Source organism: Pseudomonas quercus, from assembly GCF_012033695.1.
In the GTDB taxonomy this organism is placed as follows: domain Bacteria; phylum Pseudomonadota; class Gammaproteobacteria; order Pseudomonadales; family Pseudomonadaceae; genus Aquipseudomonas; species Aquipseudomonas quercus.
The window spans coordinates 1-114,098 of the sequence record NZ_JAAVJI010000013.1 but is presented as its reverse complement, the minus strand read 5'-3'; the positions used below and the strand labels follow the sequence as shown (position 1 = coordinate 114,098).

Genomic DNA, 114,098 nt, shown 5'->3' with positions numbered 1-114,098 from the left:
GCCGGGTCGATGGGGCGGGCCTGAATGTCCACGATCACCTTGGGCACACGCCCGCACAGCAGGTCCCAGAAACCCGGGATGCGTTGGCTGGGATACACCACGGTCACGTCCAGCAGTTGGCTGAGCTGTGCGCCCATGGCCGCCAGCACGAAGGCCACGCCGCCTGCCTTAGGCTTGAGCAGGTGGCGGTAGGGTGAGGCCTGCTGGTCATGCTTGGCCTGGGTAAAACGCGTGCCTTCCAGGTAGTTCACCACGGTGACCGGCTGGCGCTTGAACAGCTCGCAGGCCTTGCGCGTGATCTCCAGATCCTTACCGCGCAGGTGGGGGTGTTTGGCCAGGAAGGCCTTGCTGTAGCGCTTCATGAAGGGGTAGTCCAGCCCCCACCAGGCCAGCCCCAGCAGCGGCACCCAGATCAGTTCCTTCTTGAGAAAGAACTTGAAAAAGGGCGCACGGCGGTTAAACGCCTGGATCAGCGCCGGAATGTCTACCCACGACTGGTGGTTACTGACCACCAAGTAGGACGCATCCACGTGTAAGGCGTCCAGCCCGCGGATGTCCCAGCGAGTGGGCGTACACAGGGCAAAAATGGCTTTGTCGATTTCCGCCCAGGTTTCGGCGATCCACATCACCCCGCGCGAGGCCGCGTCGCGCAGGCGAACGGGTGTTACCAGCTTGACCAGCGCCAGCACCAGCAGCGGGCCGATCATGACCAGCGTGTTGAGCAGAAGCAGCGAGGCGGTAAGGCAGCCGTTGAGCAGGCGAAGCATGAACAAACTCATATGTGAAGAAAGGTCGGCAATCATAAAGCCAAGTGCCATCGGCGCCAAATTTCGCCGACTGAACGGGACTTCACTAAATTTTTACTTTTTGTGTATGCGCTAACCCGTACTTTATTCCCACACGAACTAATCCGGGCCTGGGCATCTAACCCTTCGCGCCCCTGAAAAGGAATCCTTACGTGAAAGCTGTTCTTGCGTTGCTCACCCTGCTGCCACTGACCGCCATGGCTGCCGACCCCACGCTGTATGGCCGCTACGAGTACTTCAAGCTGCCAGAAATCGGGCAAACCCTTAAGGCAAAGATGGACACAGGTGCACTGACCGCTTCGCTTTCGGCGCGCGACATCCAGACCTTTACCCGCGATGGTGAAGACTGGGTGCGGTTCAAGCTGGCCACCCGCGATGCGGACGGCAAAGTGTACGAGCACAAGGTGTCGCGCATGAGCCGGATCAAGGGCCGCGCCGATGAGAACGACGGCGAGGAAGAGAACGTTGAAGTGGCCCACCGCCCGGTGATCGACCTGGACATGTGCCTGGGTGACGTGAAACGCACCATTGAGGTCAACCTTACCGACCGTAGCAGCTTCAACTACCCGTTGCTGATCGGCGCCAAGGGGTTGCGTGAGTTTGGTGCGGCCGTGAACCCGGCGCGGCGGTACGTGGCTGGCCAGCCCGAATGTTAAAGAGCAGGCTGATCGCGGCGCCTTCGCCAGCGCGCCAAGGCATCCTGCAGTTCACCTGATGTGGTCAAGCCTTGGCGACGCGCCAGGCTGAACAGCATCAGCCCCAGCTCTGCCGTCACAAGGGCATCGGCGCTGGCGTGGTGGCGCTCGCCAATACTCAGGCCAAACTGTTTTATCCAGTCATCTAGGCTGTGATTATGGGCGGCCCAGTTGGGGCAGAGCAGCGGGGCAACTTCGGCAAGGTCGATAAACGGCGCGTGCCACTGAAACCCCAACGTCTGCTTGATGGCCCGCACCAGCATGCCTTGGTCAAACCCGGCATGAAACGCCAGCAAGGGCCGATCACCCACATATTCCAGAAACCGCAGCAGTGCTTCGGCCGGTGGCAGCCCTCGGGCCAGCACTGCCGGGCTCAGCCCATGGATAAGTGTACTGGGCGCCGCCAGGTTGGCCTTGATCGCCAGGTGGCATTCAAAACCGTCGCCTAAAGGAATGACAGGGCCTTCCAGAGCCACAGCACCGATAGCCACCACACTGTCTTTTTGAAGGTTTAGCCCTGTGGTTTCGACGTCTACCACTACCCACCGCTGGGCTTCCAGCAGGGTGTTATCCAGCGCGGCAGGTACACTCAGTGCCGCCAGGCGGCTGGCCTGCTCGGGTGCCACGGAGGGGGTGCGAAACCTGAACAGGTCCAACAGGCTCATAGCTGGTATCGCACGGCAAGGCTGCCTTGCAGGCGCTGGGCCTGACGCAGGGATTCACGCAAGATGCGCCGGTCCAGTTGGTTGAGGCTGTCAGGGTCCAAACGGTTGGACCAGGGCAGTTGCTGGCGGCTTTGGGCCTGATGCTGCTGCAGGCGCAGTTGCTGGATAAACGCGTAAGCCTCTTCATAGGCCGCCCCGTCCTGCGCATCAATCACGCCTCGCTGGGCCAGCTGTCGGAACCGCTCCAGCGTAGGGGTGGCGCTGATGCCGTTGGCCAATGCCAACAACCGTGCGCCATCCACGAATGGCCCCAGCCCCTGTATTTTCAGGTCCAGGGTGGCAGTGCGATCGGAGCCTTTGCGGGCCAGCACGAATTCGCGAAAACGCCCCACAGGGGGCCGCTGCCGCAAGGCGGTGCCGGCCAGCATGCGCTGAAAGATGCCGTTTTCCGCCACCTGGGCCAGCATGTGCTGCTGCAGCCAGTGGCCAGGTTCCGGATTGCCCCAGACGGTTCGTACATCGAAATAGATAGTCGACGCCAACAGGTTTTCAGGGGTGGTTTCGCGGATAAACCCGGCAAAGCGCCGGGACCATTCCGCCCGAGACAGGCACAGCTCGGGGTTGCTGGCCATCACATTGCCCGTGCACAAGCCAAAGCCACACAAGGCCAGGGCCTGGTTGATGTGATGAGCTAGGGGCAGCAACCGGCCACGCAGTTCGGCGGCATGCACCGGGTCGTCTGCGTCGAACAGCAGCCCGTTGTCCTGATCCGTGAACAGCGTTTGCTCATGCCGGCCTTCACTGCCAAAACATAACCAGCTGAACGGCACGCCGGGGTCGCCGTGGGTAGCTAGCGTCAGCTCGATCACACGGCACACGCTGTGGTCATTGAGCAGCGTCACAATGCGGGTGATCTGCTCCGAGGAGGCGCCGAAGGCCAGCATGCGTTCCACCAGCGGGCCAATGTCCTGGCGCATGGCGATCAGGCTGTCCAAGGTAGTGGCGGTACGGATGGCCCGCGCCAGGTGTACCAGATCCACCCGTTGCAGCGAAAACAGGTCCCGTTCGGAGACCACACCACACAGGCGCCCCTCCCGTACCAGGCACACATGGGCAATGTGCCGCTCGGTCATGGCCAATGCGGCTTCGAAGGCCGTGGCTTGCGGGGGCAATGAAAAGGGCGAGGGCACCATGGAGACCTGGATCGGCTGGTTCAGGTCTGCATCGCCCTGGGCTACCAGTTCGCGGAGGTCGCGCAGCGTGAAAATGCCCAAGGGCGCTTGCGCTGCATCCACCACCACAATGCTGCCCACCTGCTGTTCATGCATTACCTTGACCGCCTGTTTTACAGGCAGGCTGGCTTCACAGGTAATGGGGTGGCGCATGGCAAGGTCGCCTAGGCGTGTGTCCAGGGAGTACTGGCTGCCAAGGGTTTCTGCAGCCTGGCGGCGCACTTGCCGGTTAACCTGGTCCAGCAGGCTGCTGACACCGCGCAGGGCAAAGTCGCGAAAGGGTGCCGACATGGCAAACAGGTGGATGAATGCGTCTTTTGGCAGGCGCAGGCAGAAGGTGTCGTCGGCTGCCAGGTGTTCGGTACGGGTGGCGCGCTCTCCCAGCAGGGCTGCCAACGGAAAGCATTCGCCGCTGGCAATTTCGAACGTGGTTTCAATGCCGCCCGTGTCGCGGGGGCGCTGGCCGACCACGCGCCCTTGCTTCACGATATGAAAGTGCTCCACTGGCCCGTCATCGGGCCGCAGGATACTTTCACCGTTGGCGTAAAAACGCAGGTGGCAGTGCTCTACCAGGTAGACCAGGTGCGGCTGTTCCATCTGGGCGAAAGGCGCAAAGCGTTGCAGGAACTGCAAGGTGCCTTGCACGTTTTGCAGGACGGCAGTTTTACCGGCTTGAAGGAAGGCGTCAGCTTTGCTCATGGGCTGTATCGTTTTTTTTATGCTTTATTGTCATCGTCTGCGCATGGGCAGCTTCTGCCCAGTGGACGTAAGTCGTATAACGCCCCTGCAATACACCGGTTTTTCACGTTGGCAATGCTGGGGCTATGCTTCACCGTATGCACCCTTACTGTGTGCTGGCACGTTTTCTGGCCAGCCTGTGGTCGTATGTTTGCATGTACTGGATGGCGAGCCCGATGTCTGACCTGGATATCCTCAGTGATGAGGAACGCGAGGCACTGAACGAAATTCTGCTCACGCCCACCCTGGGCCCCCTTCGCGCGCTGGTGGTGGACGACGACGCCGACTCCCGCGAGCTGTTGGCGCAGATTCTCACTCTCCACGGTATTGAGTCCAGTACCGCTAGCACGGCACAGGCAGCGTTCGAGCGGCTTATGAGCGATCGCAGCATTGGCCTGCTGATCACGGACCTGCGCATGGCCCCCGCGTCTGGCCTGGACCTGATCCGGCAGATACGGGCCTCTGAGCGCGCGGCATTGCCCATCATCATCATGTCTGGAGACGCGGGCGTGAAGGATGCCATCGAGGCCATGCATTTGAGCGTGGTGGATTTTTTACTGAAACCCATCGATGTGGAGCAAATGCTGCTAATAGCACGGCGTGAACTGGGGGTTGGCTGAATAAACCCGATATTTGACATACCAATTTGCTATAAACAGGGGCGCATCGATAAGTATCTTGAATCGCAGTAAATCCTTTTTTTATCAATATGTTAGGTTGCCTGCCCGCTCAGGCCGAAGGCATCGGACAGCAAACCGCCGGTAAAATTGACAGTTTTTACTAAATTTTTTGTTACACACCCTGCAATACACCGTTGCAAGGGTCTAATCCGCCTGTTATCTATGCTCCCGAAAAAATTAGAAACACAACGGGGAGCACCAAATGACCATCAAAAACACCGCCACGCTTAGCGCACTGGCAGCGATTGGCGCGGGCCTTTGCCTGCCCTCGTTGGCATATGCTGATTTCATCAAGGACAGCAAAGCTACGCTGGCGATGCGTAACTTCTACTTCAACAACGATTATCGTGACCAAACACCTTCGGCGGGCAGCAAGATAGCCGAATGGGGCCAAGGTTTTGTGCTGGATTACAAGTCTGGCTTTACTGACGGTACGGTTGGTTTTGGTCTGGATGCTCAAGCACTGTTGGGCTTGACCTTGGACAGTGGTGCTGGCCGCCACCAAGGCAGCACCATGATCCCGTCTGAGTCCAATGGCGACGCGGATGATTCATGGACTCGCGCTGGCGTGACCGGGAAAATGCGTTTCTCCAAGACCGAAGTGCGCTACGGCAACCTTCAGCCCAAGCTGCCGATCCTGGTATCCAACGATGGCCGCCTGCTGCCGCAGACCTTCCAAGGCGGCATGATCACCTCCAATGAAATCGACCACCTCAAGCTGGTGGCCGGCCGGTTGGAGCAGGTAGTTGGCCGCGCTTCGACCAACCGCACGGGCATGGGCGTAGCCAATTCCACCCAGGACAGCAATGAATTCTGGTTCGGCGGTGGTGACTACACTGTCAACGACCAACTGACCCTTCAGTACTACTACGCCAACCTGGAAGATTTTTACAAGCAGCACTTCGCTGGCCTGGTACACGTGTACCCGATCAGCAAGGACTCGTCCTTCAAGACCGACTTGCGCTACTTCAAGACCGACGCAGATGGCGAAAACGATTCGGCAGCCGGTCGCCTTGCAGGTTACAAAACAGGCGGCTACAGCAACGGCACCAACGGCAAGATCGACAACGACACCTGGAGTGCCATCTTCACCTACAGCCTGGGCGGCCACTCGTTCACTGGCGGTTACCAGAGCGTGTCGGACAACAGCAACTTCGTTCAGCTGAACCAAGGCGGTCTGGTCAATGATCGCCGTGTGAGTGAGGGCGCTGGCGGCGCCAGCCTCTACTTGTTCACCGATCGCCTGATCGGCCAGTTCACCCGTGCGGGTGAGCAAACTCGCTTTGCCCAGTACGCGTATAACTTCAGCGAAGTAGGCGTGCCTGGCCTCACCGCCTCGGTTACTTACCTGAAAGGTACAGGTATCGAAGCGGTCACTGGTGGCGATACCAAGGAATGGGAGCGCGATGTTGCTGTGGACTATGTGGTCCAGGGCGGCACTTTCAAAGGTGTGGGCTTCGGCTGGCGTAACGGCATGTTCCGTACGGGGGCTGCTAGCGACTACGATCAAGACCAGAACCGCCTGATCGTCAGCTACACCCTGCCGTTGCTGTAAGTAGGAAGTAAGCGCTGGCGCCGTTTGCGAAAACGGCGCCAACTTAGTTACACAGTTTCAACCCCAGCTATTACCGGTTCGCCGCCTTGAACTCACGGCGGCGGCGGTGCAACACCGGCTCTGTGTAGCCATTGGGTTGCCGGGCACCTTGCAGTACCAGCTCCAGCGCTGCCTGGAACGCGATGTTGGTGTCCAGGTTGGGTGCCATCGGTTTGTACACCGTGTCATTGGCATTCTGCCGGTCCACCACTGCGGCCATCCGCGTCAGGCTTTCCACCACCTGAGCTTCACTCACTACCCCATGGCGCAGCCAGTTAGCCAGCAATTGGCTTGAGATGCGCAGCGTGGCACGGTCCTCCATCAGGCCGATGTCATTGATGTCCGGTACCTTGGAACACCCCACCCCCTGATCGATCCAGCGCACTACATACCCCAGAATGCCCTGGGCGTTGTTGTCGAGCTCGTTGCGGATTTCATCGGCTGACCAGTGGGTGTCCGGCGCCAGGGGAATGCTCAGAATGTCATCCAGCGCAGCAGGCTCACGCGTGGCCAGCTCGGCCTGGCGGGCGAACACGTCTACCTGGTGGTAATGCAGCGCATGCAAGGCCGCAGCGGTAGGCGAGGGCACCCAGGCGGTGTTGGCACCTGCCAGGGGGTGGGCGATCTTCTGCTCCAGCATGGCGGCCATCAGGTCGGGCATGGCCCACATCCCCTTGCCGATCTGCGCCCGGCCCTGCAGGCCACACGCCAGCCCTGTATCCACGTTCCAGTTCTCGTAGGCTGCAATCCAGGGCTGTGCCTTCATCTGGGCCTTGCGCACCACGGCGCCAGCTTCCATCGAGGTATGGATTTCATCACCGGTGCGGTCCAGGAAACCGGTATTGATAAACACCACGCGCTCGCGCGCCGCCTGGATGCAGGCCTTGAGGTTCACGGTGGTGCGCCGTTCCTCGTCCATGATGCCCATTTTCAGCGTGTTCGTTGGCAGGCCCAGCACGTTTTCCACACCGGCAAACAGCTCGTTGGCAAAGGCTACTTCATCAGGGCCGTGCATTTTGGGTTTGACGATGTACACCGAGCCGGTACGGCTGTTGCGCCGAGGGCCATGGCCTTTAAGGTCGTGGGTGGCCGCCAGGCTGGTAAACAGCGCGTCCAGAATGCCCTCGGGCACTTCACGGCCATCGCGGTCCAGCACGGCATCAATGGTCATCAGGTGGCCCACGTTGCGTATGAACAGCAGCGAGCGCCCGTGCAGGGTCAGTTCGCCACCGCCTGGGGCCTGGTAAACGCGGTCCGGGTTCATCGTGCGGGTAAAGGTTGTGCCCTGCTTGCTCACCTGTTCGGCCAGGTCGCCCTTCATCAGGCCCAGCCAGTTACGGTACACCACCACCTTGTCATCGGCGTCCACGGCGGCGACCGAGTCTTCGCAGTCCATGATGGTGGTGAGCGCCGCTTCGACCAGCACGTCCTTTACACCGGCTGCGTCGGTTTGGCCAATGGGGCTGTGCGGGTCGATCTGGATCTCGGCATGCAAACGGTTGTGTTGGAGCAGCAGCCCGGTAGGCGCCTGGGCGGCCCCCTGAAAGCCTACGAACTGTTCGGGGTTGGCCAGGCCAGTGGTTTCGCCGTTTTCAAGTGTTACCACCAAGGCCCCGTGCTGAATGCCATAGCCGGTTGCATGGGCATGGCTACCCGCTGCCAAGGGGGCTGCCTGGTCCAGGAACGCTTTGGCGAAGGCCACTACTTTTTTGCCACGTACCGGGTTGTAGCCGCTGCCTTTTTCGGCACCGTCCGCTTCGCTGATCGCATCGGTGCCGTACAGGGCATCGTACAGGGAGCCCCAACGCGCGTTGGACGCGTTGAGTGCGAACCTGGCATTCATGACCGGTACCACCAGCTGGGGCCCGGCCAGCCGGGCGATCTCGTCATCCACGCCTGTAGTGGTGGCCTGGACGTGGGCTGGCGCTTCCAGCAGGTAACCGATGTCTTTCAAAAAACGTTTATAGGCCGCCGCATCATGGGGCGTGCCCTTGTGGTCACGGTGCCAGCCATCGATACGGGCCTGGAGTGCATCGCGGCGTTCAAGCAGTGCGCGATTTTTTTCACTGAGCGCGTGGATCAGCCTGCCTGCCCCGGCCCAGAACGTGTCAGCAGCCACGCCGCTGCCTGGAATGGCTTCGTTGTTCACGAAATCCAGCAGTACCTTGGCAACCTGAAGGTCACCTACCTTGACGTAATCGGTCATTGCGCGCTCGCTTTGGCTAAGGGTGGTCGGGGCGGTGGAATATAGGTATGTAGTGATTTTTTTGGATACTACATGAGCCGGTGCTATAGGGAAAACCGGACTGGCCAGTCAGAAAACCGTTGCGTTAACGGCTTCGGTGGTGCCGCCTATACTACCTGTTCACTTCAGGGGGAGAAGTACCATGGAACAACTGGTGTTGACCGTGTTGGCGCAGGACAAGGCCGGGCATGTGGAACGTATCGCGCATTGCGTGGCAGAGCACCATGGCAACTGGCTGGAAAGCCGTATGGCGCGCATGGCTGGCCAGTTCGCAGGCATCCTGCGGGTTGAGGTGCCTGCTGCTGATCGCCCGGCATTGGTCCAGGCGTTGGAAGGGCTGGGCGAATACGGCATCCGCGTGCTGGTGGACCAGAGCAGCAGCGTGCAGGCGCAAGCCTTGAAGCGTGTGACCCTTCACCTGACGGCCAACGACCGGCCTGGCATTGTGCGGGATATCTCCCGCGTGCTCGCTGCCCGCGGCGTTAACGTGGAGCGCTTATCCACAGACGTGTCGCCTGCGCCTATGACCAATGAGCTGTTGTTCAATGCCGAGGCGCAATTGACCGTTCCGGAGGCCCTGACGCTGGACGCCTTGCAAGAAACCTTGGAAACCTTGGCGGATGAAATGATGGTAGACCTGAGCCTGCGCCAGGACCTCTGAAGTTATGCATACAAACCTTGCGCGTAGCTGTGGATAAGCTGGGGGGTATCCTCTACAGAGCACGTAATTCGAGGCCTGCAGAGGATTGATCAAAAAACGCACAATAGTTTTGGTGTTGTGCACACCCTAAGTGGACTGGGCTGTGGATAAGCTTGGGAAACCTGTCCACAGGCCATGCAGCGCAGGCGTTTGAGAGAGCTGGTTAAAAAGTGATCAGCGATTTCGACGCAGCACCTGCCACACATCCACGCTGTACACCGCCAGTGCCATCCAGATAAACCCAAAGGCGATCAGGTTGGCGGTGCTCAAATGCTCGCCATAGAACGTCACCGCCAGTGCCAGCACCAGCGTAGGGGCCATGTATTGCAGAAAACCCAGCGTGGCGTAAGGCAGGTCCCGGGCTGCTGCCGTAAAGCACAGCAGCGGTACCAGCGTGACCGGCCCGGCTGCAATCAGCAGCAGCCCTACGGGCGTTGGCCAGAACGCTGCCTGAGCTGTCATGGCATCCCCATGAAACAGCAGCCAGCCCAGCGCCAAGGGCAACAGCAGCCATGTTTCTACCAGCAGCCCCGGCAACGCCGCCACAGGCGCCTTTTTACGAATCAGCCCGTAGAAGGCGAAGCTTAAGGCCAGTGCCAGCGACACCCACGGCAAGCTGCCTACCCGCCACAATTGCTGCGCAACGCCAATCACGGCCAGGCCAACGGCGATCCATTGCAACCGTCGCAGGCGCTCACCCAGCAACAGCATGCCCAGCAGCACGTTCACCAACGGGTTGATGTAGTAGCCCAGGCTGGCTTCCAGCATGCGACCGTTGTTCACGGCCCACACGTACACCAGCCAGTTGCCAGCGATCAACGACCCGCTGCACATCAGGATCAGGAACCGCTTGGGGTTATCCACAAGGGCTTTCCACCAGCCTGGATGTTTCCACACCAGAAGGGTAAGTACCGCAAACACGGCAGACCACAGCACACGCTGTACGATGATTTCCATCGCGGGAACACTTTGCAGGGCCTTGAAGTAAATGGGGAACAGGCCCCACAGGCCGTAGGCAATCAGGCCGAGAACATACCCGCGTCGCGGGTTGGCGGTTTGCATGGTGCGTCCTTTCTATTCTTGTAAGAGGATCAATATCAGAACAAACGCAGGGGCTCTTCATTGAGCGCTGAGATCTGTTCACGCAGTGCCAGTACCTGGTCGCCCCAGTACCGCTCGCTTCCAAACCAGGGGAAGCTGTGGGGGAAGGCCGGGTCGTCCCAGCGACGGGCCAGCCAGGCACTGTAGTGCAGCAAGCGCAGGGCGCGCAAAGGCTCGATCAAGGCCAGCTCACGCGGGTCGAACTCATGGAATTCGTTGTAGCCGTCCATCAGCTCGGACAGCTGGCCCAAGCGCTCCTGCCGGTCGCCGGCCAGCATCATCCACAGGTCCTGAACGGCTGGGCCAGTGCGGCAGTCATCCAGGTCTACCAGGTGATACACCTCGTCCCGGCACATGATGTTGCCGGGGTGGCAGTCACCATGCAGGCGCAGGCTGTTGAACCGGGTAGTGGCGTAAATAGCCTTTATACGGTCCAGCAGGTCTTTGGCCACGGATGAGTAGGCCGGTAGCAGGCTTTTGGGGATAAAGCCTCCCTCCAGCAAGGTGGCCAGGGAGGCATCGCCAAAGTTATCCACTGCCAGCGTTTCACGGTGCTGGAAAGGGCGGCTTGCGCCTACGGCGTGCAAGCGGCCCAGCAACTGCCCCAAGCGGTACAGCTGGTCAAGGTTGCCCGGCTCTGGTGCCCGGCCGCCACGGCGTGGAAACAGGGCAAAACGGAAGTCGCCGTGTTCGAACAGGCTTACGCCATCGCGCACCAAGGGGGCTACTACGGGCACTTCACAGTCGGCCAGTTCGGCTGTAAAGGCGTGCTCCTCTAGAATGGCTTCGTTGGTCCAGCGGCCAGGGCGGTAGAACTTGGCGATCAGCGGCTCGGCGCCTTCAATCCCTACCTGATACACACGGTTCTCGTAGCTGTTGAGGGCGAGTACGCGGGCATCACTCAGGTACCCGATGCTTTCAATGGCATCGAGTACCCGGTCTGGGGTGAGTGTATCGAATGGGTGGGACATTACAGCTCCTGGGTGCGCCTGGCCTCACATGGTAGCGCACCCACGCGGGCTTCATGCGCCTATCAGCCCGCCGTCCGCTCGGGTGATGGCCATGACCGAGGAGCGTGGCTTGCCATTGGGCAGGTGTTCCGGGAAGGTTGAGCCACCGGTTTCACCGGGGTGCTGAATGCCCACGAACAGCGTGCGGTAGTCCGGCGTAAACGCAATACCTGTGACCTCGCAGCCCACCGGGCCTACCATGAAGCGGCGAATCTCTCCCGTGGCCGGGTCAGCCGCCAGCATCTGGTTATTGCCCATGCCGGCAAAGTCACCGGTGTTGCTCATGTCGCCATCGGTCAGTATCCACAGGCGGCCGGCGGCATCGAAGCCTAACCCGTCTGGGCTGTTGAACATGTTCTGCGCCGTGACGTTGGAAGAGCCGCGCTTGGGCGAGCCGGCATGGACGGCCGGGTTGCCAGCCACCACGAACAGGTCCCACTCGAAGGCAAGGGCGCCATGGTCATCGGCCTGAGGCTTCCAGCGCAGGATCTGCCCGTACACATTTTTCTCGCGAGGGTTTGGCCCGCCCACGGGTTGGCCGTCTTCGCCCCGTTTGATGTTGTTGGTGAGCGTGCAATACACCTGCCCATCGAGCGGGCTCACTACGATCCATTCAGGGCGGTCCATGCGGGTTGCTTTGAGCTGGGTAGCGGCAAGGCGCGCATGAATCAGTACCTCGGCCTGGCTGGCAAAGCCAGCGGCTGCATCCAGCCCGCCCTGGCCATGGGTGAGCGCCACCCACTCGCCGGTGCCTTTGGGGTGGTCCGGGTGGCCGTCGCCCCCATCGAAACGCGCTACATACAAGGTGCCGTGGTCCAGCAGGTCGCGATTGGCTTTGGGGTTGGCGTGGTCGATACGGTCGCGGCTGATGAACTTGTAGATGAACTCGCCGCGCTCGTCGTCGCCCATGTACACCACGGCATGGCCTTCGCGGGTTTGCGCCAGGGCAGCGTTTTCGTGCTTGAAACGGCCCAGGGCCGTACGCTTGACCGGCACTGACTTTGGATCGAAGGGGTCGATTTCCACCACCCAGCCATGGCGGTTCAGCTCGTTGGGGGTGCGCGACACGTCGAAGCGCTCATCGTGGGGGTGCCAGTTGATGTCCTTGCTGGCTGGCGTCAGGCCATAGCGCTTCTGCGCAGCATCCAGGGGCTGGTTGGCTTGGGTGCAGCCAAAGCAGTCGGTGAAGTTTTCTTCGCACGTGAGGTAGGTGCCCCAGGGTGTTTTGCCGTTGGCGCAATTCTGGAAAGTACCCAGCACGTCGAGGCCCTTGGGGTCCGCCTTGGTCTGCAGCAGCGCGTGGCCTGCAGCGGGGCCGCTGAAGCGCAACGGGCTGTTGCCATGGATACGGCGGTTGTAGGGAGACCCCTGAACGAACTGCCATTGGCCACCCTGCCGGCGTACTTCAATCACTGAAACGCCTTCCACGGCCAGCGCCTTGTGGACCTCAGCGGCCGACAACGGCATGCCGCCGTGCTCATACAGGTAGCGGTAGTTGGTGTATTCGTTGTTGATGGCCATCAGTGCCCGCTCGGGATCGTCCGGGAAGGGGAAGAAGCTCATGCCGTCGTTGTTGTCGCCAAACTGCAAGGCGTGGGCCTCGGCATCGGCCCGGCCACTGGGGTCGAACGCTGGGCTGTGGGCATGCAGAGGCTGGCCCCAGCTGATCAGTACCTGCGCCTGGTAGCCGGGCGGCAGGGTAACGGTGTCGGCCGTGGCGGCTGCGACGGCGTCAAAGCCGAGCAGCGGGCTATTGGCCGCCTCCACGGCCTGGGCCAGCGTGCTGCGTGTCAGCAGGCTACCGCCCATGAACATCGCAGCGCCGCACAGGGCACCTGCGCCAATGAAGCGTCGCCGGCTCAGGCCAACGTAGCGTTCAAGGTCAGTGGGTTGTTGATCGTCTTGGTACTGTTCCATGGCAAGGCTCTCGGCGGTCCAGCCAGCCACGTTAAACAGGCGCCATGAAGGTTTTGTGACGTTGCGCCTGGGCGGCGGCTTTATGCAGGCTTGGGCAATAGCCTGCACATAGGTTTCTAAAGCGGGCGACCCAGCAGTACGGACCCCGGATCGAAGCTTACGGTCACGGTTGTATCTCTCTCAAGCCCAGCCAAACGCGGGTTATCCACCAGTGCACACAGGGTTTGCCCATTGCTCAGGTTCAAGCGCACCTCGCCAGGGCCAGGCGCGGCCAGCTCCAAGGCTTCGACCGTTGCTGTCAGGGCATTGGCCGTGTCCGGTATCGCCTCGCCCAAGGCGTGCACGGTCAGCCAGCCGGCTTTCATCAGGGCAACCACCGGTGCGCCTGCCACCAGCTTCAGCCGGTCAGTGCTGTCATGGGTAATGGCCGCCCGCAGGGACAGACCACCGCCGAGGTCCAGGTGGACCATATCGTTGATCCCGGCGTGTTCGATGCTCGCCACGGTAGCGGCCAACTGGTTACGTGCGCTGGTGTGCAGCATCAAGCGGCCAAGCAGGTCCAGGTCAGCGTTGTCTTGGGCAGCGCCCAGTAGTTGGGCATGTAAGGCCTGCAAACGCTGATACAGCCGCAGTACTCGCAGGCCTTCTTCGCTCAGCCGTGCGCCACCGCCCCCTCGGCCGCCTACGCTGCGCTCTACCAGTGGATGCAGCGTGAGGTTGTTCAGCTCGGCGATGGCGTCCCAGGTCGCTTTGTAACTCAGCCCTGCAGCCTTGGCCGCACGGGTGATGGAGCCCTGCTCATTGATATGGGCCAGCAGGGCAATGCGTTGCGGGCGATGGGTAAGGTAATGGGACAAGACCGTAGGCAGCGACATGGCACAGGTACGCAGGCAAAAAGACGACCTTGCGCTGTCGCTGCTTTTCCCGTCAAGCGCCAGCAGGTAAAGGTGTGCGTGCAAGGCAATACACATCGACCCGTTGCGCACCGGCTTGCTTCAACACGGTGGCCAAGGCGTGAGCCGTAGCGCCAGTAGTCATCACATCGTCCACCAGCGCCAGGTGCTGGCCCGCCACCCTGGCGCCCGGTGCCAAGGCAAAGGCGCCCTGCAGGTTACGTTGGCGTGCGGCCAGGTCCAGCCCCTGCTGCGACGGCGTTTCCCGCACGCGCAACACGGTAGTGAACGCGGCAGGGATGCCCAACCCCTTGGCCAGCCACTGCGTCAGCAGCCGGGCTTGGTTGAAGCCACGTGCCCGCAAGCGGTTTGGCGCCATGGGCACTGGCAACAGGTGTGCCGGCCGCGGCAGGCCTTCGTCGAAACGGTAGGCCAGAAAGGCACTTAACCGCTCTGCCAGCAAACGACCCAGGGGCCGGTCCCCGCGGTGCTTGAAGCGGTTGATGGCCGTATCGAGTGGGAAGTTGTACGTCCAGGGCGCTTCGACACGCTCGAAGGGCGGTGGCAGCCATTGGCAGGCAGGGCAGGTTGGGCCGTCGAATACCAAGGGCAATGCGCAGTGGACACAGGCAAGGCCAGCCCAAGGCAGGTCGCCTTCGCAACCACTGCACAGGGCGTAGGCGTTGTCTGAGGCCCCACCACAGAACGTACAGGTTTGGTTAAATTTTGAGCATATGTCGACCAACAGGTCGTGAAGCGGTTGACAGCGCATAAGGCCTTCCTTGACCATTTGTTCCATACCGTGATCACCGGCACCTTCGTGCCGGTTACCCAGCATAGAACAAGGAACCCCCGATGAGCGCCAGCCTGCACAGCCCGCTGCGTCATGATTGGACCCTGGCCGAAGTAAAGGCCTTGTTTACCCAGCCGTTCAATGACCTGCTGTTCCAGGCCATGAGCGTTCACCGGGCGCACTTCAACCCCAACGAAGTACAGGTGTCCACGCTGCTGTCCATCAAGACCGGCGCCTGCCCGGAGGATTGCAAGTACTGCCCGCAGTCCGGCCACTACAACACAGGCCTGGAAAAGGAAAAGCTGCTGGAAGTGCAGAAGGTGCTGGAAGAAGCTGCCCGTGCCAAGGCCATTGGGTCTACCCGCTTCTGCATGGGTGCGGCCTGGAAGCACCCTTCTGCCAAGGACATGCCCTACGTGCTGGAAATGGTCAAAGGTGTAAAAGCCATGGGCCTGGAAACCTGCATGACCCTGGGCCGCCTGGACCAGGAACAGACCCTGGCCCTGGCCGATGCTGGCCTGGACTACTACAACCACAACCTGGACACCTCGCCGGAGTTCTACGGCAGCATCATCACCACCCGCACCTACAGCGAGCGCCTGCAAACCCTGGCGTATGTGCGTGACGCTGGCATGAAGATCTGCTCCGGCGGCATTCTGGGCATGGGTGAGTCCCTGGACGACCGCGCCGGGCTGCTCATTCAACTGGCCAACTTGCCAGAGCACCCGGAGTCCGTGCCTATCAACATGTTGGTGAAGGTCGCGGGCACGCCGTTGGCCAATGCCGAAGACATCGACCCTTTCGACTTCATCCGCATGCTGGCCGTGGCCCGTATTCTCATGCCTCAGTCCCATGTGCGGCTGTCCGCTGGGCGTGAGCAGATGAACGAGCAGATGCAGGCCCTGGCCTTCATGGCCGGCGCCAACTCCATCTTCTACGGTGACAAGCTATTGACCACGGCCAACCCCCAGGCCGACAAGGACATGATGCTGTTCGCGCGCCTGGGCATCCGCCCCGAAGCTCGGGAAGAACACGACGACGAGGTACACCAGGCGGCCATCGAGCAGGCCTTGGTGGAGCAGCGCAGTGGTGAGCTGTTCTACGACGCGGCGACTGCCTGACTTCATGGCCGTTGACCTTCAGGCGCGCCTGACCACCCGGTTGGCCGAGCGGCGCGCCAACAGCTTGTATCGCCAGCGCCCTTTGCTCGACAGCCCTCAAGGGCCGGAGGTTGTCGTAGACGGTACGCCCCTGCTGGCGTTCTGCAACAACGATTACCTGGGCTTGGCCAACCACCCTGAGGTGATCCAGGCCTGGCGCAACGGCGCCGAGCGCTGGGGTGTAGGCGGTGGTGCTTCTCACTTGGTGATAGGCCATAGCACGCCCCACCATGCCCTTGAAGAAGCGTTGGCTGACCTCACCGGGCGGCCGCGGGCGCTGCTGTTTTCCACCGGCTACATGGCGAACCTGGCAGCAGTCACCGCCTTGGTAGGGCAGGGCGATTCCGTACTGGAAGATCGCCTCAACCATGCCTCGCTGTTGGATGCCGGCCTGCTGAGTGGCGCGCGTTTCTCCCGCTACTTGCACAACGACCCTGCCAGCCTGGCCACGCGGCTGGGCAAGGCGCCCTCCACTGGGGCCACGCTGGTGGTGACGGACGGCGTGTTCAGCATGGACGGCGACGTTGCCGACCTGCCTGCCCTGGCCCGCGAAGCCAAGGCACGAAACGCTTGGCTGATGGTGGACGATGCCCATGGTGTCGGGGTTATGGGTGCGCAGGGCGGTGGTGTGGTGGAGCACTTCAACCTAGGGGGGGACGAGGTGCCGGTGCTGGTGGGTACCTTGGGCAAAGCCTTCGGCACCGCCGGTGCATTCGTGGCGGGCAGCGAAGCCTTGATCGACTACCTAGTGCAATTCGCACGGCCCTACATTTACACCACCAGCCAACCGCCTGCATTGGCCTGCGCCACCTTGAAAAGCCTGGAACTGGTGCGTAACGAAGGCTGGCGGCGTGATCACCTGGCGGCCTTGGTGCAGCAATTCCGTAAGGGTGCCCAGGCACTGGGCCTGGACCTGATGCCCAGCCATACACCCATCCAGCCTATCGTGCTGGGCAGCAGTGAGCGGGCCATGGCGTGGTCCCGGCGGTTGCGTGAGCAAGGCTTGCTGGTGACCGCCATCCGCCCGCCTACTGTGCCGGTGGGTAGCGCGCGCCTACGGGTGACCTTGTCCGCTGCCCATACCGAGGCGCAGGTTTCCCGCCTACTTCAAGGCCTGGCAGACTGCCTGGCGCTGGAGCCGACCGATGAGTGAAACCCTTGCCGTGCTCCCGGGCTGGGGCTTGGGGCCTGCCGCCGTGGCGCCTTTAGTTCAGGCGCTAGGCACCGCCAGGCCTCAGGCCAGTGTAACGGTCGCGCCGCTGCCCAACAGCGGCGACCTTGAAACCGCCCTGAATGTTCTCGACCAAAGCCTGCCACCGGGCGCCTGGCTATTGGGCTGGTCGCTGGGTGGCATGCTGGCCGTGGCGCTGGCTGCACGCCGTGGCCAGGCATGCCCTGGCGTTATCACCTTCGCCAGCAACGCGTCTTTCATCACCCGTGAGGGCTGGCCGGCTGCAATGGCATTGGAGACGTACACAGCCTTTGCGGGGCAGTGCGAAGCAGACCCCACCGGAACCCTCAAGCGTTTCGGTTTGCTGTGTGTACAAGGCAGCCAGGCTGGCCGTGGGTTGATCAAGCCACTGCTGGCCGACACTCGCCATGCCACCCCTGAAGGCCTGGCCCTGCTGGCTGCACTCGACAATCGGGACGCCATAGCGGCTTTGGCGCTGCCCCAACTGCATGTATTTGCCACACGCGATGCCTTGGTGCCCGTGGGCACTGCGGCCGCACTTGCTCAATTGGCGCCCCATGCACAGGTGACGGAGAGGGAAGGCAGCCACGCGTTTGTGCTCGAATCGCCCGACGCGCTCGCCGCCATGGCAGCCGCCTTTATCGAGGCGCCTACCCATGCATGAGCCGACTTCAGCATTGCCGAACAAGCGTCAAGTCGCCGCTTCATTCTCACGCGCAGCACCTACCTATGACAGCGTGGCGGGGTTGCAGCGCGACGTGGGCGATCACCTGCTCGCCTTGCTCGAAGGCATAGAGCCTCCTGGCCAGTGGCTAGACCTGGGCAGCGGCACGGGCCATTTCAGCCGTGCCCTGGCCCAGCACTGGCCCGCGGCAAGGGGCGTGGCCGTCGATATCGCCGAAGGTATGCTCCGCTACGCACGCAGCCAGGGCGGGGCCGCTTGGCATGTGGCGGGTGATGCGGAACACCTGCCCTTGAAGGCCGGCAGCGTAGATCTGATGTTCAGCAGCCTGGCCCTGCAATGGTGCGACGACTTTGCCCAAGTATTGGCCGAAGCTAGCCGGGTACTGACCACCGGCGGGCGGTTCGCCTTTGCCAGCCTGTGCACCGGCACCCTGGGCGAGCTACGGCAGAGCTGGGAAGCCGCCGATGGCCAGGTGCACGTGAACCGCTTCCGTCGCTTCGAGGATTACCAGCAAGCGTGTGCCAACAGCGGCCTGCAGGTGCAGACGCTGGTCTGTCGCCCTCGGGTGCTTCATTACCCAGACGTGCGCAGCCTTACCCACGAACTCAAGGCACTGGGCGCCCACAACCTGAACCCCGGAAGGCCGGGTGGGTTGACCGGGCGCGCACGCCTGACCGCCATGATGGCGGCCTATGAAACCTTCCGCCAACCCACGGGCCTGCCCGCTACCTACCAGGTGGTGTATGGCGTGCTGAATAAACAGTGAAGCGTCCAAGACCATGAACCACGCCTATTTTGTCGCGGGCACCGACACTGAAGTCGGCAAAACCACTATTTCGGCCGGGCTGCTGCAGGCCGCGCAGCGTGAAGGCCTGAGCACCTTGGGGGCCAAGCCAGTGGCTTCTGGCTGCGAGCAGTCCTCGGCGGGCCTTCGCAACAGCGATGCGTTGGCGCTGATGGCCGAAAGCACCCTTGTGCTGCCCTATGAAGCGATCAACCCCATCGCGTTCGAGCCTGCCATTGCGCCCCATATCGCGGCCCATGAAGCCCAGGTGCCACTGACCATGCAAGCCTTGCTGGCGCCCATGCAGCACATCCTGGCTCAGCAGGCCGAGTTCACGCTGATCGAAGGGGCGGGCGGCTGGCGCGTGCCGTTGTCTGGCCAAGGCAACCTGTCGGACCTGGCCATCGCCTTGGGCCTGCCGGTCATTCTGGTGGTGGGGGTGCGCCTTGGGTGCATCAACCATGCGGTGCTCACGGCTGAAGCCATCGCGCAAGACGGCCTGACCCTGGCGGGGTGGGTCGCCAATATCATCGACCCGCATACCTCACGGCTGGAGGCCAACCTGGCCACCCTTACTGAACGGCTGGCGGCACCCTGCCTGGGGCAAGTGCCGTATTTGCCTACCGCGAGCGCAGCGGCAGTGGCCGACCATTTGGCGCTTGGTCAACTGGCCTGACCAACGTGCCTTTACGGCATTGCGCAACGGCGTACACTGATGGCCAATAGCCAAGCATGGACATTGCCATGAATATCTCGTCTTCGCTCACCTCGGGCCTGAGTATCATCCAGGCAGCCTCTACCCGGTTCGATAACGCCGCGCTTCAAGTGGCCGGTATCGCCAACCACAGCAGCAACCTGGCCCAGTCCACTGGCTACCAGGCGCAACGCCTCGATGCTGTGGACGAGAGCCAGCAGACCAGCCTGGCCGCCTTGAACGTGCAAATGACCCAGGCGGTGTTACAGGTAGAGGCGGGTGCGAAAGTGGAGAAGGCGTCCGACCGGGCGTTGGGGTCCATGATCGATACCTATGCCTGAGGTTTAGACTAAGCCTTGGATCTATATATATGCCTAATCCTCGGCAGGGCAAATTGAAGTATCTTGGGCATGGTATGGATGGGAAGTTGGCAGCAGGCAAAATACAGTATCATTGTAGGCGGAAGGCTAGTGCCAAGAGCTGACCACATCAGTCCAATATTTCTATTGCCGGCGTTAAGCGCCACAGTCATTTTTAATGTTAATGGCCCTGGGTATAGGTATCCAGTAATTATCTGTGATGTTAAATTTATACCGTAAGCAATTGCTATCAGGGTGAACGCATTTTTTGGATCGGCCATGATAATTTTCTGCATGCCTGCCATGGTGCCTATCGCAAAAATAAAAAGAGCTGTAACTACTATGCCGTCAATAGCAGTGCCATGGTTTGAAACAAGGTCATGCGAGAAGCGGCGTATCAGTACCGCTAATCCTTCTGCACTACAGATTAATAATAATAAGCTTGTTGCAAGGTCTAAGGGGTTGATAGAAAGGGGAAGACTGTCGCCAAAGATATAAAGTATGAAAGGGGCAGTTATAGGTGTAATAGCCATTGAACACAGTGAAATAACTACTGATATAGATGGGCTAAGTCCTAACATACGTGCCACTGCTGCATTTCCACTTGCTGGCGGAGCTGCAGCGGCTATTGCTATGGCGAGAGATAGCTCTTGGTTTTCTGTAAAGCCGTATATGCCAATACCAAAAATATAAGGGGTTATGAAAACTAGTATGGCAGGTAGTATTATTGACACCTTAATATTTTTTATCGCATTGAGCACTTCGGAATTGTCAATGCGCAAAAATGTGCCAAGAATAAATATGAACACCATTGCAGGCATTAGTGGTCTGAATGTTTCTGCAATATAGGGTGCGGCCAATCCAAGCACACATCCTAGGGCAAGGACGGTAGGTCCCCTACGATTTATTTCGAGGAAAAATCTGCGCATGCATGTGCTCTCAGTTGAGTGCTAATTATATATAGAAAGTATCTCTATTTAGAGTTATTTCTGGACTGACTGAAGGTGGTGGTGAGTTTTTTGACTGCCTTATAATAAGGCGGCCATCGATAAGAATCGCTGTAATACTTGGAATGTCACCATTGTTAAGACTGCCTAGTACATTAGGCTCAGCACCACCAAGGGGTGCACAAGCTATCAAGATATCCGCTTCCTTACCTACGGCAAGAATCCCTCGGTTAAGTTTTCGAACATGTGCAGTATTTCCTGTGGCAAAGCAAATCACTTTTTCTGATGGCACACCTCCAAAGCTGCTTAGCAAGGCGACGGTTCTAAGCATGCCAAGAGCAGGTATTCCACTTCCTGCAGGAGAATCTGTGCCAATAACTATTCGGTCAAGCTGATTTAGCTCTCGAGCATAGTTTAAGGTTGTAACTGCAGCAAATTCATTGCCGTTATGGACAATTTCCAATGCGCCTAGGCACCCTTCGCAAAGGCATCGGATTTCCCTAGGGGCAAGTGCAGTATAGCCTCCATTAATATGGCCAATGATGTCAGGTGCAATTTCTAAAATTTCATTGGCGCCCATTTTTTTCGAAGTGGAAATTGATGGGCCGCCTGTGTGAGTAATTGAGGTAATGCCATGTTTTCGAGAAAGTTTTACTAGCTCCGCAGCTTTGCGTGCAGATTTTACAGGGCCAATTCCTACTTCCCCCAGCTGGCGTATTCCATGAATACTCATCAATGAAAAATCTTCTTCCATAAAATCCTCTACAAGTAGAGGAGCGCCGGCCTCCATTTTTACTCCAGAAGGACGGGCACGGGAGAAGGAGCGTTGAGTAGCGATAGCCATTGCTATCGTCCCAACCTTGTCTGTGGGAAGTCCAGGTACGTGAACCTCCCCGGCAGAGATCATTGTGGTTACACCTCCCTGCAATGAATGCCATATCCAGTTATGGTTGCCAGAACGCGGACTAAATTCGCCTAGGGTTGGATGAGTATGATTGTCGATAAGACCGGGCATGATTGTCGTTTTTTTAGCATTAATAACTAAGTTGGCTTGTGAGAAATCTATATCTTCACTCTGGCCAATGTATGAAATTACTCCATTAGTGCACACAATTGTATTGGCTTCGATAATGGGGGTCTGAAGATCGCCAGTCAAAAATGTTCCTATATTATGGATGATCGAAATATACGGGCCAGTACTAGGCATGGATGCTCCTTTGAAAGACTTAATACTTAGCAGGTTGAAAAATGCGCGCTCCACATTTAGCATAAGCGCGGAAATTCCAAAGATTGTTTGTTATAAATAACCGCTGAATCCATCGATAGGCTCCGCCATTTTCATCATAGCTGGGTGTAAAACTGTCACGTGAGTGCAGCGTAAATCTATTATTTATGAAGACCAAAATTCCAGGAGCAATATCTATCGGGACTGATATCTGTTTTAGTGCTTTGTAAAATTTTTCGTAAGATATCATTGCGTCTTTGCCTACTGGAGTTACCATGTTTGGGTAAAATGCGGCAGTGACTCTTGGATACAAAATTGGGCCGCTGAGTATGGAGTGTAATAAGTTTTCTTTAGGTTGAGCCGCATTTGCTCTCCATCGATAAGGCTTTCGGATTATAAAATTTTTTCCGTAGAGTATTTCGATATCTTCTTCGTTGAGCGATTTTAATGCTTTTCTCGAGTCGGCAATCCATGTTTTTGGTCCTAGACCATTTGGATCCCTTCTTACTCCATTTAACAACAGCGCTAATGGCGATGTATCACCGCACGTGTCATAAATCTGACTAGCGTTTTCTATATGTAAGTCCAGCTCAGCTCTTGAGCCGCAACCTGTATACGTAGCCATCATTTCTCGGTGTGGGATTAGATTATTTACAAGTTTTGAGCCTTCATGTGCTATAGAGTAGGGTTCCGCAATAAGAGAACCGAAAGCTACCAGGATGTTCTCTGAAAGATAGCCCTTTTTAAAATCCAGACTATCTGCATCTTCTTGCGGACTGCCGATTACCTGATCAGTAGGAATATTTTCGAATATGCAGTAAGATGCGTCGTTTTCTTTGAGGGTTTCCAATTTTCTTATCAGTCGTTGTGGTAGCTCGCGGTAAGCAAGAGAGCGGATCTTATAGATGTAGTCGTCTTCTCCATCAGGTTGGTAAACAATATTTGATAAACTATTGCGGATACTTTCTCTTTCTTGATCAGTTAGCCTGAAAATATTTATTTTCTTGCATATTTTGCTCACAGTTAATTTTCCCCGATTGAACGTTTGCGATAGCTTGGCAGTTGCTCAGTATAGTTTTTTTGATAGTGGCCCATCTAATCATGCCGTTCGGTTTTCTTGAAAATAGATAAGATTTTAGATCTCTAAAATCTTGACGCGGGGCTCATTGCATGGAGAGTTGTCCTTTTCTTTTGATAGCTACAGATTTGGTCGCTACGAGGTAGCGTCTCAAGTTGGATGAATAGTGGGACATGTTTGAATACCCGCGCAAGGGAAATGTTGTGTAGGAAATTTCCATGTATGACGGTTAGAAAATTAATTAAGGCTAAAATTTGTTTGAAGATTAGCAGGTTGGAGTTTTAGACCATTCCTGCTTAAAAGATCTTTTCGATCTAACCATACAGGTAAACTTGGTTGCTATGCGTCATTAGCGCCGTTGGCAAGCTACAGTGCTCTATACCCATAGCGCTTTTTACAATAAGATAGGGCGGCCTCAGGTTTCAAGTGCAACAGTCAGTCAACTGTGTTCAGCCTATTTGCCGCCAGCAGCTGTAAATGCTTCGTCAGCACCTCTACATGGAGTTTCCATCCCAGTGTTTGCCGTGGTCGGGTATCCAGCAGGTCTGCGATTTGATTCAGACGCGCTTGAGTCACCTGAGAAAGGTCTTTGTCCTTGGGCAAGTACTGGCCATCAGCCATTCGTATTTCTTTACTGCCAAGCTGCCAAAGGGCAGTGCGGGTCAGCAAAGTAGATGTTCATCTCGGTAAGCGCCGTCAGCTCGGCGTGCCTGGCCATTTCGCTACCCTGATCATGCGTCATGGTCTTGAGCCGCGCTGGCGCCATACGGGACAGCTCTCGTGTCATCTCTTCCAGCGCAGCATCTGCCGTAGGCGCATCAAGCTTTGCTAAAATCACGAACCGGCTTGTGCGCTCCACCACCGTGGCCACCGCCGAGCGATTGTTCACCCCCATGATCAAATCGCTTTCCCACTGGGCCGGCACACCGGGGCCTCGGCACTCTGCGCTCCTCCACCTCTTCAGGCCGATTGCGGATATTTTGCTCCACAGGGTAGCGTTCGCGCCGTGTCGGACTCTGGGTTCGCGTACGTCGTTTACCTTTGTCCTAGCGCAAATAGCCAATGAGCCGTCGCTCGAGTTCGCCGCGAGGGTACGCATAAATCTTCTGATAAATGGTTTCGTGACTCACATGCCGCTCGGGATTAGCCGGCCAGTAATCCTTGAATTTGGCGGCAATCTGTTGTGCAGACCAGCCTTTGGCCAACAGGCTGCGTACTACCTGGAACAACTCAGACTCGGGCGCGAGGATTTTCCTGCGCCGCAGTACATGCTTTAAGGTGCGAGCCCTGCTCCGGCAACGGTGGCATCGTAATAACCTGGATCAGGTTGGCGGCGCACTTCTCGGCTAAGCATACTGGGATGGCGCCTCAGCACGGCGGCTATGGTACGCAGCGAGAAACCCTGCAGGGGCATGATCGCGGACCGCAAGAAATCAGGTACTAGTCGATCGCTGGGTATGATGAGCTCGCCAACAAACAGATGCTCCAAATCACAGGAAGTTAACGAATCGTATATCTGTCCTAATAATAGATGCATGAACATCTCCTGAGCAGTGCTCAGTTGGAATTAAAAAATAAAAAACGGATTGGTTTTTTAATTAGCGGTCGAGGAAGGGCTTCGACGGAAATTCATCCATACCAGTACAGCGCTGATTACAAGTATCCCTATTGCAGCAAGCATTACCCAGTGAACAGCTTGCTCGAAGGCAAATCGAGCATTGTTTGCTACGCGCTCCGCTACATCGGGCGCCAGTGTTTGCGAGGCAGCCAGGGCGCGATCTATGCCATCAGCCAGCGGACCAGAATCGGCTGTGCCCCCCGGTACCACCATGCTCGCGCTATACATCAAAGACATCAGCGTGCCAAAAATGGCTATACCCAAGCCACCGCCCAGCTCATACGAGATCTCTTCGACAGAAGCCGCCATGCCGGCTCTTTCAGGGGGTGCGCTTGACATGATGGTGTTGGATGCCCCGGTCATGCTGGCACCAACGCAAGCGCCCATCGCAAACAACATAATGGCTTGCATCACAATGGAATGATTGAAGCTGTACATGAACAACGCAATGGCGCCGGCATAGATAAGCAACGCCATGATCAAAAATCGATCACAGCGTATATGGGGAAGCATCCATCCGCTGAGCGGACCGGCCACGATTGCACCTACTGAAAGCGGTACGAAGTAGAGGCCGGTTTGCAAAGGCGACATGCCCAGCACGAGTTGCAGGCGCTGACTTAATACCAGGTTGATTCCCATCAGGCAGCCAGCCGCAGCCAAGCTCGCCAGCACCGCCGAAGACAACGCCGCATTGCGAAAAATAGTCATGTCGATCAGCGGATAGCCCCGCTTACGCTGACCTTGAAGGAAAAGCCAGGCACAGCAAATACAAATGAGCAAGGCCATTACTGCCGCTATAAACGAGGGCGCAGGCTTTGCAAACTCCTTGATCAAGTAGGCGAAACTGATCAGGCACACCATGGCCTGCAACGAACCTAGCAGATCCCAAGGCCCGGCATTTGGCTGGGGGGCATTGTCAATCAGCCGCAATGACAGGAGCAGAGTCATCACGACAATCGGTATGTTGATCAGAAAGACCGAGCCCCACCAGAAATGCTCGAGCAGAGCTCCGCCAATCACAGGCCCCAGCGCCGCCCCTCCCGAGGCAACTGCGGTCCAAACCCCGATGGCTATGGAGCGTTCGCGCTCATCTTTGAAAGTCAGGCTGATGATCGCTAAGGTTGCCGGCATCATGGCTGCTGCGCCAATGCCCAGTGCGGCCCTGGCAACAATAAGAAATGGCGCGCTGGGTGAGAAGGCTGCCAGTAACGAGGCCAAACCGAAAATCGTCAGGCCTCCAACAAAGAGTCGTTGGTGCCCCACTCTGTCACCAAGGGTGCCCGCCCCTAATAGCAAGCCGGCCACAACCAACGGATACATATTAACGATCCACAACTTTTCATTAGTGGACGCATCTAGAGCAAAGGTGAGAGTCGGAAGCGCAATATAGAGAACGGTCATATCGATCGCGACTAACAGTAGCGCAAAAGACAGTGCGGCCAGTACAAGCCAGCGCCGAGGATTGTTTGGCATAAAATTCTCCTTGCCACTAGGCTTCGAATTCCATATAGGGGGAGCGTCCACGCCCGCCCAAGACGAATTCAGGGTTATTTCGAATTTAAAGACAATGCGAACTTAGCTTTAAATGGGTCAATATGGCTGCGTTAGTGCTTGTGGTATTAAAAGGATGGGTGGCATCGAGCGCAAGGGAAAAGTTGCGTAGGAAGATAGTCTCAACGCTGTAGGGGATATTACCTAAACAGTATTTATGTCTGCCTTCAGTAACTTATACCTCCAGAGCTGCCACAGAACGCACCTGAGCCCTATGGATAATCGTCTCTGGCCCTGTGCACTGCGAAGGCTGCGACGCTGTTGGCCGCCGATTGGCGGTCGTGGGTCACCTCTTGACAACCTTGCAACCATAAACGTATGTTTCAAACACCTGTTTGACGCGTCCGCCGTGGGTGGATGAGTCGATTATTTGCGGTTCACCCCACCGGATTCAGCACAGAGGTTTTCGACATGCCCGATTTCAAGGCGCCCTTGCGCGACATTCGCTTCGTTCGCGATGAGTTGCTTGGCTATGAAGCCCACTACCAAAGCCTGCCCGGTTGCCAGGACGCTACACCGGACATGGTCGATGCCATTCTTGAAGAGGGCGCCAAATTCGCCGAACAGGTGCTGGCGCCGCTGAACCGTGTGGGTGACCTCGAAGGCTGTACGTGGTCTGAAAGCGGTGTGAAAACGCCTACCGGCTTCAAAGAGGCCTATCAACAGTTCGTTGAAGGCGGCTGGCCAAGCCTGGCCCACGATGTAGAGCATGGTGGCCAGGGTCTGCCGGAATCCCTTGGTCTTGCCATCAGTGAACTGGTGGGCACCGCCAACTGGTCCTGGGGCATGTACCCTGGCCTGTCCCATGGCGCCATGAATACCATTTCGGCGCACGGCACCCCTGAGCAGCAGGACGCCTACCTCACCAAGCTGGTGTCCGGCGAGTGGACAGGCACCATGTGCCTGACCGAACCGCATTGCGGTACCGACCTGGGCATGCTGCGTACTCGCGCCGAGCCACAGGCTGATGGCAGCTACAAGGTCAGCGGCACCAAGATCTTCATTTCTGCCGGCGAACACGACATGGCAGACAACATCGTCCACATCGTGCTGGCACGCCTGCCTGATGCACCGGCCGGTACCAAAGGCATTTCCCTGTTCATCGTGCCCAAGTTCCTGCCCAATGCCGAAGGCGGTGTAGGCGAGCGCAACGGTGTAAGCTGCGGTTCGCTCGAACACAAGATGGGCATCCATGGCAATGCCACCTGTGTGATGAACTTCGATGGCGCCACCGGCTACCTGATCGGCCCGGCGAACAAAGGGCTGAACTGCATGTTCACCTTTATGAACACCGCCCGCCTGGGGACCGCGCTGCAAGGCCTGGCCCATGCTGAACTGGCGTTTCAGGGTGGCTTGAAATACGCCCGTGACCGCTTGCAGATGCGCTCGCTGACCGGCCCCAAGGCACCAGACAAGGCCGCCGACCCGATCATCGTGCACCCTGACGTACGCCGCATGCTGCTCACCATGAAGGCCTTCGCCGAAGGTAACCGCGCCATGGTGTACTTCACGGCCAAGCTGGTGGATACCCTCAAGTACAGCCAGGACGACGAAGAGAAGAAACGTGCCGATGGGCTGCTGGCCTTCATGACGCCTATCGCCAAAGCCTTCATGACCGAAGTGGGCTTCGAAGCCGCCAACCATGGCGTTCAGGTATACGGCGGCCATGGCTTTATCGCCGAGTGGGGCATGGAACAGAACGTGCGCGACGCCCGTATCGCCATGCTGTACGAAGGCACCACAGGTGTTCAGGCGCTGGACCTTTTGGGGCGTAAGGTCTTGATGACCCAGGGCGAGGCCTTGAAAGGCTTCACCAAGATCGTGCACAAGTTCTGCCAGGCCCAGGAAGGCAATGCCGCCGTCGCTGAATTCGTTGCTCCGCTGGCGCAGCTGAACAAAGAGTGGGGCGAGCTGACCATGAAAGTAGGCATGGCTGCCATGAAGGACCGGGAAGAAGTCGGCGCCGCCTCGGTGGATTACGTGATGTATTCCGGTTACGCCTGCCTGGCGTACTTCTGGGCCGACATGGCGCGCGTTGCAGCCGCCAAGCTGGCCGAGGGCACTTCGGAAGAGGCGTTCTATACGGCCAAGCTGCACACCGCGCGCTTCTACTTCCAGCGCATTCTGCCCCGTACCCGTACCCATGTGGCAGCCATGCTGTCGGGCGCTAGCAACTTGATGGCGATGGACGAAGCGATTTTCGATATGGGTTACTGATCGCGCACGCTGCAACCCAAGCCGCTACCCTCAACCGGTAGCGGCTTTTTTATTGCCTGTGCGGCACCGTTCATTCCGCTAGGCTTGAGTTGTATAAAACCATTGCACACAGTTTTGCTCCGACCTTTGATAGAGGCCTCATTCTTTTTGAGGCACGGCCGATAAAAATAGAGGCACAATGCCACACTTCATTGCTGGGCCGGAGCCAGTCCATTTGTCGCGCTTATCTGCTGTTCGCTATAGCCATTTCGTGCCTTCGGTGCTGCTGTTGCTGGCAGGCCTGGGCGCCGCCTACGTGCGCGACCTGAGCACTTTTTTCACGTCACTGTTCAATGTGCTGCCCACCTTGGTACTGCTGCTGGGGGGCACCTACTGCGCGGTATACCGAAGGCAGCGGGAACTGTTTCTGATGGTCACGGTGTACGTGGCGTATTTCCTGCTGGATACACAAACCGACTATTACCGGGACCATGGGAAGGTACGCGAAGACGCCGCGGTGGTGTTCCATTTGTGCTGCCTGCTGTTGCCCCTGTTGTATGGGTTGTTTGGTGCATGGCAGGAGCGCACGCACCTTGTTCAGGACATGGTGGCCCGGTTTGCGGTGCTAATGGCGGTAGGGGGTGTGGCGCTGGGGTTCGAACAAAGTTTCCCCCAGGCACTGTTGAACTGGCTGGCTGAAATTCGCTGGCCTGCGTTGCATGGCCAGTGGATGAGCCTGATCCAGATGGCCTACCCGTTGTTCTTCATCATGTTCGTAGTACTCGGTGCCCAGTACGTACGCAGCCCCCGCCCACTGCATGCTGCGCAGATCGTAGGGCTGATAGGCCTGTTCTGGATGCTGCCGCAAACATTCATTCTGCCGTTCACGCTCAACATCATGTGTAGCCAAGTGATGCTGATCATTGCCGCGGCAGTAGCCCACGAGGCTTACCAAATGGCCTTCCGGGACGAGCTAACCGGCCTTCCTGGGCGGCGTGCCTTGAACGAAAGGCTGCAGCGCCTGGGTCGCAACTATGTCATTGCCATGAGCGATGTGGACCATTTCAAGCGGTTCAACGATACCCATGGGCACGACGTGGGCGACCAGGTGCTCAAGCTGGTCGCAAGCCGTTTGGCAAAGGTCAGCGGAGGCGGCCGTGCCTACCGTTATGGGGGTGAGGAATTTGCTTTGGTATTTGCTGGCAAGACACTGGAAGAGTGCCTGCCGCACCTGGAGGCGGTGCGCGGCATGATCGCCGCCTACGTGATTCATTTGCGTGATGCGGACCGGCCGACGGATGACCAGCAGGGGCGCCAACGCCGTGGGGCCAGCGCGGCGTCGCAGGTGTCTGTCACTATCAGCATTGGTGTGGCAGAACGGCAGCTGGAACAACGCAGCCCGGACGAAGTGCTCAAGGCTGCCGACCAGGCGCTTTATGCGGCAAAAGGAGCCGGTCGCAATTGTGTTGTTGCCCATGGCCAGGCGCGCAGGGGAGCAGTAAGAAAGAGCAATGCGGCGTGACCAATTTATTTATTACGGTCACGCAATGACGCTACAGCTCTGATGCGTTGTTGGGCTACACTGGCGTCATTCTCTTCTGGCGTTCTGTGAGGTTGCCCATGGCCGAGTACAAAGCCCCGTTGCGCGATATGCGCTTCGTCCTTGAGGAAGTGTTCGAAGCCCCGGCCATGTGGGCCAGCCTGCCGGCACTGGCGGAGGTTGTAGACGCCGAAACCGCCATGGCCGTGCTTGAAGAGGCGGGCAAACTGGCCGGCACGGCCATCGCGCCCTTGAGCCGTGCAGCTGATGAAGAGGGCTGCCACTACGCAGACACTGTGGTCACAACGCCGAAGGGGTTTATCGAAGCCTACAGAACCTACGCTGAAGGCGGCTGGGTAGGGGTAGGCGGCGACCCGGCGTTCGGGGGCATGGGTATGCCCAAGGCTATTTCTGCGCAAGTGGAGGAAATGATCAACGCCTCCAGCCTGGCCTTCGGTCTGTACCCCATGCTTACGTCTGGCGCCTGCTTGTCCATCAGCGCCCATGCCAGTGAAGCCTTGAAGCAGCAGTACCTGCCAAACATGTATGCAGGTACATGGGCGGGCTCCATGTGCCTAACAGAACCTCACGCCGGTACGGACCTGGGCATCATTCGCACCCGGGCCGTGCCTCAGGGCGATGGCCGCTACAAGGTCTCAGGTACCAAGATCTTCATCACCGGCGGCGAGCATGACCTCACCGAAAACATCATCCATCTGGTACTGGCCAAGTTGCCTGATGCACCGCCTGGGCCCAAGGGTATTTCACTGCTGCTAGTGCCCAAGTTCCTGGTCAACGAAGACGGCAGCCTCGGCGCGCGCAACACCCTCAGCTGTGGCTCCATCGAGCACAAGATGGGTATTCAGGCGTCGGCCACCTGCGTGATGAACTTCGACGAGGCCGAGGGCTACCTGGTAGGCGAGGAAAACAAAGGCCTGGCGGCCATGTTCACCATGATGAACTACGAACGCCTGGGCGTAGGCATCCAAGGGCTGGCCTCAGGCGAGCGTTCGTACCAGAACGCTGTGGACTACGCCCGTGAGCGGCTACAGAGCCGGTCCCCCACAGGCGCCCAGGCCAAGGACAAGATGGCAGACCCTATCATCGTGCACCCTGATGTGCGCCGCATGCTGCTCACCATGAAAGCCATGAACGAAGGTGGGCGTGCTTTCTCTACCTATGTGGCCATGCAGTTGGATGTGGCCAAGTATGCCGAGGACGCCGCGCAACGCACACGGGCTGAAAACCTGGTGGCCCTGCTCACGCCGGTGGCCAAGGCCTTCCTGACGGACGCGGGGCTTGAAACCACGGTGCATGGCCAGCAGGTGTTCGGTGGCCACGGTTATATCCGTGAATGGGGGCAGGAGCAGCTGGTGCGCGATGTGCGCATCACTCAGATCTACGAGGGCACCAACGGCATTCAGGCACTGGACCTGATGGGGCGCAAGGTTGTAGGCAATGGCGGGGCGTTCTACCAAGCCTTCTCTGACGAGGTGCGGGCTTTTGCCAACAACGCCGGGCCAGCAGAGGCGGAGTTTACCGTGCCGCTACTGGCTGCGCTGGATAACCTGGACGCGCTTACCGCCTTGGTGCTGGACCGTGCCGCAGGCGATGCTCGAGAAATTGGGGCCGCGTCGGTGGAATACCTCCAGGCCTTTGGCTACACCGCCTATGCCTATATGTGGGCTCGCATGGCCAAGGCGGCCCTGGCCGGTGGCAGCGAAGCGTTCTATGCCAGCAAGCTGGGCACAGCACGCTTTTATTTCGCCCGCCTGCTGCCACGTATTCATTCCCTGGCCGCTTCGGTAAAAGCAGGCAGCGCGTCACTGTATCTGCTGGAGGCAGAACAGTTCTGAGCCGGCTTACACGCTGTAAGCCATCACCTACACGCAGTGGTGGCAATAGCTGATTGGCGCCTGCCGCTGCGTTGAGTATCTTGAGCACATGGACGTAGCGCAGGAAGCGCCGAACAGAAAAGGGACACGATAGGGATTACTGCCAAGGTTGGCGGAATGATAAGGATGTCAGGGATACAAGTCTGCAAACCCCGCCTCGGCGGGGTTTCTTGTTTCTGGCCAGGCAGCTATAGCGCTGTTTCTTGATCTTCCCAAATCATGCAATGGTTACACGGCATGGCATGTAGGGGGAGGTAGCAAGACAACCGCTGAACCGCAGCGGCACACAGGGGTCTGTGAGGTATACCCCTTCAAGGAAGTACCCCTCATGGACATTATTCGCATCATCTTCGCCATCCTGCTGCCCCCACTGGGCGTGTTTCTGCAAGTCGGTTTCGGCGGCGCCTTCTGGCTGAATATTCTGCTGACCCTGTGCGGTTATATCCCTGGCATCGTTCATGCCATCTACATCATTGCCAAGCGTTAAAGCAGCCCTTTGTAAAACAGCCACTCTTGCTCCAAGGCATGCGCCAGGTTTCGCGCCTGGCGGAAGCCATGTCGTTCCTCCGCGTAGTAGTGCACCTGTACGGGCACTTGGTTAGCCTCCAGTGAAGCGACCATGGCAGCGGTTTGCGCTGGCACTACCACGGTATCCAGCTCGCCCTGGAAGAAAATCACAGGTACACGGATCTGGTCCGCATGCAGCAAAGGCGTGCGCTCGGCGTAGCGGCTCGCGTCCAGGTCGGGGTCGCCGATTAACCAATCCAGGTAGTCCGCCTCAAACTTATGGGTTTCCCGTGCCAAGGCCGCAGGGTCGCTAACGCCGTACAGGCTGGCGCCACCACTGAAGACATCAAGAAACGCCAATGCGCAGAGCGTGGTGTAGCCACCAGCGCTGCTGCCTCGGATAAACGCATGGGTGCCGCCAGCCCAACCTTCAGTGCGTAGCCAAGCCACCGCATTGCCCGCATCCTCTACATCACTTATGCCCCAAGCGTGCTTGAGCGCCATGCGGTAATCGCGACCATAGCCACTGCTGCCGCGATAATTAAGGTCTGCTACAGCGAACCCACGCTGGCACCAGAACTGGATACGGGGCTCCAGAACCGGGTAGCAGGCGGAAGTAGGGCCACCATGGATAAACACCAGCAGCGGCGCATCGGTTGCCTCCCCAGCCGCGGGATAGAAAAAGCCGTGGGCCTGGCTGTCACCGCTGGGGTAGGTAAACGGCTTGGGCATACTAATGTGCTCGGCCGGCAACAGCGGCTCACTGCCTGCCAGAATCTCCACCGCACCGCTGGCACGGTCGATGGCAATCACGGCAGGCGGCCGGACCGCTGAAGCAGCGATGGCGTAGAGGTATTCAGCGTCCACCCCGACGCTTCTAAAGCGCGTGTACGCTGCGCCATAGCGTATGCAGGCACCTTCGCCGTCAACCTGCCCGAGCTTGCCAAACCCATCTTCAAACCAAGTGGCCACATAGCTGTGGTTCTCAAGCGGCCACCAGCTGTTAGTGCCCAGTTGCCATGGCGCCGTGGCATGGTCTGCCTCGGGGGAAAGCAGTGGCGCCCACCCTTCAGGGCTTTCCGCCCAAGGTTGCCAGAAACCATTACGGTCGCTAAGGCAGTACAAACGGTTGTCAGAGGTAAAACGCGGCTGTTGCAGGGCTTCGTGGGCGCGGTTCCCGGCAATGCAGCGCGGCGCCTGCCATGCGCCCGTGGCGTCCCGTTGTGCGCACATTAGGCGGGTACGGGTCCAAGGCAGTTCAGGTCGGCTCCACTCTACCCACGCCAGGCGCTGGCCATCGGGGCTGATTACGCCAGTACCGTAGAAATCAGCGCCTTCGGCCAGTACCTGGCGTTCGCTGGTCACCTCATCCAGCGCTACTAGCCGGTGCTGGGGGTAAGGTTCGGCTGGCGTTTCTTCTATCGCCAGTACCAGCCCATGGTGCCAGGCTAACCCGCCGTAATGACAGCCGCCCTTGCTCAGTAGCTCGGGTGCCTTGTCGCCGGTCACGGCCTGCCTGTACACCTGCTGGTCACGCTCATTCACGAAGTACAGTGCCGCTGGGCCGGCACAAAAGGCGCCACCGCCGTACTCATACACTCGGCTGCGTATGCTCATGTCTTCTGGGGTCAGGCAGTGTGCCTTTCCCTCGCGCCAGTGGTACAGGCGGCAGGCGCCCTCTTCAGGGCGGTATTCATTCCAGAACAGGCCGGCTTCACTCACCGCCAGTTCGGCGAAGTCTCGCCCGGCCGCGACTACAGCGTTGGCATCCAGGCCATTAGCCGCGGGCAATGATTTTTGAGTTTCGCTCATTTCGGTAGGTCAGCCCGTTGATAGGGGTGGTACTGCGTTCGGCGTCCTCCCGTGCAGCGAGGATCACCCCGTGGTGGGCGGATTTTGCGCACACCGGGTCGGCATTACTGGCATCGCCGGTCAGCATGAAGGCCTGGCAGCGGCAACCGCCAAAGTCCTTTTCCTTTTCGTCACAGGAACGGCAGGGTTCGGGCATCCAGTCGAAACCACGAAAACGGTTGAATCCGAAGGAGCGATACCAGATGTCGTCCATGGACTGCTCGCGCACATTGGGGAACTGCACCGGTAGCTGGCGCGCGCCGTGGCAGGGCAGGGCCGTGCCGTCCGGCGTGACGGTCAGGAAAATGCTGCCCCAGCCATTCATGCAGCCCTTGGGCCGCTCTTCATAATAGTCAGGTGTGACGAAAATCAACTTGCACGGGTGGCCTTGGGCCTCAAGCCGTGCACGGTATTCGTTGGTAATGCGTTCGGCGCGCTCCAGTTGCGCGCGCGTGGGCAACAGGCCTACCCGGTTCAGCTCGGCCCAGCCATAGAACTGGCAGGTGGCAAGCTCAACGAAGTCTGCTTCAAGCGCCAGGCACAGCTCGATGATGCTGTCGATGCGGTCGATGTTATGCCGGTGGGTCACGAAATTGAGCACCATCGGGTACCCACGGGCCTTGACCGCTCGGGCCATGGCCAGCTTTTGCGCAAAGGCTTTTTTCGAGCCTGCCAAGGCGTTGTTCACCTCTTCGTCACTGGCCTGGAAGCTGATCTGGATATGGTCCAGGCCTGCCGCCTTGAAGCTGTCCAGCCGGGCTTCGGTCAGGCCGATGCCCGAGGTGATGAGGTTGGTGTAGTAGCCCAGGCGCCGCGCCTCGCCGATCAACTCGGCCAGGTCTTGGCGCACCAGCGGCTCGCCGCCGGAGAAGCCCAGCTGGGCCGCGCCCATCTCCCGCGCCTCGGCCATTACCCGGAACCACTCTTGGGTCGTCAGCTCCTGGCCTTGTGCTGCGAAATCCAGTGGGTTGGAGCAGTACGGGCATTGCAACGGGCAGCGGTAGGTCAGCTCTGCCAGCAGCCACAACGGCAGGCCGATGGGCGGTGCCGCCGGCTCAGGCAAGCTGGAGCCAGTGTTTCTCACGTGCCACCTCCATGAACTCTTCCACGTCGTCGGCCAGCTCAGGTACGCCGGGGAACTGGGCCGTCAGGTGATCGATGATTGCAGCCACGCTGCGCTGGCCATCTACCAGCCCGCCAATGGCACTGGCGCTTTCGTTCAGCTTGATCATGCCTTCGGGATACAGCAGCACATGGCCTTTCTGGGCCGGCTCGTACTGAAAGCGGTAGCCTGGGCGCCAGGCGGGCACAAGGTGGCGGTTAAAGCTCATAGGGGAATGCCTTTATGCCAGACCCGCTCTGGGGTCACGCTGTGGTAAGGAGGGCGGTTCAGTTCGTAGGCCATGGTCATGGCATCCAGCATGGTCCACAGGATATCCAGCTTGAACTGCAGGATCTCCAGCATACGCTGCTGGCCCTCAGCGGTGGTGTAGTGTTCCAGGGTGATCGCCAGGCCGTGTTCCACATCTCGCCGGGCCTGCCCCAGGCGAGTACGGAAATACTCATAACCGGCTGGGTCGATCCAGGGGTAATGGGCTGGCCAGCTGTCCAGCCGCGATTGGTGGATCTGCGGGGCGAACAGTTCGGTCAACGAACTGCTGGCCGCTTCCTGCCAGCTGGCGCGACGGGCAAAGTTCACATAGGCGTCCACGGCAAAGCGGACGCCCGGCAGCACCAGCTCCTGGGAACGCAGCTGGTCAGGGTCCAGCCCCACGGCTTGGCCCAACCGCAGCCAGGCTTCGATACCGCCGTCTTCACCCGGGGCACCGTCGTGGTCCAGCAGGCGCTGAATCCATTCGCGGCGCACTTCCCGGTCTGGGCAGTTGGCGAGGATCGCCGCATCTTTCATCGGGATGTTCACCTGATAATAGAAGCGATTGGCGACCCAGCCCTGGATCTGCTCACGGGTAGCACGGCCTTCGTACATGGCCACATGGAAGGGGTGGTAGATGTGGTAGTACGCGCCTTTGGCACGCAGGGCGTGCTCGAACTGCGCCGGGGTCATTGCAGCGTTGTTCACAAGGCCTCCTATAGCTCGATGCTCATCCCGTCGAACGCGACTTCCACCCCGCGCCGTTCAACCTCGGCACGTTCGGGTGAGGCTTCGTCCAGAATGGGGTTAGTGTTGTTGATGTGGATCAGCACCTTGCGCGGTACGTTCAGCCCGTCCAGCACTTCCAGCATGCCGCCAGGGCCGTTCTGTGCCAAGTGGCCCATTTCCCGGCCTGTACGTGTTCCCACACCGCGACGCTGCATCTCGTCGTCTTCCCACAGAGTGCCGTCCACCAGTAGGCAATCGGCCTGGGCCATGCGTGCCAGCAATTCGTCGTTGACCTGGCCCAGGCCAGGTGCATAGAACAGGCGCCCACCGGTGTTCAGGTCTTCCACAATCAGCCCCAGGTTGTCACCGGGGTGGGGATCGAAACGGTGCGGCGAGTAGGGCGGCGCCGCGCTGCGCAGGGGGAATGGGGTAAAGCGCAGGGCTGGGCAGGCCGGTATGGTGAAGCTGCCGCTAAGCTCGATACGCTGCCATTGCAAGCCGCCATTCCAGTGGCTAAGCATGTTGAACAGAGGAAAGCCTGTGGTCAGGTCTTGGTGAACCATGTCGGTACACCACACCTGATGTGGGCACCCTTCTCGCAGGCTGAGCAAGCCAGTGGTGTGGTCGATCTGGCTGTCTAGCAGCACAATCGCGCCAATGCCGGTATCTCGCAGGGCACGGCCAGGCTGCAAGGGCGCGAAGCTTTGCAGTTGTGCACGAATGTCCGGGGAGGCGTTGCACAGAATCCAGGTCACGCCGTCATCGGACAAGGCGATGGAGGACTGTGTGCGTGCCGTGGCGCGCAGGGTGCCTTCGCGAAGGCCTCGGCAGTTGGGGCAGTTGCAGTTCCATTGGGGGAAGCCGCCACCCGCTGCAGAACCGAGGATTTGAACGTACATAAGGGCCCCTCAAAGCAGAAATGAAAACGCCCCGGCGAACCGGGGCGTTGTATCACCAAGCCGTTATCAACGGTTGGCGAAATACATGGTCACTTCAAAACCAATACGCAGGTCGGTGTAAGCAGGCTTGATCCACATGGGCATGATCCTCGGTCAGAACGCAGGGGGTGCAGGATTTAGTCCGCACCCGTGCGCGGACGTTCCTGTAAGTTCAGAGCGCATTGTACTCAAACTGTTGCCAGGCAACGGTGAAGAATGAAGAAAACCCCTTTACGGTTCCTGTAAGAATCCCTTGGCGGTATCCCAGCCCGAAGGCGCCTCCCCCCCATTGGCCAGTGCCAGCCAGCCGTGTTCAGCGTTGGACAAGCGCCAGGCTGCGCTGACCAGGTCCGCCGAACGCAGCTCGCCCATGGCCTGCTGCAGTGTGTTGAGATAGCGTTCGCTGTGGCCACCCAGGTGAGCCTGCCAAAGCGTATCGGCCAGCTGGCTGGTTTCCATTTCCTCAGGTTTGAGTCGGTTGATCAGCCCTTGGCGTTGGCCCACCAGCTTTTCACTGCCCAGGTTGCCGATGAGCCGTGGCAACTGCTTGAGGAAGTGTTCGAGGTGGTTGAGCAGGGCAGCCTGGTCAGTACCGGGCGATTGCACACCAAACACCAGGCCTGGCACACCGGCGATCTGACGGAAGCTGCTGAACACTGCATAGCCCAATTGCAGCTCTACCCGCAGGCGCTGGTAGAAAGGCGCTTGGGCGATCTGGGCAATCAGCCGCCAGGCGGCGTCTTCGCTGATCGACCCCGGCAGGGCCGGGCAGAACAGCAGCAAGGCATGCTCGCCACCTGGAGTGGGCAGCACGTTCCAGCGTTTGCCCTGCATGCGGCGGGCACGCGCAGGCATGTACGCGTCAGGAATACCCGGCATGGCACGCAAGGCCTGGTTAAGTGCGCTACGGTTGGCCTCACCAAAACCTACGGCCAGGCCTTCCCAAGTGGCTGTGCTCCAGAGTTTCTGCAACTTGCCGGGTTGTACCTCTTCGCTGTGCTGGCGTGCAGGGCCACGGGCAGTGCCCAAGCAGTGCTCCGGCAACTGGCGTAACAGTTCACGAATAGGTGTTTGCACCGGGCGCGCCAAGGGTTCGGCCGCACGCCATACTTCGGGCGGTGGCGCGTTGAGCGTGGCCAGCAAGTGTTCCAGCAGGCTAGGCATGGGTTCGCTGATGCCGCTCAGGCGCAGTTGCCAATCTTCACCCAGGCGGGTGAACAGCACTTTCACGCCTGCTTGCTGCGCTTCATGCACGGTCCGTTGCAAGCCCCGGTCGAGCACTTGCCACAGGCCGGTCTGCTGGGAGGCCCCCGTGTTCCAGCGCAGCAGCAGCTCGGCTTCGTGGGCGCTGCTGTCCACACCTGGCGCATAGCGCATGGCACGGGCATCCCCCACAGGCTGGTCGGGGCGACGGTTGGGGCGCAGGAAACGGTTGCGCTGCGGCAAGCGCCAGTGGGCGGTCGGCATCAGAGGTGTACCGGCCTGCGCAGCATCAGGGACGGGATGCAACACGCGCTCGGGGCGCAACTGGGACAGCAGGTTACGCAGGGCAGCCAGGCCGTGGTCGTCCAGCAAGGCCCCGTGGCTTTCCGGCTGCGCCAAGCGCCGGGCCAGGTCCAAGGCGCCGCTGGTCAGGCGCTGGCGCTTGTGCAGCAGCGCGTACTCCTCACGTAACATGGGCCAGTCATCAACCGCTTCGAAAAATTCGAGCCAGTCGAACGTCAGGGCGCTGATGACCGGCAGGGCCTGTTGCCCTTGGGTGGTGAGGGTGAATTCGAAATCCAGCAGTGCCTGGCCTTGATACTGGTACGGCACGCTGACTTGCAGGCTTTCTATCAGCTCGCGGCGCAGCAGTTCGGCCTGCAGGCCACCGGGCTGTGCGTTAACGGCCCATGTGGTGAAAAAAGCGATGGCCTGGGGCGCGGCCTCTGGCAGGTCGGTACAGGCAAAGGCCAGGTTGAAGCGGGCGCCAGCGGCCTGTGGCTGCGCTTCGCCGGTAACGTCGCTGAGGGGTGGCGGTGCGGGGCGCGGGCGAGCCTTTCCGCGAGGAACCGTCGCACACGCCCGCTGTGCCACCCGGGCCAAATACTCCTCAGGCTGCGGCCCTACCAAGGTCAGGGTCATCTGCCCGCTGTGGTAGTGGTCCAGGTGGAACTGGCGCAGGGCAACCTGGAATTCCGGGCGTTCCAGGGGCAGGCTGTAGCGGTTGCCTGCATGGAACGCCCGCAAGGGATGCCGAGCGGACAACGGGCTGGTCAGCCACATCTGGTGGTGGGCTTGATGGTCGCGGGCCCAGCTGACGAACTCGGCATGCAGCACTTCGCGTTCGCGGCGCTGGTCGGTAATGCTCAGCCGCGGGTTAGCGAGCATTTCGCATAGCCGCTCCAGTGCCCCTGAAAACGCGGTAACCGGTACTTCAAAAAAATAATCAGTGGTTCGCTCACGGGTAGAGGCATTGAGCTGCCCGCCCTGGCGTTGAACGAACGGCATCAGTGCCTGGTCGCCTGCGAACCGCGTGGTACCCAAGAAGAAAAGGTGTTCAAGAAAATGAGCGAGGCCAGGCCAGGCGGGGTCGACATCGTGGCTACCGGCATCCACCCGCAAGAAAGCAGCCGCACGCTTGAGGCGCGGTTCGTGACAGATACGTACAGGTAGCCCGTTGTCGAGCACGAGCGTCTCGCCGGCAGCTGGATAAGCAGCAGACATAGGGATCCGATCCGAAAACAACAGGCACTAATCCTAGCGGATACCTGAAGGGTAAGGGGAAATTTCGTGTAATAGAATGGACATTCCAGAGCCCTCGCGTACAAGGGATGTACAGATTTTGCAGGCAGTTCTGGGGAGGGCTGTAACGCGATGCACTGAGGGTACGGCCAGGCTGGCTCTGCCGCTCAAGCGCAGGCAGAGCCTGGCGCCTACGACAATAGCCAGCCGAAAAAAGATGCAACCGGCCCTACAGTGGTCAGTTACGGAAGGCCGCGCCGGTGGCCACTACACTGGCCGACGGCAGCAACTGGCTGATGAAGCGGTTCCAGCGCGTGATATTGGCCGGGCCTACGAACACCACGTCGGCGCTTTGCAGGTCGAACTGGCGTGCAAGCAGGAAGGCCGTCGGCTTTTTCGCATTGAGATAGAACACGGTAGGTGGCTGGTGGGTGCCAGGCTGGGCACTTCGAATCACGTACACGGCTTCGGCGTTGGCCGTTTCCTGGGCAATGCCGCCGGCATTACCCAACGCTTCCATCAGGTTGAAGCTGCTGCCGCCATAGTTCATCACCTGAGGGTTGTGCACTTCACCCAGTACGTACACCTTGTTTGCGCGGTAGTTGCCCAAATGCAGCTGGTCGCCGTTTTTCAGGTAAAGGCGGCTGAGCGGCGAGTCCTTGCGGTTGAGGGTATCGATGTCCAGCACGTATTCCTTGCCGTCGCGCTTGAGAATCAGCCCTGCGAGGTTGGCATTGTCTGCTTCCCCACCGGCCTTGCTGATGGCGCTGACCATGGACAGCGGCACGTTGTTCAGCGGCTGGGTGCCTGGGTTGCGAAACGCACCGGACAGCACGACCTTCTGGCTTTCATAGGCCTGTACGTTCACATCCACCTTGGCCACGGTGAGGTACTTGGACAGGGCCTGCTGAAGGTCGGCGCGGAACTGTTCCACCGTCTTGCCACCTGCCGTAATGGCATTGATGTAGGGGTAGTAGATGGTGCCATCGTCGCGCACCACGCGGGCGGCGCCGTTGCCGCGCTCAGGGCCTGAAGGGGCGTTCAGTTCTTCATGCTCCCACACCGTGACCACCAGTTCGTCCCCTGGGCCGATGCGGTACTCCTCGGGCGTGTAGTTCAATAGCTCCGCCGACACCGGCTGGGGCGTGTAGAGGGTGTGCTGGGCATTGACGCTGGCGCTGGTGATCGGCACCACCTGCACCGGGCCATCGAGGCCCGTGTCTTCTGCGGCATCGTCCGGCGACATGTGCTGCCCCGGGGCGAAGGCACACCCTTGAAGCATCGCGCTCAACAGCAGGGCAACCAATACAGTGCGATTCATTTCAGTCTTCCTTGGATAAACAGACGGCTCGCATGGTGAGCGGCGTGTCCGTCAGTAAGCGTTCTTGTTGACGAAGCCTTTGAACAGGGTGAGCGCGATGATCTTCACATCCAGCCACACCGACCAGCGCTCGATATAGTCCAGGTCGAACTCCACGCGCTTCTGCATCTTGTCGAGGGTGTTGGTCTCACCGCGCCAGCCGTTGACCTGGGCCCAGCCGGTGATGCCTGGCTTGACCTTGTGGCGCAGCATGTAGCAACTCACCAGGCGGCGATACTGTTCATTATGGGCCACGGCATGGGGGCGTGGGCCTACGATGGACATATCACCCAGCAGCACGTTGAAAAACTGGGGCAGTTCGTCGAGGGAAGTGCGTCGCAGTACCTTGCCCAAAGGCGTAACGCGCACGTCGTCGCGGCTGGCCTGGCGTACGTCAGTGCCGTTTTCCTGCACGGTCATGCTACGGAATTTCCACACTTTGATCGGCCGGCCGTCGAGCCCATAGCGCAGTTGGCGGAACAGCACCGGGCCGCGGGACGTAAGCTTGATGGCGGCGGCGATGAGCAGCATGGGCACCGCGATCATGGCCAGGATAAGGCTGGAGGCAACGATGTCCTCCAGGCGCTTGATCAGGCTGCTGGAGCCCTCCATGGGGCTGTCGATCAGGCTGATGCTGGCCAAGCCGTTGATGCTTTCGCTACGGGCATGCAGCAGGTCGAACATGAACACGTCCGGGATCAGGTACACCGAGGCCGTGGTGTCGCTCAAGGCCTTGACCAGCCCCTTGATGACCGGCTCCTGCACCATGGGCAATGTGATATAGACCTTGTCGATACGGCCTTCATGGGCGTGCTCGATCAACTGGTCCAGGCCACCTTGCACGATGATGCGCCGGCCTGAACGGGACAGGTTCATCTGCTGGGGCTGATCGTCGTAGAAGCCGAACAGGCGCAGGCCCATCCAGGGTGCCTGGGCCATAGAGCGCGCCAGGCGCTCGCCTACCTGGCCGGTGCCCACGATGGCCACATTGCGCGTGTTGTAGCCGCGCTTGCGCAAGCTGTGCAACAGGCTGCGGATCACCAGCCGGTACCCGCCGAGGATCGCCAGCACCACGGCGAAGGCCTGCACCTGTTGCACGGGCGTCAAGGCTTCGTTCTGCGGCAGCAGTTCGTTGGCCAGCAGCAGGCAGACGAAGGTCAAGCACCAGTAGGTAGCGACCCGCCGCAGCTCACGGATAACCCGCTCTCCGCGCCAGGAGCCATAAAGGGTGTTGTATTCGCCCAGCCAGTGGAAGACCAGCACGGCCAGCAGCACCTTGCACCAGCTGTCACTGGTCAAGGGGCGGTGGTGGAGCCAGTCGGCCCACAGCGTGCCGCCGGCGACCACGGCCAGGTCCAGCAAGCGATGCGCCAGGGAAAGGAAAGACTGGTGGGCATGGAGGATGCCCTTGTGGGACGTTGACATGGCGGTGTCCTGTCATTGAAACGTATGCATGGCAAAGGTGTGGGAGACGAAAGCGTGGTGCCGGTTACAGCGGCGCCATTGCAGCCGGCATGGGCACCTGGGGTGCCGCTGCCAGGGCCAGGTGTGGCGTGTTGGCAACGGGGGGCAGTAGCCCCGCCTCGACACAACGCGTTTCCACACACTGGCGCAACTGGCGCTCGAAGCGGCGCTCACTGAATAGCTCGGCCTGTTCGCGGCAGGCCCGCGCGCTGATGCGGTGGGCTTCGCGCTCGAATGTCTGTACAGCGGCTACCAGAGACCCCACGGTTTGCTGCGGATAGAACACGCCGGTAGGGGCGGTATCGTCCAGGCCACGCACGGTTTCCAGCACGCCCCCTCGGCCAAAGGCGATCACAGGGGTGCCGCAGGCCTGCGCTTCCACCGGGGTGATGCCGAAGTCTTCTTCGGCCGCGAACACGAAGGCCTTGGCATTCTGCAAATGCTGACGCAGCACCTCAAAAGGTTGCTGGCCCAGAATGGTCACGTTAGGGCCTGCTACGGCGCGTGCCTTGTTTATTTCAGGGCCATCGCCAATCACCACCAGGTGCTTGTCCGGCATGGCCGTAAACGCTTGCACGATCAACGGGATCTTCTTGTAAGGCACCATGCGCGAGGCGGTGACGTAGTAGTCCTGCTTATCGCCGTTGAAGCTGAACCCGCTGGTGTCCACAGGTGGGTAGATCACGGTGGAGGGGCGGCGGTAAGCCTTGTCGATGCGCCGGCCAATGAACCTGGAGTTGGCGATGAACCCGTCCACGGCAGCGGCCGTGCGCTGGTCCCAGAGGCGCATGTAGTGCAGCACCGTGCGCGCCAGCAGGCCCTTTAGCCCTTTGTTCAGGCCACTCTCGGCCAGGTACTGGTGTTGCAGGTCCCAGGCATAGCGAATGGGCGAATGCACATAGCTGATGTGCAACTGGTCTGGCCCGGTCAGTACACCTTTAGCCACGGCATGGCTGCTGGACAGGATCAGGTCATAGCCCGACAGGTCCAGTTGCTCGATGGCCATGGGCATCAGCGGCAAGTAGGTCTGGTAGCGGGTGCGCGCTTTGGGCAAGCCCTGAATAAACGTGGTTTTCGCGTGCTTGCCGCCCAGGCGGGCGCGGTCCTCGTCACTGAGAAAATCGATCACCGCGAACAGGTCGGCCTGTGGCCATAGCTTGAGCATGGAGGCCAGCACCCGCTCTGCGCCTGCAAAGGTCACTAGCCAGTCGTGAACGATAGCGATTTTCATAGGTGCTCCATGGCGTGCTGCGCAGCGCCCTTGGTGAGGGTAGGTGAAGCGGGGCGGGTGGGGTTCAGGGTGTCCAGGCGGTTGCTGATCAGCCGTGCCGAGGTGTGCCAATTGAAACGCGCTACGTTGCGCAACCCCAGGGTTTTCAGGTGCCCACCGATGGAAGGGTTATCCAGCACAAGGGCCATGGCACGTGACATCTGGTCTATATCCAGCGGGTCGAAATACAGTGCGCTCGACTGCAGCACTTCCGGGATGGAAGCTGCGTTGGCGGCCAGCACCGGGCAGCCACAGGCTTGCGCTTCAAGCGGCGGAATACCGAAGCCTTCGTACAGCGAAGGAAACACGAAGGCGCTTGCGTTCTGGTACTGCTGGATCAGTTGGGCATCGGTCAGCCGGCCCAGGAAGCGGATGCGTGCATCACCGGCAGCCTGTTGCTGCAAGCTGGGGTCGGCAAAAATGCCGTTGGCGGCGCCCACAATCCGCAGCTCTACTTCCGGATGGCCCTCGATGCGCAGGAAAGCTTGGATCATCCGGGCAAAATTCTTGTGTGCGCTCGGAGAAGACACGGCCAGCAGGTAAGGCCGCGGAATTTCCAGCGGGTGAGGCCTGAATTCACCGCTCACCGCATTGGGCACTACCATGATGCGCTCGGCAGGCATGCCGTAATACTCGCCGATCTCGCGTTTGGAGAACTCGCTCACCGTGATCAGGGTGTGGGCTTTCTTGAGCATCAATGGCGTCATGCACCGGTAGGCCGTACGGAAGGCGCGGCTGTAGCTTTCCGGGTGGCGTACATAAGTGATGTCGTGGTGGGTCACCACTTGTTTGCCATAGAACAGGGGCGCCGTGGCACACAATGACAGCAGCCAGGGGTTGCCGTTGCGGCGCAGCCAGGTGGGCAGGTCCAGTTGCTCCCACAGGTGCCCGCTGCGTTGGCCGATGACCTTCACGTTCAGCTTGCGGGCGGTTTCCTCCATGACAACGCCAGGCGGCGACACGAATACCAGGTCGCTGCGCATGGCATTGAGGGCCAGGCAGATCTGCTCGGCAAACCGCTGTACACCACGCAATTCCTGCGTCAGAAAACGCGCATTGATGACAATCATCTTCGATACATCCTTGGGCAGCGATTCGCTTGGAAACGGTCTGCCTGGCCGATAGAGGCTCATGGGTTGCCGGTTGTGTTGAGTGGGATCAGCAGCGGCATGCCGCTGACCTGTATAGGGCCGTGGGGGGCGCCTGGCACCGTTAGCGTGACGCGGGTTGGCGTACCCTGGGTCCAGACCGCCAGCAGGCGTTCATGCCCTTTTTGAAACGTAAGTTGCACCAAGCCTTGGCGGTCAGCGCCGACGGGCGCGGTACCCGGTCCTATATCCGGCACGTACTGATAGCCGCTGAGCACTGGCGACAGGCGCTTGAGCGCTTCGTACGCCGGCTTGGGGCTAAGGTTATGGCGCAGCAGCCCAAAGTTGTGCTCCTGCTCGGCCGGGTCGTTGCCGTCATTGCTCAGGTCGTACCACCACAGGCCCTTCACTGTCGGAAGGGTTTTGGCCAGCAGGTAGGCCCGGGCCAGCCAGGCGGCCTGGGTCGTTTCATCGATCCCGCACGGGTGCAGGTTGGCCGTGCTGTGCCAGCCCATTTCGGTCAGGTACAGCGGCACTGGCTGGCCGGCGATGCTATCCAGGTGGGCGGAGACGTCACGCAGCCAATGAATCCAGCTTTCCGGGGTGTTGCCTCCACCGGTCTTTTCGCAGTGCACATAGGGGTGCAGCGACAGGCCATCCACGGCCTTCATCACGCCCCCTGCCACCAGGCGGTCGGCGAAGCCGGCCTTGATGCCTTGAGTGGTCACAGCGCCTGCCAGCAGCCGGGCCTTGGGGTCGATGCGGCGTACCTGGCTGGCTGTGTGGCGTACCAGTTCCAGGTAGGCATCGCTGAAGGCCTGGGAGGTGGGGTCTTCCAGGTCCCACTCGTTGTACACCTCGTAAAAGCCCACCTGGCCTTTCAACCTGTGGGCCACGACGTCCACAAAGCGGGCGTAGCCTTTGCGTACGTCAGGCGCAATCGGCTTGCTGTCGTTGGCATAGAAGCGGTTGCCGTACCCCAGCACCAGCACGCTGTTGATGCCGTTATCACGCTGCGCCTTGAGGTACCTGAACCCTTCCTCCGGCAGGCCCAATTGGCCCGGCTGCTGCTCCACCGTGGACCAGAACGCGTCATCCCGTACAGAGGCAATACCGGCCGCCTGCATGAGCGCCACAGGTGTGTTCACCGGCAGGGGCCGGTTGAACAGGTGCGTGCCGACACCCACGATAAAGGGCGCGGGGGCGCTGGCTGCCAGTGCGCCCAGGGGGGCACACAGCAGCAAGGCAGCGCTATACAGTGCGCGGCGCATGAAATACAGGCTCACGGTTGAAGGCTCGAAAAGGCAGGTCGACGGTGGAGACGGCGGGGCGCATGAGGCAATGGGCGACAGCCAGGCCCAGGAACAGCGACGCCACAGGCACCTCCAGCACGTCGGTGGTCCAGCTGATAAGCGTGATGCAGAAGGTGGCGGTCATCAGGGCGCCACTCATCCAGTCCTGGCGCGATGCCAGGCGGGCCATCACGGGCAGCAGCGCACCGAACAGCAAGAGGCCGCCTAGGCCCAGGGTGCTCCACAAGTACAGTGGTGTGCTGTCCGTGACCGACGGCATCACGGCCGAAAACACCGGGAACATCGCAATGCTGCTGCCTACCATGCCCAGCCCGGCGCCGGTAATACCCCAGCCCTCCGTATCGATGCTGTCGATCACCCTGGGCCAGGTGTTTACCAAGCGGTCATAGAAGGACGACAACACGCTGCTGTCCGTGGTGGCGTGGCCATCGAAATCGATCATTACTGACAGCACGGGCAGCGCGATGCCCAGGCTTACCACCAGCAGGAACAGCAGCCGGCACAGCAGCGGCTGGCGCAGGATCGGCAGCAGCATCAGGGCCAGGGCAAAGGCTGCTGCGGTGGACTTGTTGGTGGTGAGCAGAATGCCAGCGAAGGCGGCCGCCAACAGCATCGCCAGCAGTAGCCTGGCGCGTGTGAACGCGGTGAGGTACAGCGCATACAGCGCCATCATCATGGCTGCAGTGGTGGACATCCGCGCAAAGCCACCGGGGCGGTCGGTGCCGCCGTCAGACCAGGCCGTGTTGCCGTGTACCGTGGTGTCACCCAAGGTGTAGCTGTAGCCCTTCCACGGCACGCTGGTGTACTTGTCCAACAGGATGCCTGCGATAGAGGCTGCCAGGCACAGGCCTACCGCCCACACCATCAGCGGCTTGCGCTGTTGCAGGTAGCCGCCGCACAGCAGGCCGAACAGCAGCGGGCTGTAGATGAACAGGCTGAAGTCCACGTTGCTGAGGCTGGCACCGTGCAGCATGCCCAACAGGCTAGACGCGACCAGCAGCAGCAACCCCAGCCAGCCACCACGGCTCAGGCGCGCGGTCAGCAGTTCAAGCCCGAACAGCGCCAGGCAGGCCGCCTTGGGCAGGTACAGCAAGGCTGATGCACCTGCCATGTCCAAGTAGTAACGCAGCGCACCGGAGAAGGTTTCTACCCCAATCAGGCTGACGGCGGTGAGCGCGATCACCCAGGACTTGTTGAAGGCCAGCGAAGCCCGGCGTTCAGTGGCTGTGTACGGCAATGTCGCCACCCTGCGTGGATGCGCCTTTGTAGGCGGCCTGATTGAAAATGCCTTGGTAGGCGTCCAGCATCCGCTCCAGGTCTTGCAGGTGAGCCACGCTGCCCTGTGCCTGGTCAGTCAGCCGTTGCCGCAGCCCAGTGTCTTGGCCGATGCGTGTCATGGCCGCACCCAACGAATCGGTGTGCTCAGGGGCGCACAGCAGCCCATTCACCTCGTGTTCGATGATTTCCGGCAGGCCACCACGGCGGCTGCCGATCACCGGCACCGAGTAGGCGCAGGCCTCGACGGCGACCAGGCCAAAGGGCTCGTTCCACAGGGAAGGCACCACGGCCACGTCGATGCGAGGGTAGAACTGGTCAGGTGACTGATAGCCCACAAAGTGTATGCGTGGGTTGTCACCGGCCAGCACCCTGAGCTGGGCTTCGTAATCCGCCTGGCCCCGCCCGGCAATCTCCAGGGTGGCGTCAATGGTGAGCGTGTTGAACTGGCGGATCAGCCAGGCCAGGCCCTTCTGCTCGGACAACGTGCCCATGTAGCCGAAACGTACGGGCGCCAGCGCATCGCTTGAGGGCACTTGATAGGCCGCAATGGCGGCGTCGGCGTGAGGGGTAGCGCTGTAGACAACCGCAGGCTGGGCCTGGCGGAAAAAGCCTGCAGCGCGCACCCGTTGCAGCAGGTAATCGCTTACCCCCACCACGGCCGCGACCTGGGTGGAACGCTGGGCATGCCCGTGGCGCAGGCCGCGGCACGTGGTGCAGGGTGCCTTGCAGGCAGTGCCCTTCTTGAACATGTTGCTGCCTGGGCACATCAGGTACAGGTCGTGCAGCACCTGCACGATGGGAAGGCCTGCTGCAGTGATTTCATCCCAGGCTGCCACCGACCACCCCGCCAGGTTGTGGCATACCACCACGTCCACCTGCTCCTGCGCGATCACGTCCTGCACGTATTGGCGCATGGCGGCGTTGTAGCGGTCGCGCAGGTGCCAGCCCAGGCGAAGCAGCGCACCCGGACGTTGAGGGCTGTACGGCCAGTACGTGTTCAACAACCCTGCCCGGTACACCTTTACCCCGCGTACATAGCTGACGTGCAGGCCCGGTTCAGATCCCGTGGCCAACACGCACACGTCATCCCCGCGCTGCTGCAAGCCCTCCACGGTGCGCTGCAGCACGACCTCGGCCCCGCCTCCAATATGCGGGGCGTACAGGGTGTTGATGAACAGTAGTTTCATAGGGGGTAGGACTCGTGCATGCCCAGCCGCCCGGACTCACCGTCGCGAATCGCCTGCTCGATAAGGGTCAGCCGCTCCAGAGAGCCTTTGCGGCGAGCGACCTGGCGCAACAGGAACAGAAACACTGACCGGTTCAGGGTGTACAGCCAGCCGGACGCGGCCCATACATGCTTGTCGAACCAGGCCTGGTTGCGGGCGGCGTAGTAGGCGCGGAAGGGCGAATTGCCCAACAGAAAGGTCTCGTAGATGTTGGCGGTGCGCTCCTTGATGTTCCAGGAGTGCTCCAGGTCGTCCAGCACGGCTTCAGTGGCCAGGAAAATCTCGCCGCCCGAAGCCGTGATACGCCAGGTGTACTCGGTGTCGTCGGCATACAGCAGCAAGTCGCCAAGGGGCGTGCCGATGCGCTCGTACAAGGACCGGTGCGCGAGCAGCCCGCCGTAGGTCGTAAAGGGCAGCTTCACCAGCGGGCCTTTGGCGCGTGTGCTGTCCGGGCGGCCCCAGGCCGTGCGGCGCCAGACCTTGTAAGGCAGCTGGGCAATGTGAAAACCGAAGCAGCTGGAGCGCCATTGCACGGCAAAGGGGCGGGGCACGCCGGCGGCGATATCGGCCTGGTGGGTTGGGCGGAAGCCGATCACGGCCGTTTTGTCCCAGCCCTTGCCCTGTGCGCACTCGAACAGGCGCTTGTGCAGCGCATTGATAGCGCCCGCCTTGGGGGCGTTGTCGTCGTCCATCAGCCAGATGTATTGAGCGCCACTGGCCAGTGCGGCCTCGATGCCCACTTTGTAGCCTACGGCCGAGCCGGTGTTGGTGGGCAGGTCAATCACCTCCACCTGCCCTGGCCAGCTGTCGCACAGTGAGCGCAGGTTGTCGGTGGAGGCGTTGTTGACGATGATCACGCGCTGGATGCGGGGGTTGCCCAGCGACCGGCTGACCAGCGTGGTCAAATAATGCAGCCGCTGCCCGTAGGTCAGCGTGACCAGTGTGGTAGTGCCGTTCATGTGGCGAGGCTCTTGGGTTTCAGTACGCATGGGTGACGACCTGTTTCAGCGGCTGGCGAGGCAGGGCCACGCGTTGTTGGTGCGCGAGCAGCGCAAGCAGAATGACGGCACGCTTGTCGCCGTCATTGCACAGGAAGATCGCTTCCAGCCCGCTGCCTGAACGCTGGCGCAGGCCTGCAATCAGCCCATCGTTCACCGCGCAGGGTTGGGGGCCGAATGCCACGACGCGAGCTACGCCCCGTGTAGAGCGGATGGGGTACCAGCTGGCCTCGCGCGCTATGCGAATGAACAGGTAGCCAGGGAATAGGGGTGTAGGCACTAGCTGTGCTACCGATGCCCCTGCGGCGTATTCGGCGACCGGGAGGTAGCACTCGAACCCTTGGCGTACCAGGTGCGCTTGAGCACGCGCTTCCTGGCGCGGCTTGGTCTGGATCACGTACCACTGGGCAGCAGGGCAATGGGTAACGGGGCAGTGGGCAACGGCGGTGTCCATAGCGGCCTCCTAAGGCAGCGAAAGCGCGGCGTGGGCCGTGCTATGCAGGGTGGCCACGGGCTGTGGGGCTTCCCTTCGCGGCATGGGCAGCAACAGGCTGTACTGGTCCAGCCATTGGCGCACCTGCGCAACCGGGTTGAACATCAGCACATCGATGATCGACAGGTGAGACACGAACGGCTGGCTGAACTGGGGGTAGCTGATAGGGCCCATCTGGTGGAAACGCAGGCTCAGGCCGGCCTGGCGGAAGCGTGTGTCTTCATACAGCTCGCGGCCACCAATCGGGTTGACGTAGCGAGTGCCCCCTAGGCGGTGCATGGTCTTGATCACCCGGTCCTGCTTGTCGGTGATATCGCGGATGCCCAGTTCAGAGGCACGCAGAATGGGTGTGTCGATACCCAGGTAGGCGCAGGTTTCACGCAGGGTATGCTCCAGGTAGCGCGCCAGGTTGGTTTCCGGGTGGCGCAGCATGGTTTCGAGCAACGGCATTACGTTGGCGCGCTGGGGTGCACGGGCATAGTGCAGCGACAGGGTCTTGAGCAGGCTGTCGATGCTGCCTGCCCATGTATCGGCCAGGCGCCGCTGGTTGATCGCCAGGCCATGGGCGTCGCGGGCCAGGGGCAGGCTGAACAGCCACGGCTTGCCAGCGCACAGCACACGGTTGCGGTTGATCCAGCCGTCCTTGACGTATTGCAGGTCGTCCCCGAGCACGAACACGTCCGCACCGGCAATCAGTTGGAAGTAGCCCAGATAGGGGCACCAGTACGGCTGCATCATGGCGATGGTGGTGTTCATGGGTTGTCCTCCTTGAAGGGTGAGTGGCGCTTACTTGCGCGCGTCGCCGTAGTCGTAGCCATACGAGGCACAGTCGTACTCAGCAGTGGAGGCCTTGCGGACCACACCGTTGAAAATCGCGCCCTTGAGGTTCACGCCGTTCTGTTGCAGGCGGCGGCGGGCCACGTCGATTTCCCGGACGGTGCTCTGGCCGAAGCGGCTGACCATCATGCTGGTGCCAGCATGGCGGCCGATCAGGCTGGCATCGGTCACAGCCAATACAGGCGGGGTGTCGATAATCACCAGGTCGTAGTGCGGCGACAGCTCATTCAACAGCTGCGTGAAGCGCTCATGCATCAGCAGCTCGGAGGGGTTGGGCGCGGCATAACCGCAGGAGATGATCTGCAGGTGCTTCACCGGGGTGTCATGCACCACGTCCGCAACCGTCACCTTGCCGGCCAAGGCATCAGCCAGGCCATGGCGCGGCTGCACGCCAAACTGCTGGTGCAGGTAGCCTTTGCGCATGTCCGCATCGATCAGCAGCACACGCTTGCCGGCCTGAGCGCTCACCACCGCCAGGTTGGTGCAGACGAACGACTTGCCCACCCCTGGGGTAGGGCTGGTCATCATCAGCACAGGGTTACGGGCTTCGGCCATGGCGAAGTGCAAGCTGGTACGCAGGCTGCGCAAGGCTTCCATGGTGCCTTCTCGCGGCGCCACCACGCCCAGCAGGCGCGACGGTGCCTGGCCTTTGCGGGTTTGGCCGCGGTTCAGGCGTTCCTGCTGGCGCGACAGCGGCAGCGCGGCATACACCGGCAAGCCCAGTTGCTCCACGCTTTCAGGGTTTTCCACGCCACGGTAGAACGCCTGGCGCACGAACACGGTGGAGATGGCTGCCAGTGCTCCGAGCAGGGCGGCCAGGGCTACGATCAGCTTGCGCATGGGCTTGACCGGCTCTTCGACGTTGGCGTCGGCGCTGTCGATAATGCGCACGTTGCCAATGTTGCCGGCACGAATGATGTCCTGCTCCTGCACCCGGTTCAGCAGGTTGGTGTAGGTCTGGGTGGTCACTTGCATGTCACGGGTAAGGCGCAGCAGGTCCTGCTGGGTTTCCGGCAACTGGCTCACTTCACCCTGCAGCTTGGCTTTCTGGGCTTCAACCTGGGCGATCTGCTGGGACAAGGCGATGGACTGAGGGTGCTGGCGGGTGTAGAGGCGGTCCAGGTCCGTACGCTTGAGGCGCAGTTCCGAGAGTTGGTTGTCGTACGCCACGACCTGGCTGAGCAGTGCGCTGGTCTGCTGGCCGATGTCCACGGCGTGCGTGCGCAACTGGAAGGTATGCAAGGCGTTTTCGGACTTTTCCAGCTCGGCACGTACCACGGGCAACTGCGAGCGCAGGAAATCCAGCCGCTGGCCCGCTTCGGCCGAGCTGCGCTCCACGTTCTGGCGAACGTAACGGTCGCTCACTTCCTTGACCAATTGCACGGCGCGGGCCGGGTCGGTGTCCTGGATGGACAGGTAGACGATGCCTGAGTCCTTGCCGGCCTCGTTGACCTTCAGGCGCTCCTGGTAGTCCAGGGCGGTCGCCAGCTCACGGTTGCGCACAACGCGGAACTCAGTGCCCGGCCGTGCATTGAGTTGAGTGAGCAACAGGCTGACGCCATTGTTTTCGCTGGCAACACCTACCGTGCCGCTCAGCAGTTCGGTGCCGTTGGCGTCTTTGAGGCTGTAGCCGCCGTTGTCGCCAGCGGTCAACACCATAGGCAGGCCCAGCAGAGACGGTGGTACGTCCAGAGCGCCTACCGTGATGGCTTCGCCACCCCAGGCAAACTGGTCCAACCCCAGCGGGGCCGAGGCTAGCTGGCCTTTGGCAGGCGCAAACTGGCGTGCGTACCATTTGCCCAGCAGCGGTACGTAGCGCGGGGTGGCGGTCACATCCAGGTGCAGGTCCGTGATTACCCGGCCCAGCACAGCGCGAGACTTGATCAGCTCGATCTCGGTGGCGGCCTCGGACACAGACGTTGGCTTGCTATTGAACACCGGCGTAGCGTCCAGGCCGATCTTTTTCGGCTCTATCTGGATCATCGCATTGGCCTGGTAGACCGGTGTGGCCACGAGCGCATAGCCGGCCCCCAGCAGCGTGAATACCCCCACCACGGAAACGATCAAGGCCTTGTGGTCGAACAGCATGCGCAGCAGGCTGGCCACGTCGATACGGGCGTCCTGCTGGGGCTCAAGGCTGGTACGAGGCACTGTGTTCATGGTGTAGCTCCTGGGCCAAGGCCGCTGGCGTTGGCAATCGTTTCCGTAAAAGAGGCAGGGGGTGTAGGGCAGGTGTGGCGGGGTACGCCACCACCCGCGTCATCAGGCAGTGGCATGGTCAGCGGCCTCCCATGGGCAGCGTGAGGCGCCGGAACAGGTTGCGGCTGACATTGGTGAACACCAGCGCCAAGGCGCTGAGTTTCTGCCAGGGGGACACGGCTGCCAGCGACAGGCTGAACACTTGGGTGAGGAAGTATTCGTACAGCGCCTGGTTGCCCCGGTGGTGGTAGTAGTTGGCCAGGCAAGACGCGGTCTGCAGGGACATGTGCAGCTTTTTCTTCTCGCTGCGCATGGAGAAGATCCCGCCGCCATGCACCCGGTAGCCGCCTGGTGCAACATTGGCCAGGTACTTGCCCTTGCCATGGGCACCCAGCATCGACCACCAGCACACGTCCATCAGGGGCGCCAGTTCCAGCTCGCGGGGCAGCTCATGCAGCACGTTGCGAAAGCACGCCGTGAGGGTAGAAATGCGACGGCCCTGTTGCAGTTCCATGCTAGTAGCGTCGCGCTGCCAGGTGCGGCCAAGCTGAACCCCGTGCTCCCCCTGCTCATTGACCATCACCGCATCGTGGTAGGCGATCACGTAGTCAGGGTGCTGCTCAAGGAAGTCCACTTGCTTTTGCAGCTTCAGCGGGTCGGTCCAGTAGTCGTCACCGTCGCAGTAGGCCAGGTAACGCCCCTTGGCCATGTTGAACAGGGCAGGGTAGAACAGCTTGCCCTGGCGGAACTGGTTTTCGTCGTGCAGCACCGGCCGAATCAGGTTCGGGTAGCGCGCGGCGTAGGCTTCAATGACCTGGCGGGTGCCGTCGGTGGAAGCGTCGTCGTTGATCAGGATCTCGAACGCAAAGTCGGTGCGCTGGGCCAGGAAGCTCTCAATCGCTGCGCCGATGAAGGCCTTTTGATTGAAGGCAGGGCACACCACGCTCACAAGGGGAGCTGTTGCGCCGCCCCAGGTTTGCAGGATGTCGTGTTCGGTTCGGATGCTCATCGTCCTACGCTCGGTTTGCTCAACAAAAGAATGACGCGGGCCGCCAGCAGGCGATCGCTCCCAGCGACCACCGCCAAGGTGACAAGGCCGCAGATAGCCAGGCTTGCCATGGTCAGCAGGCGATTTTCTCCGGCCATCAGGCGTACGATCGGCTCGGCCAGGCCCAGGCCTACCAGCGTCATGAGGCTGATCCGCAGCATGTCCTTGAGCCATACGCCGTGAAGGCCGGGTGCCAAGTGGTTGTGCACCACCCGCGGCCAGATGGCGAAGGACAGCAGGCGCAGTACGAACCAGGCCGCCGCAGCGCCTTGGGCACCGCAGGCATTGATGGCCAGTACCATGACGGGAACGGTGATGGCGGCGGAGATCACGCTGTACCACACGTGCAGGCGGATGTGCCCGTAGGCGTATTGGAGGTGGTACTGGAAGGTGCTGGCCGCCATGATGGCGCTGCCCAGTGCATACCAGAACAGAACCGGCCGGCCCCAGTCAGCCGCGGCGTGGTCTCCGCTCCAGGCGTACAGCAGGTCGCCGGCATGAACAGCCATGACGCTGGCCAGGGGGAACAGCAACGTGCAGGTAAAGCGGCTGGCGCCCAGGTACAACTGGTGCAGTTCCTGGGCGCGCCCTTCGGCCAGCAGCACAGTCATGCGTGGCAGCAGGGTTTGCACTAGGGGGTTGATCAGCATGAGGATGCCAGTGGTCATCAAGGCCACCAGCGAGAAGTAACCGTATTCGGTCAGCAGCAGCCGCTCGGACAGCAGCATCTTGTCCAACTGGGTAAGCACGATCCACAGCACGGACGTAAAGGACAGGCTTACGGCGAACGGCACAATAGGCTTGACCAAGGCCCAGTTGAACCCGCTGAACCAGCGTGGCGCGGGCAGCTGAGCGTAGGCCTTGCTGGCGAAGATCAAGGTTTCGATCACTGCCACCACCAGCTGGAATTCGAAGAATACCAAAGCGTCCTGAGAGACTACGGCCACCAGGAACAGCCCACCGAAATACCGCAGCGTGGTGATCACTACGTTGGCGCCGTTGAGCCACCCATGCAGCTCCAGGCCCTGCAGGCCACTTTTGTAGAGGGTGGCGTACAGGCGCAGGGCGACCATCCCGCCCATCAGCGTGACGCACTGCACCAGGGTCGCGGCATCCAGCGCCTGGGCATTGAGCCAGTGTGCTGCGATCCAGGGGCTGCCTGCAGACACTCCCCACACGGTCAGCAGTGTCAGCGGCAGGAAGATCAGCTCGAACGAGCGCAGCAGCCAGCCACCTTCGTGGCTACCGGCCTTGTCAGCCTGCTGGTGATGGGCAATCTGCCGAACCAGTGACGGCGACAGGCCTACGTCCAGCAATTGCAGCCAGGTTTGCAGCACGGTGTAGAAACCGATCAGCCCATACACCTCTGCACCCAGGTGGTTGAGGTAGAACGGCATGATCAGAATGCCGATCAGCAGGGTATACGCCTGCCCAACGTAATTGAGGGTGGTGTTCTGGAACATTGATCGGCGCTTGGTCATCATGTGCTGGCTCCAGGTCACGGCTGGCGCGCAGGCGCGACGCTACGGCGTGCACGCTGCTGGTTGAGCGCAAGGATCAGCCGTGTTGCTGTGCTGCCAGCGTGGGGGTCACCGTAGTGGAACAGTGCGGTGGCACGGCGTACGTCCGGGCTGCACGGCTGGTTGGCATGCAGGGTGCGATAGCCCCAGAACAGGTAAACGTTGCCAGGCACCAGGGGCAACGTTTGGGGCTTGAGCCAGCCGGCCTTGATGCCATGGCCGATCAGGCGGCGGCTGGCCTTGTTCTGCAGCAGGGCTTTTTCGACCACGTTGATAGCAACACTGGAACGCACAGGGCGCAGGTTGGGAAACATCACCAGGTCACCGCGCTGCTCGCCTTCTTCAGGAATAAAGATGGGCACCAGTACCGTGAGCAGGGTGGCGTCATAGTGGAACGCGTTGGATTCGCGTGTGCCGCTGCCGCCTTGTACGCAGCGCAGCACGGGAAATATCTCACGGCTGGTGGCGGCTTCGCCGGTGGCATAGCGGTGGAGTTGGTCCAGGGTTGCCGACAGTTCCGGCGACGTGGCCAGCCGTGCCAGGGGGCTCCCCGCCAAGGCGTTCAAGCCGTGGTAGGCGAAGTACTGCCCGTTGTGGCGGTCGGCTTCGTGCGCCACGTACTGGCGAAGTTCAGCCAGGGCCTGGGCCGAAAACACTTGCTCGATAACAGCATGGCCGTGTTGGTCCATATCCTGGGCCAGGCGCGCGATAGACGTTGGGTCGTTGTAGGGCAATGGCGACATGAAAAGACACTCTATTCGTGAATTAACGCTTAACTTTCGAGCCAATACTGCCGACTCAGGGCAAAGCTACCGCCAGGCCCGTCGTATTCAACGAACCCAAACTTCGTGTTGTATCCAAGTAAACTTTAAAAACGCTACGCGCCTGTTTTAATCAGTGCGTTACAGTCAATAAAGGCAAAACCAAACAGCAAGCCGAACCCGTAAACACGTCAAAAATGAGTATTTTTGTTTGCCAGCCTGAGGGGTTGGAGCGGGTTTCACAGGTGCCTGGCATTGCGCAGGCCGCTGCGGTGTTTCCCGTCGGTGGGTGATATATCGGTTTTTAAGCGAAGCCTGTCAATCGCTTCAGATGAAAAAAACGCAGATAGTCAGAGCGACGCAGTTGTTGATTCTTAAGCCTTTGATTTTATTGATTATTTATTTTTGACGATATCGAAATGATGTCATTTTGACGTTGAGTGATGGCATATTTTTATAAGTTATTGATTTTATTGCTAAAATTTAGAAAATTTTTAGCTTTTGAGCGTGTTGCGGCCGTTTTCGGGGCCGCACTTGTGCGACCACCGTCAACGCCAAGGCGCCATCATAATGCCATCGCCTTGTGACACCTTTGGAGCCGTGTCGTTAAATTGACTGCGGGTGTGGCAAACCATAGAGGTCATTGCGCAAATCCAGCAGATAGGGGCTCGCTTGGCGGCAGGCAGCGAGCGCGTCTTTGGCCAATACGCTAAACAGCAAGCCCTCTTCAGTGGCTGACAATACCTGCTGGGTGCCATCGGGCTGGTTAAGGCTACTCAGGCCGCAATAGGTAAGGTCGGCTTCAGGCCCACTGTAGTTGGCATAGGCCAGGTAACAGCCATTCTCGTAGGCCCTGGCCCTGACGGTCACGTCGGCTACAAACTCGAACCCCACCATATTGGCGGTGGGCACCAGTACAAGATCCGCACCGGCCAATGCCAGGTGGCGAACGGCCTCTGGAAATTCCACGTCATAGCAGATCAGCAAACCAAGGTTCCAGCCGTTGAGTTTAGCCGTTACAAAGCGGCCATCGCCTGGTGTGAACATGGCGCGGTCCAGCCCCCCGAACAAGTGTGCTTTGCGGTAGTTCAGCAACCGCTGCCCTTGGCTGTCCACCAACTGGGCCGCATTGTAGATGGCGCCATCAGGGCCGGCTTCCGGGTAGCCATAGGCAATCGCAATGCCTAGCCGTTGTGCCGTGGTGGCAACGTGCTTGAACCCGGCGCCGTCAGCCGGCTGGGCACGCTCGGCTGCCGCCTGTGCCCCAATGTTGTAGCCACTGAGGAACATTTCCGGGAACACCACCAGGTCGGCACCTTGGCCAGCGGCCTGGGTAGCCCAGGCCTCCAGCCGCGCTAGGTTGTCCTCAGGTGCGTGCGGCCCTGCGGGGCCTTGGTAGAGCGCTATTCGCATGGGCGTCAGTCCGGTAGGGCGACGGGGCCTAAGGCGTCGAACACATCGCCAGGGCCTGGGTTGCTAGGGAAGGTGGTGCCGCCAAAGTGATTCATGATCCCCCACACAGCATTCAGCGACGTTTGCACGGCGCCTTCTACCCAGGCTGGGGTCCAGGACACGTCGTCGCCCGCAATGAAGATGCCGCGCTGTTCAGCAGGCATGTCCCGCTGCATGAAGTGGGCGTACATACGCTGGTTGTAGCGGTAATGCCCAGGCAGGGCACCCTTGAACGCACCCAGGAAGTGAGGGTCGGCTTCCCATGAAACGGTGATGGGGTCCCCGATGATGTGCCCGGCGATGTCCACCGTAGGGTAGATTTTCTTCAGCGCGTCCAGGGCTAGCTTCACTCGCTTCTCCACAGGGTGAGGCAGCATTTTCAGGGCATCGCTCATCCAGGAGTAGGACAGGCAGATGACCCCCGGCTTGCCCTCGCCGTTGTCGAACAGGTAAGTGCCGCGGGTAAGGCGATCCGTCAGGGTCATGCTCATGGTGTCACGGCCGGTCACCGGGTCCTTGTCCTTCCAGAAAGGCCGGTCGACCATCACAAAGGTCTTGGACGACTGCATATAACGGGTACGGTCCAAGGCCATCCATAACTTCTGGGAGAACAGCGATTCTTCGCATTCGATCTGGGTGGTCAACAGCCAGCTTTGGCAGGTCGCCAATACAGCTGGGTAGGTGCGGGTATGGCCCCATACGTCGGTGACCGCGAACTCACCGTTGGTTGCCCGCGCTATTTTCTGCACACCACACCGTGGTGCGCCGCTGTGCAGGCTGCTCAGGCTAGTGCCCGCTGGCCAGTGGGCACAGCGCTCGGGCACATGCCGCCAGATACCCAGGGGCACCTGTTCAACGCCACCCACCACCAGGTGCTGGTGGTCATCGCAGTTGGTCATGACTACCCGGAGGATTTCCAACATGGAGTTGGGAAAATCCGAATCCCAGCCGCCCGTGCCGAAGCCGACTTGCCCGAACACTTCACGGTGCTGGAAGGTCAGCCCCGCAAAGGACTTGGAGGTGGCTACAAAATCATAGAAGGTGCGGTCGTCCCACAGGGGGACCAAGGTGTCCCACAGGGTTTTGAGTTTAGTGACGTCGCGGTCGCGGATGGCCTGCTGGATGTCGCCGAAATGAGCCCGCTCTTGCAGAGCGTCGGCCCAGGCATCGGCCACTTCGTGGAACAGGGCAGGGAGGTCGGCCACGTTTTCTGCGTAATAGGTTTGCCCTTCCAGGTCGATCACCGTGCTGCCTGAGGCAGACGTGAGCGGGTTGGGAAAGGGCCGGGTTTCCAGCCCCAGCATGTCTACATAATGGTAGAAAGCAGTGGAGGACACAGGAAAACGCATACCGCCCAGCTCAGCAATAATGCCCTCAGCGGCCTCGAATGGCTGAGAGCGTAAACGCCCGCCCAGCCGCGACGCCTCATACACCACTGGCCGAAGGCCTAGCTTCATCAGTTCATACGCGGCCACCAGCCCTGAAATGCCCGCCCCGATAATGGCAACCTCTTTGCCGTGGTTGCCTTCAGGGATGCTGCCCAGGCCCTGGGGGTGGGTGATCCACTCATCGAAGGCAAAAGGGAAGTCTGGCCCGAATACGGTAATAGGCTTGGCGAAGCCGGCAGGGTGGCGGTCAGGTTTGAGCATGGGCACCTCGTGGAATGCAGTCAGAACAGTATAGGTAAGCTGCTGAGCATTCTAGGGAGGTACTGGCACGTTATTAAGACGCATTGTGTTGTCTTTTTGTGCGTTTTTCTGCCGTAATGACAACGCGAGGGGTAATTATGACCGTTAGGGGCTTTGCCTGAGTCAAAGGCCTTAGCTGCGACCCCGGTCCACCTTTGTACTCAGAATGATCGAAGTGGTGGTTTTGTCTACGCCTTCCAGTGCGCCAATCTCATCCAACAGTTCGTCCAGCGCTTCTGGCGAATCGGTGTGCAGCCAGGCGACATAATCGAATTCGCCGCTCACAGCGCACAGCTGCTGCACTTGGGCCATGGTACCCAAGCGCTTGAGCACTTCCCGGCCTGCCTTGGGCTGCACCGTAATACCCACGTAAGCCTGTAGCCCGCCGGTAAGGGCCCGTTGAGCCAGGCGAACGCCGTAGCCCACGATAACCCCATTGCGCTCCAGGCGGGCCAAGCGCGAGGTGACGGTGGTACGGGCAATACCCAGTTTGCGTGCGAGGGTGGCAACGCTTTCACGTGCGTTGACCTGTAGGGCGGCGATCAGTTGACGGTCTACCCCGTCGAGGGAAAAAGCGCTTTGGTCGTTCATCTCGGCTCAAACGCGTAGGGGCGTACCGCTATCCTAGTAAACCCCGACTCTTGCGTCACTTCTTATTGTACGGGCGTGTATGTAGGCCTAAATTTTTGTTTTGGCGCCAAATGCACGGCGACTGGTTATCACCCTATTTAATAATTTGAAGTGGCCTGTAAGTAATTATCGCTATAGTCGCGTGCCAGCCAATTGCCGCCTTGTTAAAGCAGCCACTTCACTGCGCCTTGTTGTTAAAGCGCGGAACACTCACAGGAAACATGCGACATGAAACACGGACTTGATGATGCCTTGAGGGGGGCATGGCCACTGCTGTTGCTGTGCATGGCGATCAGTGCGAGTTTTCTGGCGGCCAGTGGTCCCGTGCAGTGGGCAGACAGCGGCACTTTGCTTGCCGATGCGGCAGGTGGGCAGTGTTTCAGTGGCGCCGACGGGCCCTGGGCGCACCCGCTGTACCGTTGCCTTACAACGGGCGTGTACGCACTGTTCGGCTTCCAAGCCCTCAGCATGCTCAATGCCCTGCTGTTGCTGCCGTTAGCGGGCGCCCTGTATTGGTTGGCACGTAGCCTGGGTGCGATGCGAAACCTGGCCGTGCTGGCAACGGCGGTTGCCGTGTTGTCACATGCAGTGTTCTGGGTGTCCACCAAAGCCGAGGTGTACCTGTTTCATTCGGTGTTCGTGGTGCTGGCCTACGGGCTGTACGTTGAACGCCGCAGCGGGCTGGGCCAAGCCGCCAAACTATTGTTGATCGGATTGCTCACCGGTCTGGCCGCCAGCATCCATGCCTTGACCTTTGTGGTGCTGCTACCTCTGTACCTGCGCCTGCTGTGGGAGCAGCGGGGCTGGGTGCTGCTCACCTTGCCTGCGGCTGTGATTGGCTTCTGTGCGGCTTACCCTGGGCTGATAACAGGTCTGGATTCCGGCCTGGGCCAGTTGGAGGCACACCGCCTTTACACGGTGGAGGCTTCTCCCTACGCCAACACAGAGCACTGGGCAGACAACCTGCTGCGCTTCGACGTGCTATGGCACGAACGCAAAGCTGTGGCCTTGCTCTGCCTGTCATTGCTGGGCCCGTCGGTGCTGGGGCTAGTGATAGTGCCGAAGAACCGCCAGTTGCGGCTGCTGTGGTGGGCGCTGGTGGTGAACGTGGTGTTCGCCGCGTCCTACAACATCATGGAGCGGTTCACGCTATTCGTCCCAGGCGCCGCCTTTGCCGCTGTGCTGGGCGTGATACACCTGCACGCGCTGCTTCCTCATAACCGCAAGGGTGCATGGGCGCTGCGCCTGTGCGCGTTATGCTCGCCTGCGCTGCTCCTATCGATGTGGGTGCTGTATGCCGCTGGCGCCGTGTCGCTGCCTGTGCGTACCGAAGCACTGCCTTATCGGGACGACATTCACTACTACATGGTGCCCTACCTGCGCGATCGCTCGGCCCAGGCATTGGCCCATTATTATGACCAGGCATCGCCGCCGGGTGCCTTGATCCTGGCAGACGATATGCCTATGGGCGCACTGCGCTCAGCCCAGGCCGCTGGCCTGCTACCGGGCAGGGTAGTGCAGCCGTGCGATACCGTGAATGACGTAAGCGCTTACATACAGGGGCCAGGTGCCTTTCTACCGCGTACCAGTTTCTGTGAAGGCGTAAAGGCACGCTTCAGTCTGGAACCTGTAAGCGTCGGGTATCAACTGGTGGCGCCTTACCGTTGATCCGCGCAATGGCAATCTGCCTTGAACGCCGTCTCGCTCATTTGAGCCAAAGGTGGGGTAAGGGTGTGAAACACACCTACCGCCATGCCCATGGCGCCCTGCAGATTGCCGAGGATTCACCATGCGCTCACCTCGTTTTGTTCGTTGTGCCCTAGTCGCTGCCGTTGCTGCGGCAGGCCTGGCTACGCTGGCCGGCTGTGCCCGTGACCCAGAGAAGCCAACCCTGTCCGAACTGGCCGTAAGCTCTACCAAAAGCCTATTTCGCACAGACAGCGACATGCAAAAGGTACTGAATGCCCAAGCGGCCTTCGACCCCAAGGCCATCGAAAAAACCACGCCAGATGAAGCGCGCAAGCAGCCTACAGTGGCTGATGGTGTAAAGCGCGTACTGGCTGACCAGAAACGTGACAGCAGCCCCACCGCGCTGGTGCCGGGCGTGACCACCAAGGACATTACAGTTGCAGGCGCCGCAGGTAACTTGCCTGCAACGGTCTACACCCCGGCCGGTACTGGGCCTTTCCCGGTAGTGCTGTACTTCCACGGCGGTGGTTGGGTTATCGCTGACCGTACGGTGTACGACGGGGGTGCTCGTGGCTTGGCCAAGCAAGCCAATGCCATTGTGGTTTCGGTGGACTACCGCCGCGCGCCAGAATACAAATTCCCGGCAGCCCACCAGGATGCCGTAGCCGCGTACCGCTGGCTTACCACTAACGCCGCCAGCATTGGGGGTGACCCGAAGCGCTTGGCACTGGCCGGTGAAAGCGCTGGCGGTAACCTGGCTGTGGCGACGGCCATTGCCGTGCGTGACCAAGGCCTGACCGCACCCAAAAGTGTAGTAGCCGTATACCCAGTGGCTCAGACTAATACGGACACTGAGTCCTACCTTAAATACGCTGATGCCAAGCCCCTCAACCGTCCCATGATGTTGTGGTTCGTGGCCAACGTCACCAAAAGCCCGGCAGACCTGAAAGACCCACGCCTGGACCTGGTGCATGCCGACCTGCATGGTCTGCCACCGGTAACCTTGATCAATGCTGAAATCGACCCGTTGCGTGATGATGGCGCACAGTTGGAGCAGGCACTGCGTACCCAAGGTGTCAGTGTGGAGCGCAAGCTGTATGACGGCGTGACCCACGAATTCTTCGGCACCGCTGCCGTGGTGGAGAAGGCTCAGGAAGCACAAGCCTACGCGGGCGCCCGTTTGAAGGCGGGTTTCTAAAGGCATATTGGGCGGCTACAGGCGCCTGCCTAGCCGCCCGCATCCACATCAAGCGCAACGAGAACGTCGCCGGTTGCAGCCTGTCAAACCCCCATCAAACACATTTCCCAGGGGGCACCATGAACATCTTCGAAGCCTTGCGCGCCAGCCATGACCGTCAGCGGGGCTACGCTGAAGCACTGCTGCAAACCCACGGCGACAGCGCAGAACGCAAAGACGCCTACCAACGGCTGAAAGCCGAGCTGCAAGCCCATGAAACAGCCGAAGAACGCTGCTTCTATATTCCTCTGATGGCCCATGACAATGGGGTAGACCTGAGCCGCCACGCCATCTCCGAGCACCATGAAATGGACGAGATGATGGAAGAGCTGGATGCCACTGAGATGTCCAGCCCAAGCTGGCTGGCCACTGCCAAGAAGCTGTCCGAAAAAGTGCATCACCATTTGAAAGAGGAAGAGCACAAGTTCTTCCAGGCCGCGGGCAAGCTTCTGGATGACAAGCAAAAGCAAACGCTGGCCGATGACTACCTCACTGAGTATGACAAGCAGCTGGTGACCGCCTGACGTTTACACTTAGGCTGGGCGCTTCAACGGCGCCCCACAAGGTACTGAACACCCTCCGGCCCGAATACCTCCGAATGCGGCTCATTTGCCTGCAAATGAAAGAGCCCCCTTGTTTTTACGTACGCGCTGAAGCAGGGGTGTGAACGGCCAACTTGCTTTGAGGTACCAAGGCCTTTTTCGAACGGGTGCGCCAGGCTCTAGGTGTGGCGCCTGAACGCACGGCCCGGTGGCCCGCCCTTTTAAAGCGCTGTGCTCCTTCAATGGGTGCCAATCACTACAGCTAGTAATTAAAGCCCGTAGAATTTTTTGCTGTGTCTTCCATAAATTTCTTATTAGACTCTTGTTGTTTTGCGCGAATCTCATTGAGCAAGTTTTGAGTATCTATCCGACGTTCTTCATGGAGCTTAAGACCGTTCAGTGCTATTTCGTGTTTTTCTGCTCTTCTTGCTAGTTTTCTTTCCCTTCTTTTCCGTATTCTTTTCCTTCTATCTTGCCTTGCTTCCCTTATCACTTTTAGTGCGTGCCGTATTTCAGCCTTGGCCGGCTTCGCTGACTGGCGTGGCTGTTCAGGGGCCGCCTCTTTGGGTAGTCCGAGATCAGGCTCAAGGTCTCTGTGTACGTTTTCGGACGAGTGTGGGGCCGTATCCTTGGGAGCCGGCTGCGGTGGCATCTGTGTTCGTGCTTTTTGTGATGAAGGCTGCTGCTGGCTCAGCCTTTGAAACATCGAATTCAAACCCGCGCCCGGAGGTGGGCGATGAGGTAGCTGCGACGTATCCGCCCCAGGTTGGCCCTGAGGGGTGGTTGAGGGCGACGGGGGCGGGGTTGTACCGGTTTGAGATGAAGGGTTCCAGGGCTGTGGTTTTTCGCCTGGGTTTTTACCCTGCATATAGATACCCGCCAGGTTCACGCCTTCGCCTTGCTTCTCGAACTGTACTATCGGTTTATGATCAATTCTCTGATTGTTCGAGTCCCGCCCAGGAATGGGGTGGGTGTCATAGGCGAGGTCGCTTGCCTTGAAATGCTCGGAAATGTGCTGGAACAGCTCTCCGCTTTTAATGCTTTTGACGATGTCTGCGGCGATCGCATCCCCGGCTTTACTAGCCTCTTCCAATATTTTGAGCGACGCTTTATTGAGCGCGACTTTGAGCCTGGGTACAAAAATTTTGTCTACGGCTTGGCTTGCCGCGCTTTTCGCCTGCATAGCAAAATTGCTAATCGCACCTACGCCCATTGGAACTCCCCCTCTTTGGGAGCTAAGTGGTCGTTTTTGCGCATGGGTTCCATTAGCGGCGAAAAAATGTCGACCCGGCCATGGCGCGGTCTCTAGGCCGTTACAATCATGGCTTGACGGGCAACAACCCCAAGGCAGGTGAACCCATGTGTGGCCGCTATTCCGTGTACAAATCCATGGACCACTACCTGCGCGAGCTGGGCGCTCACCAGTTGGTGATCGACTACGTACCGCCCGAGCCGGTGAACCGCTACAACGTGGCCCCTACCACCAAGTGCCCGGTGATCCGTGCCAGTGCCGAAGGCATTCACCTTGAAGCGGTGAAATGGGGCTGGAGCCCGTTCTGGGCCAAAGGCAAACGGCCGGCCCCTATCAACGCCCGAATCGAGACAGTAGCCACCGGAAAGTTCTTCAAGCAGCTTTGGCCGCAGGGCCGCGTTCTGGTGCCGGCTGATAATTGGTTCGAGTGGGTCAAGGATTCTGACGACCCCAAGAAAAAGCAGCCGTATTGCATTCGGCTCAAGACCCAAGCGCCGATGTTCTTCGCCGGGTTGGCGCAAGTGCACCCAGGGCTGGAACCCCACGATGAAGACGGTTTTGTGATCATCACAGACGCCAGCGATGCGGGCATGGTGGACATTCACGATCGACGACCCGTGGTGCTAAACCCTGAAGCCGCAAGGGCCTGGCTTGAGCCTGGCCTGGAGGTGGAAACGGCCTTGGAGGTCATCCAACAGCAAAGCCGACCAGTTGCTGATTTTGAGTGGTACGCAGTAGGCAAGGCTGTGGGCAACGTGAAGAACCAGGGGCCTGAACTGATCGACCCTTTGAGTACGTAAACGCGTACACCGTAACGCTGTAATCTGAGGCGCAGCAAAACCGACGGGATGGGTAGTACGGTTGCTTCACCTTCGGCCCGCGGATGCCTCACCCTCAAGAGTGGCGTAACCCTTAGCGGCGCTGGTGCGGGTGCCACCACCTTCAAGCTGGCTGATGGGGCGGCTGGGGTAGACGGCATCCTGTCCTTGCAGGTGAGGATTTAGGGAAACTAAGGCTTTTTACTGTAATGGCTCGGCCGCAACGATCTGATATCGGGTGCTACGCCCGCCCCCAGGCAAACGAGCAATGCAGCCCCGCTCCAGAAGGTCGCTCAAATGCCGCGTTGCAGTGGCCTTGGAGACCTTGGCAACGGCTTGGTATTGAGCGGCACTGAGGCCGTTCTCAAAACCACGTTCGCCGCCGTCCAGCAAGCGATTCAGCACTTTAACCTGTTCAATGGACAAGGCCTGGTCGCGGTGCGCTTGCCAGAACCGCGCCTTGGCCAACACCCGATCAATGCGTGCCAAGGCCTGTTCCAGGCTCTTGAGCAACGTGCTCAGGAACCACTGGAGCCAAGCGGTGATATCAAGGCTGCCTTTCTGGCTGGCCTCAAGGATGCGGTAATAGCCTGCACGGTCCTCAAGGATGCTTGCTGACATGGCATAAAAGCGTATGGCCCGGGGTTCGCCTTGGGCTAGAGCCATGTCGGTAATAACCCGCGTAAGGCGGCCATTGCCATCGTCAAAGGGGTGCAGGGTAACGAACCAGAAATGGGCAATACCTGCTCGCAGCAAAGGGTCCAGGGAGGCATCGTTACGGCTGGTATCGAACCAGGCCAGGAAGGCGGCCAGTTGCTGGTCTAGCCCTTCGCGAGGGGGGGCCTGAAAGTGGACGGTGGGTCGATCAATCCGGCCAGAGACCACCTGCATAGGTGCTTCACCTCGCAGTTCACCCACCCGTAACGGGTGAGCCAGCAAGCCCTCAACCGGCGGGAACAACCATTGGTGCCAGCTCAATAAACGCTCTAGCGAGAGGCGCGACTGACATTGGCGCGTGGCATCCATAAGCAGCTCCGCCAGCCCCTCTGAGCGGGGGGTAGTGCGGCTTTCTTCGGCCAGGCCCAACCGCCTGGCGAGCGATGAACGTACGGACTCTACATTCAGTGGCTCATCTTCAATGGCCGAGGAGGTAATAATGTTTTGCAGCATGGCATCCAGGTTACTGCGGGCTCCCGTATCCTGGCCAACAGCGCCAAGCCTGCCCAGCAATAATCCCTGTGCATGCGTGCAGGCACGCAGTAGCGGGGCCAGCTGTTCAAGTTGCCAATTGAAACGCGGCCATTCGGGCTGCTGCCAGATCCAGTGGAAAGAGGTCATCATCATTGCTCACACGTGAGCCGATTAGCCACTCTATTCGGCTCATGATATGAGCCGAATAGTGAAGGCTATTCGGCTCATTGTCCAACCTTGGGAGGTTGGAAGACCAAGCTCTGGCACCATCAGCAGCATCACCCTGTTCGCCTTGCACAGGGTTGTGCGCCTTAAGCCTGGGGGAGTTAAGTGGTCTATCCTGAGGTCGATTACGCAGCGTTGCCCCCACCCTTGTCCGGCACCAGGAATAATGTAATGGCTACCCTCTTCAACGTGAAAGATTACGGCGCGGTAGGCAATTCGCGTACGGACGACACCCAGGCCATTCAGGCCGCCATCGACGCGGCTGCGGCAGCAGGCGGTGGCACGGTGTACATCCCTACTGGGACGTACAGGGTCAGCACCCAAAGCTCAGGTACCGTGCTGGTGCTTAAAGACAATGTGACGCTTGAAGGGGGTGAAAAGGCAGGCGCTATTCCCCTGATCCAGCTGGACCCGGACGCCTCTAAAGGCGACATCGATGGCATTGTGCGCATCGAAGGCACGGATACGCGTATCAACCACCTCTATATCGAGGGCTATACCCCCTACGATGGCGAGGTGAGCGCGGTGTCTGTGGGTAACAACGTAAACGTTACGCTCGACCAGCTGTATGCGAGCAGCGTCACGGGCGCGGCGATGGACTTTCGGGCCCAAGGCAGCCAGGTGCTGCTGACCAACTCCAGTGCGGGCTTCAGTGGTACCGGCATTCTGGCCGAGGGCCTGGTCAACAGTACCTTCAGCGACGTTACGGCCAGCGACAACGACAACGACGGCCTGGACCTGACAGGGCCGCTCACTCTGCTGGACGTACACACTTACAACAATAACGGGACAGGCCTGATCCTGAGGGGCGATGCCCAGGGGCGGACGGCCACCGTGGAATCCGGTAATAGCAACAGCAACGGCGGCCCGGGTGTATTGATCGATAACGCCCAAGGCGCTGTGCTCGACCACGTTTGGGTATCGGACAACGGCTCCTCGGGCATTGTGGTTCAGAGCGCTCAAGGCACCCAGATACTGGGCAGCGAGATTGCCAGTAACGCTCAGTATTTCAAGGCGGCCCCGGAAATCCTGATCAAAGACAGCACTGGTACGCAGGTGCTGGGTAATACCCTGGGTGACCAGATCCTGGGCGAGGTGGGCATGCCCACCTATGGTGTAGAAGAGCAGGGCAGTTCCAATACCAGCCTTATAGAAGGCAACTTCATCGGCGGCATGCCACAAGGCGAGGCCAAACTGGTGGGCGCGGGCTCGGTCGAGATCAATAACACCGCGGTGATGACCACGTACGGCACCGCTGGCAACGACACCATCAACCACTACCAGGCGACCTATGACACGTTGATGTACGGCGGCGCTGGCAGCGATACGCTGATCGGCGGCAGGGGGGACGATACCTTGATCGGTGGCGCGGGCGCAGACCTGATGTTCGGCTACCAAGGCCATGACACCTTCCGCTTCACCCAGCTGACGGACAGCTTCGCCACCGCCACGGGCAGCTTCGCGGACACGATCAATGGGTTCAACGTCAATCAAGATACCCTCGATGTGACCGCGCTGGGCTTCAAAGGGCTGGGCAATGGGCACAAGGGCACACTGGCGCTCAGCTATGATACCGACGCTGGGCTTACCTACCTGTCCAGCCTTGATGCCAACGCCCAAGGCCAGCGGTTCCAACTGGCCCTGGACGGCGACTATCGCGGCCGCTTGACGAACGACAACTTCCTGACCTTGATCAACGGCACCTCCGGCGATGATGACCTGCGCGGCACTACCCATGGGCGTGACACCCTGGTCGGCGGTGACGGCAGGGATGTGCTTGCCGGCCTGGGCAGCGACGACCGTTTGATTGGCGGCGCCGGGGCCGACCGGCTATATGGCGGGGCGGGCGCGGACACCTTCGTATACACCAGGCTCACGGACAGTCAGGTTGACGCCACCGGCCATGACCTCAGCCGCGATCTGATCCAGGACTTCAACGGTGCCGAGCATGATCAGGTTGACCTCACCGCGCTGAACTTCACCGGCCTGGGCGATGGCTATGGCACCACCCTGGCGCTGACCTATGACAGTGCCCGGGATGTCACCCGCCTCACCTCCAAGGAAGCAGACAGCCAGGGTCACTTTTTCCAGATTGCGTTCAAGGGCGATCACCAGCAGGACCTGGCGTCCAATGCCCTTCAGTTCAAGCCGCTGGAAGGGGACCGCATCACGTCCTCGTATAACAACGACGATTCCCGCGTGACCGGGACCGCAGGTAACGACTTGTTGGAAGGCGGCGCAGGCAGGGAGCAGCTCTACGCCTTGGCGGGCGATGACGTGGTGCGTGGAGGCCCAAATGCCGACGTGATCGTAGGGGGGCTTGGGGCCGATCGCCTCAGCGGTGGCAGTGGGAGCGACCATTTTGTTTTCGAACAAGTAGAAGACAGCTACCGCACAGCCAATGAAAACCATACCGACCTGATCAGCGACTTCAGCACAGGCTCAGACAGTCTAGACGTCAGAGCCCTAGGTTTTAGCGGAAGCGGCAATGGGTACGATGGCACCCTGAACATTCACTACAACGCCTCCACAGACCGCACCTACGTGCGAGACCTGGAAGGTGATGCTCAAGGGCGGTTCTTCCAGGTGGCGCTGAGTGGCGACCATGTTGCGGAGCTCAACACGTACGGCGGCATCTACTACGGGCGTGTGGGCACCACGGAAGCCACGGCTCTGACACTGCTGGGTACTGCGACGGCAACGGATGACGCTGCGGCTGCTTGATTGTTGGTTGGCGGGTGGGGGTGGGGTGTGATGCCTGTCTTCACCTGCCAGGGGAGCATTTGGTTACTGTAGTCGCTAGTTCCAATGAATATTAATTAAGAAAGTGTGCTGCTATACGAAGAAGAATAAGGCAGAAAATTAATAAAGAACCTACGATGATAGGTGCTATTAAAAGTTTTTTGTAAAAAAGAGGAAGGTTTCCTACCTCGGCGCTATCAATCAACCCGCGTTTCGCATGAATGTTGGGCATCATTAGAATGGTGGCGATTATCCCTCCTCGCATGATTTTTCCTAACAAACCCACGTGGCCCCAGATTTTTTTGGTGTCATTCACGTAAGGGCAGTTTGATAAGCGTGCCTCTATGGTTTCAATGTATTTGTTTGCAATAAATGCTATTGCGCAACATACAGTAATTAAAAGCCCTAATACAAGACCACTGGCCAGGCCGATTTGAATAGTATTCATCACTTCATATTGCCGTATAAAACTTCACCAAAAGCTCTACCGCTCACCGCTCACCGCTCACCGCTCACCGCTCACCGCTCACCGCTGCGACTCCCTGAGCAGCGATTGTTGCGTTTATATCATCAATGCTTACTGGTTTCGTCGGCTTGCGAATCATGCCTTTGAGGGCTTGAACAGGATGATTGGATGGCTTGATGGCAAACTTCCCGCGCTCTGGCTCCACGGATTCAATCCGATCACCAGCCCCCGGGCCAAGGGATGCGCGAATCCGGGCCGGAATGGTGGCTTGCTCTTCAGACGTTAACGTTGCAGTGGTCATAAGGCTTTCCTGCTGAAAATTTGTGTTCCTTACCTTTATGTAAGGAGTCACGAAAATCAAGAAAATCCTCTATGCCTTTATTGAGGCTGGTGGCATGCCATAGCGGTAGGGGTAGCAGTGCTGGCGCAGCGCTTCGCGATCGTTGCCTTTGTCTGCAAGCAGCACGTGCAACGTTGGCGGGAGCGACCATATTGAGTCGGCACATGAGCGCCAGCGAGCAGTGGCTGTGTATGGGTGATGGCACTGCCACCTGAGAGGCCTCCAAAGGTCTGCTGACGCACCACCGCTGTACCGCTTTTTTACCCTCGGCCCATAGAGCCGTATCCAAGGTGCTCCCACCAGAAACGCGAAAGCCGCGCAATGCGCGGCTTTGAAGTTGGTGGGCCCACACGGACTCGAACCGTGGACCAAAGGATTATGAGTCCTCTGCTCTAACCAACTGAGCTATAGGCCCTTTAGAGAGCCGCGATTATAACGAGGGTTTTGGTTGGGTGCCATCCGAAATAGCCATTCGTTGGCATCTGCATGTGTCTAAACCACAGGCAGCAGAGGGGTAGGGCAGTACGGCGTGTCCAAAACAGAAAACCCCAGGCAAGGCCTGGGGTTTCTTGTAAAGCGCGTTACACACTCAGCAGCGCATCACTCGTCCAGGAACGAGCGCAGGTGCTCGCTACGGGTGGGGTGGCGCAGCTTGCGCAAGGCCTTGGCTTCGATCTGGCGGATACGCTCGCGGGTCACGTCGAACTGCTTGCCCACTTCCTCAAGGGTGTGGTCTGTGTTCATGTCGATGCCGAAACGCATGCGCAGCACTTTGGCTTCGCGTGCAGTAAGGCCAGACAGGACTTCGCGGGTCGCTTCCTTCAGGCTTTCCACCGTAGCCACGTCGATCGGGGACTGCATGGTGGAGTCCTCGATGAAGTCGCCCAGGTGGGAGTCTTCGTCGTCACCAATCGGCGTTTCCATGGAGATCGGCTCTTTGGCGATCTTCAATACCTTACGGATTTTATCCTCAGGCATTTCCATGCGTTCGCCCAGCTCTTCCGGCGTCGGTTCACGACCCATTTCCTGCAGCATCTGGCGGGAAATGCGGTTGAGCTTGTTGATCGTCTCGATCATGTGCACCGGAATACGGATGGTGCGTGCCTGGTCGGCAATAGAGCGAGTGATCGCCTGGCGAATCCACCAGGTGGCGTACGTGGAGAACTTGTAACCACGACGGTATTCGAACTTGTCCACCGCCTTCATCAGGCCAATGTTGCCCTCCTGGATAAGGTCCAGGAACTGCAGGCCACGGTTGGTGTACTTTTTGGCGATGGAGATCACCAGGCGCAGGTTCGCCTCGACCATTTCTTTCTTGGCGCGGCGAGCCTTGGCTTCGCCGATGGACATGCGACGGTTGATGTCCTTGATTTCAGCGACGGTGAGGCCGGTTTCGGCTTCAAGGTCGATCAGCTTCTGCTGGCAACGCTCTACCTCAGCCTGCACACGGCCGATGGCTTCAGCGTATTTCGCCTTGCCGCGGGCCAGGAAGGCTGCCCAGCCCTGGTCCACTTCGTTGGTAGGGAACAGGCGCAGGAAGTCTGCACGGGGCATACGAGCGTCACGTACGCACAATTGCATGATGGCGCGCTCTTGCGCACGCACGCGGTCCAGTGCACCACGCACCACCTCGACCAGCACTTCGAACTGCTTGGGCACCAGCTTGATCGGCATGAACAGCTCGGCCAGCTGCAGCATTTCGACAACAGCCTCCTTGCTGGCACGGCCGTGCTTCTTCAGTACCTTGCGGGTGACCGCCAGCTGCTCGGCAACAGCGCCGAAGCGTTGCTGGGCAATGAGCGGGTCTGGGCCGCTTTCGACTTCGTCTTCTTCCGAATCGCTGGCGTCGTCATCCTCGTCGTCGTCCTTCTCGGCCACGGGTGCGGCTTTCGGGTCGACAGGCGGTGGCATGTCCGAGGGGCTGGCGATGGCGTCGTCAGGGTCGATGTAACCGCTAAGCACATCCGACAGGCGGCCACCTTCGGTGGTGACACGGTCGTATTCGCTGAGGATATAGTCGACGGTACCCGGGAAGTGGGAGATAGCCCCCATGACTTCACGAATGCCTTCTTCGATACGCTTGGCGATTTCGATTTCGCCTTCGCGGGTCAGCAGCTCTACGGTGCCCATTTCACGCATGTACATGCGCACTGGGTCCGTGGTGCGGCCAATATCGGTCTCGACGGCGGCCAGCGCAGCGGCGGCTTCTTCGGCTGCGGCTTCGTCCGTGTCGGCTTCGGCCAACAGGAGAGCGTCCGCATCCGGAGCAGTCTCGAATACGTTGATCCCCATGTCGTTAATCATGCGGATGATGTCTTCCACCTGCTCCGGATCTGAAATATCCTCGGGCAGGTGGTCGTTGACCTCGGCGTAAGTCAGGTAACCCTGCTCACGACCACGGGTGATCAACTCTTTGATACGAGATTGCTGTTGCGCTTTTCCGGACATAACACCCTATCCACTGAAGGTCTTGGCGGGCAAAAAACAAGCCGAGGATTATACCCGAGCTAGGACCTCACACGCCAGTTGAGGTCGGGTTTTGTGCGTTTGCGTTTTGGCTGAGCAGTTCGCGCAGCAGGTTTTTTTCCTCTGCGCTCAGGTCGCCTTGCCGAGCCTTTCGAAGCAATAATTCCAGGCTGCGCTCACGTTGGCGGGCTGACAGTCTGGAAATAGTGTCGAAAAACTGTTGTTCAAGGTTGTCGGCATCAATCAACCATTCTTTCTCTGCCAAGGCCCGTAACAGGCGCCCTTGGTCAGTCCCGTGCCACCGGGCAATCAGTTGCAGAGCACGTAGCCGAGGGTTTTTCTGTAGCGCCTCGAGCAGCGCGACCAGCAATTGAGCATGCTTCTGATCTTCATCGGCCAATTGGCTGGCAACTTCAACTTTCGTCGCCAGTTCCGGGTGGTGCAGTAACGTTCGTAGTGCGCTGAGCGTAGGTGGTTCCACAGCGGCCGGTATTCTTGGCCCCTTGGGCACGAAATCTCCGCGCTGGCCGGTGCGGTCCCACTTGCCGTCGCGTTTTTTACCGCCGTACCCGTTACCTTGCTTACGCGGCGCCCAGGCCTGCTCCGGCTCATACGCAGGCGCTTCCAGGTACGCTGGCATATACGCCTCCGAGGCCTCGAAGCTCCCGTGCGCATTGGCGTCCATGGCCGGTGGCGCTTCCCGTTGCGCCGGTGCCAGCCGGCTCATGGCCTCACTGCTCAAGCCGGTGATTTCGCTGAGCCGGGCCCGCATCAGCGCCTTGAGGTTGGCCCCAGGCACTTGGTCGATCAAAGGCGCCGCCAAGGTTGCCATGTGAGCCTTGCCTTCCAGCGAGCGCGGGTCCGCTTCTTCGGACAACTGCTGGAAGAAATAATCCGCTAGCGGTTGTGCGTGTTGTGCAATACGCGCTTTGAAGGCATCCAGGCCTTCGGCACGAATCAGCGTGTCCGGGTCTTCGCCTTCAGGCAGGAACAGAAAACGTGCCTTGCGGCCGTCCTGCAGGCTGGGCAACGCGGCTTCCAAGGCGCGCCAGGCGGCATTACGGCCTGCCTGATCCCCGTCAAAGCAGAACAGGATGCTGGGCACAATGCGAAACAACCGCTTGATGTGCTCTTCGCTGGTTGCCGTACCCAAGGTCGCAACGCCGTTACGCAAACCCTGCTGGGCCAGCGCAATCACGTCCATGTAGCCTTCGACCACAATCACTTCATCGAGGTTGCGATTGTACTTGCGCGCTTCGAACAGCCCGTAGAGCTCCTGCCCCTTATGAAACACCGGTGTTTCCGGAGAGTTCAGGTATTTGGGCTTGTCGTCGCCCAGCACGCGCCCACCGAAAGCAATGGTTCGCCCGCGGCTGTCGCGTATGGGGAACATCACCCGATCACGAAAACGGTCATACCGTTTGCCGGTTTCGGCGTTTTCAATCAGCAAGCCTGAATCGATCATGGCCCGCTGCTGCAGTGTATCGCTACCTAGGTGCTTGAGCAGGTTGTCCCAGCCCGGTGGGGCAAAACCCAGGCCGAAATCCCGTGCAATTTCACCGGTAAGCCCCCGGCCTTTCAGGTATTCCACGGCGCTTTTGCGCGCGGGGCTTTGCCGAAGGGCCTGGCGGTAGAAATCCGCTGCTGCTGCCAGCAGCGGGTACAGCGGAGAGTCCGTTGGCTGACGGGGTTTGCTTCCGCGCCGAGACTCTTCGCGTGGCACTTCCATGCCCGCAGCCTTGGCCAGGTCCTCGACCGCCTGGACGAAATCCAGGTTGTCGTGGTCCATCACGAAACCGAGGGCATTGCCCCCTGCGCCGCAACCAAAGCAGTAATAGAACTGCTTGTCGGGGCTGACGCTGAAAGAGGGCGTCTTTTCCTTATGGAACGGGCAGCAGGCGGTAAAATTCTTGCCGGCTTTTTTCAATTGAACGCGTGCGCTTACCACATCCAGGATGTCGGTGCGGTTCAGCAGGTCGTCAATGAAGCCTTGCGGGATAAGCCCGGCCATTCCATGCCCTCAGGCTAAGGTGTGGAGGGGACAAGATGTTTAGCACCTAGGCAGTGCACTACGCAGCGAGCGGCGTGTAACCAAGCGGGGAGAGTAAGGCGTTTGGATCGCGGTTGGCAGCACAAGGCCGCCCGCCGGAATAACCTGATACACAATTGCCAACAGCCCGGCGTTTAAAGGCCGGGCCAGACAAATGCTTGCAGCGAACGCCTATTAGTACAGGCGAACGGCGCGGCGCTGTTCGCGCTGGACTTTCTTGGCATGACGCTTGACTGCGGCTGCAGCCTTGCGCTTGCGCTCGGAAGTCGGCTTTTCGTAAAACTCGCGGCTACGAACTTCAGCCAGTACACCGGCTTTTTCGCAGGAGCGCTTGAAACGACGCAGAGCTACGTCGAAGGGTTCGTTCTCTTTAACTTTGACGGCTGGCATCCAGGGCTACCTTAATTCATTACCGGGGCAACGTACCCCTGCATAAAGCGCGGTGGAATACGTCGGTTTTCAAGGGTTGCGGATGTTACCCCTTGGAGGCGCGGAATGCAAAGCCTCTGATCGAAAACCGCTGGTCGGCGCCGCGGGCCACGACTATGATGCGCGCCTTCGTTACCGCCTCGGCAAAGGCTATTGATACCCATGCTAGTACTGGGACTGGAAACATCCTGCGATGAAACGGGCGTTGCGCTGTACCACAGCGAGCATGGCCTGCTCGGCGACGCGCTATTCAGCCAGATCGATCTGCACCGCGTCTATGGCGGTGTAGTACCTGAACTCGCCTCACGCGATCACGTCAAGCGCATGCTGCCCCTGATCCGGGAAGTGCTGGGCCAGGCCGGTCGCACCGCCCACGATATCGACGCCATCGCCTACACCGCAGGCCCTGGCCTGGTAGGCGCGTTGCTGGTCGGCGCCTCCTGCGCTCAAGCCATGGCGTTTGCCTGGGGCATTCCTGCGTTGGGCGTGCACCACATGGAAGGCCACCTGTTGGCCCCTATGCTGGAAAGCAACCCTCCTGCATTCCCCTTTGTAGCGTTGCTGGTGTCAGGCGGGCACACCCAACTGGTGCGAGTCGACGGCATCGGCCGCTACGAGCTGCTAGGTGAAAGCCTGGACGACGCGGCCGGCGAAGCCTTCGATAAAACTGCCAAGCTGATGGGCCTGCCGTACCCAGGCGGGCCGGAAATCGCACGCTTGGCCGAGCAGGGCACCATTGGTCGCTTCACGTTCCCGCGGCCAATGACAGACCGCCCTGGCCTGGACTTGAGCTTCAGCGGCCTGAAAACCTTTACGCTCAATACCTGGCAGCAGTGCAAGGCCGCAGGTGATGACAGCGAGCAGACCCGTTGCGACATTGCATTGGCCTTTCAGCAAGCCGTAGTGGATACGCTGGCCATCAAGTGCAAGCGGGCGTTGAAGCAAACCGGCCTCAACCAGTTGGTGATTGCCGGGGGGGTGAGTGCGAATCAGGCGTTGCGCACGTCGCTGGAAGCCCTTACGGCTCAGCTGGGCGGTGGGGTGTTCTACGCACGCCCCCGCTTCTGTACGGACAACGGGGCGATGATTGCCTATGCCGGTTGCCAGCGGCTACTGGCAGGCCAGCACGAGCAACTAGGTATTCATGTTCATGCACGCTGGCCCATGGAGCAATTGCCGCCGGTTTAAAAATGCCGTTCGTGCCCGCTTAGAAGGGCCCGCAGGTTGGCCCGGTGGCGCCATACAATCAGCACTGTGAGCACCGCCATGGGCAGCAACGCCTGGGGCGCTTTCCAGGCTAGCAATGGCAACGTAAGCGGGATGGCCGTGAGGGCCGCCAGCGAAGCGGTGCGGCTGAGTGCGAAGGTCAGTAGCCATACGCTCGCGGCCAGGGCCAGAGCAGGTGGATACAGGCCCAGGAGAACGCCGGCTGCAGTCGCAACGCCCTTGCCGCCTCGGAAATTGAAATACAGCGGAAACAGATGGCCAATCACTGCACACAGGCCAACCCAGGCCTGGGCTTGCAAGCCCAGCCCCAGCGCGTTGGCCAGCAGTACAGGTGCCACGCCCTTGAGAAGGTCGCCCAACAGGGTCAGTATGGCCAGCTTGCGCCCTGCTACCCGTAACATGTTGGTGGCGCCTGCGTTGCCTGAACCGCTCGCACGGGGGTCCGGCATGCCGGCCTGGCGGCTGAGCAGGATGGCGAAGGACACGGAGCCAAGCAGGTAGGCCAGGGCGGCCAGTAACCAGGACATGCTAACCCTTCCGAGCGTGGACGTTCGGATTCTAACGGCGCAACGCGCCTTTGTCGTTACAGGAGAGGTACGTGGACATCGTGTTCATCGAAGGGCTGGAGGTCGATACCGTCATCGGCGCCTATGACTGGGAGCGTGAGATTCGCCAATGCTTGCGGCTGGACTTCAGTTTTGGCTGGGACAACCGTTTGCCTGCCGCCGATGATGACCTCACCCAGGCGCTGGACTACGCCAAGGTGTCCGAGGCCGTGCAAGCCTTTGCAGAAACCGCACGCTTTGAGTTGGTGGAAACCTTCGCCGAGCGCCTGGCAGCGATCCTTATGAATGATTTTTCCATCACCTGGTTGCGTGTACGGGTTACCAAGCCGGGTGCCGTTCCCGCGGCCAAGGGCGTAGGCGTGGAGATCGAGCGCGGATGCCGCTGACCCGTGTCTACCTGGGGCTCGGTAGCAATATCGACCGCCATGCACACCTGCAAGCGGGGCTGGATGCCTTGGCGTGCGTGCTGGACGATATGCGCCTGTCGCCTGCATTCGAAAGCGAAGCCGTGGGCATCAAGAGCGACCCATTCATCAACCTGGTGGTGACCGGCCTGACCGACTTGCCGCTGATGGTGCTAGACCGCAAGCTCAAGTTCATCGAAGCAGACAATGGCCGCTATGCACCCGACCGCAAAGGGCTACCGCTCGATATCGACGTGCTGATGTATGGCCAGCAGGTAGGCAATTTCGATGGGCTGGTGCTGCCGCGTGCCGAAATTCTGCGCAATGCCTTTGTGCTATGGCCTTTGGCATTGCTGGCCCCGGACACGCTACACCCCGGCGAGGGGCGCAGCTTTGGCAGCCTTTGGGAAAGCGCAACCATTGACCAGCGCCTTGAGCCAGTGCCTTTCCACTGGCAACCCAAGGGGCAGGGCTAAGCAGCCCCCCTGCAATAGTCAGCCACGGCGTGCAGGCGCGCCTGCTTCAATGCCTCGCCCAAGGCTGGGCCTGAAAAGCCTGCCTCAATCAGTGGCTTTACCGCCACCCCGCGCACGGCGGCTGCCAGGTCATGCAGTTGGGTGGCCAGCGGGTCCGGCTGCTGGCCCTGAGCACGCAGGGCCAGTGCGCATACTTGCACGAACTCCTCGAAGCGTTGCGGGCGCCGGTACACATCGAACGCCTGCAGCATGTCCAGCAGCGGTTGCGGCCCGAGTGCGACGCCCCGGCAAGCCTGGCCTGCGTAGCGGTCGCTGAGCTGAGCCAGCTCCTGGCACTCCCGTGGCACCTTGAACCGCTGGCTAAGGGCGAGCACGGCCGGTTCCCCCAAGCCCAAGAGCAGGCTGGCCCAGCGCACGGTAAGGGGCTGCTCCGCCTGGGCAGCCAGCTGAAGGCTGTTCAGGTTCGAGTCGCCTAACGTCTCAAGTTCTGGAAAGAGCACGCCCAGCGCGCCACAGGCCGTTAATACCTCGAAGAAAACGCGCGGTGTAGGCTCCATCAGTGCACGGGAAATTTCTTTCCAACTGCGCTCCGGCGTCAGCGCTTGCAGTTCGCCAGAGGCGCTTAGGGTGTGCATCAGCTCAAGGGTTTGAGGGGCAATGCGGAAACCTAGCGGGGCATAGCGGGCGGCGAACCGCGCCACGCGAAGCACACGCAAAGGGTCTTCAGCAAAGGCGGGGGCGACATGGCGTAACCAGCGACCGTTCAGGTCAGCCCGGCCACCGTAAGGGTCTATGAGGTGGCCATCGTCGTCTTCGGCCATGGCATTGATGGTCAGATCCCGGCGTAACAGGTCCTCTTCAAGGGTAACCTCCGGGCTGGCATGGAACACGAAGCCACCGTAGCCGCGGCCACTTTTGCGTTCGGTGCGAGCCAGGGCGTATTCCTCCCCAGTGGGAGGGTGAATGAACACGGGAAAGTCTGCGCCTACTGGGCGGTAGCCCAGGTCCAGCATGTCTTGCGCAGTGGCGCCTACCACCACCCAATCCACATCCGTAACAGGCAGGCCTAGCAATTGGTCGCGGACGGCACCGCCGACCTTGTACATTTTCATGGGGTTCTCCTTCAGCGCCACAGGATATACCCATGGCGCAGAAGGATCAGCTCAGAGGTGAACCACGGCCATGTCCAAGCGACCATAGTCACCGTCGCTGTGGTCAGCGCGCGGCGGTACGTGATGGGTTTTCACAATACGGTCGCCTTGTACGGTTTCCAGATGTACGTCGAAGCCCCACAGCCGATGAAGGTGCTTGAGCACCTCTTCGGTAGACTCCCCAAGGGGTTTACGGTCGTGCTGCTGGTGGCGAAGCGTAAGGGATCGGTCGCCGCGGCGATCAATACTGTAGATCTGCACGTTCGGTTCTCGGTTGCCCAGGTTGTATTGGGCCGCCAAGGTTTCACGGATCAGCCGGTAGCCGTCATCGTCGTGAATGGCGGGCACCATTAGGTCATCGCGTTGGTCGTCATCCAGAATACTGAACAGCTTGAGGTCACGGATAACCTTGGGCGACAAGTACTGCAGGATGAAGCTCTCATCCTTGAAGCTGCCCATGGCAAACTTGACCGTCGAAAGCCAGTCACTGCCGGCTATTTCCGGGAACCAGCGTCGATCTTCGTCGTCGGGGTTTTCGCAGATGCGACGAATGTCGCGGTACATGGCAAAGCCCAGCGCATAGGGGTTGATACCACTGTAGTACGGGCTGTCATAGCCCGGCTGGAACACTACGCTGGTATGGGATTGCAGAAACTCCATCATGAACCCGTCGGTCACAAGCCCTTCGTCATACAGGTCATTCATGAGTGTGTAATGCCAGAAGGTCGCCCAGCCTTCGTTCATCACCTGGGTTTGCCGCTGGGGATAGAAGTACTGAGCAATCTTGCGCACGATTCTTACCACTTCACGCTGCCAGCCCTCCAGCAATGGCGCATGCTTTTCAATAAAGTACAGAATGTTTTCCTGCGGCTCAGGCGGGAACCGCGAGTGATTCTGATCACTGACTTTTTCCATGGCCTTGGGAATGGTTCGCCACAGGTCATTGATCTGCCGCTGCAAGTGTTCTTCGCGGTCTTTCTGGCGGCGGCGCTCTTCTTCAGCGGAAATAGGGTAGGGCCGCTTGTAGCGGTCCACCCCGTAGTTCATCAGGGCATGGCAGGAGTCCAGTAGCTCTTCTACGGCATCGATGCCATGGCGCTCTTCGCACTGCATGATGTACTGCTTGGCAAACACCAGGTAGTCGATGATCGAACTGGCGTCTGTCCAGGTGCGGAAGAGGTAATTGCCTTTGAAGAAGCTGTTGTGGCCATAGCAGGCATGGGCAATGACCAGCGCCTGCATACCGATGGTGTTTTCCTCCATCAGGTAGGCGATGCATGGGTCAGAGTTGATCACGATCTCGTAGGCCAGGCCCATTTGCCCACGGGTGTAGGATTTTTCCGTACTCAGGAAGTGCTTGCCATAGGACCAGTGGTGGTAGCCCAAAGGCATGCCCACCGAGGCATAGGCATCCATCATCTGTTCGGCCGTGATGACTTCGATCTGATTAGGGTAAGTATCCAAGGCATAGCGTGCTGCGATACGGCCTATTTCACGGTCGTAGGCCTGGATTAGCTCGAACGTCCATTCCGAGCCAACGGACAGCGGTTGACGCTTCTGTTCTCTCGCGTTCATGTCACAAGCCTGCGCTGGAAAAGTTCACGGAACACCGGGTAGATGTCCCCGGCTGTCACTAACTGTTGCTGGGCGAACGTGTCTGGGAAGTGATCCCCGATCCGCTCGTACTCGAACCATAGGGCCTGATGCTCCCGTGGCGTAATCTCTACATAGGTGTAGTACTGCACGTGAGGCATGATCTGCTTGGTCAGAATCTCCCGGCAGAGGGGCGAGTCATCGTTCCAGTTGTCCCCGTCCGAGGCCTGGGCGGCATAAATGTTCCAGTCGTTACTGGGATAGCGCTCGGCCATGATTTCCTGCATCAGTTTCAAGGCGCTGGACACAATGGTGCCGCCGGTTTCCCGGGAATAGAAAAACTCCTCTTCATCCACCTCGCGGGCGCTGGTGTGGTGCCGAATGAACACCACTTCGATCTTGTCGTAATTACGCTTGAGGAACAGGTACAGCAGGATAAAGAAACGTTTGGCGATGTCTTTGGTTGCCTGGGTCATGGACCCTGACACGTCCATCAGGCAGAACATCACCGCCTTGGAACTGGGGTTGGGGTGCTTGACCAGCAGGTTGTATTTCAGGTCGAAGGTATCGAGGAACGGCACCCGATGAATGCGAGCGCTGAGCTTTTCCACTTCTGCTTCAAGTAGCTGGATATCGCCGAAGTTGTCAGGTTCTTCCCGTCGCAAACGCTCCAGTTCAGCTTTCGCCTCGCGTAGCTTGGCGCGGCTGCTGCCTGATAGCGCGATACGCCTGGCGTGGGCGGAACGAAGGGTGCGCACGATGTTGATACGGGAAGGGTTGCCTTCGTTGGCAATACCGGCCCGCACCGTTTTAAACGTTTCCGAGCCTGTGAGGTGGCGTTTTACAAGGTTAGGCAGTTCAAGGTCCTCGAACATGAATTCGAGGAATTCTTCCTGTGTAATCTGGAATACGAACTCGTCCATGCCTTCGCCGGAGTTGCCTGCCTTTCCAGCGCCTTTCCCACCCCCTCCACCCTGAGGGCGGGGGATATGCTGGCCTGAGGTGAACTCCTTGTTACCAGGGTGAACGGTGGTTTGCTTGCCACCGCGGCCGTGGTGAAGTACGGGCTCATCGATATCGCGGCCAGGAATGCTGATCTGCTCGCCATGTTCCATGTCCGTGATGGAGCGACGGCTTACGGCTTCTTCTACTGCTTTCTTGATGTGGTCACGGTACCGCCGCAGAAACCGCTGGCGGTTCACCGTACTTTTGTTCTTGCCATTCAGGCGTCGGTCGATCACATAACTCATCAGAGCCCCTCCGGAGGCTGACGCAGCTTCAAGCCGTAAGCTTCAAGCTACAAGAAAGAGCAGCCACCGCGGTTGCAAGTTAAGGCGCCAGGTAATGCCCGGCGCCGGGTAGCTTGCAGCTTGCGGCTTGATACTTGCCGCTTTCTCCTACTGAGACTTGCGCACGCGCAAGTACCACTCCGACAGCAACCGCACTTGCTTGTCGGTATACCCACGCTCGACCATACGGGTAACGAAGTCGTTGTGTTTCTGCTGGTCCTCTTTGCTGGCTTTGGCGTTGAAACTGATAACCGGCAGAAGGTCCTCGGTGTTGGAGAACATTTTCTTTTCGATTACCACACGCAGCTTCTCGTAGCTGAGCCAGGTTGGGTTCTTGCCATTGTTATTGGCACGCGCACGCAATACGAAGTTGACGATTTCGTTGCGGAAATCCTTCGGGTTACTGATGCCGGCTGGTTTTTCGATTTTCTCCAGTTCTTCGTTCAGGGCTACCCGGTTGAGGATTTCGCCGGTTTCCGGATCGCGGTACTCCTGGTCTTGAATCCAGAAGTCAGCGTAAAGCACATAGCGGTCAAAGATGTTTTGCCCGTATTCGCTATAGGATTCCAGGTAAGCCGTCTGGATCTCCTTGCCGATGAACTCGATGTAGCGAGGGGCAAGGTACTCTTTCAGGTAGCGCAGGTAGCGCTCTCGTGTTTCGGCAGGGAATTGCTCCTGCTCGATCTGGTGCTCCAGCACGTAAAGCAGGTGAACAGGGTTTGCCGCCACTTCGTGAGGGTCAAAGTTGAACACCTTCGATAGAATCTTGAAGGCAAAGCGCGTAGACAGCCCGTTCATGCCTTCGTCGACACCCGCTGAATCTCGGTATTCCTGAATGGACTTGGCCTTAGGGTCTGTGTCCTTTAGGTTTTCGCCGTCATACACGCGCATCTTTGAATAGATATTGGAGTTGTCGGGCTCCTTGAGGCGTGAAAGCACCGTGAATTGCGCCAGCATCTTCAGCGTATCCGGGGCGCAGTGCGCTCGGGAGAGCGAGCTGTTGACCAACAGCTTGTCGTAGATCTTGATCTCGTCGCTGACGCGCAAGCAGTAGGGCACCTTCACGATGTAGATCCGATCGATAAAGGCTTCGTTATTTTTGTTGTTGCGGAAGGTATGCCACTCCGATTCGTTCGAGTGCGCCAGCAGTACACCGGTAAAGGGGATGGCACCCAACCCTTCCGTACTGTTGTAGTTGCCTTCCTGCGTAGCGGTCAGCAAGGGGTGGAGCACCTTGATCGGTGCCTTGAACATTTCCACGAATTCCATCATGCCTTGGTTGGCACGGCACAGCGCGCCTGAATAGCTGTAGGCGTCTGCGTCGTTCTGCGGGAACTCCTCAAGCTTGCGGATATCCACCTTGCCCACCAGGGCAGAAATGTCCTGGTTGTTTTCATCCCCAGGCTCGGTCTTGGCCAAGGCAATCTGGTTGAGGATGGAAGGGTAGAGCTTGACCACTTTGAACCGGCTGATATCGCCACCGAACTCCGCCAGGCGTTTGGTCGCCCACGGGGACATGATGGTGTTCAGGTACCGCTTGTCGATGCCGTAATCTTCTTGAAGGATGTCACCGTCTTCGGCCACGTTGAACAGCCCCAGCGGGGACTCGAACACAGGCGACCCTTTTATGGCGTAGAACGGCTCCTTTTCCATCAATTGCTTGAGTTTTTCTGCAAGCGAGGATTTGCCGCCGCCTACCGGGCCCAGCAAGTAAAGGATCTGTTTCTTCTCTTCCAAGCCCTGCGCGGCATGGCGAAAGTAGGAGACGATCTGGTCGATGCAGTCTTCCATCCCATGGAAGTCCTTGAACGCCGGGTAGCGCCGGATCGTCTTGTTGGAAAAGATGCGGGACAGCCTGGAGTTGTTCGCCGTTTCCACCAGTTCCGGCTCGCCGATGGCCGTAAGCAAGCGCTCGGCCGCAGACGCATAGGCCTTGCGGTCGGTCTTGCAGAGCTCCAGGTATTCCTGAAGCGAGAGTTCTTCCTGTCGCGTGCTTTCGAAACGTTGTTGGAAGTGGCTAAAAATACTCATGACGTCACCTCGCTCGATACCGGAGCCGACGTCGGATCACTCAGCCGATGCTTGGTGGCAGCCGCACGAGCCTGCTGCCATTACCCCCCAGAACATCTGAAAATCTCCACCGATGACCCGCGCGCCGGTGTACCGGCTCTCCCCTGTTTTGGATGGCCTGGGCTTAAGGATAGTTGGTAATCCAGAAATTCAAGGCCGACTGGGGCCTGTTTCATAAACGGAGGGGCGCAAAACCGCCGGGGCGCCCGGAAACGGGGTCCCCTGCGGGTGACTCAGATGACAAAAAAATTCAGCTGGGCGCTGGCGGATCTATTTCATCAGGAAACGTTGTACGCCAGCTTTCAAAACCGCCATCAAGACTATAGACGTCCGAAAAGCCTTGGCTAGCCAGATAGGCGGCTGCGGCCTGGCTTGAATTGCCGTGATAGCACACGACCACCAGAGGAGCATCCAGGTCAGCCTTGGCAATGAAGTCGTGCAGTGAATGGTTGTCCAGGTGCGTTGCCTGGCGTATATGAGCGCTGGCAAAGGTCTGTGGGTCGCGAATGTCGACCACTACGGCGCCCTTTTCCCTCAGGTTTTGCGCTTCCTGTGGAGCAATGCGTTTGAATTCGGACATGTTGGCTTCTTTACCCCTCAAGGGTTGGGTGAACATTTGCAGCGGTGGAGCTGCAAGGTGTCCACGTTCATCAGTGTCATGGCGTTGCCCCAGACACAGCCTGTGTCCAAAGCAAACACGCCTGGCTCGTTGCAGCGGCCTTCCAGTGCCGCCCAGTGGCCAAAGACAATGCGCACATGGCGGCTACGGCGGCCCTTGTGGCTGAACCAGGGTGCGTACCCCGGTGGTGCATTGTCAGCGCCTTCCTTGCCTTTGAGGTCCAGCTTGCCCTCGCGCGTGCAGAAGCGCATACGCGTAAAGTAATTGGTGATCACGCGCAGGCGTGTGACACCGCTCAGGTCCTTGCTCCACTTGGCCGGCTCGTTGCCGTACATGCCATCCAGGTAAGCAGTGATCAGGTTGTCATCGCGCAGCGCGTTTTCCACTTCAGCGGCATAGCCCAGCGCCTTGCCCAGCGTCCAGTTTGGCGGAATGCCGGCATGCACCATGGCAATGTTGCGTAGCTCGTCGTAATGCAACAGCTTTTGGCCACGTAGCCATTGCACCAGCTCAGGCGCATCGGGTGCATCCAACACTTCTCTGAGCGTATCTCCCTTCTTCAAGCGTTCGATGTTGTACCAGGCTGCAATCAGATGAAGGTCATGGTTGCCTAGTGTGCACACCAGCGAATCGCGGATGGCATACAGAAAACGCAGTGTTTCAAGAGACTGGGGCCCACGGTTCACCAAGTCGCCCACGGACCATAGCTGATCGTGTGCCGGGTCGAAGGCTACCTTGTCCAGCAAACGCTTGAGTGGGTCCAGGCACCCTTGAAGGTCACCGACTGCGTACACTGCCATCAGTGAAGGGCACCTGGAACGGCGAGCCGGAAGGGCGCGATGATGGCATCGAAGGGCGTTCCATCTTCTGCCACCATCTGATAGCTGCCTTGCATGATGCCGACCTGGGTCGCCATGATGGTCCCGCTGCTATAGGTATGGCTTTGCCCTGCGGCGATCAACGGCTGCTGGCCAATCACCCCAGGGCCGCGTACTTCTTCGACCTTGCCATTGCCATCCGTGATAACCCAATGCCGAGACACCAGGCGCGCAGCCATCTGCCCTTCATTACGCACAGTTACGGTATAGGCGAACGCGTAACGCCCTTGGGCAGGGTTCGATTGCTCGACCAGAAAACGGGTGTCGACAGAAACATTTATGCGGTAACGAAGCTCGGGCATGAGGCGGCCTTTAAAGCGAAAGCGGAAAAACAAGCCATACGTGGAGTCTAGGCCATCGAATGATCAATGGCCTGGGCCATGCTCGTGCGCCGATGTGCTATCGGCCAACTGGTCGGCCAAGCGTACGAACGCGGCTAGGTCCAGCTGCTCAGGGCGCAAGCTGCCATCCACTCCGGCGGCTTCGATGGCTGTAGCAGGCAGCAGGGCCTTGAGCGTATTGCGCAGGGTTTTGCGACGCTGGTTGAACGCCTCTCGTACCACGCGCTCAAGCAGGTGATGGTCCTTGGCCGGGTGGGGCAGGGTGCTGTGAGGCACAAGCCGCACAATGGCGGAATCTACCTTTGGCGGCGGGTTGAACGCGCCGGGACCCACGTTGAACAGGTGCTCTACGCGGCAGTAGTACTGCACCATGATCGACAGCCGGCCCCAGTCTCCGCCACCTGGTCCTGCAGCCATACGCTCGACCACTTCCTTCTGCAGCATGAAGTGCATGTCCTTGATCAGGGCAGCATTGCTGAGCAGATGGAAAATCAGGGGCGTGGAAATGTTGTAGGGCAGGTTGCCGACAACACGCAGGCTGTGTGGGGCCGCGCCTAGTTGAGTGAAGTCGAACTTGAGCGCGTCACCCTGGTGCAGGCTGAAATTGCCACGCTCGGCAAAGCGGTGGTTCAGAATAGGCACCAGGTCTTTGTCCAGCTCGATGACGTCCAGCCGGGCATTGCTGGCTAGCAAGCCCTCTGTCAGGGCGCCCTGGCCAGGGCCGATTTCCAGCATGCGGTCGCCTTCACGTGCGTGAATGGCCCGCAGGATGCGGTCGATCACGCCAGCGTCATGGAGGAAGTTCTGCCCGAACCGCTTGCGCGCCCGGTGTTGGTAATGCTCGGTCATTAACGTGCCTCAGCCATTTGATAGGCAGTTTCAAGGGCGACCTGAAGGCTGCCGGTGTCCACCTTGCCGCTACCGGCCAGGTCCAGGGCCGTACCGTGGTCGACTGAGGTGCGAATGATCGGCAGGCCCAGGGTGACGTTGACCGCCGCGCCAAAGCCTTTGTACTTCAGCACCGGCAGGCCCTGGTCGTGATACATGGCAAGCACCGCGTCGCAGTGCTCCAGGTGTTTGGGGGTGAAAAGCGTGTCGGCGGGCAGCGGGCCTACCAGGTCCAACCCTTGAGCGCGCAGGCGCTCCAGCACAGGCTCGATTACATCGATTTCTTCCCGGCCCAAATGGCCGCCTTCGCCCGCATGGGGATTCAGCCCACAGACCAGAATGCGCGGTGCTGACAGCCCGAACTTATCCTTGAGGTCCTGGTGAAGAATACGGGCCACGCGTTCTACGCGGGCCTGAGTAATCGCTTCTGCCACCTCGCGCAAGGGCAGGTGCGTTGTAACCAAGGCTACCCGCAGCCCACGCGTGGCCAGCATCATGACCACCTGTTCGGCACCGCATAGCGCCTGCAGGAACTCGGTATGCCCCGAGAAGGCCGTACCGGCCTCATTGATGACGCCCTTGTGCACCGGGGCGGTAATCATGCCGGCAAACTCGCCCGCCAGGCAGCCTTCGCCTGCGCGGGTAAGGGTGTCGAGCACAAACTGGGCATTGGCGGGGTCCAGCTGGCCAGCTACTACGGGGGCAGCCAAGGGCACATCCAGTACGTAGAGCGTGCCTGCCGGTGCCGGGGTGTCGGGCAACGCCAGGCTGTTCACCGGGTGAAGCGCAACAGCCAGCCCCAGCTGGGTGGCCCGCTCGGCGAGCAGGTCACGGCTGGTAATGGCGATAAGCGGATAGGGTTGGGCGTTGGAAGCCAGCAGCAGGCAAAGGTCTGGACCTATGCCTGCTGGCTCGCCAGGCGTGACGGCAAAACGCATCACGCTCACTGCTTGATTTCGACGTAGGCCTCGTCACGGATCTGACGGAGCCAGGTTTGCAGCTCTTCGTCGTATTTGCGGTTACGCAATACGTTGAGGGCCTGTTGCTCGCGTGCTTGCTGGGTAGCGTCGGTTGCACGCCGGCCCAGCACTTCCAGAATGTGCCAGCCGAATTGGCTCTGGAAGGGCTTGGAAACGGTATCGACAGGCGTTTGCGCCATCACGTCGCGGAACTCCGGGACCAGGGACTGCGGGTCGATCCAGTTCAGGTCGCCACCGTTGAGCGCCGAGCCAGGGTCTTCCGAGTAGTTCTTGGCCAGGGTGGCAAAGTCTTCACCGTCCTGGATACGCGTATAGAGCGTTTCGATCAGCCGCTGGGTTTCAGCAGGGCTACGGATTTCGCTAGGCTTGAGCAGGATGTGGCGCACGTGCACTTCATCACGCATTTCAGCCTGGCCGCCCCGAGCTTCCATCAACTTGAGGATGATGAAACCGCCTGGCGTACGCACGGGCTGAGTCACATCGCCCGGCTTCATGCCGGCCAGCATCTGGTCGAAGGGAGGAGGCAGCTGCGCAGCCTTGCGCCAGCCCATGTCACCGCCTTCCAGGGCGTTGTCACTGGCCGACTTGGCCGTTGCCAACTGCGCGAAGTTCGCGCCTTCACGCAACTGCTGGTACAACGCCATGGCCTGATTGCCAGCGGCTTGTATCTGCTGCGCATTGGCCGCTTCGGGAGTGGCAACCAGGATGTTGGCCAAGTGGTATTCCTGGGACAGCTGCGCCTTGCCGCTTTCGGAGGCCAGGAAGTTCTTCACTTCCTGCTCGCTCACTTGAATACGCTCGGCAACGCGGCGCTGGCGCACCCGGCTGATGATCATCTCGCGACGCACCTGCTCCCGGGCGGTGTTGAAGGACAGGCCGTCGTGGCTCAAGGCTGCGCGGAATTGGTCCAGGCTCATGTTGTTGCGCTGAGCAATGGTCCCCATGGCGCTGTTGAGTTCCTCGTCGGTAATGCGAATGCCGGAGCGTTCACCGATCTGCAACTGCAGGTTTTCCAATACCAGGCGGTCCAGGACCTGCTTTTGCAGTTCTTCTTCCGGTGGGGTGCCACCACCGCGCTTGGCGATAGTTTGCCGCACTTCCTGCACGCGCTGTTCAAGCTGGCTTTGCATGATCACGTCGTTGTCGACGATGGCCACTACCTTGTCCAGCGGTTGAACCTGCGCGTGCGCCAGGGAACCTAGAAACAGTGCGCCCAACAGCAAGGGGCGCAGTCGATCACATAGCATGGTCTTCACGTTCACGATAACCCTGAATGCCTTTGTCGAGGAAACCTTCGACTTTATTGCCCACTACGCCACCCAGGCCCTTGAGCACGATTTGCAGGAAGATGCCGCGATCGCCCTTCTCGTTTTCAGGAGCGTTCTGGCTGTACTCGTCATAATCGACCCAGTAACGGTTGATCAGGCGCAGTTTCCAGCAGCAATTGTCGTACTCGAAGCCACCGAAGGCTTCCAGCGTGCGGTTGCGGTTGTAGTCGTACTGCCAGCGGCTGATGAGGTTCCACTGCGGAACCAGCGGCCAGATGACCGAGAAGTCATGCTGCTGGATCTTGTAGTAGTCCTTCACGTAGTTGGCCTGGCCAGGGGTGCCGTAGTCGCCCCCGAACTGCCAGCGACCCGTCGCCGTGTCGTAATGGATAGTGTCGTCGCGGTAGCGGAAGCCGGCGTTGACCACCTTGTTGGGGTTGTCTTCAGGCTGGTAGTGGAACATGGCACTGCCCGAGCGAGTGCTGCGGCTGTCCGGGTCCCAGTTGAAGTCCGAAGTGAAGCGCCAGTCGCGGTTGAAGCGGTATTCGTATTCCAGGGCGTACGGCGAAACGTTGGCTTGCGCTTCGTCGCGGTCGCGGTAGTTGATGTCCGGCAACTGAACCTTGCGGTCCTTGAAGTACACCGCCTGGCCAATGGCGAAGCGCTGGCGCTCAAAGCCGTTGTCCTCGATCCAGCGACTGGTCACGCCCAGCGACAGCTTGTTTTCGTCGCCGATACGGTCGCCACCGCTGAAGCGGTTGTCCCGGAACAGCGAGGCGTAGCTGAATACGCTTTCGCCGGTATCGAATACAGGAATGTCACTCTGCTTCTCGTAAGGCACATACAGGTAGAACAGGCGCGGTTCCAGGGTTTGGCGGTAATTGGTGCCGAACATCTGAGTATCGCGGTCGAAGTACAGGCCACTGTCGATGCTGGTGATCGGGACGCTGATGTTCTGGGAACTGTCGAAGCTCTGGCCGTTCTGGGCCATCTGGCGCTTGCCCGTGCCATCCAGGTCCAGGTCGTACTGAGTGTACTTGTACTTGAGCGTGGGCCGGATGTAACCGTAGCTCCATTCCATGGGTAGGGAAACAGCCGGCACGAAGTCCAGGCGGTCGCCGTTTGCCCGATTCAGGCCTTGAACGTTTTCGTCGATCCGCCTATCAATTACATTGTCTTCGTTGCGATAGGTCCCGGTGCGAAGGTCGCGATCAAACCGTACCGCTTCGGTGTGATAGCTGAACTGCAAGCCAGCCGGCTGGAAGGGCAATATGCCATCCAGGGTCAGTTGCGGCAGACGATCGTATGGCGTGATGTCCGCTACGGTGGCCAGCTGGTAGGACTGCACGTTAAGCCGCGCCGTGTAACCTTGCCCACGGTAGGTCAGCGCACCTTGCTGGTTCACGAAGTCCCGGCGTTCTACGCCGATGACATCCGTTTGCAGGTCCTGGAAATAGTACGGGTCGCTGATGCGGGTGTAGTCCACCTCGCTCAGCAGACGGGTGTCCATGCCACCCTTGTGCTGCCAGTTGATCATCCAGCGGCGGTCTGAATAGTCGGACTGATCCTTGCGGTCGTCGTTCTCGTCGTTCAGGTACGAAGCACCCAATTGGCCTTCGCTGCCCGGCGTGAGGTAGCGGAATTCGCCTTCCATCATCAGGCCGCGCTTGGCCATGTAGCGCGGGTACAGGGTGGCGTCGTAGTTAGGCGCCAGGTTGAAGTAGTACGGGGTGACCAGCGTGAAGCCGCTGTCGCTGCTGCTCGAGAAGCTCGGCGCCAGGAAGCCGGATTGGCGGCGGTCGTCGATCGGGAAATAGAAGTACGGCGTGTACAGAACAGGAATGTCCTTCACCCGCAGCGTGGCGTTGGTCGCAGTGCCGAAGCCGGTCGCTGGGTTGAGGGTAATGTTGTTGCCCTTGATGGACCAGGCATTGCTGCTGGGTTCGCAGGTGGTGTAGGTGCCGTCCTTCAAGCGGATGATAGCGTTCTCGGCACGCTTGGCGTACAAGGCCGAGCCCCGGGCCTTCTGCTTGTGCAGCACGTATTCGGCGTTGTCGATTTGCGCCGCACCGGTATCCAGCTGCACCTCGGCGTGGTCGCCGACGATCAGTGCGCCGTTGTCACGCAGCTTCACGTTGCCGTTCAGCTCACCGCGGTTTTCGGACTGGTGCAGCGCCGCCTCGTTGGCTTCGACCTGCATGCTGCCCTGGCGCATGACCACATCACCGGCGAGGGTAGCGGTTTGTGACTGCTCCTCGTAACGGGAGGCGCGGGCATTCAGGTAGGTCGGTGCATCGGACTTGGACGTTTTGTCGTTCATGCCCGGGCGCAGCGGCTCTACATAGGTACCAGAGCAGTAGGGGCCAGTTTCGGCCAGCTGGGCGGGGGTCAGCTTCTCGCGAGGGACCCAGTCCAGGTGGCTGTAGTCGGCGCTGCGGGACTTGAGCCCACGGCCCTTGCTTTCGGTCACCAGCGTGGTCGCCGGGCCTGTGCCTTCAGCCGCAGTACCTTGTTCGGTACCCTGCGCCGAGCTCACCGAAGTGGCATTATGCTGCGGGCGCGGCGGAAGCGCCGTATTGGCGTCGCGGGTTTTGCAGTCCCAGGAACCCGAAGCGGACACTTGGCAGTCATACTGCGGTGCCGCACTTGCGAACGGTACGGCAAAAGGCTGCATCGCCAGCAGTGAGCCGGTTACCAGCAACGGGAATTTTCTACGAAACGCGGGGGATTTCAATGCCATCTTATTAGTCCGGGCTTCCTGCGTGCCATCTGCCCGTGCGGGTATGCACGCCTCTCGATGGTCTGAAAAAGATGCTGGATAATAAAGCATGACCCGCTTGACGGCTAGCGCCGTCGGAGACTCTGTAAATGCTTGATCATGATGTACGCCTTCAGTTGCTGGAACCTTGGCTCCAGGCTGAACTGCATAACCTGTATCGGAACGAAGGGTGGGGCCAGGTGCCGGAGGGCACCCTAACCCCGGCCAGCAGCGACGCGAGCTTCCGCCGTTATTTCCGCTGGGCCGGTGATGGCCGCAGCTTTATTGTGATGGACGCGCCGCCGCCCCAGGAAAACTGCACGCCTTTCGTAAACATTGCAGCATTGCTGGCCTCGGCTGATGTGCATGTGCCCACCCTCCATGCACAGGACCTGGACCGTGGCTTTCTGCTGCTCAGCGACATGGGCACGCAAACCTACCTGGATGTGCTTACGCCGGAAAATGCAGACGAACTGTTCGATGCGGCCATCGGCGCGCTGCTGAAATTCCAGCAGTTGCCAATGACAGCACCTTTGCCCAGCTATGACACCGCCCTGTTGCGCCGTGAGCTGGAGCTGTTCCCCGAATGGTATGTGCAGCGTCACTTAGGCGTGCGGTTTACTGAGCAGCAGCAGGCACTGTGGAACAAGGCCAGCCAGCTGTTGATCGAGAGTGCGTTGGCACAGCCCAGCGTGCTGGTACACCGGGACTACATGCCACGTAACCTGATGGTAAGCACCCCTAACCCTGGCGTACTCGATTTCCAGGATGCCGTGTACGGGCCGGTTACCTACGACATTACGTGCTTGTTCAAAGACGCGTTCCTGAGCTGGCCACAAGCCTTTGTCAGTGAGCAGTTGGGCCGCTACTGGGAGAGGGCGCGAGCCCAAGGCCTACCCGTGCAGGGCAACCTGGCCGACTTTCTCAAGGCCAGTGACCTCATGGGCGTCCAGCGCCATTTGAAAGTGATCGGGATCTTCGCCCGCATTTGCCACCGGGACGGCAAGCCGCGTTACCTGCAAGACGTACCACGTTTCTTTGCCTACATTCGTGCGGTGACTCAGCACCGTAAAGAACTGGCTCCCCTGGCCCAACTGCTGGACAGCCTGCCCCCAGCGACCGAAGGTGCCGCATGAAAGCGATGATTCTGGCGGCGGGCAAGGGGGAACGCATGCGCCCCCTCACCTTGCATACACCCAAGCCCTTGCTCAAGGTAGGCGGTATGCCCCTGATCGAGCACCAGTTGCGGGCGTTGGTGAGCGCTGGCGTTCATGAGCTGGTGATCAACCATGCCTGGCTGGGCGAGCAGATCGAGGCGTATCTGAAAGGCGGCGAAGGCTTCGGTGCCCATATTCAGTACTCACCTGAAGGTGAACTCCTGGAGACCGGTGGCGGGATCTACAAAGCGCTACCGTTACTCGGGGGCGAGCCGTTTGCAATCGTCAATGGTGATGTGTGGTGCGATTACGATTACACCTCACTTCACCTGCCAGAGGGCGCGCTGGCGCACTTGGTGATGGTGGACAACCCACCTCACCATGTTACCGGCGACTTCGCCTTGAATGATGGGCGCCTGGCTGACCTGCCTGCGCAGGGGCGGGCGCTTACGTATAGCGGCATTGCCGTGCTGTCGCCTGAGCTGTTTGCCGGGTGCAGCGGGGGTGCCTTCAAGCTGGCACCCTTGCTGCGCCGTGCCATGGCTGCAGGGCAGGTCACCGGGGAGCACTTCAAAGGCACCTGGGTGGACGTGGGGACAGTAGAGCGCCTGGCCGAGGTTGAACAGTTGCTGGCAGGGCGTTGCTGATGCTGTGGCCAGTGACGGTAGTAGGCGCAGCGGCGGGCTTTGCACTGGCACACATTCCCGGCAGCATTCTGGGTGCCCTGATCGGGCAAGCGGTGGACCGCCGGCTGGAGGTCTACACCTGGCCCCAGCTATGGGCGCGGATGAAGGGCCAGCCGGCGTTGCCGCTCAATGAGCTGTTGTTCGTGATGCTAGGGCGGCTGGCCAAAGTCGACGGCCGTGTGCAAGAGAGCCATATCGCCCAGGCGCGCCATGAGATGACTCGGATGAGCCTGAACGAGGGCGCACGCAAACAGGCAATTGCTGCGTTTGGCCGGGGCAAGACCGGGAAGGATACCTTGCGCGGCCCACTGCGGCGGCTTCAGGTACAGCCTGCCACGGCGGAAGGGTTGCTGCGAGCATGCTGGCGAATGGCGTGGGCGGACGGTCAGCTCGGGCAGGGTGAGCAACGCCTCTTGGTGGAGTGGGGCGGCTGGCTAGGCTTGACCGTACCCCAGGTGCGTGCCCTGGGTGCCGATTACGCGCCCGCTTCACGCACGTTGGCCAGTTCTACAAATGCCTATCACGAAGCCCTCAAGGTGCTGGGCGTTACGGCGGCAACGGATGGGGACCAGATCAAACAGGCCTATCGCCGGCTATTGAGCCGGCACCATCCTGACAAGCTTCAAGGCAAGGGCGCCAGCCCGGCACAGGTTCGCTCGGCGACGGAACGTACACGTGAATTGCACAGCGCTTACGACATCGTGCGCAAGCGCCGGGGGCTGTAGCCGTGTCAGTCTGGCTTCGGGTTCAGCCAGCCCCGCACGCGGCGGTAGAGCTGCTCCTGTTCTGACGCCTGATCGCCGGGCAAGTCATTGAGTTCCGTTTGCCGATACTGGCTGCCGGCCTGGCGCTTGCTGGCCTGTAGCCGCTGTGCGGCAGCGCTGCGCAGGTTAGGGCTGGTCGCATAATAGATGTCATACACCGGGACCTTGAGCTGTGGTGCCAACTGGTCCAGCCCAGCCGGGGCCGCTTCTGGCGTCTTGCCGGCCACCATTATCAAGCGCTGCGCACGGGAAGGCTGGCGCTCGCTTAAGTAGCGGGCGGCCCAGTACGCCCCTGTGCCATGGCCCAGCAGTACGATATTGCGCGCTTTCACTTGCTGGGCGAAGGCGATGCCTGCGTCTATACGGGCAAAGATCCGGGCGGCATCGGTTTTGAGCTGGTCGTCGACGCTGGGTGGCTGGGCGTCGGCGGGTGCTGTGGCATCTGCGCCACTGGCTGCGGCTTGTTCAATGGGCGCGTTGGCATCGGCTGGCGTGGCGGAACTGCCAGCGGCTGCAGGCGCTGGCGGCTCGATGCCTCGGGGTTGCACGGCCTCCTCCAGCAAGTCTGGCAGCGTTAGGCTAAGGGTGCTCCATTGGGCGTCAGGCAAGCGGTTGCGCAGCGGTGCTACCACGTCTGGCCAGTTGGCGCTTTCTCCCGCGCCTGGCACGATAATCGTCACACCTGTAGGGTCTGCCGTGTTGGCAGGGTTCCACAGGGCCATGAAGTTATCGCTGCCGGCTTGCAGGGTTTGCACCGCCTGGGCCGGCAGTTGTCGTGCCAAGGCCTGTGCTTCCTGCTCGCTACGCTCCTGCAACGGTGCGCGTTCGGCAGGTTTGGGCGTATCGGCGGGGGCATCGGCGGCTACGGCGCAGCAGGCGAAGGGCAGGGCAGTGACCAGCGTGAAGAGGGTGGCACGTTGAAAAGCGCGCATCATGGTTTCCGTTTCAAATGCTTGCCCGCAGCCTAAAGGCATTCGGGGGCGACCGCCAGTGCTGCCCGCTCTGGTCGCCATCGGCTACAATGCGGCATCGTGACCAGCCTGCAGGTTCAGCATGCAACCCTTTGCTATTGCACCGTCCATTCTCTCCGCCGACTTCGCTCGCCTGGGCGAGGAGGTTGACAACGTACTTGCCGCCGGTGCGGATGTGGTGCACTTCGATGTGATGGACAACCATTACGTGCCCAACCTCACCATCGGCCCCATGGTATGCGCTGCCCTACGTAAATACGGTGTTACGGCCCCCATTGACGTGCACCTGATGGTAAGCCCGGTAGACCGCATCATCGGCGATTTCATCGACGCTGGCGCTACCTACATCACGTTTCACCCTGAAGCCACTCAGCACATCGATCGCTCGCTGCAACTGGTGCGCGAAGGTGGGTGCAAGTCCGGGCTGGTGTTCAACCCCGCCACGCCACTCAACCTGCTCGAATATGTGATGGACAAAGTGGACATGATCCTGTTGATGAGCGTGAACCCTGGTTTCGGCGGGCAGAAGTTCATCCCTGGCACCCTGAACAAGCTGCGCGAGGCTCGGGCCCTGATCGATGCCAGCGGCCGGGACATCCGGTTGGAAATCGACGGTGGTGTGAATGTGCACAATATTCGCGAAATCGCTGCCGCAGGGGCAGACACCTTTGTAGCGGGTTCGGCCATTTTCAACGCACCGGATTACCGCCAAGTGATCGATGCCATGCGCGCCGAGCTCGCCCTGGCCCGCCCATGAGCGCGCTGGATCGCTTGTTCCCAGGGCGCTTGCCCAAGCTGGTGATGTTCGACCTTGACGGCACTTTGATCGATTCGGTGCCGGATATCGCCGCCGCTGTAGACCACATGCTGGTACAGCTAGGGCGCGAGCCTGCCGGCCTTGAGGTCGTACGCACCTGGATAGGCAACGGCTCCAAGGTACTGGTACGCCGTGCGCTGGCGGGTAGCCTTGACCCCACCGGCGTCGATGACGCCAGTGCCGAGCAGGCCCTCGCATTGTTCATGGCCGCCTATGGGCAGGCCCACGGCCATACCCAGGTGTACCCTGGCGTCCGGGAGGCCCTTAAATGGCTGGCAAAGCGCGGCGTGGAAATGGCCCTGATCACCAACAAGGCCGAGCAGTTCGTCGCGCCTTTGCTGGATGAGCTGAAACTGGGGCAGCACTTTCGCTGGATCATCGGTGGCGATACCTTGCCGCAGCAGAAACCAGACCCTGCCGCCTTGCTGCATGTCATGAAAATGGCCGGCGTTACGCCTGAGCAAGCCCTGTTCGTGGGCGATTCCCGCAACGACGTATTGGCCGCAAAGGCTGCCGGAGTCGCCTGTGTGGCCTTGAGTTATGGCTACAACCATGGCAGGCCCATTGCCGAAGAACACCCTTCACTGGTCATCGATGACCTACGCGCACTCTTGCCTGGTTGCTTCGAGCGTTCCGCTGAGATAACGTTGCCCAACACCCCTGCCCCTTCAGGTCGAGAATCTCCCGTGGCGGTTACCTGCAAACTCTGGATGAAAGTCATCAAGGCCCTGGCCCGCTGGCGCTGGCGCGCCTGACTTCCCCTGGCCGGTACGCCGGCGCGTTTGCTCGTATCCCTGTTATTTTCTCCGCCACGAGGCAGCTATGACCCGCGAAGACTTCTTGCGTTTGGCCGATGCCGGTTTCAACCGCATTCCCCTGGCCCACGAAACCCTGGCCGACTTCGACACCCCGTTGTCGATCTACCTGAAACTGGCCGACCAGCCCAACTCCTACCTGCTTGAATCCGTGCAAGGTGGCGAGAAGTGGGGCCGCTATTCGATGATTGGCCTGCCGTGCCGTACCGTACTGCGAGTGTATGGCCACACGGTGTGCATTACCTGTGACGGCGTCGAGATCGAACGGCACGATGTGGAAGACCCACTGGCCTTCGTTGAACAGTTCAAGGCCCGTTACACCGTGCCGACAGTCGCTGGCCTGCCGCGCTTCAATGGGGGCCTGGTAGGGTATTTCGGGTATGACTGCGTGCGCTATGTGGAAAAGCGCTTGGGCGCCAGCCCCAACCCAGACCCGATCGGTGTGCCGGATATCCTGTTGATGGTGTCCGACGCCGTGGTGGTGTTCGACAACCTGGCGGGCAAGATGCACGCCATTGTTCTGGCCGACCCTGCGCAGCCTGATGCTTATGACGATGGCTACGCGCAACTGGCTAAGCTGATGGAGCGCCTGCGCCAGCCCATCACCCCACGGCCAGGGCTGGACCTCTCCAAGGCGCCTGGCCCGGAGCCGGTGTTCCGTTCCAGCTTCAGCCAGGGCGACTTTGAACGCGCGGTCGGGACCATCAAGGACTACATCCTGGCAGGCGACTGCATGCAGGTGGTGCCTTCGCAGCGCATGTCCATCGACTTCGCGTCAGCCCCCATCGACCTGTACCGCGCCTTGCGCTGCTTCAACCCTACTCCGTACATGTACTTCTTCAATTTTGGCGACTTCCATGTGGTGGGCAGCTCCCCAGAGGTGCTGGTACGGGTGGAAGACAGCCAGATCACGGTTCGGCCCATCGCCGGTACGCGCCCACGAGGCGCTACGGAAGAAGCGGACCATGCGCTGGAAGTGGACCTGCTCAGTGACCAGAAGGAACTGGCCGAGCACTTGATGTTGATCGACCTGGGCCGCAACGACACGGGCCGTGTATCTGAAATCGGCAGCGTGAAGCTGACGGAAAAAATGGTGATCGAGCGTTATTCCAATGTGATGCACATTGTGTCGAACGTGACCGGTCAACTGAAGCAGGGGCTTACGGCCATGGATGCGCTGCGCGCGATCCTGCCAGCGGGCACCCTGTCCGGTGCGCCGAAAATTCGCGCCATGGAAATCATCGATGAGCTGGAGCCGGTCAAGCGCGGTGTGTATGGCGGCGCAGTGGGCTACTTCGCCTGGAACGGCAACATGGACACCGCCATTGCCATCCGCACAGCCGTGATCAAAAACGGCGAGCTTCATGTGCAGGCAGGCGCGGGCATTGTGTCCGACTCGGTGCCAGCCCTGGAATGGGAAGAGACCTTGAACAAACGGCGGGCCATGTTCCGTGCGGTCTCCCTGGCCGAGCAAGCCAAGGCTGAATAAGCGGTGCAACCCCAGCCGGGGTTGGCCTTTTCCAGATTAGAAAGCCAGATTCCAGAGGTCGCAACCATGTTGCTGATGATCGATAACTACGACTCCTTTACCTATAACGTTGTGCAGTACCTTGGCGAGTTGGGCGCCGAGGTGAAGGTGGTGCGCAACGACGAGCTGACGGTCGCCGAAATAGAGGCCCTGGCGCCTGAGCGTATCGTGGTATCCCCAGGGCCTTGTACGCCCAGTGAGGCAGGCGTTTCCATCGATGCCATCCTTCACTTTGCTGGCAAGCTGCCTATTTTGGGGATCTGCCTGGGCCATCAAGCCCTGGGGCAGGCCTACGGTGGCGAGGTGGTGCGCGCACGCCAGGCCATGCATGGCAAAACCAGCCCAGTGACCCATGGTGACGTGGGGGTGTTCGAAGGCCTGGCACAACCGCTGACGGTTACCCGCTACCACTCGCTGGTGGTTAAGGCGGATAGCTTGCCCGACTGCCTTGAAATGACCGCCTGGACCCAGCACGCCGATGGCAGCGTGGACGAAATCATGGGCCTGCGGCATAAAACCTTGAATATCGAAGGGGTGCAGTTTCACCCCGAGTCGATCCTGACCGAGCAAGGCCACGAGCTGCTGGCCAACTTCCTCAAGCAAACCGGCGGCACTCGCCAGGGTTAAGGACAGGTACATGGATATCAAGACAGCCCTGGCACGCGTCGTCAGCCAACTTGACCTGAGCACGGACGAAATGCGCGATGTGATGCGCCAAATCATGACCGGCCAGTGTACAGAAGCGCAGATTGGTGCCTTTCTCATGGGCATGCGTATGAAAAGTGAAAGTATCGACGAGATTGTCGGTGCAGTGTCCACCATGCGTGAGCTGGCCGGCCGGGTAGAGCTTCAATCGCTGGACCGGGTGGTGGACATTGTGGGCACCGGTGGCGATGGGGCGAATATTTTCAATGTGTCCACGGCCTCGGCCCTGGTCGCGGCAGCAGCAGGCTGCACAGTGGCCAAGCACGGCAACCGCGCGGTCTCAGGCAAAAGCGGCAGTGCTGACGTGCTGGAGGCGGCAGGGGTCTACCTGAATCTCACCCCGGTTCAGGCTGCGCGGTGTATCGACAGCATCGGCATCGGCTTCATGTTTGCACAGGCGCACCATGGCGCCATGAAGTTCGCGGCGGGCCCTCGCAAGGACCTGGGCCTGCGCACACTGTTCAACATGCTGGGCCCGCTCACCAACCCGGCAGGGGTAGTGCATCAAGTGGTCGGCGTATTCAACCCGGCACTGTGCCGCCCTCTGGCACAAGTGCTGTTGCGCCTGGGCAGCAAGCATGTGCTGGTGGTGCACTCCCGTGATGGCCTTGACGAGTTCAGCCTGGCTGCGCCGACTACCGTGGCCGAGCTGAAAAACGGCGAAATATTCGAGTACAGCGTAGAGCCTGAAGACCTTGGGCTGCGCAGCCAGAGCCTGCATGGCCTGACAGTGGACAGCCCGCAGGGCTCCCTTGAACTGATCCGTGATGCCATTGGCCGCCGCAAGACCGAAAATGGCCAGAAGGCGGCTGAAATGATCATTCTCAACGCAGGCGCAGCGCTCTATGCCGCTGACCATGCCAGCACCTTGAAAGAAGGTGTGGCGTTGGCCAGCGATTCGCTGCATACAGGCCTGGCCCGTGAAAAACTGGAAGAACTAGGGGCCTTTACGGCCGTGTTCAAGCAGGAGAACGAAGTATGAGCGTGCCGACCGTGCTGGAAAAAATCCTTGCTCGCAAAGCCGAAGAAGTGGCTGACCGCAAGGCGCGCATCAGCCTCAGTGAACAGCAGGCTGCTGCCCGTTCCGCTTCGCCGGCGCGTGGCTTTGCCGAGGCCCTGTTGCAGCGCCAGCGCAACAAGCAAGCGGCCGTGATTGCGGAGGTCAAGAAAGCCTCTCCCAGCAAAGGCATCATCCGGGAAGCGTTCTACCCTGCAGAAATTGCCACCAGCTACGAAGCCGGCGGTGCCACCTGCCTTTCTGTGCTCACTGACGTGGACTTCTTCCAGGGGGCCGACCACTACCTCCAGCAAGCGCGCGAGGCCTGTTCGCTTCCCGTAATCCGCAAGGATTTCATGATCGACCCATACCAGATCTATGAAGCCCGTGCCTTGGGAGCCGATTGCGTACTGCTGATTGTGTCGGCGCTGGAAGATAGCATGATGGTCGAGCTGGCGGGCGCAGCGAAGGATGCCGGGCTTGATGTGCTCGTCGAGGTGCACGATGGCGATGAGCTGGAGCGCGCCCTCAAGCACTTGGATACCCCGCTGATCGGTGTGAACAATCGCAACCTGCACACCTTCGATGTCAGCCTGGAAACGACATTGGACCTGCTGCCACGTATTCCGCCCGATCGCATGGTGATCACTGAAAGCGGCATTCTGAACCGTGCCGATGTGGAGTTGATGGAGATCAACAACGTTTATGGCTTCCTGGTGGGCGAGGCCTTCATGCGGGCCGAGCACCCTGGGGACGAACTGGCGCGGTTGTTCTTTCCCAACCGTTAAGCAGCGCCTGCCTACCCGGAACCACAACCATGGCCACTGTACAGCGATTAACCACCGAGCAAGGGTTGCAGGCTGAACTGGCATTGCTGGCGTCGGTGTGCGAAGGGCGGCAGGAAGACGGCGTGTTGCTATGGCAGCCCGTAGACCAGGCGTTGGTTATGCCCCGGCGCATGGAGCGGCTGCCTGATTTTGCTCAGGGTGCTGCTGCCGTAGACGCGTTGGGCTGGCCAGTGCTGCTGCGGGAAACCGGCGGTGAACCCGTCCCGCAGTCCCCCGCGACCGTAAACGTGGCGTTGGTGTACGCCGCACCCCGTATCGAAGGGGACCTCAATCGCCTGGAGCGCGCCTACCTTCGGTTGTGCCAGCCGTTATGCCACGCCCTTGAGTGCTTGGGCGGCAAAGCAACGCTGGGTGAAGTAGCAGGTGCTTTTTGCGATGGGCGTTACAACGTTAACCTGGATGGGCGCAAGTGGGTAGGTACGGCTCAGCGCTGGCGCCAGTCACGCCACCATGGCGGGCCTGTGGTACTTGTGCACGGCGCCATGCTCATGCATGACCAGCGTGCCGCCATGGTGGCTGCCGTTAATCGCTTCAATCAGGCGTGTGGGTTGCCGCAGCGTTGCAACGCCGACAGCCATGTGGCGTTGGATCAGCGTTTTCCTGGCCAATACGTGCTAGATGATGTGCAGGCCTGGATAGCGCGGGAGCTGACAGATATTCGTGGGCTGCATCAACGCGTGCCGTAGACCACCATGGTTTTTCCCTTCACCTGGATCAGTTGGCGCACTTCCAGGTCCTTGAGCACGCGCCCTACCATCTCCCTGGAACAGCCCACAATGCGCCCGATTTCCTGGCGCGTGACCTTGATCTGCATGCCATCGGGGTGCGTCATGGCATCAGGCTCCTTGCACAGGTCGGTCAGGCAGCGGGCTACACGCCCTGTCACATCGTAGAAAGCAAGGTCGCCTACCTTGCGTGTCGTTCGGCGAAGCCGATTCGCCATCTGCGAGCTAAGGCTGTACAGAATTTCCGGTTCCAACCGGGCCAGCTCGCGAAACTTCACATAGCTGATCTCGGCCACTTCGCATTCGGTCTTGGCCCGCACCCAAGCGTTGCGCTCGCCTTCCATATGGGGCGGGTCGAATAGCCCCAGTTCGCCGAAAAAATCACCCTGGTTCAGGTAGGCAATTACCATTTCCCGGCCATCGCTGTCTTCGATCAGGATGGTGACCGAGCCTTTGATGATGTAGGACAGAACGAGCGACTTGTCGCCGGCGCAAATGATGTTGCTCTTGGCGGCGTATCGACGCCGTTGGCAATGCCCCAAGAGTTTGTCAATCGGGCTGGTTTTGGTAGCAACTAACGCAACCATGGGCTGGATTCCGGTACGAGGCGACAGATAAAGATGAGAAGTCAGAATGCCATCAAATTGGCGTCAGCTTATCAGCACTTCATTTGTATCGCGATGTTTGCCAGGAACTTGAGACCTTTAAGAAAAATGCGCTGATTTTGCCTCGAAATGGCTGTGCTAAGCTGGCCGCCTTTTGAAAGGAGAGCCAGTAATGAAGGCACGTATCCAGTGGGCCGGTGGGGCCATGTTCATCGGAGAATCCGGTAGCGGCCATGCCGTGGTAATGGACGGTGCGCCTGAAAGCGGCGGGCGCAACCTGGGTGTTCGGCCGATGGAAATGGTGTTGATCGGCCTGGGTGGCTGCAGCAGCTTTGACGTGGTTGCCATTCTCAAGAAAGCACGCCAGCCCGTGGAAAGCTGTGAAGCCTTCCTGGACGCCGAGCGTGCCGATGAAGACCCCAAGGTGTTTACCCGAATTCACTTGCGGTTCGTGGTGCAGGGGCGGGGCCTGAAAGAATCTCACGTGAAGCGTGCGGTGGAGCTGTCCGCCGAAAAATATTGCTCGGCCTCCATCATGCTGGCCAAAGGTGGCGTGAGCGTGACCCATTCGTACGAGATCATCGAGCTGGGCGACGCTCAATTATCATAAAAGGCTTTCATACTGGCGTGAGGTGGCGCGGGTCTGCATAATGCGCCACTTTTTCAAGGCCACCTTGAAGCCGGTTAGCAGCCGGGCAGAACAACCAAAATCGCCAACGCGAAGAGGTGTAAACCGTCCTACGCAGTCGCCAGCTGGCGCCTGACGGGCATGCTTGATCACGCGGCTCGGCCGCATTCAAAGAGAGTTTTCAGACGGTGAAAAGCAAACTCAAGCTCCACGGGTTCAATAACCTGACCAAGACCTTGAGCTTCAACATCTACGACATCTGCTACGCGCAGACGCCGCAGGACCAGCAGGCTTACGTCGAGTACATCAACCAAGAGTACGACGCCGCTCGCCTGACCCAGATCCTGACAGACGTTGTCGACATCATTGGTGCCAATATCCTGAACATTGCGCGTCAGGACTACGAGCCGCAAGGCGCCAGTGTGACGATCCTCATTTCAGAACAACCGGTCACGCCTACCGACAGCCAGATTGAAGAGTCGCCTGGGCCACTGCGCGATACCATTCTGGCACACCTGGACAAAAGCCATATCACGGTCCATACCTACCCGGAAATTCACCCGGACAACGGTATAGCAACGTTCCGTGTGGACATTGACGTTTCCACGTGCGGCGTGATTTCTCCGCTCAAAGCGTTGAACTACCTTATTCACCAGTTCGATTCAGACATCGTGACTGTGGATTACCGTGTGCGCGGCTTTACCCGCGACATCGAAGGGCGCAAGCACTTCATCGATCACGAAATCAATTCGATTCAGAACTATTTGTCTGAAGACACCCGTGACGCCTATCAAATGATGGACGTGAACGTTTATCAGGAAAACCTGTTCCACACCAAGATGCTGCTCAAGCAGTTCGAACTGGATAATTACCTGTTTGGCGATGCCACCAGCAATTTCTCGACCGAACAGCGGGCACAAGTGACCGAGCGTGTGAAACACGAAATGCTTGAAATCTTCTACGGGCGCAACATCGCCTGATTTGGACCAAGGTATGGCCCGCTGTTTAAGCGGGCCGTGGCTACCTACCGGTTATACCCGGTAGGTGCTTTTGGTCATGACCTTGGCCATCAGGCTCATGCCGAGCTTTACCGGAAGCGGAAAACGAAAGCCGCCAGCATCCAGTGCTGCCTCGGCGTGGTGGGATTCGTCCGTATGCATCTGCTCCAGAATGGCGCGGGATTTCTGATCTTCCACGGGGAGCTGATGCAGGTGCTCTTCCAGGTGCTTGCACACCTGATGCTCTGTCGCCGCCACAAAGCCAAGGCTTACCTTGTCACTGATAAGCCCGGCCACGGCACCCATCCCGAAGGACATGCCATAGAACAGTGGGTTCAGCACGCTTGGCCGGCTGCCCAGTTGACGAATACGTTGCTCGCACCACGCCAGGTGGTCCACTTCCTCATTGGCAGAGTGCTCCATGGACGCGCGCACTTCTGGCAACCGTGCCGTAAGCGCCTGCCCTTGATAGAGCGCTTGCGCACAGACCTCACCTGTATGGTTCACGCGCATCAGCCCGGCCACGTGTTTGCTCTGGCTGTCGCTCAGGGGGACATCCGGCTTCAGTAGGGCAGGGGAAGGCCTGGCCGGCTGGCCGCTGAATGGCAGCAGCGTACGGGCGACGTTGTCAGCCTGGAGCAGTAGTTTATCAAGCGTCGAATAATGACGGTCGTTGGCCACGAATACCTCCTGGGAACATGAAAAGCGAAACAGGCAAAAGCATCAGCCCGGCGGCCAGGTCATCTGGCGCTGGCCTAGCACATGAAGATGAATGTGGTAGACCGTCTGGCCACCGTCTTCATTGCAGTTCATCACTACGCGGAAGCCTTTCTCGCAACCCAGCTCCTTGGCCAGGCGCTGCGCGGTGTACAGAATGTGCCCAGCCAGCGGCACATCTTCCTGCGCCAGGTCGGCCAAGGTAGCGATGGCCTTTTTCGGCACTACCAGGAAATGCACCGGCGCCTGGGGCGCGATGTCATGGAAGGCAATGACCTGATCATCTTCATAAATGATCTTGGCTGGTATTTCCCTGCGAATGATCTTGTCGAAAAGCGTGTCCACAGCGTTTCTCCCTGACTGTCATGCGTGCCCCAGTGTACTCACCTAGGGGCGGTTACGCCCAGCCTCTTTGGTCATGGCCGTGTATAAGCCTTATTGACCAGGGCCATGGCCTTGCGTACTACCCACCGTGGTGCCAGCCGGGCTGCACGGCTTGCCCAGCGTGCCCGCCACCCTGGAATGATCACCGCTCGGTTTCGCTCCAAAGCCAGCACTGCCTGGCGCGCGACTTCTGCCGGGGGCAGTGCAAAGCGGCTGCGCTGCCTAGCGCGTGAGGGGGTGCCTGCCGTGCACAAGGGGCCGGGGCACAGTACCGACACGTCTACCCCGCTCTGCCTGAGTTCCTCGCGCAGGCCTTCGGACAAATGCAGCACGTAAGTGGCGCTAGCAGCATAGCTGCTTCTCCAAGGGCCTGGCTGAAACGCCGCTATAGAGGCAACGTTCAGGATCTGCCCACCACCGTTAACGGCCATGCTATTGCCGATGGCATGGCACAGGCGAGCCAGGGCCAGCATGTTCAGCTCGATCAGGTCCTGTTCGCGCAACCAGTCCTGGGCAAGGAAGTGCCCTTGTGAACGCAAGGCCGCGCAGTTCACCAGCAGGTCAATGTGCTGCCCGCTTTCTTCCAGCTCCAGCAAGAAGCCGGTCAAGCGCAGGGGTTCGCTCAGGTCGCAGGCCCTGAACAGCACCTCTACCCCAAAGCGCTGGGTGAACTCGATGGCAATGGGTTCCAGGTCTTCGCGGTAGCGCGCTACCAACAGCAGGTTGCGCCCTCGGCGGGCCAGGGCTTCAGCAAGGGCCAGGCCAAGGCCGCTTGAGGCACCGGTTACCAAAGCGTAGGAAGGCATAGAGAAAAACAGGCACAGTGAGTGAAGAGGGGTGCAGTTTATCCCTATGCCTTGGGGCTGTCACAGCGACTGAACAAGAGTTTGAAAAGTCTCGCTGAAAGGCAGCATGGCGCCTCCAATGAAGGCGGCTATCAATGATGCAACGACTATCAGCACCTTGCACTTGGTGGCTGGTGCAGGTGGAGGGCCATATTTATTGGCCCCTTCCGTGCCACGGCGAAACAGAATAAATAGCGAGAAGGCTATGCCTGCAATAGGGATGAACGCAGCACCAACCGACCACCATGGCCAGCCGAAGTCCATCGCACGGCGTGCGGCAAACACAAAGTTGGCAAGTGTCAGAGGCACAAGCACGATGAAAACGACAAGTGCAGAGTCGTTAGCGTTAAGCATCACCCAATACAGGGAGAGCATGATAATGGTTGTCAACGATCCCCAACACAAGTAACGGAGGCGATTGATGCGCCCGCTGAAAGCCAGTATGCGACCAGGGGCGTACAGGGTGGGAGGCACAACTTGAGCGGGTATGTCTTGAGTGGGGATGTCGCGGTTCATATGAAACAAGCCTTATAGCCAAAAATGGATCCGAACTATAAGGGGCCGAAGCCTCCTGCGCTTCGGCATTGTTTTACCTCATTTTTCAGAACGGCTTCACCACGGCGAGCGACACGATAAGCAGCAGTAGCACAACGGGCACTTCATTAAAGAAGCGGTAGAATTTATGGCTGTGTCGGCTTTCGTTGCGCTCGAAGCGTTTGCGGTGAGCACCGCACACGTGGTGATAGCCAATCAGCAACACCACCAGTGCAATCTTGGCATGCAACCATCCCATGCTCATCCAGCTTGGGTTCAGGTACACCAGCCAGGCACCGAAGATCAGTGTCAGCAGCATGGAGGGGGTCATGATACCCCGGTAGAGTTTGCGTTCCATGATCACGAAGCGCTCCCGGCTGGGCGCATCCTCGCTCATGGCGTGATACACGAACAGCCGAGGCAGGTAGAAGAGCGCTGCAAACCAGCACACCAGGCTGACGATGTGCAGGGCTTTGATCCAGAGATAGAGCATGTAAGGGGCTTCCCACGGGTTAGGACGGCTCGATAGTAGAGCACCCTGGCGGTTGTGGCCAACGGCACACACCCCTATCATCGGGGCTTTCCAATTGCACGTTCAGGGTGGGCAGCTAGATGGTCAAGGTCGGTATCGTTGGCGGCACGGGGTATACCGGTGTCGAACTGTTGCGCTTGCTGGCGCAGCATCCGGAGGCTGAAGTCGCGATCATCACGTCCCGATCGGAAGCCGGCGTATCGGTGGCCGACATGTACCCCAACCTGCGTGGACACTATGACAACCTCACCTTCAGTGTGCCAGACACCGCTACCCTGGGCGCCTGCGATGTGGTCTTCTTTGCAACGCCTCATGGTGTTGCCCATTCGCTGGCAGGTGAACTGCTGGCTGCAGGCACCCGGGTGATCGACTTGTCTGCTGACTTCCGCCTTGAGGACGCCGATGAGTGGGCGCGCTGGTATGGCCAGCCCCACGGTGCGCCTGAGTTGCTGAGTGAAGCGGTGTATGGCCTGCCCGAGGTAAACCGCGAGCGCATTCGCTCGGCCCGCTTGATCGCCGTTCCCGGTTGCTACCCCACTGCTGCCCAGTTGGGCCTGCTGCCGCTACTTGAAGCCGGCCTGGCCGATACGTCGCGCCTGATTGCCGATTGCAAATCGGGCGTCAGTGGTGCCGGCCGAGGCGCGAGCGTGGGTTCACTGTTCTGCGAGGCGGGCGAGAGCATGAAAGCCTATGGCGTGAAGGGGCATCGCCACCTGCCAGAGATCAGCCAAGGGTTGCGCAAAGCGAGCGGTGGTGACATCGGGTTGACCTTCGTTCCGCACCTTACCCCTATGATCCGGGGTATTCATGCCACGCTTTATGCAACGGTTACCGACCATTCCGTTGATTTGCAGGCGCTTTACGAGCAACGTTATGCCAACGAGCCCTTCGTGGATGTGATGCCTGCTGGCAGCCATCCGGAAACGCGCTCTGTGCGTGGCGCCAACGTGTGCCGCATGGCAGTGCATCGTCCCCAGGGCGGCGACCTGGTCGTGGTGCTGTCGGTGATCGATAACCTGGTGAAGGGTGCTTCCGGCCAGGCCGTGCAGAACCTGAACATCATGTTTGGTTTGAACGAACGGCTTGGGTTGGCTCATGCAGGCCTGATGCCCTGAGCCGTGCGTAAGGCTGTGCCCTTGTCCGACCCCTGCACAATTGTTGACCAATTTGCTCAGGAAAGCGGATAATGGCCGCCTTTCGCATTAAAGTTCGGCGTGCGCCGGGAGAGTCAGCATGAGCGTTGAAACCTTCACCCCCACGGTTTTGCAGTTCACTCAGGGTGCCGCCCATAAGGTGAAAACCCTGGTTGATGAAGAGGGCAATGACCGCCTCAAGCTTCGAGTATTCGTAACCGGTGGTGGCTGCTCGGGGTTCCAGTATGGCTTTACCTTCGATGAAGATATCGCTGACGACGACACGATCGTTGAGCGCGAGGGCGTGAGCCTGGTGGTAGACCCCATGAGCTTCCAATACCTGGCAGGCGCCGAAGTGGATTACCAGGAAGGGTTGGAAGGGTCGCGTTTCGTGATCAACAACCCTAATGCCAGCACCACGTGTGGGTGTGGGCAGTCGTTCTCGATCTAAAACCTGGGCTGTTCCTGTAAACGCCGCGCACTGTCGCGGCGTTTTCGTTCAGGCGGGATAGATGGCGCCCAGTATGCGCAGGCCCTTGGCGCCAGTCACGGCAGGCCGGTTGGTTGGGATATGTTCCAGGCAGCAATGGGCCAGCCAGGCAAAGGCCATGGCCTCCATCCAGTCCGGGTCAACTGCCAAGGCCGCTGTACTGGCCACGGTAGCGCCGGGGATAAGCGCTTGCAGGCGAGCCATCAACGCTGTGTTGTGAGCGCCACCGCCACAAACGAATACGCCATCAGGGGCTGGCATCGCCTTGAGCAGGGCATCGGCGATAGTGCGTGCCGTCAGCTCAAGCAGGGTAGCCTGCACATGATGAGGCGCAACCATAGGGTGGTGGGCCAGGTGCGTATTCAGCCAGGGCAGGTTGAACACTTCCCGGCCTGTGCTTTTGGGGCCTTTTGTGGCGAAGAAGGGATCTGCCATGAACGTGCTCAGCAAAGGCTGATCGACGGTTCCACTGGCGCCCCAGTCCCCATTCCTGTCATACAATTCGCCTTTGCAGGCGTGTATCCAGGCATCCATCAGCACATTGCCTGGCCCGCAGTCGAAGCCGCTCACGGGGTGTTCAGGGCAGATCAAGCTGAGGTTGGAAAAGCCGCCAATGTTCACTACGGCAACGGCTTCGCCGTGATGGCCGAAAAGCGCTTCATGGAAGGCCGGTACCAGAGGGGCGCCCTGGCCGCCGGCGGCCACGTCACGACGGCGGAAATCCGCAACAACCGTGATGCCGCAGCGCTCGGCCAGTAAGGCCGGGTTGCCGATCTGAACCGTGAAGCCACGTGCTGGCTCGTGGCGGATGGTTTGGCCATGGCTGCCAATGGCACGGACTTGCTGCGGCGCAATGTTCAGGCCTTGAAGTAGACGGGCAATCCCTTCGGCGGCCAGGGATGCCCAAGCGTTTTCAGCCAGGGCAACCCTAGCGACTTCGTCCTGACCGCTGGCGCATAGCGACAGCAATTCGCTCCGTAATACAGGCGGTAGGGGGACATAGTGCGACCCCACCAGGCGTGTAGACGGCCCTTGCTCGACCAGTGCGATGTCCAGGCCGTCGAGGCTGGTCCCGGACATTACGCCAACGTACAGCGCCATATCAGCGTTTGCTCGCAACCAGGGTGGAGCGCTCCTGATCCATCCGTGCCATCAGCGGTTGTGCAGTCTGCAGGAAACGCTGGCGTTCGTTACGAGCGATGGGCTCAGCCATGGGCAGCTTCTGTCCCAAGGGGTCTACGTGTACGCCATTTACCTGGAACTCATAGTGCACATGCGGGCCTGTGGACAGGCCGGTTGTGCCGATATAGCCAATGACCTGGCCCTGTTTGACTGCGCTGCCATCGCGGATGCCTTTGGCAAAGCCCTGCATATGGCCGTAAAGGGTGCGGTAGGTGTTGCCGTGCTGGATAATCACGGTATTGCCGTAGCCGCCTTTTCGCCCGGCGAGCAATACCTTGCCGTCACCTGTGGCCTTGATCGGCGTGCCCCGGGGGGCAGCGTAGTCCACGCCTTGGTGCGCACGGATCTTGTTCAGGATGGGATGCTTGCGGCCACCTGAGAAGCGCGAGCTGATTCGTGCGAAATCCACAGGCGAACGCACGAAGGCCTTGCGCATGCTGTTCCCATCGGCGGTGTAGTAATTGGTATTGCCCTGCTTGCTGGTATAGCGCACCGCGGTGTACACCTTGCCGCGGTTGACGAAGCGTGCAGACAACACATTGCCAGTCCCAATCACCTTGCCATTGAGCACGCGCTGCTCGTACACCACGTCGAATTGATCCCCAGGGTGAATGTCCTGGGCGAAGTCCACGTCATAGCCAAAGATGCTGGCAAGGTCCATGATCTGGGCATGGGAAAGGCCGGCGCGCTGCGCTGATGCTGACAGCGAACTGGTGATGGTGCCGTGCACATAGGCCGCACGTATCACTGGCGTTTGCACATCACGCTGGAAGGCAAAGCTGCCCGCGCTGTCACGCTCAAGGCGGATGGATTCCAATTTCGACAGTTTGGTGTGCAGGGTTTGCAGGTTGCCTTCAGGGGTTAGCTCAAACTCAAGTACCTGCCCTTTCTTGAGGTGGGTAAATTGCTTGGCCTGCTTGTCGCTGTCCAGGGCTGATTGAACCTCACTCGAAGACAGCCCCACCTTTTCGAATAGCCCGGAAAGTGTGTCACCTTTTCCAACCACAACCTGGCGGTGCAATTGGGCAGGTGCCACGGCTACCGCCGGTGCAGGTGCGTCAACGGCAGCAACAGGTGCATCGTCCTCTTCACCCTCTATTTGAGCGAAAGGGGAGGGCTCGTTTCCAGCGTCTGCCGCTGGTGTGTTCAGGCTCTGTTCCTGGAATGTTTGGGCAGGCGGCTCAAGGTCTATGGCCAGGGATGTTTTCTTGGCTTCAACGTCGGCGGAAGGGAATACCAGCAAGGCCAGGCTGAGCAGGGCGGCAATGCCGCTAGCGGCCAGCAGGTGCGTTTTGGGGTAGAAGGGCGGCGCTTTGGAGGGTGCGTCGGTCATAGTTTTTGGCTTTTTAAATAGTAATGAAAATGAATTGGAAAAGATGAATGACATGATGAATATGAAATAACTGCCTAAAATATAACCAATTCATCCCTGAGGCAAGCTTTCCCAGACGCTTCGGCCGCAGGGCGGAGTCACATCGCCGCACTGCTTGGGTTTGTTCGGGTGATCTTGTATGTTGGGCGTTTGTTAATCGCAGCCGGTGGGGCGTTACATGCATTCTGTTGAGGAGCAGCTCGCGCTGATCAAGCGCGGCGCGGAAGAGGTATTGGTTGAAGCCGAGCTGATCGAAAAGCTGAAGCGTGGGCAACCCTTGCGCATCAAGGCAGGTTTCGACCCAACGGCGCCAGACCTGCACCTGGGGCATACGGTATTGATCAACAAGCTGCGCCAGTTCCAGGAGCTGGGGCATCAGGTGATCTTCCTTATAGGAGACTTCACCGGGATGATCGGCGACCCCAGTGGCAAGAGTGCTACCCGGCCCCCGCTGACGCGCGAGCAAGTGCTCGAGAACGCTGAAACCTATAAAACGCAGGTGTTCAAGATCCTGGACCCGGCACGTACCGAGGTTGCCTTCAACTCAACCTGGATGGACCAGATGGGACCGGCAGACTTTATTCGTCTGACTTCCCAGTACACAGTGGCCCGTATGCTGGAGCGCGATGATTTCCAGAAGCGCTACAGCACCAGCCAGCCCATCGCGATTCACGAATTCCTGTACCCGCTGGTTCAAGGCTATGACTCGGTCGCTTTGCGTGCAGATGTAGAGCTGGGCGGGACGGACCAGAAATTCAACCTGCTGATGGGGCGCGAGCTTCAGCGCAGCTACGGGCAAGAAGCCCAGAACATCGTGACCATGCCGTTGCTTGAAGGGTTGGACGGGGTCAAGAAGATGTCCAAATCCTTGGGTAACTATATAGGCATCCAGGAAGCACCCGGTGTGATGTACAGCAAGCTGCTGTCGATCCCCGACACGTTGATGTGGCGCTACTTCGAGCTGCTGAGCTTCCGCTCCATGGCTGAAATTGAGGCCTTCAAGGCTGACGTGGCGGCGGGCGCCAACCCACGCGACATCAAGATCAAGCTGGCTGAAGAAATCATTGCGCGCTTCCACGGTGAAGAAGCGGCTGCCAATGCGCACCGTGGCGCAGGCAACCGTATGAAAGAGGGCGAGTTGCCAGAAGACCTGCCGGAGGTTGTGCTGTCTGCCGCCCAAGCCATGCCAATTGCTGCAGTATTGAACCAGGCTGGCCTAGTGAAGAACGCAGCGGCTGCGCGGGATCTGCTAGGCGCTGGTAGTGTGCGCATTGACGGCGAAGTGATTGATCGCACGTTCATGTTTGAAGTAGGGGCGGTCCATGTTTGCCAGGCAGGTAAAAAGGCCTTTGCCCGCATTACACTCAACGCGGAATAAGTTTTTTGAGAAAGGTGTTGACGCCCTCTCGAATCCCCTTATAATGCGCCCCACTTCCAGCGACAACGGAACGGCAAACTTCTTGAGAATCAAGGGTTTACAGTTTCAACGGTGCTGGAAGTGCTTCGTTCTCCGGATCGGATGCGGTGAAAAAGGAAGTTGACAGCAGGTTGTAACGCTGTAGAATTCGCCTCCCGCTTCGAGAGGTTGGTGAAGCGGTCAAGTGTTTGAAGTTGAACGAGAAATTCTGAAAACTTCGCAAAATAAACGCTTGACAGGATGTACAGGCAGCGTAGAATGCGCGCCTCGGTTGAAGCGAAACACTTCAACTACCGCTCTTTAACAAATGAATCAAGCAATTCGTGTGGGTGCTTGTGAGTTGGACTGATTGTCACAATGATTATCGGCATCACAAGTAACTCAACGAAGAAATTCGAATGAGTGGCTTCCTTCGGGAAGTCTTGCGATTGCTGAGCCAAGTTTAGGGTTTTCTCAAAACCCAAGCAGTATTGAACTGAAGAGTTTGATCATGGCTCAGATTGAACGCTGGCGGCAGGCCTAACACATGCAAGTCGAGCGGCAGCACGGGAGCT

At 59.6% G+C, this 114,098-nt stretch carries 101 protein-coding genes, 1 tRNA gene, 1 rRNA gene and 3 pseudogenes (1 of these 106 running past the window's edge); 38 read left to right on the top strand and 68 right to left on the bottom strand.

Annotated features, from left to right (window positions below):
- On the bottom strand, window positions 1–767 hold the 5' portion of the coding sequence (locus HBH25_RS18680; protein WP_168085444.1) for an acyltransferase. It extends 121 nt beyond the left edge of the window; the window shows 767 of its 888 coding nt (coding positions 1–767); the start codon lies at window positions 765–767; the stop codon falls past the left edge of the window.
- 191 nt (window positions 768–958) lie between these two features.
- On the opposite strand from HBH25_RS18680, the gene rloA2 reads away from it, so the two are divergent.
- Window positions 959–1,462: a retropepsin-like aspartic peptidase RloA2 gene (gene rloA2, locus HBH25_RS18675; protein WP_168085443.1), complete on the top strand. Its 504-nt coding sequence runs from the start codon at window positions 959–961 to the stop codon at window positions 1,460–1,462.
- Here the strand turns inward: rloA2 and HBH25_RS18670 are convergent.
- Entirely contained in the window at window positions 1,459–2,166 is a 708-nt protein-coding gene (locus HBH25_RS18670; RefSeq protein WP_168085442.1) for a 3'-5' exonuclease, read from the bottom strand. The genes rloA2 and HBH25_RS18670 overlap by 4 nt on opposite strands.
- Entirely contained in the window at window positions 2,163–4,097 is a 1,935-nt protein-coding gene (locus HBH25_RS18665; protein ID WP_168085441.1) for a putative nucleotidyltransferase substrate binding domain-containing protein, read from the bottom strand. The genes HBH25_RS18670 and HBH25_RS18665 overlap by 4 nt, the downstream gene beginning before the upstream one ends.
- Window positions 4,098–4,312: 215 nt before the next feature.
- On the opposite strand from HBH25_RS18665, the gene HBH25_RS18660 reads away from it, so the two are divergent.
- Complete coding sequence (locus HBH25_RS18660; protein ID WP_168085440.1) at window positions 4,313–4,756, top strand: response regulator; 444 nt, start codon at window positions 4,313–4,315, stop codon at window positions 4,754–4,756.
- A gap of 262 nt (window positions 4,757–5,018) precedes the next feature.
- On the top strand, window positions 5,019–6,371 hold the full coding sequence (locus HBH25_RS18655; RefSeq protein WP_168085439.1) for an OprD family porin: 1,353 nt from the start codon (window positions 5,019–5,021) through the stop codon (window positions 6,369–6,371).
- A 70-nt stretch (window positions 6,372–6,441) separates the two neighbouring features.
- On the opposite strand, the gene HBH25_RS18650 is transcribed toward HBH25_RS18655, so the two are convergent.
- Window positions 6,442–8,616, bottom strand: coding sequence for a malate synthase G (locus HBH25_RS18650; protein ID WP_168085438.1), 2,175 nt, complete (start codon window positions 8,614–8,616; stop codon window positions 6,442–6,444).
- A 181-nt stretch (window positions 8,617–8,797) separates the two neighbouring features.
- Between HBH25_RS18650 and HBH25_RS18645 the strand changes: the two genes are divergently transcribed.
- Complete coding sequence (locus HBH25_RS18645; RefSeq protein WP_168085437.1) at window positions 8,798–9,316, top strand: glycine cleavage system transcriptional repressor; 519 nt, start codon at window positions 8,798–8,800, stop codon at window positions 9,314–9,316.
- Window positions 9,317–9,529: 213 nt separating this feature from the next.
- On the opposite strand, the gene rarD is transcribed toward HBH25_RS18645, so the two are convergent.
- The 5 genes from rarD to HBH25_RS18620 form a co-directional block, all read right to left on the bottom strand.
- On the bottom strand, window positions 9,530–10,417 hold the full coding sequence (gene rarD, locus HBH25_RS18640) for an EamA family transporter RarD (protein WP_168085436.1): 888 nt from the start codon (window positions 10,415–10,417) through the stop codon (window positions 9,530–9,532).
- A 35-nt stretch (window positions 10,418–10,452) separates the two neighbouring features.
- Entirely contained in the window at window positions 10,453–11,427 is a 975-nt protein-coding gene (locus HBH25_RS18635; RefSeq protein WP_168085435.1) for a serine/threonine protein kinase, read from the bottom strand.
- 51 nt (window positions 11,428–11,478) lie between these two features.
- Window positions 11,479–13,383, bottom strand: a complete 1,905-nt coding sequence (locus tag HBH25_RS18630) for a PhoX family protein (RefSeq protein ID WP_168085434.1) — start codon at window positions 13,381–13,383, stop codon at window positions 11,479–11,481.
- A gap of 116 nt (window positions 13,384–13,499) precedes the next feature.
- A complete protein-coding gene (locus HBH25_RS18625) occupies window positions 13,500–14,258 on the bottom strand; it encodes a TOBE domain-containing protein (RefSeq protein ID WP_168085433.1) in 759 nt (252 codons plus the stop codon).
- A 52-nt stretch (window positions 14,259–14,310) separates the two neighbouring features.
- Complete coding sequence (locus HBH25_RS18620) at window positions 14,311–15,048, bottom strand: ComFC family protein (protein ID WP_168085432.1); 738 nt, start codon at window positions 15,046–15,048, stop codon at window positions 14,311–14,313.
- A gap of 83 nt (window positions 15,049–15,131) precedes the next feature.
- On the opposite strand from HBH25_RS18620, the gene bioB reads away from it, so the two are divergent.
- The 6 genes from bioB to HBH25_RS18590 all read left to right on the top strand — a co-directional run bounded on the left by bioB (window position 15,132) and on the right by HBH25_RS18590 (window position 19,925).
- Entirely contained in the window at window positions 15,132–16,190 is a 1,059-nt protein-coding gene (gene bioB / locus HBH25_RS18615; protein WP_168085431.1) for a biotin synthase BioB, read from the top strand.
- Between the two features lie 4 nt (window positions 16,191–16,194).
- The gene (bioF, locus tag HBH25_RS18610; protein WP_168085467.1) at window positions 16,195–17,382 is read left to right on the top strand and encodes an 8-amino-7-oxononanoate synthase; all 1,188 of its coding nucleotides are present in this window, start codon (window positions 16,195–16,197) and stop codon (window positions 17,380–17,382) included.
- On the top strand, window positions 17,375–18,085 hold the full coding sequence (locus tag HBH25_RS18605; protein ID WP_168085430.1) for an alpha/beta fold hydrolase: 711 nt from the start codon (window positions 17,375–17,377) through the stop codon (window positions 18,083–18,085). The genes bioF and HBH25_RS18605 overlap by 8 nt, the downstream gene beginning before the upstream one ends.
- The gene (bioC, locus tag HBH25_RS18600) at window positions 18,078–18,872 is read left to right on the top strand and encodes a malonyl-ACP O-methyltransferase BioC (RefSeq protein WP_168085429.1); all 795 of its coding nucleotides are present in this window, start codon (window positions 18,078–18,080) and stop codon (window positions 18,870–18,872) included. The genes HBH25_RS18605 and bioC overlap by 8 nt, the downstream gene beginning before the upstream one ends.
- A 13-nt stretch (window positions 18,873–18,885) precedes the next feature.
- Window positions 18,886–19,566 carry a dethiobiotin synthase gene (bioD, locus tag HBH25_RS18595; protein ID WP_168085428.1) on the top strand — a complete coding sequence of 227 codons (681 nt, stop codon included), beginning with the start codon at window positions 18,886–18,888 and terminating at the stop codon, window positions 19,564–19,566.
- Between the two features lie 68 nt (window positions 19,567–19,634).
- Window positions 19,635–19,925 carry a pyrroloquinoline quinone biosynthesis protein PqqE gene (locus tag HBH25_RS18590; protein WP_168085427.1) on the top strand — a complete coding sequence of 97 codons (291 nt, stop codon included), beginning with the start codon at window positions 19,635–19,637 and terminating at the stop codon, window positions 19,923–19,925.
- 8 nt (window positions 19,926–19,933) lie between these two features.
- Here HBH25_RS18590 and HBH25_RS18585 read toward each other — a convergent pair whose 3' ends face one another.
- From HBH25_RS18585 to HBH25_RS18565, 5 genes and pseudogenes are all read right to left on the bottom strand, one after another.
- Window positions 19,934–20,872: a hypothetical protein gene (locus HBH25_RS18585; protein ID WP_168085426.1), complete on the bottom strand. Its 939-nt coding sequence runs from the start codon at window positions 20,870–20,872 to the stop codon at window positions 19,934–19,936.
- 25 nt (window positions 20,873–20,897) lie between these two features.
- On the bottom strand, window positions 20,898–22,160 hold the full coding sequence (locus tag HBH25_RS18580; RefSeq protein WP_229631968.1) for an amidohydrolase family protein: 1,263 nt from the start codon (window positions 22,158–22,160) through the stop codon (window positions 20,898–20,900).
- Complete coding sequence (locus HBH25_RS23605) at window positions 22,117–23,136, bottom strand: TauD/TfdA family dioxygenase (protein ID WP_168085425.1); 1,020 nt, start codon at window positions 23,134–23,136, stop codon at window positions 22,117–22,119. The genes HBH25_RS18580 and HBH25_RS23605 overlap by 44 nt, the downstream gene beginning before the upstream one ends.
- A gap of 492 nt (window positions 23,137–23,628) precedes the next feature.
- Window positions 23,629–24,607 (bottom strand): annotated as a pseudogene (locus HBH25_RS18570) (IS30 family transposase).
- A 180-nt stretch (window positions 24,608–24,787) separates the two neighbouring features.
- Window positions 24,788–26,284 carry an MFS transporter gene (locus HBH25_RS18565; protein WP_168085424.1) on the bottom strand — a complete coding sequence of 499 codons (1,497 nt, stop codon included), beginning with the start codon at window positions 26,282–26,284 and terminating at the stop codon, window positions 24,788–24,790.
- A 489-nt stretch (window positions 26,285–26,773) separates the two neighbouring features.
- Here HBH25_RS18565 and HBH25_RS18560 point away from each other — a divergent pair, with 489 nt between their 5' ends.
- The 4 genes from HBH25_RS18560 (at window position 26,774) to HBH25_RS18545 (ending at window position 32,480) form a co-directional block, all read left to right on the top strand.
- Window positions 26,774–28,579 (top strand): phenylacyl-CoA dehydrogenase, encoded by a 1,806-nt coding sequence (locus HBH25_RS18560; protein WP_168085423.1) that lies wholly within the window; start codon window positions 26,774–26,776, stop codon window positions 28,577–28,579.
- Between the two features lie 214 nt (window positions 28,580–28,793).
- Window positions 28,794–30,080: a GGDEF domain-containing protein gene (locus tag HBH25_RS18555; protein WP_168085422.1), complete on the top strand. Its 1,287-nt coding sequence runs from the start codon at window positions 28,794–28,796 to the stop codon at window positions 30,078–30,080.
- A 98-nt stretch (window positions 30,081–30,178) separates the two neighbouring features.
- Window positions 30,179–31,954: an acyl-CoA dehydrogenase C-terminal domain-containing protein gene (locus HBH25_RS18550; RefSeq protein WP_168085421.1), complete on the top strand. Its 1,776-nt coding sequence runs from the start codon at window positions 30,179–30,181 to the stop codon at window positions 31,952–31,954.
- A 367-nt stretch (window positions 31,955–32,321) separates the two neighbouring features.
- Window positions 32,322–32,480, top strand: a complete 159-nt coding sequence (locus HBH25_RS18545) for a YqaE/Pmp3 family membrane protein (RefSeq protein WP_168085420.1) — start codon at window positions 32,322–32,324, stop codon at window positions 32,478–32,480.
- Here HBH25_RS18545 and HBH25_RS18540 read toward each other — a convergent pair.
- From HBH25_RS18540 to HBH25_RS18425, 24 genes are all read right to left on the bottom strand, one after another.
- A complete protein-coding gene (locus HBH25_RS18540; RefSeq protein WP_168085419.1) occupies window positions 32,477–34,312 on the bottom strand; it encodes a S9 family peptidase in 1,836 nt (611 codons plus the stop codon). The two genes, HBH25_RS18545 and HBH25_RS18540, sit on opposite strands and share 4 nt — an antisense overlap.
- Window positions 34,278–35,435, bottom strand: a complete 1,158-nt coding sequence (gene pqqE / locus HBH25_RS18535; protein ID WP_168085418.1) for a pyrroloquinoline quinone biosynthesis protein PqqE — start codon at window positions 35,433–35,435, stop codon at window positions 34,278–34,280. Before pqqE ends, HBH25_RS18540 begins: the two co-directional genes overlap by 35 nt.
- On the bottom strand, window positions 35,407–35,682 hold the full coding sequence (gene pqqD, locus HBH25_RS18530) for a pyrroloquinoline quinone biosynthesis peptide chaperone PqqD (protein ID WP_168085417.1): 276 nt from the start codon (window positions 35,680–35,682) through the stop codon (window positions 35,407–35,409). Before pqqD ends, pqqE begins: the two co-directional genes overlap by 29 nt.
- Window positions 35,679–36,431 carry a pyrroloquinoline-quinone synthase PqqC gene (pqqC, locus tag HBH25_RS18525; RefSeq protein ID WP_168085416.1) on the bottom strand — a complete coding sequence of 251 codons (753 nt, stop codon included), beginning with the start codon at window positions 36,429–36,431 and terminating at the stop codon, window positions 35,679–35,681. The genes pqqD and pqqC overlap by 4 nt, the downstream gene beginning before the upstream one ends.
- A gap of 8 nt (window positions 36,432–36,439) precedes the next feature.
- A complete protein-coding gene (pqqB, locus tag HBH25_RS18520; RefSeq protein WP_168085415.1) occupies window positions 36,440–37,351 on the bottom strand; it encodes a pyrroloquinoline quinone biosynthesis protein PqqB in 912 nt (303 codons plus the stop codon).
- Between the two features lie 66 nt (window positions 37,352–37,417).
- On the bottom strand, window positions 37,418–37,489 hold the full coding sequence (pqqA, locus tag HBH25_RS18515; RefSeq protein WP_168085465.1) for a pyrroloquinoline quinone precursor peptide PqqA: 72 nt from the start codon (window positions 37,487–37,489) through the stop codon (window positions 37,418–37,420).
- Window positions 37,490–37,621: 132 nt separating this feature from the next.
- Window positions 37,622–40,096 (bottom strand): pyrroloquinoline quinone biosynthesis protein PqqF, encoded by a 2,475-nt coding sequence (pqqF, locus tag HBH25_RS18510; protein ID WP_168085414.1) that lies wholly within the window; start codon window positions 40,094–40,096, stop codon window positions 37,622–37,624.
- A 256-nt stretch (window positions 40,097–40,352) separates the two neighbouring features.
- A complete protein-coding gene (locus HBH25_RS18505) occupies window positions 40,353–41,435 on the bottom strand; it encodes a polysaccharide biosynthesis/export family protein (protein WP_168085413.1) in 1,083 nt (360 codons plus the stop codon).
- A 51-nt stretch (window positions 41,436–41,486) separates the two neighbouring features.
- Window positions 41,487–42,899 (bottom strand): undecaprenyl-phosphate glucose phosphotransferase, encoded by a 1,413-nt coding sequence (locus tag HBH25_RS18500; protein ID WP_168085412.1) that lies wholly within the window; start codon window positions 42,897–42,899, stop codon window positions 41,487–41,489.
- A 64-nt stretch (window positions 42,900–42,963) separates the two neighbouring features.
- A complete protein-coding gene (locus HBH25_RS18495; protein WP_168085411.1) occupies window positions 42,964–44,169 on the bottom strand; it encodes a glycosyltransferase family 4 protein in 1,206 nt (401 codons plus the stop codon).
- Window positions 44,166–45,278 (bottom strand): glycosyltransferase family 4 protein, encoded by a 1,113-nt coding sequence (locus HBH25_RS18490; protein WP_168085410.1) that lies wholly within the window; start codon window positions 45,276–45,278, stop codon window positions 44,166–44,168. The genes HBH25_RS18495 and HBH25_RS18490 overlap by 4 nt, the downstream gene beginning before the upstream one ends.
- 59 nt (window positions 45,279–45,337) lie before the next feature.
- Entirely contained in the window at window positions 45,338–46,567 is a 1,230-nt protein-coding gene (locus HBH25_RS18485) for a glycoside hydrolase family protein (protein WP_168085409.1), read from the bottom strand.
- Entirely contained in the window at window positions 46,548–47,846 is a 1,299-nt protein-coding gene (locus tag HBH25_RS18480; protein ID WP_178089047.1) for a hypothetical protein, read from the bottom strand. The genes HBH25_RS18485 and HBH25_RS18480 overlap by 20 nt, the downstream gene beginning before the upstream one ends.
- Entirely contained in the window at window positions 47,827–49,074 is a 1,248-nt protein-coding gene (locus HBH25_RS18475; protein WP_168085408.1) for a glycosyltransferase family 4 protein, read from the bottom strand. Before HBH25_RS18475 ends, HBH25_RS18480 begins: the two co-directional genes overlap by 20 nt.
- Window positions 49,071–50,072, bottom strand: coding sequence for a glycosyltransferase (locus HBH25_RS18470; RefSeq protein ID WP_168085464.1), 1,002 nt, complete (start codon window positions 50,070–50,072; stop codon window positions 49,071–49,073). The genes HBH25_RS18475 and HBH25_RS18470 overlap by 4 nt, the downstream gene beginning before the upstream one ends.
- Before the next feature lie 19 nt (window positions 50,073–50,091).
- A complete protein-coding gene (locus HBH25_RS18465) occupies window positions 50,092–50,565 on the bottom strand; it encodes a transcription termination/antitermination NusG family protein (RefSeq protein WP_168085407.1) in 474 nt (157 codons plus the stop codon).
- Between the two features lie 9 nt (window positions 50,566–50,574).
- A complete protein-coding gene (locus HBH25_RS18460) occupies window positions 50,575–51,360 on the bottom strand; it encodes a WbqC family protein (protein ID WP_168085406.1) in 786 nt (261 codons plus the stop codon).
- A 30-nt stretch (window positions 51,361–51,390) separates the two neighbouring features.
- Window positions 51,391–53,601, bottom strand: coding sequence for a polysaccharide biosynthesis tyrosine autokinase (locus tag HBH25_RS18455; RefSeq protein ID WP_168085405.1), 2,211 nt, complete (start codon window positions 53,599–53,601; stop codon window positions 51,391–51,393).
- A 118-nt stretch (window positions 53,602–53,719) separates the two neighbouring features.
- Window positions 53,720–54,649 carry a glycosyltransferase family 2 protein gene (locus tag HBH25_RS18450; RefSeq protein WP_168085404.1) on the bottom strand — a complete coding sequence of 310 codons (930 nt, stop codon included), beginning with the start codon at window positions 54,647–54,649 and terminating at the stop codon, window positions 53,720–53,722.
- Window positions 54,646–56,169, bottom strand: coding sequence for a lipopolysaccharide biosynthesis protein (locus HBH25_RS18445; protein ID WP_168085463.1), 1,524 nt, complete (start codon window positions 56,167–56,169; stop codon window positions 54,646–54,648). Before HBH25_RS18445 ends, HBH25_RS18450 begins: the two co-directional genes overlap by 4 nt.
- Before the next feature lie 17 nt (window positions 56,170–56,186).
- Window positions 56,187–56,951 carry a hypothetical protein gene (locus tag HBH25_RS18440; RefSeq protein WP_168085403.1) on the bottom strand — a complete coding sequence of 255 codons (765 nt, stop codon included), beginning with the start codon at window positions 56,949–56,951 and terminating at the stop codon, window positions 56,187–56,189.
- 624 nt (window positions 56,952–57,575) lie between these two features.
- Window positions 57,576–58,382 carry a carbon-nitrogen hydrolase family protein gene (locus HBH25_RS18435; RefSeq protein WP_168085402.1) on the bottom strand — a complete coding sequence of 269 codons (807 nt, stop codon included), beginning with the start codon at window positions 58,380–58,382 and terminating at the stop codon, window positions 57,576–57,578.
- A gap of 5 nt (window positions 58,383–58,387) precedes the next feature.
- The gene (locus HBH25_RS18430) at window positions 58,388–60,070 is read right to left on the bottom strand and encodes a flavin monoamine oxidase family protein (RefSeq protein WP_168085401.1); all 1,683 of its coding nucleotides are present in this window, start codon (window positions 60,068–60,070) and stop codon (window positions 58,388–58,390) included.
- 171 nt (window positions 60,071–60,241) lie between these two features.
- Window positions 60,242–60,700 (bottom strand): Lrp/AsnC family transcriptional regulator, encoded by a 459-nt coding sequence (locus HBH25_RS18425; RefSeq protein WP_168085400.1) that lies wholly within the window; start codon window positions 60,698–60,700, stop codon window positions 60,242–60,244.
- 267 nt (window positions 60,701–60,967) lie between these two features.
- On the opposite strand from HBH25_RS18425, the gene HBH25_RS18420 reads away from it, so the two are divergent.
- The 3 genes from HBH25_RS18420 (at window position 60,968) to HBH25_RS18410 (ending at window position 64,189) form a co-directional block, all read left to right on the top strand.
- A complete protein-coding gene (locus HBH25_RS18420) occupies window positions 60,968–62,407 on the top strand; it encodes a DUF2723 domain-containing protein (protein ID WP_168085399.1) in 1,440 nt (479 codons plus the stop codon).
- 121 nt (window positions 62,408–62,528) lie between these two features.
- Window positions 62,529–63,626 carry an alpha/beta hydrolase gene (locus HBH25_RS18415; protein WP_168085398.1) on the top strand — a complete coding sequence of 366 codons (1,098 nt, stop codon included), beginning with the start codon at window positions 62,529–62,531 and terminating at the stop codon, window positions 63,624–63,626.
- A gap of 119 nt (window positions 63,627–63,745) precedes the next feature.
- A complete protein-coding gene (locus HBH25_RS18410) occupies window positions 63,746–64,189 on the top strand; it encodes a hemerythrin domain-containing protein (protein ID WP_168085397.1) in 444 nt (147 codons plus the stop codon).
- Window positions 64,190–64,469: 280 nt separating this feature from the next.
- Here the strand turns inward: HBH25_RS18410 and HBH25_RS18405 are convergent, their stop codons facing one another.
- The gene (locus HBH25_RS18405; protein ID WP_168085396.1) at window positions 64,470–65,420 is read right to left on the bottom strand and encodes a hypothetical protein; all 951 of its coding nucleotides are present in this window, start codon (window positions 65,418–65,420) and stop codon (window positions 64,470–64,472) included.
- Between the two features lie 146 nt (window positions 65,421–65,566).
- On the opposite strand from HBH25_RS18405, the gene HBH25_RS18400 reads away from it, so the two are divergent.
- Window positions 65,567–66,259, top strand: coding sequence for an SOS response-associated peptidase (locus HBH25_RS18400; protein ID WP_168085462.1), 693 nt, complete (start codon window positions 65,567–65,569; stop codon window positions 66,257–66,259).
- 219 nt (window positions 66,260–66,478) lie between these two features.
- Here the strand turns inward: HBH25_RS18400 and HBH25_RS18395 are convergent, their stop codons facing one another.
- Window positions 66,479–67,615: a Fic family protein gene (locus HBH25_RS18395; RefSeq protein ID WP_168085461.1), complete on the bottom strand. Its 1,137-nt coding sequence runs from the start codon at window positions 67,613–67,615 to the stop codon at window positions 66,479–66,481.
- 249 nt (window positions 67,616–67,864) lie between these two features.
- Between HBH25_RS18395 and HBH25_RS18390 the strand changes: the two genes are divergently transcribed.
- Window positions 67,865–70,417, top strand: coding sequence for a M10 family metallopeptidase C-terminal domain-containing protein (locus tag HBH25_RS18390; RefSeq protein WP_168085395.1), 2,553 nt, complete (start codon window positions 67,865–67,867; stop codon window positions 70,415–70,417).
- Window positions 70,418–70,508: 91 nt separating this feature from the next.
- On the opposite strand, the gene HBH25_RS18385 is transcribed toward HBH25_RS18390, so the two are convergent.
- The 7 genes and pseudogenes from HBH25_RS18385 to rpsU all read right to left on the bottom strand — a co-directional run bounded on the left by HBH25_RS18385 (window position 70,509) and on the right by rpsU (window position 76,147).
- Window positions 70,509–70,883: a hypothetical protein gene (locus tag HBH25_RS18385; RefSeq protein ID WP_168085394.1), complete on the bottom strand. Its 375-nt coding sequence runs from the start codon at window positions 70,881–70,883 to the stop codon at window positions 70,509–70,511.
- Window positions 70,884–70,947: 64 nt separating this feature from the next.
- Window positions 70,948–71,202 carry an AbrB/MazE/SpoVT family DNA-binding domain-containing protein gene (locus HBH25_RS18380; RefSeq protein WP_168085393.1) on the bottom strand — a complete coding sequence of 85 codons (255 nt, stop codon included), beginning with the start codon at window positions 71,200–71,202 and terminating at the stop codon, window positions 70,948–70,950.
- A 377-nt stretch (window positions 71,203–71,579) separates the two neighbouring features.
- A tRNA-Ile gene (locus HBH25_RS18375) sits at window positions 71,580–71,656 on the bottom strand.
- Window positions 71,657–71,841: 185 nt separating this feature from the next.
- On the bottom strand, window positions 71,842–73,689 hold the full coding sequence (rpoD, locus tag HBH25_RS18370; RefSeq protein WP_168085392.1) for an RNA polymerase sigma factor RpoD: 1,848 nt from the start codon (window positions 73,687–73,689) through the stop codon (window positions 71,842–71,844).
- Window positions 73,690–73,756: 67 nt separating this feature from the next.
- A pseudogene (locus HBH25_RS23820) lies at window positions 73,757–74,320 on the bottom strand (DNA primase); the annotation flags it as partial.
- 65 nt (window positions 74,321–74,385) lie between these two features.
- Window positions 74,386–75,718: pseudogene (gene dnaG, locus HBH25_RS18365) on the bottom strand (DNA primase); the annotation flags it as partial.
- Window positions 75,719–75,931: 213 nt separating this feature from the next.
- A complete protein-coding gene (gene rpsU, locus HBH25_RS18360) occupies window positions 75,932–76,147 on the bottom strand; it encodes a 30S ribosomal protein S21 (RefSeq protein WP_002551877.1) in 216 nt (71 codons plus the stop codon).
- Window positions 76,148–76,348: 201 nt separating this feature from the next.
- On the opposite strand from rpsU, the gene tsaD reads away from it, so the two are divergent.
- On the top strand, window positions 76,349–77,374 hold the full coding sequence (gene tsaD, locus HBH25_RS18355) for a tRNA (adenosine(37)-N6)-threonylcarbamoyltransferase complex transferase subunit TsaD (protein ID WP_168085390.1): 1,026 nt from the start codon (window positions 76,349–76,351) through the stop codon (window positions 77,372–77,374).
- On the opposite strand, the gene plsY is transcribed toward tsaD, so the two are convergent.
- Complete coding sequence (gene plsY / locus HBH25_RS18350; protein WP_168085389.1) at window positions 77,371–77,940, bottom strand: glycerol-3-phosphate 1-O-acyltransferase PlsY; 570 nt, start codon at window positions 77,938–77,940, stop codon at window positions 77,371–77,373. The genes tsaD and plsY overlap by 4 nt on opposite strands.
- Before the next feature lie 71 nt (window positions 77,941–78,011).
- Here plsY and folB point away from each other — a divergent pair, with 71 nt between their 5' ends.
- Window positions 78,012–78,365, top strand: a complete 354-nt coding sequence (gene folB / locus HBH25_RS18345; protein WP_168085388.1) for a dihydroneopterin aldolase — start codon at window positions 78,012–78,014, stop codon at window positions 78,363–78,365.
- The gene (gene folK / locus HBH25_RS18340; protein WP_168085387.1) at window positions 78,356–78,859 is read left to right on the top strand and encodes a 2-amino-4-hydroxy-6-hydroxymethyldihydropteridine diphosphokinase; all 504 of its coding nucleotides are present in this window, start codon (window positions 78,356–78,358) and stop codon (window positions 78,857–78,859) included. Before folB ends, folK begins: the two co-directional genes overlap by 10 nt.
- Here folK and HBH25_RS18335 read toward each other — a convergent pair.
- From HBH25_RS18335 to HBH25_RS18285, 11 genes are all read right to left on the bottom strand, one after another.
- On the bottom strand, window positions 78,856–79,971 hold the full coding sequence (locus tag HBH25_RS18335; protein ID WP_168085386.1) for a tRNA nucleotidyltransferase/poly(A) polymerase-related protein: 1,116 nt from the start codon (window positions 79,969–79,971) through the stop codon (window positions 78,856–78,858). The genes folK and HBH25_RS18335 overlap by 4 nt on opposite strands.
- Before the next feature lie 51 nt (window positions 79,972–80,022).
- Entirely contained in the window at window positions 80,023–81,585 is a 1,563-nt protein-coding gene (locus tag HBH25_RS18330) for a SpoVR family protein (RefSeq protein WP_168085385.1), read from the bottom strand.
- The gene (locus HBH25_RS18325) at window positions 81,582–82,853 is read right to left on the bottom strand and encodes a YeaH/YhbH family protein (protein ID WP_168085384.1); all 1,272 of its coding nucleotides are present in this window, start codon (window positions 82,851–82,853) and stop codon (window positions 81,582–81,584) included. Before HBH25_RS18325 ends, HBH25_RS18330 begins: the two co-directional genes overlap by 4 nt.
- Window positions 82,854–83,000: 147 nt before the next feature.
- Window positions 83,001–84,923: a PrkA family serine protein kinase gene (locus tag HBH25_RS18320; protein WP_168085383.1), complete on the bottom strand. Its 1,923-nt coding sequence runs from the start codon at window positions 84,921–84,923 to the stop codon at window positions 83,001–83,003.
- A 289-nt stretch (window positions 84,924–85,212) separates the two neighbouring features.
- Window positions 85,213–85,542, bottom strand: coding sequence for a thiosulfate sulfurtransferase GlpE (glpE, locus tag HBH25_RS18315; RefSeq protein ID WP_168085382.1), 330 nt, complete (start codon window positions 85,540–85,542; stop codon window positions 85,213–85,215).
- A 17-nt stretch (window positions 85,543–85,559) separates the two neighbouring features.
- Window positions 85,560–86,381, bottom strand: coding sequence for a symmetrical bis(5'-nucleosyl)-tetraphosphatase (locus tag HBH25_RS18310; protein ID WP_168085381.1), 822 nt, complete (start codon window positions 86,379–86,381; stop codon window positions 85,560–85,562).
- Window positions 86,381–86,761 carry a Co2+/Mg2+ efflux protein ApaG gene (apaG, locus tag HBH25_RS18305; RefSeq protein ID WP_168085380.1) on the bottom strand — a complete coding sequence of 127 codons (381 nt, stop codon included), beginning with the start codon at window positions 86,759–86,761 and terminating at the stop codon, window positions 86,381–86,383. The genes HBH25_RS18310 and apaG overlap by 1 nt, the downstream gene beginning before the upstream one ends.
- Before the next feature lie 63 nt (window positions 86,762–86,824).
- The gene (gene rsmA / locus HBH25_RS18300; protein ID WP_168085379.1) at window positions 86,825–87,649 is read right to left on the bottom strand and encodes a 16S rRNA (adenine(1518)-N(6)/adenine(1519)-N(6))-dimethyltransferase RsmA; all 825 of its coding nucleotides are present in this window, start codon (window positions 87,647–87,649) and stop codon (window positions 86,825–86,827) included.
- The gene (gene pdxA / locus HBH25_RS18295; protein WP_178089045.1) at window positions 87,649–88,626 is read right to left on the bottom strand and encodes a 4-hydroxythreonine-4-phosphate dehydrogenase PdxA; all 978 of its coding nucleotides are present in this window, start codon (window positions 88,624–88,626) and stop codon (window positions 87,649–87,651) included. The genes rsmA and pdxA overlap by 1 nt, the downstream gene beginning before the upstream one ends.
- A 5-nt stretch (window positions 88,627–88,631) precedes the next feature.
- Window positions 88,632–89,930, bottom strand: coding sequence for a peptidylprolyl isomerase (locus HBH25_RS18290; protein ID WP_195755889.1), 1,299 nt, complete (start codon window positions 89,928–89,930; stop codon window positions 88,632–88,634).
- Entirely contained in the window at window positions 89,905–92,676 is a 2,772-nt protein-coding gene (locus HBH25_RS18285) for an LPS-assembly protein LptD (RefSeq protein WP_168085376.1), read from the bottom strand. Before HBH25_RS18285 ends, HBH25_RS18290 begins: the two co-directional genes overlap by 26 nt.
- Window positions 92,677–92,804: 128 nt before the next feature.
- Here HBH25_RS18285 and HBH25_RS18280 point away from each other — a divergent pair, with 128 nt between their 5' ends.
- Genes HBH25_RS18280 through HBH25_RS18270 form a run of 3 tightly spaced genes read left to right on the top strand, consistent with a single transcriptional unit; the run spans window position 92,805 to window position 95,262 of the window.
- Window positions 92,805–93,830, top strand: coding sequence for an aminoglycoside phosphotransferase family protein (locus tag HBH25_RS18280; protein WP_168085375.1), 1,026 nt, complete (start codon window positions 92,805–92,807; stop codon window positions 93,828–93,830).
- Window positions 93,827–94,498: an N-acetylmuramate alpha-1-phosphate uridylyltransferase MurU gene (gene murU, locus HBH25_RS18275; protein WP_168085374.1), complete on the top strand. Its 672-nt coding sequence runs from the start codon at window positions 93,827–93,829 to the stop codon at window positions 94,496–94,498. Before HBH25_RS18280 ends, murU begins: the two co-directional genes overlap by 4 nt.
- Window positions 94,498–95,262, top strand: coding sequence for a TerB family tellurite resistance protein (locus HBH25_RS18270; protein ID WP_168085373.1), 765 nt, complete (start codon window positions 94,498–94,500; stop codon window positions 95,260–95,262). Before murU ends, HBH25_RS18270 begins: the two co-directional genes overlap by 1 nt.
- A 5-nt stretch (window positions 95,263–95,267) precedes the next feature.
- Here the strand turns inward: HBH25_RS18270 and HBH25_RS18265 are convergent, their stop codons facing one another.
- A complete protein-coding gene (locus tag HBH25_RS18265) occupies window positions 95,268–96,233 on the bottom strand; it encodes an alpha/beta hydrolase family protein (RefSeq protein WP_246231500.1) in 966 nt (321 codons plus the stop codon).
- 121 nt (window positions 96,234–96,354) lie between these two features.
- On the opposite strand from HBH25_RS18265, the gene rpe reads away from it, so the two are divergent.
- From rpe to HBH25_RS18230, 7 genes are all read left to right on the top strand, one after another.
- Window positions 96,355–97,029: a ribulose-phosphate 3-epimerase gene (gene rpe / locus HBH25_RS18260; RefSeq protein WP_168085371.1), complete on the top strand. Its 675-nt coding sequence runs from the start codon at window positions 96,355–96,357 to the stop codon at window positions 97,027–97,029.
- The gene (locus HBH25_RS18255; RefSeq protein WP_168085370.1) at window positions 97,026–97,844 is read left to right on the top strand and encodes a phosphoglycolate phosphatase; all 819 of its coding nucleotides are present in this window, start codon (window positions 97,026–97,028) and stop codon (window positions 97,842–97,844) included. The genes rpe and HBH25_RS18255 overlap by 4 nt, the downstream gene beginning before the upstream one ends.
- Window positions 97,845–97,911: 67 nt before the next feature.
- A complete protein-coding gene (gene trpE, locus HBH25_RS18250) occupies window positions 97,912–99,393 on the top strand; it encodes an anthranilate synthase component I (RefSeq protein WP_168085369.1) in 1,482 nt (493 codons plus the stop codon).
- 66 nt (window positions 99,394–99,459) lie between these two features.
- Window positions 99,460–100,059, top strand: coding sequence for an anthranilate synthase component II (locus tag HBH25_RS18245; protein ID WP_168085368.1), 600 nt, complete (start codon window positions 99,460–99,462; stop codon window positions 100,057–100,059).
- A 10-nt stretch (window positions 100,060–100,069) separates the two neighbouring features.
- Window positions 100,070–101,119, top strand: coding sequence for an anthranilate phosphoribosyltransferase (gene trpD, locus HBH25_RS18240; protein ID WP_168085367.1), 1,050 nt, complete (start codon window positions 100,070–100,072; stop codon window positions 101,117–101,119).
- Window positions 101,116–101,922, top strand: a complete 807-nt coding sequence (trpC, locus tag HBH25_RS18235; RefSeq protein ID WP_168085366.1) for an indole-3-glycerol phosphate synthase TrpC — start codon at window positions 101,116–101,118, stop codon at window positions 101,920–101,922. The genes trpD and trpC overlap by 4 nt, the downstream gene beginning before the upstream one ends.
- 29 nt (window positions 101,923–101,951) lie before the next feature.
- Window positions 101,952–102,668, top strand: coding sequence for a lipoate--protein ligase family protein (locus HBH25_RS18230; RefSeq protein WP_168085365.1), 717 nt, complete (start codon window positions 101,952–101,954; stop codon window positions 102,666–102,668).
- Here the strand turns inward: HBH25_RS18230 and crp are convergent.
- Window positions 102,653–103,294: a cAMP-activated global transcriptional regulator CRP gene (crp, locus tag HBH25_RS18225; protein ID WP_168085364.1), complete on the bottom strand. Its 642-nt coding sequence runs from the start codon at window positions 103,292–103,294 to the stop codon at window positions 102,653–102,655. The genes HBH25_RS18230 and crp overlap by 16 nt on opposite strands.
- A 190-nt stretch (window positions 103,295–103,484) precedes the next feature.
- Here crp and HBH25_RS18220 point away from each other — a divergent pair, with 190 nt between their 5' ends.
- Window positions 103,485–103,922 (top strand): OsmC family protein, encoded by a 438-nt coding sequence (locus HBH25_RS18220; protein ID WP_168085363.1) that lies wholly within the window; start codon window positions 103,485–103,487, stop codon window positions 103,920–103,922.
- A 206-nt stretch (window positions 103,923–104,128) separates the two neighbouring features.
- The gene (gene speD, locus HBH25_RS18215) at window positions 104,129–104,920 is read left to right on the top strand and encodes an adenosylmethionine decarboxylase (RefSeq protein WP_168085362.1); all 792 of its coding nucleotides are present in this window, start codon (window positions 104,129–104,131) and stop codon (window positions 104,918–104,920) included.
- A gap of 51 nt (window positions 104,921–104,971) precedes the next feature.
- Here the strand turns inward: speD and coq7 are convergent, their stop codons facing one another.
- From coq7 to hemJ, 5 genes are all read right to left on the bottom strand, one after another.
- A complete protein-coding gene (gene coq7 / locus HBH25_RS18210) occupies window positions 104,972–105,619 on the bottom strand; it encodes a 2-polyprenyl-3-methyl-6-methoxy-1,4-benzoquinone monooxygenase (RefSeq protein WP_168085361.1) in 648 nt (215 codons plus the stop codon).
- Between the two features lie 42 nt (window positions 105,620–105,661).
- Window positions 105,662–106,000, bottom strand: a complete 339-nt coding sequence (locus HBH25_RS18205) for a histidine triad nucleotide-binding protein (protein ID WP_168085360.1) — start codon at window positions 105,998–106,000, stop codon at window positions 105,662–105,664.
- A gap of 71 nt (window positions 106,001–106,071) precedes the next feature.
- Window positions 106,072–106,845, bottom strand: a complete 774-nt coding sequence (locus tag HBH25_RS18200) for an SDR family NAD(P)-dependent oxidoreductase (RefSeq protein ID WP_168085359.1) — start codon at window positions 106,843–106,845, stop codon at window positions 106,072–106,074.
- A 60-nt stretch (window positions 106,846–106,905) separates the two neighbouring features.
- The gene (locus HBH25_RS18195; RefSeq protein WP_168085358.1) at window positions 106,906–107,400 is read right to left on the bottom strand and encodes a DUF805 domain-containing protein; all 495 of its coding nucleotides are present in this window, start codon (window positions 107,398–107,400) and stop codon (window positions 106,906–106,908) included.
- A gap of 85 nt (window positions 107,401–107,485) precedes the next feature.
- Window positions 107,486–107,911, bottom strand: coding sequence for a protoporphyrinogen oxidase HemJ (gene hemJ / locus HBH25_RS18190; protein WP_168085357.1), 426 nt, complete (start codon window positions 107,909–107,911; stop codon window positions 107,486–107,488).
- A 119-nt stretch (window positions 107,912–108,030) separates the two neighbouring features.
- Here hemJ and argC point away from each other — a divergent pair, with 119 nt between their 5' ends.
- Window positions 108,031–109,065 carry an N-acetyl-gamma-glutamyl-phosphate reductase gene (gene argC / locus HBH25_RS18185; RefSeq protein WP_168085356.1) on the top strand — a complete coding sequence of 345 codons (1,035 nt, stop codon included), beginning with the start codon at window positions 108,031–108,033 and terminating at the stop codon, window positions 109,063–109,065.
- A 118-nt stretch (window positions 109,066–109,183) separates the two neighbouring features.
- Entirely contained in the window at window positions 109,184–109,534 is a 351-nt protein-coding gene (gene erpA, locus HBH25_RS18180; protein WP_168085355.1) for an iron-sulfur cluster insertion protein ErpA, read from the top strand.
- A gap of 48 nt (window positions 109,535–109,582) precedes the next feature.
- Here erpA and HBH25_RS18175 read toward each other — a convergent pair whose 3' ends face one another.
- Together HBH25_RS18175 and HBH25_RS18170 are read right to left on the bottom strand one after the other, a co-directional pair.
- Complete coding sequence (locus tag HBH25_RS18175) at window positions 109,583–110,674, bottom strand: anhydro-N-acetylmuramic acid kinase (protein ID WP_168085354.1); 1,092 nt, start codon at window positions 110,672–110,674, stop codon at window positions 109,583–109,585.
- A 1-nt stretch (window position 110,675) separates the two neighbouring features.
- Window positions 110,676–112,088 carry a peptidoglycan DD-metalloendopeptidase family protein gene (locus HBH25_RS18170; protein ID WP_168085353.1) on the bottom strand — a complete coding sequence of 471 codons (1,413 nt, stop codon included), beginning with the start codon at window positions 112,086–112,088 and terminating at the stop codon, window positions 110,676–110,678.
- A gap of 217 nt (window positions 112,089–112,305) precedes the next feature.
- On the opposite strand from HBH25_RS18170, the gene tyrS reads away from it, so the two are divergent.
- Both tyrS and HBH25_RS18160 read left to right on the top strand, forming a co-directional pair.
- Window positions 112,306–113,505, top strand: a complete 1,200-nt coding sequence (gene tyrS, locus HBH25_RS18165; protein ID WP_168085352.1) for a tyrosine--tRNA ligase — start codon at window positions 112,306–112,308, stop codon at window positions 113,503–113,505.
- Window positions 113,506–114,016: 511 nt separating this feature from the next.
- Window positions 114,017–114,098 (top strand): 16S ribosomal RNA (locus HBH25_RS18160); the annotation flags it as partial.

Excerpts from the sequence above, each read along its gene's own strand:
- HBH25_RS18670 (WP_168085442.1), bottom strand. The coding sequence starts at position 2,166 with ATGAGCCTGTTGGACCTGTTCAGGTTTCGCACCCCCTCCGTGGCACCC.
- HBH25_RS18665 (WP_168085441.1), bottom strand. The coding sequence starts at position 4,097 with ATGAGCAAAGCTGACGCCTTCCTTCAAGCCGGTAAAACTGCCGTCCTG.
- HBH25_RS18660 (WP_168085440.1), top strand. The coding sequence starts at position 4,313 with ATGTCTGACCTGGATATCCTCAGTGATGAGGAACGCGAGGCACTGAAC.
- HBH25_RS18655 (WP_168085439.1), top strand. The coding sequence starts at position 5,019 with ATGACCATCAAAAACACCGCCACGCTTAGCGCACTGGCAGCGATTGGC.
- HBH25_RS18650 (WP_168085438.1), bottom strand. The coding sequence starts at position 8,616 with ATGACCGATTACGTCAAGGTAGGTGACCTTCAGGTTGCCAAGGTACTG.
- HBH25_RS18645 (WP_168085437.1), top strand. The coding sequence starts at position 8,798 with ATGGAACAACTGGTGTTGACCGTGTTGGCGCAGGACAAGGCCGGGCAT.
- rarD (WP_168085436.1), bottom strand. The coding sequence starts at position 10,417 with ATGCAAACCGCCAACCCGCGACGCGGGTATGTTCTCGGCCTGATTGCC.
- HBH25_RS18635 (WP_168085435.1), bottom strand. The coding sequence starts at position 11,427 with ATGTCCCACCCATTCGATACACTCACCCCAGACCGGGTACTCGATGCC.
- HBH25_RS18630 (WP_168085434.1), bottom strand. The coding sequence starts at position 13,383 with ATGGAACAGTACCAAGACGATCAACAACCCACTGACCTTGAACGCTAC.
- HBH25_RS18625 (WP_168085433.1), bottom strand. The coding sequence starts at position 14,258 with ATGTCGCTGCCTACGGTCTTGTCCCATTACCTTACCCATCGCCCGCAA.
- HBH25_RS18620 (WP_168085432.1), bottom strand. The coding sequence starts at position 15,048 with ATGCGCTGTCAACCGCTTCACGACCTGTTGGTCGACATATGCTCAAAA.
- bioB (WP_168085431.1), top strand. The coding sequence starts at position 15,132 with ATGAGCGCCAGCCTGCACAGCCCGCTGCGTCATGATTGGACCCTGGCC.
- bioF (WP_168085467.1), top strand. The coding sequence starts at position 16,195 with ATGGCCGTTGACCTTCAGGCGCGCCTGACCACCCGGTTGGCCGAGCGG.
- HBH25_RS18605 (WP_168085430.1), top strand. The coding sequence starts at position 17,375 with ATGAGTGAAACCCTTGCCGTGCTCCCGGGCTGGGGCTTGGGGCCTGCC.
- bioC (WP_168085429.1), top strand. The coding sequence starts at position 18,078 with ATGCATGAGCCGACTTCAGCATTGCCGAACAAGCGTCAAGTCGCCGCT.
- bioD (WP_168085428.1), top strand. The coding sequence starts at position 18,886 with ATGAACCACGCCTATTTTGTCGCGGGCACCGACACTGAAGTCGGCAAA.
- HBH25_RS18590 (WP_168085427.1), top strand. The coding sequence starts at position 19,635 with ATGAATATCTCGTCTTCGCTCACCTCGGGCCTGAGTATCATCCAGGCA.
- HBH25_RS18585 (WP_168085426.1), bottom strand. The coding sequence starts at position 20,872 with ATGCGCAGATTTTTCCTCGAAATAAATCGTAGGGGACCTACCGTCCTT.
- HBH25_RS18580 (WP_229631968.1), bottom strand. The coding sequence starts at position 22,160 with ATGCTAAATGTGGAGCGCGCATTTTTCAACCTGCTAAGTATTAAGTCT.
- HBH25_RS18565 (WP_168085424.1), bottom strand. The coding sequence starts at position 26,284 with ATGCCAAACAATCCTCGGCGCTGGCTTGTACTGGCCGCACTGTCTTTT.
- HBH25_RS18560 (WP_168085423.1), top strand. The coding sequence starts at position 26,774 with ATGCCCGATTTCAAGGCGCCCTTGCGCGACATTCGCTTCGTTCGCGAT.
- HBH25_RS18550 (WP_168085421.1), top strand. The coding sequence starts at position 30,179 with ATGGCCGAGTACAAAGCCCCGTTGCGCGATATGCGCTTCGTCCTTGAG.
- HBH25_RS18545 (WP_168085420.1), top strand. The coding sequence starts at position 32,322 with ATGGACATTATTCGCATCATCTTCGCCATCCTGCTGCCCCCACTGGGC.
- HBH25_RS18540 (WP_168085419.1), bottom strand. The coding sequence starts at position 34,312 with ATGAGCGAAACTCAAAAATCATTGCCCGCGGCTAATGGCCTGGATGCC.
- pqqD (WP_168085417.1), bottom strand. The coding sequence starts at position 35,682 with ATGAGCTTTAACCGCCACCTTGTGCCCGCCTGGCGCCCAGGCTACCGC.
- pqqB (WP_168085415.1), bottom strand. The coding sequence starts at position 37,351 with ATGTACGTTCAAATCCTCGGTTCTGCAGCGGGTGGCGGCTTCCCCCAA.
- pqqF (WP_168085414.1), bottom strand. The coding sequence starts at position 40,096 with ATGTCTGCTGCTTATCCAGCTGCCGGCGAGACGCTCGTGCTCGACAAC.
- HBH25_RS18505 (WP_168085413.1), bottom strand. The coding sequence starts at position 41,435 with ATGAATCGCACTGTATTGGTTGCCCTGCTGTTGAGCGCGATGCTTCAA.
- HBH25_RS18500 (WP_168085412.1), bottom strand. The coding sequence starts at position 42,899 with ATGTCAACGTCCCACAAGGGCATCCTCCATGCCCACCAGTCTTTCCTT.
- HBH25_RS18495 (WP_168085411.1), bottom strand. The coding sequence starts at position 44,169 with ATGAAAATCGCTATCGTTCACGACTGGCTAGTGACCTTTGCAGGCGCA.
- HBH25_RS18490 (WP_168085410.1), bottom strand. The coding sequence starts at position 45,278 with ATGATTGTCATCAATGCGCGTTTTCTGACGCAGGAATTGCGTGGTGTA.
- HBH25_RS18485 (WP_168085409.1), bottom strand. The coding sequence starts at position 46,567 with ATGCGCCGCGCACTGTATAGCGCTGCCTTGCTGCTGTGTGCCCCCCTG.
- HBH25_RS18475 (WP_168085408.1), bottom strand. The coding sequence starts at position 49,074 with ATGAAACTACTGTTCATCAACACCCTGTACGCCCCGCATATTGGAGGC.
- HBH25_RS18470 (WP_168085464.1), bottom strand. The coding sequence starts at position 50,072 with ATGAACGGCACTACCACACTGGTCACGCTGACCTACGGGCAGCGGCTG.
- HBH25_RS18465 (WP_168085407.1), bottom strand. The coding sequence starts at position 50,565 with ATGGACACCGCCGTTGCCCACTGCCCCGTTACCCATTGCCCTGCTGCC.
- HBH25_RS18460 (WP_168085406.1), bottom strand. The coding sequence starts at position 51,360 with ATGAACACCACCATCGCCATGATGCAGCCGTACTGGTGCCCCTATCTG.
- HBH25_RS18455 (WP_168085405.1), bottom strand. The coding sequence starts at position 53,601 with ATGAACACAGTGCCTCGTACCAGCCTTGAGCCCCAGCAGGACGCCCGT.
- HBH25_RS18450 (WP_168085404.1), bottom strand. The coding sequence starts at position 54,649 with ATGAGCATCCGAACCGAACACGACATCCTGCAAACCTGGGGCGGCGCA.
- HBH25_RS18445 (WP_168085463.1), bottom strand. The coding sequence starts at position 56,169 with ATGACCAAGCGCCGATCAATGTTCCAGAACACCACCCTCAATTACGTT.
- HBH25_RS18440 (WP_168085403.1), bottom strand. The coding sequence starts at position 56,951 with ATGTCGCCATTGCCCTACAACGACCCAACGTCTATCGCGCGCCTGGCC.
- HBH25_RS18435 (WP_168085402.1), bottom strand. The coding sequence starts at position 58,382 with ATGCGAATAGCGCTCTACCAAGGCCCCGCAGGGCCGCACGCACCTGAG.
- HBH25_RS18430 (WP_168085401.1), bottom strand. The coding sequence starts at position 60,070 with ATGCTCAAACCTGACCGCCACCCTGCCGGCTTCGCCAAGCCTATTACC.
- HBH25_RS18425 (WP_168085400.1), bottom strand. The coding sequence starts at position 60,700 with ATGAACGACCAAAGCGCTTTTTCCCTCGACGGGGTAGACCGTCAACTG.
- HBH25_RS18420 (WP_168085399.1), top strand. The coding sequence starts at position 60,968 with ATGAAACACGGACTTGATGATGCCTTGAGGGGGGCATGGCCACTGCTG.
- HBH25_RS18415 (WP_168085398.1), top strand. The coding sequence starts at position 62,529 with ATGCGCTCACCTCGTTTTGTTCGTTGTGCCCTAGTCGCTGCCGTTGCT.
- HBH25_RS18410 (WP_168085397.1), top strand. The coding sequence starts at position 63,746 with ATGAACATCTTCGAAGCCTTGCGCGCCAGCCATGACCGTCAGCGGGGC.
- HBH25_RS18405 (WP_168085396.1), bottom strand. The coding sequence starts at position 65,420 with ATGGGCGTAGGTGCGATTAGCAATTTTGCTATGCAGGCGAAAAGCGCG.
- HBH25_RS18400 (WP_168085462.1), top strand. The coding sequence starts at position 65,567 with ATGTGTGGCCGCTATTCCGTGTACAAATCCATGGACCACTACCTGCGC.
- HBH25_RS18395 (WP_168085461.1), bottom strand. The coding sequence starts at position 67,615 with ATGACCTCTTTCCACTGGATCTGGCAGCAGCCCGAATGGCCGCGTTTC.
- HBH25_RS18390 (WP_168085395.1), top strand. The coding sequence starts at position 67,865 with ATGGCTACCCTCTTCAACGTGAAAGATTACGGCGCGGTAGGCAATTCG.
- HBH25_RS18385 (WP_168085394.1), bottom strand. The coding sequence starts at position 70,883 with ATGAATACTATTCAAATCGGCCTGGCCAGTGGTCTTGTATTAGGGCTT.
- HBH25_RS18380 (WP_168085393.1), bottom strand. The coding sequence starts at position 71,202 with ATGACCACTGCAACGTTAACGTCTGAAGAGCAAGCCACCATTCCGGCC.
- rpoD (WP_168085392.1), bottom strand. The coding sequence starts at position 73,689 with ATGTCCGGAAAAGCGCAACAGCAATCTCGTATCAAAGAGTTGATCACC.
- rpsU (WP_002551877.1), bottom strand. The coding sequence starts at position 76,147 with ATGCCAGCCGTCAAAGTTAAAGAGAACGAACCCTTCGACGTAGCTCTG.
- tsaD (WP_168085390.1), top strand. The coding sequence starts at position 76,349 with ATGCTAGTACTGGGACTGGAAACATCCTGCGATGAAACGGGCGTTGCG.
- plsY (WP_168085389.1), bottom strand. The coding sequence starts at position 77,940 with ATGTCCTGGTTACTGGCCGCCCTGGCCTACCTGCTTGGCTCCGTGTCC.
- folK (WP_168085387.1), top strand. The coding sequence starts at position 78,356 with ATGCCGCTGACCCGTGTCTACCTGGGGCTCGGTAGCAATATCGACCGC.
- HBH25_RS18335 (WP_168085386.1), bottom strand. The coding sequence starts at position 79,971 with ATGAAAATGTACAAGGTCGGCGGTGCCGTCCGCGACCAATTGCTAGGC.
- HBH25_RS18330 (WP_168085385.1), bottom strand. The coding sequence starts at position 81,585 with ATGAACGCGAGAGAACAGAAGCGTCAACCGCTGTCCGTTGGCTCGGAA.
- HBH25_RS18325 (WP_168085384.1), bottom strand. The coding sequence starts at position 82,853 with ATGAGTTATGTGATCGACCGACGCCTGAATGGCAAGAACAAAAGTACG.
- HBH25_RS18320 (WP_168085383.1), bottom strand. The coding sequence starts at position 84,923 with ATGAGTATTTTTAGCCACTTCCAACAACGTTTCGAAAGCACGCGACAG.
- glpE (WP_168085382.1), bottom strand. The coding sequence starts at position 85,542 with ATGTCCGAATTCAAACGCATTGCTCCACAGGAAGCGCAAAACCTGAGG.
- HBH25_RS18310 (WP_168085381.1), bottom strand. The coding sequence starts at position 86,381 with ATGGCAGTGTACGCAGTCGGTGACCTTCAAGGGTGCCTGGACCCACTC.
- apaG (WP_168085380.1), bottom strand. The coding sequence starts at position 86,761 with ATGCCCGAGCTTCGTTACCGCATAAATGTTTCTGTCGACACCCGTTTT.
- rsmA (WP_168085379.1), bottom strand. The coding sequence starts at position 87,649 with ATGACCGAGCATTACCAACACCGGGCGCGCAAGCGGTTCGGGCAGAAC.
- pdxA (WP_178089045.1), bottom strand. The coding sequence starts at position 88,626 with ATGCGTTTTGCCGTCACGCCTGGCGAGCCAGCAGGCATAGGTCCAGAC.
- HBH25_RS18285 (WP_168085376.1), bottom strand. The coding sequence starts at position 92,676 with ATGGCATTGAAATCCCCCGCGTTTCGTAGAAAATTCCCGTTGCTGGTA.
- HBH25_RS18280 (WP_168085375.1), top strand. The coding sequence starts at position 92,805 with ATGCTTGATCATGATGTACGCCTTCAGTTGCTGGAACCTTGGCTCCAG.
- murU (WP_168085374.1), top strand. The coding sequence starts at position 93,827 with ATGAAAGCGATGATTCTGGCGGCGGGCAAGGGGGAACGCATGCGCCCC.
- HBH25_RS18270 (WP_168085373.1), top strand. The coding sequence starts at position 94,498 with ATGCTGTGGCCAGTGACGGTAGTAGGCGCAGCGGCGGGCTTTGCACTG.
- HBH25_RS18265 (WP_246231500.1), bottom strand. The coding sequence starts at position 96,233 with ATGCGCGCTTTTCAACGTGCCACCCTCTTCACGCTGGTCACTGCCCTG.
- rpe (WP_168085371.1), top strand. The coding sequence starts at position 96,355 with ATGCAACCCTTTGCTATTGCACCGTCCATTCTCTCCGCCGACTTCGCT.
- HBH25_RS18255 (WP_168085370.1), top strand. The coding sequence starts at position 97,026 with ATGAGCGCGCTGGATCGCTTGTTCCCAGGGCGCTTGCCCAAGCTGGTG.
- trpE (WP_168085369.1), top strand. The coding sequence starts at position 97,912 with ATGACCCGCGAAGACTTCTTGCGTTTGGCCGATGCCGGTTTCAACCGC.
- HBH25_RS18245 (WP_168085368.1), top strand. The coding sequence starts at position 99,460 with ATGTTGCTGATGATCGATAACTACGACTCCTTTACCTATAACGTTGTG.
- trpD (WP_168085367.1), top strand. The coding sequence starts at position 100,070 with ATGGATATCAAGACAGCCCTGGCACGCGTCGTCAGCCAACTTGACCTG.
- trpC (WP_168085366.1), top strand. The coding sequence starts at position 101,116 with ATGAGCGTGCCGACCGTGCTGGAAAAAATCCTTGCTCGCAAAGCCGAA.
- HBH25_RS18230 (WP_168085365.1), top strand. The coding sequence starts at position 101,952 with ATGGCCACTGTACAGCGATTAACCACCGAGCAAGGGTTGCAGGCTGAA.
- crp (WP_168085364.1), bottom strand. The coding sequence starts at position 103,294 with ATGGTTGCGTTAGTTGCTACCAAAACCAGCCCGATTGACAAACTCTTG.
- HBH25_RS18220 (WP_168085363.1), top strand. The coding sequence starts at position 103,485 with ATGAAGGCACGTATCCAGTGGGCCGGTGGGGCCATGTTCATCGGAGAA.
- HBH25_RS18200 (WP_168085359.1), bottom strand. The coding sequence starts at position 106,845 with ATGCCTTCCTACGCTTTGGTAACCGGTGCCTCAAGCGGCCTTGGCCTG.
- HBH25_RS18195 (WP_168085358.1), bottom strand. The coding sequence starts at position 107,400 with ATGAACCGCGACATCCCCACTCAAGACATACCCGCTCAAGTTGTGCCT.
- hemJ (WP_168085357.1), bottom strand. The coding sequence starts at position 107,911 with ATGCTCTATCTCTGGATCAAAGCCCTGCACATCGTCAGCCTGGTGTGC.
- argC (WP_168085356.1), top strand. The coding sequence starts at position 108,031 with ATGGTCAAGGTCGGTATCGTTGGCGGCACGGGGTATACCGGTGTCGAA.
- erpA (WP_168085355.1), top strand. The coding sequence starts at position 109,184 with ATGAGCGTTGAAACCTTCACCCCCACGGTTTTGCAGTTCACTCAGGGT.
- HBH25_RS18175 (WP_168085354.1), bottom strand. The coding sequence starts at position 110,674 with ATGGCGCTGTACGTTGGCGTAATGTCCGGGACCAGCCTCGACGGCCTG.
- HBH25_RS18170 (WP_168085353.1), bottom strand. The coding sequence starts at position 112,088 with ATGACCGACGCACCCTCCAAAGCGCCGCCCTTCTACCCCAAAACGCAC.
- tyrS (WP_168085352.1), top strand. The coding sequence starts at position 112,306 with ATGCATTCTGTTGAGGAGCAGCTCGCGCTGATCAAGCGCGGCGCGGAA.